Annotated in this window: 106 protein-coding genes, 4 tRNA genes, 3 rRNA genes and 12 pseudogenes (1 of these 125 running past the window's edge); 64 read left to right on the top strand and 61 right to left on the bottom strand. The window is 41.8% G+C overall.

The genetic code is table 11. From position 1 onward, the window contains the following. Nucleotides 1-55 precede the first annotated feature (55 nt). The 8 genes and pseudogenes from pepQ to ACRWSG_RS08950 all read left to right on the top strand — a co-directional run bounded on the left by pepQ (nt 56) and on the right by ACRWSG_RS08950 (nt 5910). Nucleotides 56-1378, top strand: a complete 1323-nt coding sequence (gene pepQ / locus ACRWSG_RS08985) for a Xaa-Pro dipeptidase (RefSeq protein WP_054554781.1) — start codon at nt 56-58, stop codon at nt 1376-1378. Between the two features lie 57 nt (nt 1379-1435). After that, nucleotides 1436-2052, top strand: a pseudogene (locus tag ACRWSG_RS08980) (YigZ family protein). A 95-nt stretch (nt 2053-2147) separates the two neighbouring features. Next, nucleotides 2148-3599, top strand: coding sequence for a TrkH family potassium uptake protein (locus ACRWSG_RS08975; RefSeq protein ID WP_462166096.1), 1452 nt, complete (start codon nt 2148-2150; stop codon nt 3597-3599). 35 nt (nt 3600-3634) lie between these two features. Then, the gene (locus tag ACRWSG_RS08970) at nt 3635-4291 is read left to right on the top strand and encodes a flagellar brake domain-containing protein (protein ID WP_187490738.1); all 657 of its coding nucleotides are present in this window, start codon (nt 3635-3637) and stop codon (nt 4289-4291) included. Nucleotides 4292-4759: 468 nt separating this feature from the next. Next, nucleotides 4760-4969 (top strand): EF-hand domain-containing protein, encoded by a 210-nt coding sequence (locus tag ACRWSG_RS08965; protein WP_054554777.1) that lies wholly within the window; start codon nt 4760-4762, stop codon nt 4967-4969. A gap of 67 nt (nt 4970-5036) precedes the next feature. Then, nucleotides 5037-5249, top strand: coding sequence for an EF-hand domain-containing protein (locus ACRWSG_RS08960; protein WP_194442923.1), 213 nt, complete (start codon nt 5037-5039; stop codon nt 5247-5249). Nucleotides 5250-5389: 140 nt separating this feature from the next. Further along, the gene (locus ACRWSG_RS08955) at nt 5390-5605 is read left to right on the top strand and encodes an EF-hand domain-containing protein (RefSeq protein WP_054554775.1); all 216 of its coding nucleotides are present in this window, start codon (nt 5390-5392) and stop codon (nt 5603-5605) included. Between the two features lie 86 nt (nt 5606-5691). Then, nucleotides 5692-5910, top strand: coding sequence for an EF-hand domain-containing protein (locus ACRWSG_RS08950; protein WP_054554774.1), 219 nt, complete (start codon nt 5692-5694; stop codon nt 5908-5910). Nucleotides 5911-5994: 84 nt separating this feature from the next. On the opposite strand, the gene trkA is transcribed toward ACRWSG_RS08950, so the two are convergent. From trkA to def, 4 genes are read right to left on the bottom strand one after another with little or no spacing between them, the layout of a single operon-like run. Continuing rightward, on the bottom strand, nt 5995-7371 hold the full coding sequence (gene trkA / locus ACRWSG_RS08945) for a Trk system potassium transporter TrkA (RefSeq protein WP_462166094.1): 1377 nt from the start codon (nt 7369-7371) through the stop codon (nt 5995-5997). Between the two features lie 12 nt (nt 7372-7383). After that, on the bottom strand, nt 7384-8670 hold the full coding sequence (gene rsmB / locus ACRWSG_RS08940) for a 16S rRNA (cytosine(967)-C(5))-methyltransferase RsmB (protein WP_054554772.1): 1287 nt from the start codon (nt 8668-8670) through the stop codon (nt 7384-7386). After that, nucleotides 8663-9616 carry a methionyl-tRNA formyltransferase gene (gene fmt / locus ACRWSG_RS08935; protein WP_194442924.1) on the bottom strand — a complete coding sequence of 318 codons (954 nt, stop codon included), beginning with the start codon at nt 9614-9616 and terminating at the stop codon, nt 8663-8665. Before fmt ends, rsmB begins: the two co-directional genes overlap by 8 nt. A 20-nt stretch (nt 9617-9636) precedes the next feature. Then, nucleotides 9637-10146 (bottom strand): peptide deformylase, encoded by a 510-nt coding sequence (gene def, locus ACRWSG_RS08930; RefSeq protein ID WP_054554770.1) that lies wholly within the window; start codon nt 10144-10146, stop codon nt 9637-9639. A gap of 118 nt (nt 10147-10264) precedes the next feature. Between def and ACRWSG_RS08925 the strand changes: the two genes are divergently transcribed. The 6 genes and pseudogenes from ACRWSG_RS08925 to hemF all read left to right on the top strand — a co-directional run bounded on the left by ACRWSG_RS08925 (nt 10265) and on the right by hemF (nt 15172). Next, on the top strand, nt 10265-11383 hold the full coding sequence (locus ACRWSG_RS08925) for a LysM peptidoglycan-binding domain-containing protein (RefSeq protein WP_462166093.1): 1119 nt from the start codon (nt 10265-10267) through the stop codon (nt 11381-11383). A gap of 30 nt (nt 11384-11413) precedes the next feature. Continuing rightward, a complete protein-coding gene (dprA, locus tag ACRWSG_RS08920; RefSeq protein ID WP_054554768.1) occupies nt 11414-12511 on the top strand; it encodes a DNA-processing protein DprA in 1098 nt (365 codons plus the stop codon). Next, the gene (locus ACRWSG_RS08915) at nt 12504-12977 is read left to right on the top strand and encodes a DUF494 family protein (RefSeq protein ID WP_054554767.1); all 474 of its coding nucleotides are present in this window, start codon (nt 12504-12506) and stop codon (nt 12975-12977) included. The genes dprA and ACRWSG_RS08915 overlap by 8 nt, the downstream gene beginning before the upstream one ends. 71 nt (nt 12978-13048) lie before the next feature. After that, nucleotides 13049-13618, top strand: a complete 570-nt coding sequence (locus ACRWSG_RS08910; RefSeq protein WP_138617973.1) for a DNA topoisomerase family protein — start codon at nt 13049-13051, stop codon at nt 13616-13618. A gap of 34 nt (nt 13619-13652) precedes the next feature. After that, nucleotides 13653-14219: pseudogene (gene tsaC, locus ACRWSG_RS08905) on the top strand (L-threonylcarbamoyladenylate synthase type 1 TsaC). Between the two features lie 2 nt (nt 14220-14221). Then, complete coding sequence (gene hemF, locus ACRWSG_RS08900; RefSeq protein WP_138617969.1) at nt 14222-15172, top strand: oxygen-dependent coproporphyrinogen oxidase; 951 nt, start codon at nt 14222-14224, stop codon at nt 15170-15172. Here hemF and ACRWSG_RS08895 read toward each other — a convergent pair. The 3 genes from ACRWSG_RS08895 to ACRWSG_RS08885 form a co-directional block, all read right to left on the bottom strand. Next, entirely contained in the window at nt 15169-15621 is a 453-nt protein-coding gene (locus ACRWSG_RS08895) for a hypothetical protein (protein WP_138617967.1), read from the bottom strand. The genes hemF and ACRWSG_RS08895 overlap by 4 nt on opposite strands. 66 nt (nt 15622-15687) lie before the next feature. Then, nucleotides 15688-17283, bottom strand: a complete 1596-nt coding sequence (locus tag ACRWSG_RS08890; RefSeq protein ID WP_194442925.1) for a methyl-accepting chemotaxis protein — start codon at nt 17281-17283, stop codon at nt 15688-15690. 81 nt (nt 17284-17364) lie between these two features. Further along, nucleotides 17365-17796 carry a group II truncated hemoglobin gene (locus tag ACRWSG_RS08885; RefSeq protein ID WP_462166092.1) on the bottom strand — a complete coding sequence of 144 codons (432 nt, stop codon included), beginning with the start codon at nt 17794-17796 and terminating at the stop codon, nt 17365-17367. A gap of 41 nt (nt 17797-17837) precedes the next feature. On the opposite strand from ACRWSG_RS08885, the gene aroE reads away from it, so the two are divergent. Together aroE and ACRWSG_RS08875 are read left to right on the top strand one after the other, a co-directional pair. After that, the gene (gene aroE / locus ACRWSG_RS08880; RefSeq protein WP_138617961.1) at nt 17838-18662 is read left to right on the top strand and encodes a shikimate dehydrogenase; all 825 of its coding nucleotides are present in this window, start codon (nt 17838-17840) and stop codon (nt 18660-18662) included. Continuing rightward, a complete protein-coding gene (locus ACRWSG_RS08875) occupies nt 18659-18913 on the top strand; it encodes a DUF1488 family protein (RefSeq protein WP_054554756.1) in 255 nt (84 codons plus the stop codon). Before aroE ends, ACRWSG_RS08875 begins: the two co-directional genes overlap by 4 nt. Here ACRWSG_RS08875 and ACRWSG_RS08870 read toward each other — a convergent pair. Then, complete coding sequence (locus ACRWSG_RS08870) at nt 18910-19443, bottom strand: gamma carbonic anhydrase family protein (RefSeq protein ID WP_054554755.1); 534 nt, start codon at nt 19441-19443, stop codon at nt 18910-18912. The two genes, ACRWSG_RS08875 and ACRWSG_RS08870, sit on opposite strands and share 4 nt — an antisense overlap. A gap of 534 nt (nt 19444-19977) precedes the next feature. Here ACRWSG_RS08870 and ACRWSG_RS08865 point away from each other — a divergent pair. The 15 genes and pseudogenes from ACRWSG_RS08865 (at nt 19978) to ACRWSG_RS08795 (ending at nt 33335) form a co-directional block, all read left to right on the top strand. Then, a 16S ribosomal RNA gene (locus ACRWSG_RS08865) occupies nt 19978-21518 on the top strand. 76 nt (nt 21519-21594) lie between these two features. Further along, nucleotides 21595-21671, top strand: a tRNA-Ile gene (locus tag ACRWSG_RS08860). Nucleotides 21672-21782: 111 nt separating this feature from the next. Beyond that, a tRNA-Ala gene (locus ACRWSG_RS08855) sits at nt 21783-21858 on the top strand. A 287-nt stretch (nt 21859-22145) separates the two neighbouring features. Then, nucleotides 22146-25028, top strand: a 23S ribosomal RNA gene (locus ACRWSG_RS08850). Between the two features lie 124 nt (nt 25029-25152). Further along, a 5S ribosomal RNA gene (rrf, locus tag ACRWSG_RS08845) occupies nt 25153-25267 on the top strand. Together the 16S, 23S and 5S rRNA genes with 2 tRNA genes alongside form the textbook arrangement of a ribosomal RNA operon. Nucleotides 25268-25557: 290 nt before the next feature. Then, entirely contained in the window at nt 25558-25704 is a 147-nt protein-coding gene (locus ACRWSG_RS08840; protein ID WP_462166091.1) for a helix-turn-helix domain-containing protein, read from the top strand. Nucleotides 25705-25815: 111 nt separating this feature from the next. Beyond that, nucleotides 25816-26782 (top strand): IS630 family transposase gene (locus ACRWSG_RS08835; protein WP_462166090.1). Its coding sequence is split into 2 segments (ribosomal slippage): nt 25816-26214 and nt 26216-26782, totalling 966 coding nucleotides; the frame shifts between segments, so codons are not numbered across the junction. Nucleotides 26783-27232: 450 nt separating this feature from the next. Continuing rightward, complete coding sequence (locus ACRWSG_RS08830) at nt 27233-28165, top strand: CHAD domain-containing protein (protein ID WP_462166089.1); 933 nt, start codon at nt 27233-27235, stop codon at nt 28163-28165. 30 nt (nt 28166-28195) lie between these two features. Beyond that, on the top strand, nt 28196-29095 hold the full coding sequence (locus tag ACRWSG_RS08825; RefSeq protein WP_062566277.1) for a DUF350 domain-containing protein: 900 nt from the start codon (nt 28196-28198) through the stop codon (nt 29093-29095). Between the two features lie 73 nt (nt 29096-29168). Continuing rightward, a complete protein-coding gene (locus ACRWSG_RS08820) occupies nt 29169-30821 on the top strand; it encodes a polyamine aminopropyltransferase (RefSeq protein ID WP_228482684.1) in 1653 nt (550 codons plus the stop codon). Nucleotides 30822-30900: 79 nt separating this feature from the next. After that, the gene (locus ACRWSG_RS08815; RefSeq protein ID WP_054563728.1) at nt 30901-31314 is read left to right on the top strand and encodes a YjfI family protein; all 414 of its coding nucleotides are present in this window, start codon (nt 30901-30903) and stop codon (nt 31312-31314) included. Between the two features lie 24 nt (nt 31315-31338). Further along, on the top strand, nt 31339-32031 hold the full coding sequence (locus tag ACRWSG_RS08810) for a PspA/IM30 family protein (RefSeq protein WP_054563727.1): 693 nt from the start codon (nt 31339-31341) through the stop codon (nt 32029-32031). A gap of 71 nt (nt 32032-32102) precedes the next feature. Next, nucleotides 32103-32743 (top strand): annotated as a pseudogene (locus tag ACRWSG_RS08805) (hypothetical protein). Beyond that, complete coding sequence (locus ACRWSG_RS08800) at nt 32740-33057, top strand: hypothetical protein (protein WP_054554605.1); 318 nt, start codon at nt 32740-32742, stop codon at nt 33055-33057. Before ACRWSG_RS08805 ends, ACRWSG_RS08800 begins: the two are co-directional and overlap by 4 nt. Nucleotides 33058-33122: 65 nt before the next feature. Next, nucleotides 33123-33335, top strand: coding sequence for a hypothetical protein (locus ACRWSG_RS08795; RefSeq protein WP_462166917.1), 213 nt, complete (start codon nt 33123-33125; stop codon nt 33333-33335). On the opposite strand, the gene ACRWSG_RS08790 is transcribed toward ACRWSG_RS08795, so the two are convergent. The 5 genes and pseudogenes from ACRWSG_RS08790 to ACRWSG_RS08770 form a co-directional block, all read right to left on the bottom strand. Further along, nucleotides 33303-33704: a hypothetical protein gene (locus tag ACRWSG_RS08790; protein WP_058585357.1), complete on the bottom strand. Its 402-nt coding sequence runs from the start codon at nt 33702-33704 to the stop codon at nt 33303-33305. The genes ACRWSG_RS08795 and ACRWSG_RS08790 overlap by 33 nt on opposite strands. A 13-nt stretch (nt 33705-33717) precedes the next feature. Continuing rightward, nucleotides 33718-34203 (bottom strand): hypothetical protein, encoded by a 486-nt coding sequence (locus ACRWSG_RS08785; RefSeq protein ID WP_054554607.1) that lies wholly within the window; start codon nt 34201-34203, stop codon nt 33718-33720. A 148-nt stretch (nt 34204-34351) separates the two neighbouring features. Then, nucleotides 34352-35727, bottom strand: a pseudogene (locus ACRWSG_RS08780) (class II fumarate hydratase). Between the two features lie 8 nt (nt 35728-35735). Further along, a complete protein-coding gene (locus ACRWSG_RS08775; RefSeq protein ID WP_058585360.1) occupies nt 35736-36062 on the bottom strand; it encodes a hypothetical protein in 327 nt (108 codons plus the stop codon). Between the two features lie 145 nt (nt 36063-36207). Further along, nucleotides 36208-36402: a hypothetical protein gene (locus ACRWSG_RS08770; protein ID WP_054554610.1), complete on the bottom strand. Its 195-nt coding sequence runs from the start codon at nt 36400-36402 to the stop codon at nt 36208-36210. A 183-nt stretch (nt 36403-36585) separates the two neighbouring features. On the opposite strand from ACRWSG_RS08770, the gene ACRWSG_RS08765 reads away from it, so the two are divergent. After that, nucleotides 36586-37176, top strand: a complete 591-nt coding sequence (locus ACRWSG_RS08765; RefSeq protein WP_462166088.1) for a DUF938 domain-containing protein — start codon at nt 36586-36588, stop codon at nt 37174-37176. On the opposite strand, the gene ACRWSG_RS08760 is transcribed toward ACRWSG_RS08765, so the two are convergent. The 4 genes from ACRWSG_RS08760 to ACRWSG_RS08745 form a co-directional block, all read right to left on the bottom strand. Then, nucleotides 37153-38292, bottom strand: coding sequence for a GNAT family N-acetyltransferase (locus tag ACRWSG_RS08760; protein WP_194442838.1), 1140 nt, complete (start codon nt 38290-38292; stop codon nt 37153-37155). The two genes, ACRWSG_RS08765 and ACRWSG_RS08760, sit on opposite strands and share 24 nt — an antisense overlap. After that, complete coding sequence (locus ACRWSG_RS08755; protein WP_462166087.1) at nt 38289-38984, bottom strand: hypothetical protein; 696 nt, start codon at nt 38982-38984, stop codon at nt 38289-38291. The genes ACRWSG_RS08760 and ACRWSG_RS08755 overlap by 4 nt, the downstream gene beginning before the upstream one ends. Further along, nucleotides 38936-39655, bottom strand: coding sequence for an alpha/beta hydrolase (locus tag ACRWSG_RS08750; protein ID WP_462166086.1), 720 nt, complete (start codon nt 39653-39655; stop codon nt 38936-38938). The genes ACRWSG_RS08755 and ACRWSG_RS08750 overlap by 49 nt, the downstream gene beginning before the upstream one ends. Before the next feature lie 68 nt (nt 39656-39723). Beyond that, nucleotides 39724-40185: an Lrp/AsnC family transcriptional regulator gene (locus ACRWSG_RS08745; RefSeq protein ID WP_054554614.1), complete on the bottom strand. Its 462-nt coding sequence runs from the start codon at nt 40183-40185 to the stop codon at nt 39724-39726. A gap of 113 nt (nt 40186-40298) precedes the next feature. Here ACRWSG_RS08745 and ACRWSG_RS08740 point away from each other — a divergent pair, with 113 nt between their 5' ends. Both ACRWSG_RS08740 and ACRWSG_RS08735 read left to right on the top strand, forming a co-directional pair. After that, the gene (locus ACRWSG_RS08740; protein ID WP_194442840.1) at nt 40299-41468 is read left to right on the top strand and encodes a PrnB family protein; all 1170 of its coding nucleotides are present in this window, start codon (nt 40299-40301) and stop codon (nt 41466-41468) included. Then, on the top strand, nt 41468-42628 hold the full coding sequence (locus ACRWSG_RS08735; RefSeq protein ID WP_462166085.1) for an aminotransferase class V-fold PLP-dependent enzyme: 1161 nt from the start codon (nt 41468-41470) through the stop codon (nt 42626-42628). The genes ACRWSG_RS08740 and ACRWSG_RS08735 overlap by 1 nt, the downstream gene beginning before the upstream one ends. Here the strand turns inward: ACRWSG_RS08735 and ACRWSG_RS08730 are convergent. The 5 genes from ACRWSG_RS08730 to ACRWSG_RS08710 form a co-directional block, all read right to left on the bottom strand. Beyond that, nucleotides 42597-43364 (bottom strand): MBL fold metallo-hydrolase, encoded by a 768-nt coding sequence (locus ACRWSG_RS08730; protein WP_054554617.1) that lies wholly within the window; start codon nt 43362-43364, stop codon nt 42597-42599. The two genes, ACRWSG_RS08735 and ACRWSG_RS08730, sit on opposite strands and share 32 nt — an antisense overlap. Before the next feature lie 69 nt (nt 43365-43433). Continuing rightward, nucleotides 43434-43934, bottom strand: coding sequence for a DUF4124 domain-containing protein (locus ACRWSG_RS08725; protein ID WP_194442842.1), 501 nt, complete (start codon nt 43932-43934; stop codon nt 43434-43436). A 108-nt stretch (nt 43935-44042) separates the two neighbouring features. Continuing rightward, nucleotides 44043-44135 (bottom strand) — tRNA-Ser (locus ACRWSG_RS08720). 53 nt (nt 44136-44188) lie between these two features. Continuing rightward, a tRNA-Ser gene (locus ACRWSG_RS08715) sits at nt 44189-44279 on the bottom strand. A gap of 227 nt (nt 44280-44506) precedes the next feature. After that, on the bottom strand, nt 44507-44647 hold the full coding sequence (locus tag ACRWSG_RS08710) for a hypothetical protein (RefSeq protein WP_194442843.1): 141 nt from the start codon (nt 44645-44647) through the stop codon (nt 44507-44509). A gap of 324 nt (nt 44648-44971) precedes the next feature. Here ACRWSG_RS08710 and ACRWSG_RS08705 point away from each other — a divergent pair, with 324 nt between their 5' ends. Next, complete coding sequence (locus ACRWSG_RS08705; protein WP_194442844.1) at nt 44972-45820, top strand: diacylglycerol/lipid kinase family protein; 849 nt, start codon at nt 44972-44974, stop codon at nt 45818-45820. 54 nt (nt 45821-45874) lie between these two features. Here ACRWSG_RS08705 and ACRWSG_RS08700 read toward each other — a convergent pair whose 3' ends face one another. Beyond that, entirely contained in the window at nt 45875-46804 is a 930-nt protein-coding gene (locus tag ACRWSG_RS08700; protein WP_194442845.1) for a DMT family transporter, read from the bottom strand. Between the two features lie 101 nt (nt 46805-46905). Here ACRWSG_RS08700 and ACRWSG_RS08695 point away from each other — a divergent pair, with 101 nt between their 5' ends. Beyond that, on the top strand, nt 46906-48348 hold the full coding sequence (locus ACRWSG_RS08695) for an aminotransferase-like domain-containing protein (protein ID WP_462166084.1): 1443 nt from the start codon (nt 46906-46908) through the stop codon (nt 48346-48348). 66 nt (nt 48349-48414) lie between these two features. Here ACRWSG_RS08695 and ACRWSG_RS08690 read toward each other — a convergent pair whose 3' ends face one another. Beyond that, the gene (locus ACRWSG_RS08690; protein WP_462166083.1) at nt 48415-49215 is read right to left on the bottom strand and encodes a YggN family protein; all 801 of its coding nucleotides are present in this window, start codon (nt 49213-49215) and stop codon (nt 48415-48417) included. Nucleotides 49216-49606: 391 nt separating this feature from the next. Here ACRWSG_RS08690 and ACRWSG_RS08685 point away from each other — a divergent pair, with 391 nt between their 5' ends. Then, a complete protein-coding gene (locus ACRWSG_RS08685; RefSeq protein WP_082389337.1) occupies nt 49607-49795 on the top strand; it encodes a PA3496 family putative envelope integrity protein in 189 nt (62 codons plus the stop codon). A 52-nt stretch (nt 49796-49847) separates the two neighbouring features. On the opposite strand, the gene ACRWSG_RS08680 is transcribed toward ACRWSG_RS08685, so the two are convergent. The 3 genes from ACRWSG_RS08680 to ACRWSG_RS08670 all read right to left on the bottom strand — a co-directional run bounded on the left by ACRWSG_RS08680 (nt 49848) and on the right by ACRWSG_RS08670 (nt 51441). Continuing rightward, a complete protein-coding gene (locus tag ACRWSG_RS08680) occupies nt 49848-50330 on the bottom strand; it encodes a glutathione peroxidase (RefSeq protein WP_054563709.1) in 483 nt (160 codons plus the stop codon). A gap of 107 nt (nt 50331-50437) precedes the next feature. Continuing rightward, on the bottom strand, nt 50438-50737 hold the full coding sequence (locus ACRWSG_RS08675) for an AzlD domain-containing protein (protein ID WP_063529256.1): 300 nt from the start codon (nt 50735-50737) through the stop codon (nt 50438-50440). After that, complete coding sequence (locus ACRWSG_RS08670) at nt 50734-51441, bottom strand: AzlC family ABC transporter permease (RefSeq protein WP_300361546.1); 708 nt, start codon at nt 51439-51441, stop codon at nt 50734-50736. Before ACRWSG_RS08670 ends, ACRWSG_RS08675 begins: the two co-directional genes overlap by 4 nt. Before the next feature lie 137 nt (nt 51442-51578). On the opposite strand from ACRWSG_RS08670, the gene ACRWSG_RS08665 reads away from it, so the two are divergent. Then, nucleotides 51579-52229, top strand: a complete 651-nt coding sequence (locus tag ACRWSG_RS08665) for a cytochrome b/b6 domain-containing protein (protein WP_054554626.1) — start codon at nt 51579-51581, stop codon at nt 52227-52229. Between the two features lie 221 nt (nt 52230-52450). On the opposite strand, the gene ACRWSG_RS08660 is transcribed toward ACRWSG_RS08665, so the two are convergent. Together ACRWSG_RS08660 and ACRWSG_RS08655 are read right to left on the bottom strand one after the other, a co-directional pair. After that, complete coding sequence (locus ACRWSG_RS08660) at nt 52451-52903, bottom strand: c-type cytochrome (RefSeq protein WP_054554627.1); 453 nt, start codon at nt 52901-52903, stop codon at nt 52451-52453. Nucleotides 52904-53006: 103 nt separating this feature from the next. Beyond that, a complete protein-coding gene (locus ACRWSG_RS08655; RefSeq protein ID WP_462166082.1) occupies nt 53007-53477 on the bottom strand; it encodes a DUF2721 domain-containing protein in 471 nt (156 codons plus the stop codon). Between the two features lie 235 nt (nt 53478-53712). Here ACRWSG_RS08655 and ACRWSG_RS08650 point away from each other — a divergent pair, with 235 nt between their 5' ends. The 3 genes from ACRWSG_RS08650 (at nt 53713) to ACRWSG_RS08640 (ending at nt 59430) form a co-directional block, all read left to right on the top strand. Further along, entirely contained in the window at nt 53713-56433 is a 2721-nt protein-coding gene (locus ACRWSG_RS08650; RefSeq protein ID WP_462166081.1) for a S8 family serine peptidase, read from the top strand. A 65-nt stretch (nt 56434-56498) separates the two neighbouring features. Continuing rightward, nucleotides 56499-57116 carry a GlyGly-CTERM sorting domain-containing protein gene (locus ACRWSG_RS08645; RefSeq protein ID WP_462166080.1) on the top strand — a complete coding sequence of 206 codons (618 nt, stop codon included), beginning with the start codon at nt 56499-56501 and terminating at the stop codon, nt 57114-57116. Between the two features lie 130 nt (nt 57117-57246). Beyond that, entirely contained in the window at nt 57247-59430 is a 2184-nt protein-coding gene (locus ACRWSG_RS08640) for a S9 family peptidase (protein ID WP_194442850.1), read from the top strand. Nucleotides 59431-59451: 21 nt separating this feature from the next. Here the strand turns inward: ACRWSG_RS08640 and ACRWSG_RS08635 are convergent, their stop codons facing one another. From ACRWSG_RS08635 to ACRWSG_RS08620, 4 genes are read right to left on the bottom strand one after another with little or no spacing between them, the layout of a single operon-like run. Continuing rightward, on the bottom strand, nt 59452-60927 hold the full coding sequence (locus tag ACRWSG_RS08635; RefSeq protein ID WP_462166079.1) for a sensor histidine kinase: 1476 nt from the start codon (nt 60925-60927) through the stop codon (nt 59452-59454). Next, nucleotides 60927-61652, bottom strand: coding sequence for a response regulator transcription factor (locus ACRWSG_RS08630; RefSeq protein ID WP_194442852.1), 726 nt, complete (start codon nt 61650-61652; stop codon nt 60927-60929). Before ACRWSG_RS08630 ends, ACRWSG_RS08635 begins: the two co-directional genes overlap by 1 nt. Nucleotides 61653-61710: 58 nt before the next feature. After that, nucleotides 61711-62415, bottom strand: coding sequence for a spondin domain-containing protein (locus tag ACRWSG_RS08625; protein WP_462166077.1), 705 nt, complete (start codon nt 62413-62415; stop codon nt 61711-61713). Nucleotides 62416-62424: 9 nt separating this feature from the next. Continuing rightward, complete coding sequence (locus ACRWSG_RS08620) at nt 62425-63126, bottom strand: spondin domain-containing protein (protein WP_462166076.1); 702 nt, start codon at nt 63124-63126, stop codon at nt 62425-62427. A 205-nt stretch (nt 63127-63331) separates the two neighbouring features. Here ACRWSG_RS08620 and ACRWSG_RS08615 point away from each other — a divergent pair, with 205 nt between their 5' ends. After that, nucleotides 63332-63703, top strand: coding sequence for a DUF4870 domain-containing protein (locus ACRWSG_RS08615; protein WP_054554635.1), 372 nt, complete (start codon nt 63332-63334; stop codon nt 63701-63703). Nucleotides 63704-63760: 57 nt separating this feature from the next. Further along, the gene (locus ACRWSG_RS08610; RefSeq protein WP_187490845.1) at nt 63761-64195 is read left to right on the top strand and encodes a YqaA family protein; all 435 of its coding nucleotides are present in this window, start codon (nt 63761-63763) and stop codon (nt 64193-64195) included. On the opposite strand, the gene folX is transcribed toward ACRWSG_RS08610, so the two are convergent. The 6 genes and pseudogenes from folX to ACRWSG_RS08580 all read right to left on the bottom strand — a co-directional run bounded on the left by folX (nt 64192) and on the right by ACRWSG_RS08580 (nt 71002). Then, entirely contained in the window at nt 64192-64551 is a 360-nt protein-coding gene (folX, locus tag ACRWSG_RS08605) for a dihydroneopterin triphosphate 2'-epimerase (protein ID WP_054554637.1), read from the bottom strand. The two genes, ACRWSG_RS08610 and folX, sit on opposite strands and share 4 nt — an antisense overlap. A 2-nt stretch (nt 64552-64553) precedes the next feature. Beyond that, the gene (gene folE, locus ACRWSG_RS08600) at nt 64554-65108 is read right to left on the bottom strand and encodes a GTP cyclohydrolase I FolE (RefSeq protein ID WP_054554638.1); all 555 of its coding nucleotides are present in this window, start codon (nt 65106-65108) and stop codon (nt 64554-64556) included. Nucleotides 65109-65126: 18 nt separating this feature from the next. Then, nucleotides 65127-65846 carry a dihydromonapterin reductase gene (folM, locus tag ACRWSG_RS08595; RefSeq protein WP_187490844.1) on the bottom strand — a complete coding sequence of 240 codons (720 nt, stop codon included), beginning with the start codon at nt 65844-65846 and terminating at the stop codon, nt 65127-65129. Nucleotides 65847-66092: 246 nt separating this feature from the next. Then, nucleotides 66093-66929, bottom strand: coding sequence for an ammonia-dependent NAD(+) synthetase (gene nadE / locus ACRWSG_RS08590; RefSeq protein ID WP_054554640.1), 837 nt, complete (start codon nt 66927-66929; stop codon nt 66093-66095). 67 nt (nt 66930-66996) lie between these two features. Next, nucleotides 66997-67622, bottom strand: a pseudogene (locus ACRWSG_RS08585) (YceH family protein). Nucleotides 67623-67636: 14 nt separating this feature from the next. Then, nucleotides 67637-71002: a response regulator gene (locus ACRWSG_RS08580; protein WP_462166075.1), complete on the bottom strand. Its 3366-nt coding sequence runs from the start codon at nt 71000-71002 to the stop codon at nt 67637-67639. Between the two features lie 178 nt (nt 71003-71180). On the opposite strand from ACRWSG_RS08580, the gene ACRWSG_RS08575 reads away from it, so the two are divergent. Continuing rightward, a complete protein-coding gene (locus ACRWSG_RS08575; RefSeq protein WP_462166073.1) occupies nt 71181-73463 on the top strand; it encodes a penicillin acylase family protein in 2283 nt (760 codons plus the stop codon). On the opposite strand, the gene ACRWSG_RS08570 is transcribed toward ACRWSG_RS08575, so the two are convergent. Then, a complete protein-coding gene (locus tag ACRWSG_RS08570) occupies nt 73460-74551 on the bottom strand; it encodes a GGDEF domain-containing protein (RefSeq protein WP_462166072.1) in 1092 nt (363 codons plus the stop codon). The two genes, ACRWSG_RS08575 and ACRWSG_RS08570, sit on opposite strands and share 4 nt — an antisense overlap. 244 nt (nt 74552-74795) lie before the next feature. Here ACRWSG_RS08570 and ACRWSG_RS08565 point away from each other — a divergent pair, with 244 nt between their 5' ends. Beyond that, nucleotides 74796-76328 (top strand): carbon-nitrogen hydrolase family protein, encoded by a 1533-nt coding sequence (locus ACRWSG_RS08565; RefSeq protein ID WP_166341431.1) that lies wholly within the window; start codon nt 74796-74798, stop codon nt 76326-76328. After that, the gene (locus ACRWSG_RS08560; protein WP_054554646.1) at nt 76328-76645 is read left to right on the top strand and encodes a DMT family transporter; all 318 of its coding nucleotides are present in this window, start codon (nt 76328-76330) and stop codon (nt 76643-76645) included. The genes ACRWSG_RS08565 and ACRWSG_RS08560 overlap by 1 nt, the downstream gene beginning before the upstream one ends. Nucleotides 76646-76685: 40 nt before the next feature. Here the strand turns inward: ACRWSG_RS08560 and ACRWSG_RS08555 are convergent, their stop codons facing one another. Next, nucleotides 76686-77564, bottom strand: coding sequence for a multidrug transporter (locus ACRWSG_RS08555; protein WP_462166071.1), 879 nt, complete (start codon nt 77562-77564; stop codon nt 76686-76688). A 235-nt stretch (nt 77565-77799) separates the two neighbouring features. On the opposite strand from ACRWSG_RS08555, the gene ACRWSG_RS08550 reads away from it, so the two are divergent. After that, nucleotides 77800-78183, top strand: a complete 384-nt coding sequence (locus tag ACRWSG_RS08550) for an MAPEG family protein (RefSeq protein ID WP_054554648.1) — start codon at nt 77800-77802, stop codon at nt 78181-78183. Between the two features lie 78 nt (nt 78184-78261). On the opposite strand, the pseudogene ACRWSG_RS08545 reads toward ACRWSG_RS08550, so the two are convergent. From ACRWSG_RS08545 to ACRWSG_RS08535, 3 genes and pseudogenes are all read right to left on the bottom strand, one after another. After that, nucleotides 78262-79466, bottom strand: a pseudogene (locus ACRWSG_RS08545) (M56 family metallopeptidase). 9 nt (nt 79467-79475) lie between these two features. Further along, nucleotides 79476-79850 carry a BlaI/MecI/CopY family transcriptional regulator gene (locus ACRWSG_RS08540; RefSeq protein WP_054554650.1) on the bottom strand — a complete coding sequence of 125 codons (375 nt, stop codon included), beginning with the start codon at nt 79848-79850 and terminating at the stop codon, nt 79476-79478. 68 nt (nt 79851-79918) lie between these two features. Continuing rightward, nucleotides 79919-80605, bottom strand: coding sequence for a pseudouridine synthase (locus ACRWSG_RS08535; protein ID WP_054554685.1), 687 nt, complete (start codon nt 80603-80605; stop codon nt 79919-79921). Between the two features lie 80 nt (nt 80606-80685). Here ACRWSG_RS08535 and ACRWSG_RS08530 point away from each other — a divergent pair, with 80 nt between their 5' ends. Beyond that, nucleotides 80686-80991 carry a DUF6482 family protein gene (locus ACRWSG_RS08530; RefSeq protein WP_138618770.1) on the top strand — a complete coding sequence of 102 codons (306 nt, stop codon included), beginning with the start codon at nt 80686-80688 and terminating at the stop codon, nt 80989-80991. 27 nt (nt 80992-81018) lie between these two features. Further along, nucleotides 81019-81426, top strand: coding sequence for a GNAT family N-acetyltransferase (locus ACRWSG_RS08525; protein ID WP_462166070.1), 408 nt, complete (start codon nt 81019-81021; stop codon nt 81424-81426). Nucleotides 81427-81440: 14 nt separating this feature from the next. Here ACRWSG_RS08525 and ACRWSG_RS08520 read toward each other — a convergent pair. The 8 genes and pseudogenes from ACRWSG_RS08520 to lptM all read right to left on the bottom strand — a co-directional run bounded on the left by ACRWSG_RS08520 (nt 81441) and on the right by lptM (nt 87598). Then, nucleotides 81441-81801 (bottom strand): annotated as a pseudogene (locus ACRWSG_RS08520) (HopJ type III effector protein). A 9-nt stretch (nt 81802-81810) separates the two neighbouring features. Further along, a complete protein-coding gene (locus ACRWSG_RS08515; RefSeq protein ID WP_199529881.1) occupies nt 81811-82923 on the bottom strand; it encodes a retropepsin-like aspartic protease family protein in 1113 nt (370 codons plus the stop codon). 67 nt (nt 82924-82990) lie between these two features. Then, nucleotides 82991-83699, bottom strand: a pseudogene (locus ACRWSG_RS08510) (HAD-IA family hydrolase). Nucleotides 83700-83711: 12 nt separating this feature from the next. Next, complete coding sequence (locus ACRWSG_RS08505) at nt 83712-84665, bottom strand: tyrosine recombinase XerC (protein ID WP_194442868.1); 954 nt, start codon at nt 84663-84665, stop codon at nt 83712-83714. Further along, the gene (locus ACRWSG_RS08500; protein ID WP_054554657.1) at nt 84662-85273 is read right to left on the bottom strand and encodes a DUF484 family protein; all 612 of its coding nucleotides are present in this window, start codon (nt 85271-85273) and stop codon (nt 84662-84664) included. Before ACRWSG_RS08500 ends, ACRWSG_RS08505 begins: the two co-directional genes overlap by 4 nt. Then, the gene (dapF, locus tag ACRWSG_RS08495; RefSeq protein WP_462166069.1) at nt 85270-86100 is read right to left on the bottom strand and encodes a diaminopimelate epimerase; all 831 of its coding nucleotides are present in this window, start codon (nt 86098-86100) and stop codon (nt 85270-85272) included. The genes ACRWSG_RS08500 and dapF overlap by 4 nt, the downstream gene beginning before the upstream one ends. A 64-nt stretch (nt 86101-86164) precedes the next feature. Next, on the bottom strand, nt 86165-87418 hold the full coding sequence (gene lysA, locus ACRWSG_RS08490) for a diaminopimelate decarboxylase (RefSeq protein ID WP_462166068.1): 1254 nt from the start codon (nt 87416-87418) through the stop codon (nt 86165-86167). After that, a complete protein-coding gene (gene lptM / locus ACRWSG_RS08485) occupies nt 87419-87598 on the bottom strand; it encodes an LPS translocon maturation chaperone LptM (RefSeq protein ID WP_138598962.1) in 180 nt (59 codons plus the stop codon). It lies immediately after the preceding gene. 148 nt (nt 87599-87746) lie between these two features. On the opposite strand from lptM, the gene cyaY reads away from it, so the two are divergent. From cyaY to add, 8 genes and pseudogenes are all read left to right on the top strand, one after another. Beyond that, the gene (cyaY, locus tag ACRWSG_RS08480; protein WP_054554661.1) at nt 87747-88070 is read left to right on the top strand and encodes an iron donor protein CyaY; all 324 of its coding nucleotides are present in this window, start codon (nt 87747-87749) and stop codon (nt 88068-88070) included. After that, nucleotides 88067-88723: an alpha/beta hydrolase gene (locus tag ACRWSG_RS08475; RefSeq protein WP_235373327.1), complete on the top strand. Its 657-nt coding sequence runs from the start codon at nt 88067-88069 to the stop codon at nt 88721-88723. The genes cyaY and ACRWSG_RS08475 overlap by 4 nt, the downstream gene beginning before the upstream one ends. Nucleotides 88724-88744: 21 nt before the next feature. Beyond that, entirely contained in the window at nt 88745-89632 is an 888-nt protein-coding gene (locus ACRWSG_RS08470) for a DUF2914 domain-containing protein (protein WP_235373329.1), read from the top strand. A gap of 36 nt (nt 89633-89668) precedes the next feature. After that, a pseudogene (gene hemC, locus ACRWSG_RS08465) lies at nt 89669-90608 on the top strand (hydroxymethylbilane synthase). 1 nt (nt 90609) lies between these two features. After that, entirely contained in the window at nt 90610-92430 is a 1821-nt protein-coding gene (locus ACRWSG_RS08460; protein ID WP_462166066.1) for a uroporphyrinogen-III C-methyltransferase, read from the top strand. Beyond that, nucleotides 92427-93536, top strand: a complete 1110-nt coding sequence (locus tag ACRWSG_RS08455; RefSeq protein WP_462166916.1) for a heme biosynthesis HemY N-terminal domain-containing protein — start codon at nt 92427-92429, stop codon at nt 93534-93536. The genes ACRWSG_RS08460 and ACRWSG_RS08455 overlap by 4 nt, the downstream gene beginning before the upstream one ends. A 30-nt stretch (nt 93537-93566) precedes the next feature. Beyond that, on the top strand, nt 93567-96263 hold the full coding sequence (locus tag ACRWSG_RS08450; RefSeq protein ID WP_462166065.1) for a CHASE domain-containing protein: 2697 nt from the start codon (nt 93567-93569) through the stop codon (nt 96261-96263). Between the two features lie 103 nt (nt 96264-96366). Then, on the top strand, nt 96367-97368 hold the full coding sequence (gene add, locus ACRWSG_RS08445; protein ID WP_054554668.1) for an adenosine deaminase: 1002 nt from the start codon (nt 96367-96369) through the stop codon (nt 97366-97368). A 9-nt stretch (nt 97369-97377) separates the two neighbouring features. On the opposite strand, the gene ACRWSG_RS08440 is transcribed toward add, so the two are convergent. From ACRWSG_RS08440 to ACRWSG_RS08425, 4 genes and pseudogenes are all read right to left on the bottom strand, one after another. Beyond that, nucleotides 97378-97794 carry a CBS domain-containing protein gene (locus ACRWSG_RS08440; RefSeq protein ID WP_054554669.1) on the bottom strand — a complete coding sequence of 139 codons (417 nt, stop codon included), beginning with the start codon at nt 97792-97794 and terminating at the stop codon, nt 97378-97380. Nucleotides 97795-97939: 145 nt separating this feature from the next. After that, a complete protein-coding gene (fre, locus tag ACRWSG_RS08435; protein ID WP_462166064.1) occupies nt 97940-98653 on the bottom strand; it encodes an NAD(P)H-flavin reductase in 714 nt (237 codons plus the stop codon). 87 nt (nt 98654-98740) lie between these two features. Then, nucleotides 98741-100206 (bottom strand): annotated as a pseudogene (gene ubiD, locus ACRWSG_RS08430) (4-hydroxy-3-polyprenylbenzoate decarboxylase). An 85-nt stretch (nt 100207-100291) separates the two neighbouring features. Next, complete coding sequence (locus ACRWSG_RS08425; RefSeq protein ID WP_054554672.1) at nt 100292-100579, bottom strand: MliC family protein; 288 nt, start codon at nt 100577-100579, stop codon at nt 100292-100294. Between the two features lie 113 nt (nt 100580-100692). Here ACRWSG_RS08425 and ACRWSG_RS08420 point away from each other — a divergent pair, with 113 nt between their 5' ends. From ACRWSG_RS08420 to ACRWSG_RS08410, 3 genes and pseudogenes are all read left to right on the top strand, one after another. Beyond that, nucleotides 100693-101598, top strand: coding sequence for a DUF808 domain-containing protein (locus ACRWSG_RS08420; protein WP_194442876.1), 906 nt, complete (start codon nt 100693-100695; stop codon nt 101596-101598). Between the two features lie 77 nt (nt 101599-101675). Then, nucleotides 101676-102275 (top strand): hypothetical protein, encoded by a 600-nt coding sequence (locus tag ACRWSG_RS08415; protein WP_462166062.1) that lies wholly within the window; start codon nt 101676-101678, stop codon nt 102273-102275. Then, a pseudogene (locus ACRWSG_RS08410) lies at nt 102220-103629 on the top strand (alpha/beta hydrolase family protein). Before ACRWSG_RS08415 ends, ACRWSG_RS08410 begins: the two are co-directional and overlap by 56 nt. A 311-nt stretch (nt 103630-103940) precedes the next feature. On the opposite strand, the gene ACRWSG_RS08405 reads toward ACRWSG_RS08410, so the two are convergent. Continuing rightward, nucleotides 103941-104897 carry a tetratricopeptide repeat protein gene (locus tag ACRWSG_RS08405; protein ID WP_462166061.1) on the bottom strand — a complete coding sequence of 319 codons (957 nt, stop codon included), beginning with the start codon at nt 104895-104897 and terminating at the stop codon, nt 103941-103943. Between the two features lie 187 nt (nt 104898-105084). Here ACRWSG_RS08405 and dbpA point away from each other — a divergent pair, with 187 nt between their 5' ends. Next, a complete protein-coding gene (gene dbpA, locus ACRWSG_RS08400; RefSeq protein WP_462166059.1) occupies nt 105085-106473 on the top strand; it encodes an ATP-dependent RNA helicase DbpA in 1389 nt (462 codons plus the stop codon). Nucleotides 106474-106482: 9 nt separating this feature from the next. On the opposite strand, the pseudogene ACRWSG_RS08395 reads toward dbpA, so the two are convergent. Then, nucleotides 106483-107065: pseudogene (locus tag ACRWSG_RS08395) on the bottom strand (DNA-J related domain-containing protein). A gap of 219 nt (nt 107066-107284) precedes the next feature. On the opposite strand from ACRWSG_RS08395, the gene ACRWSG_RS08390 reads away from it, so the two are divergent. Further along, nucleotides 107285-110044 (top strand): tetratricopeptide repeat protein, encoded by a 2760-nt coding sequence (locus ACRWSG_RS08390; protein WP_462166058.1) that lies wholly within the window; start codon nt 107285-107287, stop codon nt 110042-110044. On the opposite strand, the gene ACRWSG_RS08385 is transcribed toward ACRWSG_RS08390, so the two are convergent. From ACRWSG_RS08385 to trxA, 3 genes are all read right to left on the bottom strand, one after another. Then, complete coding sequence (locus tag ACRWSG_RS08385; RefSeq protein ID WP_138598975.1) at nt 110017-111267, bottom strand: methyl-accepting chemotaxis protein; 1251 nt, start codon at nt 111265-111267, stop codon at nt 110017-110019. The genes ACRWSG_RS08390 and ACRWSG_RS08385 overlap by 28 nt on opposite strands. A gap of 162 nt (nt 111268-111429) precedes the next feature. Continuing rightward, entirely contained in the window at nt 111430-112689 is a 1260-nt protein-coding gene (gene rho / locus ACRWSG_RS08380; RefSeq protein WP_462166057.1) for a transcription termination factor Rho, read from the bottom strand. Between the two features lie 181 nt (nt 112690-112870). After that, nucleotides 112871-113197, bottom strand: coding sequence for a thioredoxin TrxA (trxA, locus tag ACRWSG_RS08375; protein WP_054554679.1), 327 nt, complete (start codon nt 113195-113197; stop codon nt 112871-112873). A gap of 90 nt (nt 113198-113287) precedes the next feature. On the opposite strand from trxA, the gene rhlB reads away from it, so the two are divergent. Together rhlB and gppA are read left to right on the top strand one after the other, a co-directional pair. Beyond that, a complete protein-coding gene (gene rhlB / locus ACRWSG_RS08370; RefSeq protein ID WP_462166056.1) occupies nt 113288-114562 on the top strand; it encodes an ATP-dependent RNA helicase RhlB in 1275 nt (424 codons plus the stop codon). Between the two features lie 48 nt (nt 114563-114610). Continuing rightward, on the top strand, nt 114611-115343 hold the 5' end (the start) of the coding sequence (gene gppA / locus ACRWSG_RS08365; protein WP_371352277.1) for a guanosine-5'-triphosphate,3'-diphosphate diphosphatase. 761 nt of this gene lie beyond the right edge of the window; only the first 733 of its 1494 coding nucleotides appear in the window; the start codon lies at nt 114611-114613; the stop codon falls past the right edge of the window.

Below are 115343 nucleotides of genomic sequence, written 5' to 3'. Positions count from 1 at the left end.
AGTGCTGGCTATGATAGACTTCTAACAAGTTAAATTTACTAAAGATGGGTTTACTATGGATAAATTAGCGGTGCTATACGCCGAACATATTGCAACCTTGCAACAACGCACTCGTACAATTACAGAGCGTGAAGGTTTAGAAGGGTTAGTAATTCACTCAGGTCAGGCTAAACGTCAGTTTTTAGATGACATGTATTATCCGTTTAAGGTGAATCCGCAATTTAAAGCTTGGTTACCAGTGATCGACAATCCACATTGCTGGATTGTGGTTGATGGTGCATCTAAGCCGAAACTGATTTTTTATCGTCCTGTCGACTTTTGGCATAAAGTGCCTGACGAACCACGTGATTTTTGGGCTGAGTATTTTGATATTGAATTATTAGTACAGCCAGATCAGGTAGAAAAACTGCTTCCTTATGATAAAGCTAAATATGCTTATATCGGTGAATATTTAGAAGTAGCGCAAGCACTGGGCTTTAGCATTATGAATCCAGAGCCAGTGATGAACTACTTGCATTTTCATCGTGCTTATAAAACACAATACGAGCTTGAGTGTTTACGACAAGCTAACCGTATCGCGGTAGATGGCCATAAAGCAGCACGTGATACGTTTTTTGCTGGTGGTTCAGAGTTTGATATTCAGCAAGCTTACCTTATGGCTACCCGCCAGAGTGAAAACGAAATGCCTTACGGTAATATCGTTGCACTAAATGAGAACTGTGCAATTTTACATTACACGCATTTTGAACCTAAAGCGCCGCAAACGCATCATTCTTTCCTTATTGACGCTGGTGCAAACTTTAATGGTTATGCTGCTGATATCACACGTACTTATGACTTTAAAAAGTCAGGTGAATTTAGCGACTTAATTAAAGTAATGACTGAGCATCAAATCGCTTTAGGTAAAGCATTAAAGCCAGGTCTGTTATACGGTGAATTGCATTTAGATTGTCACCAGCGTGTAGCGCAAGTACTAAGCGACTTTAATATTGTGAAATTACCAGCCGCTGAAATTGTGGAACGTGGTATTACGTCGACGTTCTTCCCGCATGGTCTTGGTCACCACCTTGGTTTACAAGTTCACGATATGGGTGGCTTTATGGCTGATGATACAGGTGCGCACCAAGCACCACCAGAAGGTCATCCTTTCCTACGTTGCACTCGCTTAATCGAAAAGAACCAAGTATTTACTATTGAACCTGGTTTATACTTTATCGACTCGTTATTAGGTGACCTTGCGCAAACTGACAACAAACAGTTTATTAACTGGGAAAAAGTTGAAGCGCTTAAGCCATTTGGCGGTATCCGTATTGAAGATAATATTATCGTTCATGAAGATAGCCTAGAAAACATGACGCGTGATCTACACTTAGATTAACGATAAAGGTTCGTGAATATCGGGGCCAATAGGCCCCATTTTTTTAGATAAGCAATTATGTCTGAATACCAATATCCGGCTGAGCCGGTTTTTTACCAAGAAGAAATCAAAAAAAGCACCTTTATTGTGCATATTGCCCACACTCCTGATCTTGCGGCAGCAAAAGCCTTTATTAAAGAAATTCAAGATAAATACAGCGATGCTCGTCATAATTGCTGGGCACATGTTGCGGGTAACCCTGGTGGCAGTCATGTGTATGGTTTTTCTGATGATGGCGAGCCTAATGGCACGGCTGGTAAGCCAATGCTTAATGTATTAACAGGTTCTGGTATTGGTGAAATTACAGCGGTGGTAACCCGTTATTTCGGGGGCATCAAGCTTGGTACAGGTGGGCTAGTTCGCGCTTACGGCGGTAGTTTAAATAATGCCATGCGCGAGCTTAAAACCATTACCAAGGTACCGAGTGTTGAGCTGGTTATTAAAGTGATTACAGCGTACAAGGTGCAATCGAGCAGTTATTAAAAAATCAGTATCAGGTGCTTAATATCGAAAAACAATTTGCAGAGAACATCACTTGGCAAATTGAAATCGATAGCCGTCAGGCAGAGCAAGCGATTGCTGATATCCATGAATTGACTCATGGCGGAGTGAGCCTAAAAGTCAGAAAAGTTTGAAATGTAAAAATAATACATTCCGTTTACTTACAATTAAGGCTGTAAGACAATAAACTGTATTAGCTAAACATTTAATAAGAAAGCGATACGCCTAGATGCAATTTCGTACCATAATAAAAATTCTCGGCCAGCTGGTGGCGTTATTTAGTATCACTATGGTGCCACCGGCACTGGTGTCTTTGATCTACAAAGACGGTGGTGGTGTGCCATTCGTTCTCGCTTTTATCTTTAGTGTTGTAATTGGTTTAGCGGCTTATTATCCAAACCGTCATGAACATGGTGATCTTAAAGCCCGTGAAGGCTTCTTGATAGTGGTCTTGTTCTGGTTAGTACTAGGTACCTTCGCAGCGGTGCCTTTAGTGTTCTTACAAGAACCTAACCTCTCCCTAGCTGACTCCGTATTTGAGGCCTTTTCTGGGCTGACAACGACAGGGGCTACCGTACTTACGGGCATAGAATACCTACCTAAATCAGTGCTCTTTTATCGCCAGCAACTGCAATGGCTAGGTGGCATGGGGATTATCGTACTCGCGGTCGCGGTACTGCCTATGCTAGGGGTCGGTGGCATGCAGCTATACCGTGCAGAAACACCTGGTCCGGTTAAAGACTCAAAAATGACACCGCGTATTGCCGATACTGCAAAGCACCTTTGGTATATCTATGTATCGCTGACGATTGCCTGTACGCTTGCATACTGGGCTGCAGGGATGGATTGGTTTGATGCAATATGTCATGCATTCTCTACGATTGCGATTGGTGGCTTCTCTACCTACGACGCATCAATGGGGCAGTTTGATAGCCCATTAATTAACTTTATCTGTGTCGTGTTTTTACTGATTGCAGCCATTAACTTTTCGCTGCACTATGCAGCTGTATCGTCACGCAATATTCGTGTTTATTTACGCGACCCTGAATTCAAAGTGTTTTTATTGATTCAATTAGCCTTAGTTATTGTCTGCTTTACTGTGCTGTCATCAAATAATATTTATGCCGATGGTGATGAGACTCTCGACCAAGCCATGTTCCAAGCGGTTTCAATGAGTACAACCGCGGGATTTGCGACTGATAACTTCTCAGCATGGCCGCTGTTCCTACCTATTTTACTTATCTTTTCAAGTTTTATTGGCGGCTGTGCCGGATCTACCGGTGGTGGTATGAAGGTCGTGCGGGTGTTCTTACTTTACCTACAAGGTATTCGTGAACTTAATCGTCTAGTGCATCCGAGGGCTATTTATTCAATTAAATTAGGCCGAAAAGCACTCCCAGATAAAGTTGTAGAAGCCGTTTGGGGCTTTTTCTCAGCCTATGCGTTAGTGTTCGTCATTATTATGTTGGCGCTGATGGGCACCGGTATGGATAACATCAGTGCATTCTCAGCAACCGCTGCTTGCTTAAATAACTTAGATCCTGGTTTAGGTGAAGTCGCCGCTCATTACGGCGCGATTTCTGATACGGCAAAATGGCTACTTACTATTGCGATGGTATTTGGTCGTTTAGAAATATTTACTTTATTAGTGTTATTTACCCCAACGTTTTGGCGAGGGTAAACGGCGGATAACTCTCTAGGAATGGAGATCAAAAAGTGCCAAAAACCCAAAAACAATTAAATTTAGAAAAGTTAACCTGTATTCCTGCTGGTAGCTTAGTTGATGTGGAAATTATCACACCAACAAATAGTAAGCGTGTGAAAACAGAGTTTATTGGCTTGATGAATGAGCAATACATCATCTTAAATTACCCTTCCTCAAAGCGATTGGCGAACGGCAGTGATTTCATCAAAGACGGTGTGATGGTGATTATACGGGCTGTGCTCGAAGCGGGTGGTGGGCAAGTGATTGCTTTTCGTCAGCAAATAAACGCCTTATCATCGCACCCTTATCGCTTAATTTTTCTCGACTTTCCTCAGCAAGTGCAGCTTTATAGCTTGCGTAGTGAAGCGCGTATTCCTACTTTATTCCCTGCAAACTTAGTGATTTCGGAGCAAAAATTGGCAGGGCTTATTAAAGATATTTCTGTGACAGGTGTGCAGTTTGATATTAATAGCAAGGAGGACTTAAGCGCTTTTAAAGGACAAAGCTGCCAAATCACCCTAAGTAAACGTGAGTTTAGTGGCAAGGTATGCAGCGTACGCAAGCGAGCGGGTGGCTTTATGTTTGGTGTGCAACTTGATACCAGTGAAGATGAAATGAAAAAATTCATGGAAGAGCACTTAATTGACCTTTCAGTGTTGGATAGTTAATGCCAATTCGCCATTTTGCAACAAAATGGCTATTTTCCTCAATTTAACCCTACAAATATTAAAATTATTTTATAAATAAATTTAAATAACCAATTAAATCAATGTATTACTAATTAAATTAATTTCGATTTTTTTCTTTAAGTTTTGTTGTTCAGATAGAGTTTATTTTCCAATCCCTAACTTTTCTGTTTTCTAATCCGAATTAATCGCTATTGTCTCCATTTTAATCTTTGTAACTTATTGATTTTAAAGGTGACAAAAAACCAACCACCGAGCTTGTTGCAAAACAGCAACAAATAAATCGCGTTATTTCCCCCTAATTCTCGGTATTTTAATTTAATACACTGATTTTATTGTTCTTTTTAACTTTGGCATCGAAGTTGAAATAGTCTTAGCGAACACAGAGAAAAACTGATTCAGGAACATATCCTTTATCACAGTTGAGACAACATTGAAGGAATAGTGATTATGAAAACGTTACACAAAACTTTAGCACTTGTAGCTCTTGCAACTTCATCTGCAGCATTTGCCGCTGACTTTGACACATTAGATGTTAATGGTGATGGCGCAATCAGCAAAAGCGAAGCATCTGTAAGCGAAGCATTAATGAGCCAATTTAAAGAGCTTGATACAGACGGCAACGGTGAGCTGTCAAAACAAGAGTACTCAAAAGCTTAATTTCATTGTAAGGACGCACTGAAAAGGATTTCTAACTCAAGACAACACATTTTGAAGGAATGACATTATGAACACAGTAAATAAAACACTAGCACTTATGGCACTTGTATCTTCATCTGCAGCATTTGCGATGAGTGACTTCGATACCTTAGATGTTGATGGCAATGGTGTTATCAGCCAAAGCGAAGCATCGGTAGATGCAGAGCTTATGAGCAAATTCAGTAAACTAGACACTGACGGTAACGGTGAGTTATCGAAACAAGAATTTTCAAAAGCTTAATGTGATTAAGCAAAACCAGTTTATTTAGCTGATTAGTTCTGAGCTGCCAAAGACAGCCTAAATGGATAAGGGAATCCATGACAAAGGACAACACTGGAAGTGTGATCAGCTAACACTCTTAATATTGAAGGAATATGATTATGAAAACAGTAAACAAAACATTAGCTTTAATCGCACTTGCATCATCATCAGCAGCTTTTGCAGCATCTGACTTTGACACTCTAGACGTTGACGGTAATGGCGTGGTTAGCAAAAGTGAAGCAGCCGTTGACGCAAAAATTATGTCGCAGTTTAAAACACTAGATGTGAATGGCGACGGCGTTCTTACTGAAGCTGAGTTCTCTGAAGCCGAATAACTGAATTAGTACGTAGTTATACCAGTTTCCACTAAGCAAGGATCTCAGAAACGGATTTCACTCTTTTAAAATTTAAGGTAGTTATTATGAAACAGTTAAGCACAACAATCGCAATTTTAGCACTAGCAACATCATCAGCAGCCTTTGCACAAGGCGTAAGCTTTGCAACGTTCGATACCGACGGTGATGGTGTGATCAGCAAAGAAGAAGCGTCTGCAAATATGCAGCTTGAAAAGTTATTTCCAGAGTTAGATAGCGATGGTAATGGCGAACTTTCAAAAGAAGAGTTTGCTCAAATTCAGTAGAATCTTTTAGAAAAGTTAGGTACTTTCACTTCAAGAGTCGTAAAGCAGCTGTCATGGCTGCTTTTTTCGTTTATAAGCGTTCGTTTACAAGAAGATAGCACTTACTTGGAATAGCTTTTCAACAACTGTAATGTGCTTTTTATCAATCAAGAACATGATAACGTGGTCGCCAGACTGAATAACGGTATCGTCATGGGCAATCAGCACATCATCGTTACGTACAATTGCACCAATGGTAGTTCCAGCTGGTAGCTTAATATCAGCAATTGCTCGGCCAACAACTTTAGATGTATGCTCATCACCATGAGCGACAGCTTCAATAGCTTCTGCTGCGCCTTTACGTAACGAATAAACATTAACAATGTCACCACGGCGAACGTGTGTTAGTAGTGCTGAAATAGTGGCTTGCTGAGGCGAAATAGCAATATCAATCTCACCACCTTGTACTAAGTCTACATAAGCGCCACGCTGAATAAGCACCATGGTTTTTTGTGCGCCCATACGCTTTGCCAGCATCGCAGACATAATGTTTGCTTCATCATCATTGGTAACAGCAATGAAAACATCTACTTGTTCAATATGTTCTTCAGATAACAGTTCTTGATCAGAGGCATCGCCACAAAATACGACGGTGTTATCAAGCATTTCAGAAAGCTGTGCTGCACGCTCTTTATTGCGCTCAAGCAGCTTAACGCTGTGGTTTTTCTCAAGTGAACGCGCAATGTCCGCACCGATATTACCACCACCGGCGATCATGATCTTTTTGTATGAACGTTCGAGCTTTTGAAGTTCATTCATGACTGCGCGAATATGCTTTGTTGCAGCGATAAAGAACACTTCATCGTCCGCTTCGATAACGGTTGTGCCAAGTGGTTTAATCGCTTTACCTTGACGATAAATAGCCGCTACCCGGGTTTCGACATTCGGGATGTGCTCTTTCAAGGCTGAAAGTGCATAACCCACCAGCAAACCACCGTAATAGGCTTTCACCGCAACCAGCGATAACATGCCATCGGCAAATTGTAATACCTGTAAAGCACCCGGATAGTCGATTAAGCGACGAATATACTTAGTTACCAGCGCTTCAGGAGCAATGTAGTGATCAACAGGTAAGTCGTCATTATGAAATAGCTTTTCACGGTACTTTAAGTATTGCTCTGAGCGAATACGGGCAATTTTGGTTGGTGTGTTAAAAATACTATAAGCAACTTGGCAAGCAACCATGTTCACTTCATCTGAACTGGTTACGGCAATAATCATATCGGCGTCTTCTGCGCCTGCGCGACGCAATACATCGGGATGCGCACTGTGACCGGTAACACCTTGTAAGTCGTACTTATCTTGTAGCTCTCGCAAACGGTTACCGTCGATATCGACAACGGTGATCTCATTTTGCTCACCTACGAGGTTTTCTGCCAATGTGCCACCAACTTGTCCGGCACCGAGTATGATTATTTTCATAGCTTGTTCTTATTAGTGTTTTTTAACTAGCTTTGCGTAATAGAAACCGTCACTTTCACCAGGCAGTAATTGCAGACCAGGTAAAGTAGGGGTGTCGTTTTCATGCAAAGGTATGTGTTCAGCACTTTGATTATTGGCAAGGAACTTCGCAACTTGTTGTTGGTTCTCTTGCGGTAATACAGAGCAGGTCGCATAAACTAACGTACCACCAGGCTTAAGTAGAGGCCAAATGCTATTTAGGATATCGCCTTGTAAGTTAGCTAGATCTTCAATATCAGATGCACGACGTAACCACTTAATATCAGGGTGACGACGGATCACGCCAGTTGCTGAACAAGGCACATCAAGCAAAATACGGTCGAATTGCTGTTCATCCCACCAGATATGGGGTTGTGAAGCATCGGCACATTGTAGATCGGCAGCCAAGCCAATACGCACTAAGTTTTGTTTAACACGTTCTAGACGCTCGCTGTCGCTATCTAGTGCTAATACGTCAGCGTCGGCCAGTTCTAGGATATGGCACGTTTTACCACCTGGCGCTGCACACGCATCTAAAATGACATCATCATTTTGTGGATCTAAAAAGCGTGCTGCTAATTGTGCCGCTGCATCTTGAACTGAGCAGGCACCGGTATCAAACTCTGGTAATGCGTATACATCACACGGTTTAGCTAGTTTAATACCATCAGGAAAATCAGCATTAAGGGTATGCTCAATATCATTTGCTTTAAGCATCTCGCTGTATTCTTGGGTGCTGTACTGCGCTTGGTTTACACGTAACCACATAGGTGCTTGCAACTGATTCGCTTCAAGAATTTCTTGCCAGTTATCAGGATAAGCTGCAGTAACTTGTTTGATAAACCAACCTGGGTGGTTAAATTTGCAAACAGGAATTTGCTTTGCTTTTTCTTCAAGCTCAGCTTGCTCACGTTGGAAACTGCGTAAAATCGCGTTAATCAGACCTTTTAAACCCAGTGCGCGCATTTGCTGAAGCGCATTAACCGTTTCGCTGATTGCTGCATGAGGTGGTACACGCATATGTTGAAGTTGGTAAATACCCACATACAACAAGAACTGGAAAATACGGCGCTTACCTTTTAGTGGTTGATCTAAAAGTTGCTGGCAATAATTTTCTAGGCTAGGTAAATAGCGCAGCACACCGTAGCAAATTTGTTGTAGTAAAGCTTTATCTTTCGGCGATAAACCCTGGCTTGCAAAAGGTAGCTCTTGATTAAGCGACGCGCCTTTATCGACTACGTTGTAAAGGGTTTCAGCAGCAAGTGCTCTTACATTACTCATTGCTTTGACCTAATACTGAGCCAGGCTCGACCCAATCACTGCGACCATTTAAAAAGTCAGTAACAGCCATTGGTTTTTTACCTTGCGGTTGAAGAAGGGTGATTTTAAGTGCATCTTGCCCACAGCCAACAGTAATACCTTGCTTATCAGCAGCAATGATTTTACCGGCTTGTGCAGTTTGCGATACAACTTCGGCTTGCCAAATTTTTACTGTTTGTCCTGCCATTTCGGTAAAACAAACAGGCCATGGATTAAAAGCGCGGATATTACGCTCAATTTGCGCAGCATCCATTGACCAATCAATATTGGCTTCGTCTTTTGATAACTTTTTAGCGTAATTAGCTTGTGCGTCATCTTGCTTTTCTGGAGTGATTTCACATGCAGCAAGACGGTTGATTGTACTGATCAGTGCATCAGGACCCAATGCAGCTAATTTATCGTATAAAGAGCTACTGGTTTCTGTGCTATCAATTGGGCAACGGCTGATATGCAGCATGTCGCCTGTATCTAAGCCTTCATCCATTTGCATTATTGTTACACCGGTTTCGTTGTCACCAGCCCAAATAGCACGTTGGATCGGTGCAGCACCACGCCAGCGCGGTAAAATAGAGCCATGCACGTTTAAGCAGCCTAAGCGCGGTGCATCTAAAATCGCTTTTGGTAACAGTAAGCCGTACGCCACTACAATCATAATATCGGCGTTCAGGCTGGTAAGCTCTGCAAGCGCTTCATCTGATTTGAGTGATTGCGGTTGAAATACAGGTAAATCATGAGCAAGTGCCAGCTCTTTAACTTCACTGGCTTTTAGCTTTTTACCTCGGCCCGCTGGGCGATCTGGTTGGCTATATACACCAACAATGTCGTGCTCTGAGTCAATCAGTGCTTGTAAATGGCGCGCAGCGAAATCCGGCGTACCAGCAAAAATAATGCGTAATGGTTGTGTCACAGATATTCCTATTGATTAACTTATGATTTAGCAGCCAGCTTAGCTTCTTTCTCAAGCTTTTTACGGATACGTTGGCGCTTTAAAGGCGATAGATAATCAATAAATAGGGTGCCTTTAAGGTGATCAAGCTCATGCTGAATACAAATCGCTAATAGCTCGTCAGCGTCTAGGCTGAATTCTTCACCGTTTTCATTTAGCGCTTTAACAGTGACTGTTTCTGCGCGGTCAACTTTTGCATATGAATAAGGAACTGATAAACAGCCTTCTTCACTCACCGTTGAACCATCTTTTTTGGTGATTTCTGGGTTGATTAACACTAACGGTTGGTCGCGCTCTTCAGATACATCAATCACCACAATGCGCTGGTGGATATCTACTTGCGTTGCTGCTAAGCCGATACCGTTTTCGTCATACATAGTTTCAAGCATGTCTTTGACGATTTGACGAACTTCATCGTTTACTTCTGGCACTTCTTTCGCGATTGTACGTAAACGCTCATCCGGAAATCTTAAAACTTCTAACCTAGCCATAGTTACCTTTTACACTTGTGATTCATTTAGGGTATTGTATGCTCTTATTTTAGCCATTCGTGTTCACCTTTAACAGGTTTTGGTTGATAATAATCGAAAAACAACACAAGGAAGCCAAATGAGATACCCACTAGTTGCGGCTTTGCTAGCCTTTAGCAGTGCTTTTCCTGCAATTGCTGATGTGTTAACAATAAAAAAAGATGCGCCAAAACAATACGTTGTAAAAAAGGGCGACACACTTTGGGATATTTCTGGTGTGTATTTAGATGAGCCTTGGCAATGGCCTGACTTATGGCAAATGAATCCACAAATTGCGAATCCACATTTAATATACCCGGGTGATGCGCTCACTTTAATTTACGATAAAGACGGAAATCCTCGTTTAGTTAAAAATGCGCGTTATAAAAAACTCTCTCCAGAAGGGCGAATCACTCCAAAAGGCAAAAATGCAGTGCCTACCTTACCATTGGAATTATTACGCCCATATTTAAGCTATGAGCAAGCGATTAGTGCCGAAATTATTGCTGATAAACCCTATATTTTAGGCGCTAGTGTTAATACTAAAATGAACACCTTGGGGCATACACTCTATGTTAAAGGTGACCTGCATTTAAATGAAGCGTATGGGGTTTATCGAAAAGGAAATGACCTTGTTGATCCAAAGACCAATGAAGTATTGGCGAATAAAGCTGAGCTTGTGGCGATTGTTCGCTCATTTAGAAGCGGTGATGTAGCAAATGGCGTTCCTGCCTCAGTTAAGGTTGAGCTAGTAAAACAAGAAATTAAGCCGCATGACTTTTTAATGCCAGCAATGGAAGGGCAGATGTTGCCTGCCTATTTCACAATGAAACGTCCAGACACGGCTTTAGATGGCACGATAATCGCGTCAGCTAATGAAATGCGTGAATTTAGTACCATGGATATTGTTGTACTAAACTTAGGCTCGGACCAAGTGAAACCGGGTTTCGTCCTCGATATTCAACGTCAATCACCAGAAGTGTATGACGACCGCAATGGTCCTCGCTACCGCGAAGACTCTAACAGCCTTGAGAAATTCATGACTGACGCAAATGAGCTGTTCGGTATCGAAAGTGACGAAGACAGTAGTGTATGGCATATGCCAAAGGAAAAAGTCGGTGAACTAATGGTGTTTAAGGTATATGACAACGTTAGCTACGCATTGATTGTGAAAAATCAGCACCCGATCCGAGTTGGAGATTATGCAGTTATAAACTAACTCACAATTTGGGCGCTCTAAGGAGGGAGCATGGCACAGGTTTCAGGCAAGCTATCCCATTGGCTTGCCTTTTATTTATGTAAAGGGCTTGGGATAAAAAGCCTTATTGCATTAAGTCAAAAGCAGCCACTGGATGAGCTATTTAAGTTATCTAGTTTAGAGCTTCAGCAGCTGGGCTTATCACAAAGCCAAGCCGATAACTTAGTTAATACCGATTGGCAATTAGTCGCCCACTATCAAGAGCAGATATCAACGCTTAAAATCAAAGTGATCAGTTATTTTGATAGCAACTATCCGCCCTTACTCAAACAAATAGCCAGTGCACCTATCTTATTATTTTGTTTAGGTAACACTGAGCTATTACGGTCACCACAAATAGCAATTGTCGGTAGCCGTAATGCCACACCAACAGGGCTTGAAATAGCCGCTGAATTTGCTCATCAATTATCTTCTGTTGGCATGACGGTGACATCTGGTATGGCTTTGGGCATTGATGGCGCAGCCCATAAAGGTGCATTAGCAGGAACAGGAAACACCATTGCTGTACTTGGTACGGGTATCGATATTGCCTATCCCAAACGCCATAGTTTGCTCATTAAACAAGTTGCAGAGCGGGGCTTATTGGTTTCTGAGTTCTTACCAGGCACTGCTGCTAATGCCGCTAATTTTCCGCGCCGAAACCGTATTATCTCTGGATTATCATTAGGTGTGTTGATTGTAGAAGCGCAGATTAAAAGTGGCTCTTTGGTTACCGTACGCTATGCACTTGAGCAGAATAAAGAAGTGTTTGCAGTGCCGGGTTCTATAAAAAGCCCACTTTCAGAGGCGAGTCATTTTTTAATTAAGCAAGGCGCTAAATTGACAGAAAATATTAGTGATATTCTTGATGAAGTGAGCTTTTTCTGTGAAAACAGTCTATATAGTATAGAACAGCCCATAGCAGATGAACCCGACTGCCCAGTGTTCAAAAGTATAGGGTATGAGGTAACAAGTGTTGATCAAATAACACAGCGCAGCCAATTACCTGTAGACGAAGTACAAGCTCGGTTACTCGACCTAGAGCTCGCAGATAAAATCGAACGAGTACTAGATGGTTATATAAGACTGGGAGGACATAAACATGTTTGACATCCTCATGTATCTTTTTGAAAACTATATCCATAGTGAAGCTGAAATCTTTACTGAAGAGAACGAACTTACCGATGAGTTAGTTCGTGCTGGCTTCAACAAACCTGAAATCTACAAAGCCCTTGATTGGCTAGAGCAACTTGCAGACTTACAACAAAGCGATATCTACCCGTACCTTAATGCCCAACCACAACATGCTATGCGTATTTACACAGATAGTGAATGCCAAATGTTAAGTGTTGAGTGTCGCGGCTTTTTAATGTTTATTGAGCAAATTGGTGTGATTAACACCGTAACCCGCGAAATGGTGATAGATAGGCTTTGCGCTTTAGATAAACCATTTATTTCTTTGGAAGATTTAAAGTGGGTAGTGCTGATGGTGTTATTTAATGTACCTGGATCAGAGCAAGCTTACGCACAAATGGAAGACTTAATATTTGACGAACCAACCGATGTATTACATTAATTCGACTTTGCTTGTATCTTTGTTGAGTTTGGGTATATTAGGCGAAAATTAGCCAACCCCACAGGAATCTTATGAGTAAAATCGACCATTCTCTTTTTTCTGCAGATAAACATGCACTCGAAAAAGAGTATGAGGTTTGCCCTAAATGCGGTTCTGAATTGGTTATGCGCAACTCAAAGTCAGGGCCATTTTTAGGCTGTGCCAGTTACCCTAAATGTGACTACATCCGCCCATTAGCTCATCACGATAGCCAACAAATAAAAGTACTCGAAGACAGTGCCTGCCCAGAATGTGGCAAGCCATTGGTAATTAAAAATGGCCGCTACGGCATGTTTATTGGGTGTACGGGCTATCCCGAGTGCCACTATATTGCACATGATGAAGAGCCTGACGGTGCCCCTCAATTACCTGCTTGCCCAAAATGCAAAAAAGGCCAGCTGGTTGCGCGTAGTAATAAGTTTGGCAAAACCTTTTATTCTTGTGATGGCTATCCGCGCTGTAAATATACGCTTAATCATAAACCTGTGGCGACCGAGTGTCCTGCCTGTCAGTGGCCAATTATGACCGAAAAGAAAACTGCTTCAGGTGTTGTGTTACAATGCCCGCAGAAGTCGTGTATGCATAAGTTAGTCGAATCTTAATGCACTTGTAATTTGTTTATTTAGGAGAGTTTCTTTGTCTGATCCTGTTGCACAACCAGCCAATGCAATTGACGCTTTGCAGCAAGGCGGTGTGATTGTTTACCCAACCGAAGCTGTTTTTGGTCTTGGTTGCGATCCTGATAACCAAGCTGCGGTTGAAAAGCTTTTAGCCATCAAACAACGCCCTGTAGAAAAAGGCTTAATTTTAATTGCTGACAATTATGGCCAGTTATTAAAGTATGTAGATGATGCCAAAATCCCCATGGATAAACGTGCTGATATCTTTTCACAATGACCAGGTGCTATCACTTGGGTGATGCCGGCAGCAAAAGAAACGCCAAAGTGGTTAACGGGTCAATTTGATACTATTGCTGTGCGTGTAACTGATCACCCAACAGTAAAAGCCCTGTGTCAGCAATTTGGTAAGCCGTTAGTTTCAACAAGTGCAAACTTAACCGGTCAAGAAACGGTAATGACTATCGCACAAGCGAAAAGCGAATTTGCTGACACGGTAGATTTTTATGTTGATGAGCCGTTAGGTGGCAACAGCCAACCAAGTGTGATCAAAGACGCTGCGACCGGCAAAGTATTTAGAGGATAAACATGCAAAGCGAGCTACTCGAACAAGTTAAAACCTATTTAATGGCCTTACAAGATACAATTTGTCAGGGTCTTGAGAGTGCCGATGGCAAAGCAAAATTTGTTGAAGATAATTGGCAACGTGCAGAAGGCGGCGGTGGTCGTACTCGTGTTATCCAAGGTGGTAATGTCATCGAACAGGGGGGGGTAAACTACTCGCATGTTTTTGGCGCGTCAATGCCAGCATCTGCAACAGCGCATCGTCCAGAGCTCGCAGGTCGTAGTTTTCATGCATGTGGTGTGTCATTAGTGATCCATCCTAATAATCCACATATTCCAACGAGTCACGCCAATGTGCGTTTCTTCATTGCCGAAAAAGAAGGTGAAGATCCAATTTGGTGGTTTGGCGGTGGTTTTGATTTAACACCTTATTACCCTGTATTTGAAGATGTACAACATTGGCATCAGGTGGCAAGCAATTTATGTCAGCCATTCGGTGCAACAGTTTACGACAAATATAAAAACTGGTGTGATGATTACTTTTATCTAAAACACCGTAGCGAAACACGTGGTGTTGGTGGCTTATTCTTTGATGATTTAAATGAGCTCGGCTTTGAACAAAGCTTTGCCTTTATGCAGGCGGTAGGAAATGGCTATTTAGATGCTTACCTTCCTATTATTGAGCGCCGTAAAAACACGCCGACAACCGAACAGCAACGCGATTTCCAACTGTATCGTCGTGGTCGTTATGTTGAATTTAATCTTGTTTGGGACCGCGGTACATTATTTGGCTTACAAACAGGCGGACGTACTGAGTCAATTTTGATGTCGATGCCACCATTAGCACGTTGGGAGTATAACTATGTACCTGCTGCAGATAGCCCAGAAGCTAAGCTGTATCAGTACTATTTACGTCCGCAAGATTGGTTAAACAGCAAAGAATCAGATTTAGTTGCACGTCAGTGGCAGCTTTAATCAAGTATTGAAACCACTCGAACCAACATTGCGTTGTCACCCTCTACGAGGGTGGCGACACTGTCACTGTTAGTCAGCTCTGCCAACACACTAAATAGCACTTCTGCTTTTAATATCTCTAACTTATCAGATGGTGTATCAATGGGGGCACTAACCTGTGTTAAGCATTGACTAATATCACAGGCATAGAAATCAAGTTTCACCTCAAAATATTCAGGGTGCTGAATAAGCTTATCAAAACCATCAACAATGCTTTGTTCATGTTTATCGCTCTGTGAGGTTTTATCTTGACTGATAAGAGATTGAGCAATCTGTTGAATATCATCCTGATAAATATATTGATCAATAGTGCTTAGTTGATCAGCAGTATCATTCACGCTGTGCTGATAGGTAAATAATAGCGCTGCAATAATCCCAATGCAGACTAAAAGAGTTGTTATAAATTTCATTTAAACATCCTTATTTACTATGAAATGTATATAACAACTCTAGCAGTTGCACGAAAAGTGCGCAATTTAGCTTAATTTGAAGCGTCTTACTTGTTCATCCAGTGACCGTGCTAACGACAACAGCTCTTCACTGACTTTTTGGTTTTCATGGGCATCAACCAATGAGTGCTCGGCATTGTCACTAATTGCTATAACGCTTTGGTTAATTTCTTCAGCTGCTAGATTTTGCTGTTCAGTGGCATCAGCGATTTGCACGTTAAGTTGATTTATTTCGCTCATCTGCGAAGAAATATCACGTAGAGCTTTTGCAACTTGCTTAACTTGAACTGCTCTTTCGTCGGCTTCTTCGCAAGAGTTATTCATGGTATTAACGGTTTGTGCTGCTTCAGCTTGTAGTTTATCGATAGTGCGGCGAATTTCGTCGGTTGAGTCATGGGTACGGGTTGCTAAAGTACGTACTTCATCGGCTACCACAGCAAAGCCTCGGCCAGCTTCACCAGCACGAGCGGCCTCAATGGCAGCATTAAGTGCAAGTAAGTTAGTTTGCTCGGCAATGCTACTGATCACCTCGAGTACTTTACCAACGTCTAACGTTTGCGTTTGTAGTTGACTTACTTGCTCAGCTGCTGCTCTAACATCTGCCGCAAGTTGATTAATACTTTGCTCAGTGTGCTCAGCAACATGTAAGCTTTGCTGCGCAAGTTGATTACTGTGCTCAGACTTCTCAGATGCAAAATGGGTGGTGTTTTTTACTTCGCTTGATGAGCTTTCTAATTCGTTGATGGCGGCAGCGACCGAATCTGTCCCTTGCTTTTGCTTTAAGATCGCTTGCTCGGTGGTATCCGCTGAGGCATAAATGCTTTCGGCAGAGTGGATCAATACCTTAGAAGAATGGGATACTTGGGCAATATTATCTTTAAACGCGCCTATCATGTGATTAAAGCTGGTGGCGAGAGAGCTAAGCTCGTCATTATTATTGTCATTTACCGTGAGGCTTAAATCTTTATTGGTGGTTGCCAAGTGCATGGTGTGGCTAATGACTTTTAAGCGTTTGATGAATATTTTTCTAAACATCACGGCCAGTAGTGAAAATGCAGTAATGAAAATAGTCGTTAGTAGTAGCGTATTCGTTAAGGTGTTTTGCGATACTTCTTGCTCAATATCAGCCAACGAATAACTAATTTTTACTACACCTAACACATCGCCTTCTTGTGCTTGATGGCAGCCTAAGCAGTTTGTTCCTTTATAATCACTGCGAGCAAACATAGGCTTTAGATAAGTCATCGTACTTTTTTGATTATCAATAAATAGTGCTTCAGTGCCTGTCAGTGCTTTTCGTTCAGCATCGTTAGTCGCAACTTGGTTGGCATTTCCTGGCCCATAAATTTTATTAACGATTGGACTACGAATGATATGGGCGTCTGCAATATTAGGATGGCTTCTTAATTTAGTACTCAGAATTTCGCGATTAGCCATAGTGCCAGTTAGCATCATGGTGTTAATAGAATCAAAATAATTATCGGCAAGCAGTTTTATGTTACTTTCAACGGTATCTTGCGCTAATTCATGCTGTTGCTGAGCGCTGCTGAATATACTGGCAAATAATACCAATACGCCTGTTAGTGCTAACAAGGCATAAATTTTAAATTGGATAGACTTCATTCGACGACGCTTTTTCTAAATTAAGGAAAATTTATTATCTTTATTTAGAAAAAGCGTACATTGATATAGCGCAAAGCTTCGTTAGTTTTGATTGATCATATGGCTGGCGAGTTGCGATAACGATTGTCTTAACCCTTCGCGCAGGAGTGGGTTATCAATCTCGATATCAAGCGTTTTATTCATACAATGCATCCATTGGTCACGTAGGTCTTGATCAATAGGGAAAGGCATGTGACGCTTTCTTAGCATTGGGTGACCATATTTTTCAACGAATAGGTCAGGGTCGCCCAGCCAGCCAGATAAAAACTCAAAGAATACTTGGCGAATTCTATCTAAAGGCTGAGGATGCATATCATATAATGGTTTGGCGTATTCATCTGTGGCCATTATGTCGTAAAATCGATTTGCAATTGCTCGAGCTCCTGCTTCACCGCCAATAATTTCGTAAGGTGTTTTTTCTGGGGTAGGTGTTTCAGGCGTTGGTTTCGATTTAGAAAAAAGTCGTTTAATCATAATATTAATAAAGCTCTACAGGGCGAAGAGGTTGCTTCACTATGGACAAATACGCGGTTTTTGGAAATCCAATAAAACATTCGAAATCACCCGCAATACACGCACAATTTGCTGCATCATTAAACGAGCAAATACAATACAGCGCCATTTTAGCACCAACAGATGCATTTGAAAAAACTGTCGCTGAGTTTTTCGCTGCGGGTGGTAAAGGGGCTAATGTCACTTTGCCATTTAAAGAGCAAGCGTTTGCCATGGTCGATGAACTTACAGAGCAAGCGAAAATAGCCGGAGCCGTAAACACGATTAAACAACTCGAAGATGGTAGCCTACTTGGCGATAACACCGATGGTGTAGGGCTTGTTAAAGATCTTTTAGCCAATAAAGTCACCTTAAAAAGGCAGCGAGTACTTCTTATTGGCGCTGGTGGTGCGGCGCGCGGTGTTATTCAGCCATTATTGAATGAGCAAATCGAAAGCTTAACAATAGCCAACCGTACCGCCGAAAAAGCAAAGGCGCTAGCGAGTCATTTTAATGGTGAAATTGATGTGCAGGGCTTTGCTTTGAATGATATCCCAGCAAACAACTATGATGTGGTGATTAATTCAACCTCAAGTAGCGTAACGGGAGAACTGCCTGGTATAGCAAAAGAGTGCGTTGCTAAGTGTCAGTGCGCTTACGATATGTTTTACGCGAATGATGATACGACATTTACATGTTGGGTTAAGTCGATTAACCCAACATGTTTAACTCTCGATGGTTGTGGCATGCTTGTTGGTCAAGCGGCACAGGCTTATTTTGTATGGCGCAATAAAATGCCAGAAATCATCCCCGTTGTTAGCGCGCTTAAAGCAGGAGAAATTGCGTGAATCAAGCTATCCAATTTATAGACAGACTCGAATTTAAGCCTGAAGAAAAGCAGTTGGTGTTTTTTGCCCAAGTTAGTGGCTTTATGGTGGAGTGTGTTATTGATACCAGCAAGTATGATTTTGCAGATCAAAGCAGTGCAGTTAATTACTTTGAATCTTATCGTTTCGATTACGAAGAGCTCGCCGAGCAGCTGATCGAAGATGAGCAGTATAACTCGGCAGGACAAATCGAATTAACCGAGGTGTTTTAGCCCTCAGCTAAGTATTCATCTTTAAGCTGAACATAATTATCAGCAGAGATATTTAAAAAGGCGCGCTCTTGCTCTGTTAAAGGGCGAGCCTGTTTAACAGGGCTACCGACATAAAGGTAACCAGACTCTAAACGCTTGTTAGGTGGTACTAATGAACCACCACCAATGATCACATCATCTTCAACAATTGCGTTGTCCATCACAATTGCGCCCATCCCAACAAGTATACGATTACCAAGTTGGCAGCCGTGTAGCATAACTTTATGACCAACAGTGACATCATCACCAATAATAAGAGGGTAGCCATCGGGGTTTGACTGAGAGGCACGTGTTAAATGTAAAACACTGCCGTCTTGAATATTCGTACGTTCACCAATACGTATATAGTTAACATCACCTCGCGCAGCAACAAGAGGCCATACACTTGAATCTTTACCAAGCGTAATATCACCCACTAAAACCGATGACTCATCAATATAAACACTATTATCGTATGTCGGAGTGATCCCTTTATAAGAACGGATAGTCATAAATTCACCTTTTAATTTTAAAATGCGCTCAGTCTAGTGTAACAGCGAAGCAAATAAATACACCAAAACAGAGCTAAATTGACTGCTAAACAGCCAGTTTTAGGGTGTTTAGTTCAAAAGCTGAGCGAACAGTACGTTTTTTTAAATTTTATTGAAAAAAGTGCTTGCGTAAAAAATCCATCTCCCTATAATGCGACCCCACTGACACGGCGGGCAGCAACGAAAGACGCTGAACAACGTAGCAGAGAGTTAAGTGAAACTTCTGTTTCAAATAATCGAAAGAAAGTTTGAAATTAAGTGTTGACTCGAAAAATTAAGGATGTATTATACGCATCCCTAGCGACAACGTCGCAACGTTCTTTAACAATATAAAGCAATCATCTGTGTGGGCACTCGTACAGATTGAGTTCTAACAGCGAAGCTTGGTTTACTAAGTGGAGCAAACAAATTTAGAGTCTCAATTTCTTATGAGTGACTATATAGTCAATTTATACAGAATTCATTGAGCACGAAACTTCGGTTTCAAAAAACTTTTAATTGAAGAGTTTGATCATGGCTCAGATTGAACGCTGGCGGCAGGCCTAACACATGCAAGTCGAGCGGTAACAGAGAGTAGCTTGCTACTCTGCTGACGAGCGGCGGACGGGTGAGTAATGCTTGGGAATATGCCTTATGGTGGGGGACAACAGTTGGAAACGACTGCTAATACCGCATGATGTCTACGGACCAAAGTGGGGGACCTTCGGGCCTCACGCCATAAGATTAGCCCAAGTGGGATTAGCTAGTTGGTGAGGTAATGGCTCACCAAGGCGACGATCCCTAGCTGGTTTGAGAGGATGATCAGCCACACTGGGACTGAGACACGGCCCAGACTCCTACGGGAGGCAGCAGTGGGGAATATTGCACAATGGGCGCAAGCCTGATGCAGCCATGCCGCGTGTGTGAAGAAGGCCTTCGGGTTGTAAAGCACTTTCAGTAAGGAGGAAAGGTTAAGTGTTAATAGCACTTAGCTGTGACGTTACTTACAGAAGAAGCACCGGCTAACTCCGTGCCAGCAGCCGCGGTAATACGGAGGGTGCGAGCGTTAATCGGAATTACTGGGCGTAAAGCGTACGCAGGCGGTTTGTTAAGCGAGATGTGAAAGCCCCGGGCTCAACCTGGGAACTGCATTTCGAACTGGCAAACTAGAGTGTGATAGAGGGTGGTAGAATTTCAGGTGTAGCGGTGAAATGCGTAGAGATCTGAAGGAATACCGATGGCGAAGGCAGCCACCTGGGTCAACACTGACGCTCATGTACGAAAGCGTGGGGAGCAAACAGGATTAGATACCCTGGTAGTCCACGCCGTAAACGATGTCTACTAGAAGCTCGGGTCTTCGGACTTGTTTTTCAAAGCTAACGCATTAAGTAGACCGCCTGGGGAGTACGGCCGCAAGGTTAAAACTCAAATGAATTGACGGGGGCCCGCACAAGCGGTGGAGCATGTGGTTTAATTCGATGCAACGCGAAGAACCTTACCTACACTTGACATACAGAGAACTTACCAGAGATGGTTTGGTGCCTTCGGGAACTCTGATACAGGTGCTGCATGGCTGTCGTCAGCTCGTGTTGTGAGATGTTGGGTTAAGTCCCGCAACGAGCGCAACCCCTATCCTTAGTTGCCAGCGATTCGGTCGGGAACTCTAAGGAGACTGCCGGTGATAAACCGGAGGAAGGTGGGGACGACGTCAAGTCATCATGGCCCTTACGTGTAGGGCTACACACGTGCTACAATGGCGCATACAGAGTGCTGCGAACCTGCGAGGGTAAGCGAATCACTTAAAGTGCGTCGTAGTCCGGATTGGAGTCTGCAACTCGACTCCATGAAGTCGGAATCGCTAGTAATCGCGTATCAGAATGACGCGGTGAATACGTTCCCGGGCCTTGTACACACCGCCCGTCACACCATGGGAGTGGGTTGCTCCAGAAGTGGATAGTCTAACCTTCGGGAGGACGTTCACCACGGAGTGATTCATGACTGGGGTGAAGTCGTAACAAGGTAGCCCTAGGGGAACCTGGGGCTGGATCACCTCCTTATACGATTTAGAACTTATTTGTTCGTAGTGTCCACACAGATGATTGTTAATTGTAAAGAGAACAACACTTATTGTTTGGGTCTGTAGCTCAGTTGGTTAGAGCGCACCCCTGATAAGGGTGAGGTCGGTAGTTCAAATCTACTCAGACCCACCACTTCTTCTTGATACTGCGTTGTAAGCTTCGTCGTTTAGTGAACTAAACGTCCTCAACTTACGCCTTGTCTCAATCGAAGTGGCTAATAAAACAGTAAGTACCAGCATATGTGGGGCTATAGCTCAGCTGGGAGAGCGCCTGCCTTGCACGCAGGAGGTCAGCAGTTCGATCCTGCTTAGCTCCACCACTTTTACTCCTTAAAAATAAACATTCTTAATCAGGTAATAAACTGCTTGAGAATAGAGTGTGTTTAATTTTGAGAAGTTTATTCTCTTGCTCTTTAAAAATTTGGAAAGCTGATATTAAAATTCTTATAGATACTTGTATCTATAAAGAGTTTTCAAAAGTAAAAAATATGCCAGTTAATCAGCAATGATTAATCGGTATCTACTTTAGTATTCTCATCATTATTTGATGAATTAACTTCTGGCGAAGTTAACAGCTGTCACTAACAAAGACCCGTTTGGGTTGTATGGTTAAGTGACTAAGCGTACACGGTGGATGCCTTGGCAGTTGGAGGCGATGAAGGACGTATTAACTTGCGATAAGCCTAGTCAAGCTAGTAAAAAGCGCTTGAGACTAGGATTTCCGAATGGGGAAACCCACCTGCTTGCAGGTATCTTACACTGAATACATAGGTGTAAGAGGCGAACGCGGAGAACTGAAACATCTAAGTACCCGTAGGAACAGAAATCAACCGAGATTCCGGAAGTAGCGGCGAGCGAAACCGGACCAGCCCTTAAGCTTATTATGTGTTAGTGGAACATTCTGGAAAGTTTGACGATACAGGGTGATAGTCCCGTACACGAAAATGCATCTTAAGTGAAATCGAGTAGGTCGGAGCACGTGAAACTTTGACTGAATATAGGTGGACCATCATCTAAGGCTAAATACTCCCAACTGACCGATAGTGAACCAGTACCGTGAGGGAAAGGCGAAAAGAACCCCTGTGAGGGGAGTGAAATAGAACCTGAAACCGTGTACGTACAAGCAGTAGGAGCCCTTCGAGGGTGACTGCGTACCTTTTGTATAATGGGTCAGCGACTTATATTTTGTAGCGAGGTTAACCGATTAGGGTAGCCGTAGGGAAACCGAGTCTTAACTGGGCGTATAGTTGCAAGGTATAGACCCGAAACCCGGTGATCTAGCCATGGGCAGGTTGAAGGTTGAGTAACATCAACTGGAGGACCGAACCCACTAACGTTGAAAAGTTAGGGGATGACCTGTGGCTAGGAGTGAAAGGCTAATCAAACCGGGAGATAGCTGGTTCTCCCCGAAATCTATTTAGGTAGAGCCTCGGACGAATACTTACGGGGGTAGAGCACTGTTAAGGCTAGGGGGTCATCCCGACTTACCAACCCTTTGCAAACTCCGAATACCGTAAAGTACTATCCGGGAGACACACGGCGGGTGCTAACGTCCGTCGTGAAGAGGGAAACAACCCAGACCGCCAGCTAAGGTCCCAAAGTCATAGTTAAGTGGGAAACGATGTGGAAAGGCCCAGACAGCCAGGAGGTTGGCTTAGAAGCAGCCATCCTTTAAAGAAAGCGTAATAGCTCACTGGTCGAGTCGGTCTGCGCGGAAGATGTAACGGGGCTAAACTATGCACCGAAGCTGCGGATTCAAACTATGTTTGAGTGGTAGGGGAGCGTTCTGTAAGCCGTTGAAGGTGAACCGGGAGGTTTGCTGGAGGTATCAGAAGTGCGAATGCTGACATGAGTAACGATAATGCGGGTGAAAAACCCGCACGCCGGAAGACCAAGGGTTCCTATCCCATGTTAATCAGGGTAGGGTAAGTCGACCCCTAAGGCGAGGCCGAAAGGCGTAGTCGATGGGAAACGGGTTAATATTCCCGTACTTGGTATAATTGCGATGGGGGGACGGAGCAGGCTAAACAAGCATGGCGTTGGTTGTCCATGTGAAAGTGAGTAGGTTGGTGACTTAGGAAAATCCGGGTTGCTAAGACTGAGACACGAGACGAGCACCCAAGGGTGTGAAGTTGTTGATGCCATACTTCCAGGAAAAGCCTCTAAGCTTCAGATTATACCGAATCGTACCCCAAACCGACACAGGTGGTCAGGTAGAGAATACTAAGGCGCTTGAGAGAACTCGGGTGAAGGAACTAGGCAAAATTGTACCGTAACTTCGGGAGAAGGTACGCTCCTATCTGTGATGAGACTTGCTCTCTAAGCGGACGGGAGCCGCAGTGACCAGGTGGCTGGGACTGTTTATTAAAAACACAGCACTGTGCAAAATCGCAAGATGACGTATACGGTGTGACACCTGCCCGGTGCCGGAAGGTTAATTGATGGGGTTAGTTTTCGGACGAAGCTCTTGATCGAAGCCCCGGTAAACGGCGGCCGTAACTATAACGGTCCTAAGGTAGCGAAATTCCTTGTCGGGTAAGTTCCGACCTGCACGAATGGTGTAACCATGGCCACGCTGTCTCCACCCGAGACTCAGTGAAATTGAAATCGCAGTGAAGATGCTGTGTACCCGCGGCTAGACGGAAAGACCCCGTGAACCTTTACTACAGCTTGGCACTGAACATTGACCCTACATGTGTAGGATAGGTGGGAGGCTTTGAAGCAGAAACGCTAGTTTTTGTGGAGCCGTCCTTGAAATACCACCCTTGTAGTGTTGATGTTCTAACGTTGGCCCCTAATCGGGGTTACGGACAGTGCCTGGTGGGTAGTTTGACTGGGGCGGTCTCCTCCCAAAGAGTAACGGAGGAGCACGAAGGTTGGCTAAGTACGGTCGGACATCGTACGGTTAGTGTAATGGTAGAAGCCAGCTTAACTGCGAGACAGACACGTCGAGCAGGTACGAAAGTAGGTCATAGTGATCCGGTGGTTCTGAATGGAAGGGCCATCGCTCAACGGATAAAAGGTACTCCGGGGATAACAGGCTGATACCGCCCAAGAGTTCATATCGACGGCGGTGTTTGGCACCTCGATGTCGGCTCATCACATCCTGGGGCTGAAGTCGGTCCCAAGGGTATGGCTGTTCGCCATTTAAAGTGGTACGCGAGCTGGGTTTAGAACGTCGTGAGACAGTTCGGTCCCTATCTGCCGTGGGCGTTTGAGAATTGAGAGGGGTTGCTCCTAGTACGAGAGGACCGGAGTGAACGAACCGCTGGTGTTCGGGTTGTCATGCCAATGGCACTGCCCGGTAGCTACGTTCGGAACTGATAAGCGCTGAAAGCATCTAAGCGCGAAGCAGGCCTCGAGATGAGTTCTCACTAGACTTTTAAAGTCTCTGAAGGGCCGTTGAAGACTACAACGTTGATAGGCAGGATGTGGAAGTGGTGTGAGCCATTAAGCTAACCTGTACTAATTACCCGTGAGGCTTAACCATACAACGCCAAACGCGTTTTATGACAGCGTAACGAACAGAAGTTAAGTTACTAAAGTAGACAATTACTTGATATCAGAATTCCAGATTTTAGTTAATTGCCAAGGCGATTAACAAACCAAATTTGCTTGGTGACAATAGCGTTTTGGACCCACCTGACCCCATGCCGAACTCAGTAGTGAAACGAAACAGCGCCGATGATAGTGTAGCAGCTGCTATGTGAAAGTAGGTCATCGCCAGGCTCCAAATAAGAGAAAGCCCGATTCAAAAGAGTCGGGCTTTTTGCGTTTGTAGCTTTCAGCCAGGTAGGTTGGGTAGAGCGGAGCGAAACCCAACACAATCCATGTGACCCTCTTCATAACCCATGGTTAAAAATTCTTAAAATCTCTATTGGTCTAACAGGTTATACCATTCCGCTTAAATATCTGATCTAATATAGGCTATATAAAATCACCGGCTAATAACATTGAATTCAAACATATCTGAACAGCTTTTAGCGCTTTCTCGAAAAGAACCAAACGCACGAAAACGCATGCGATTGCTCGCAGTGTCTTTATTTTATGAGGGTAATAGCCGAACCGATATTGCAAAACGTCTAAACACTGCAAGAAGTAGTGTGAATAAATGGGTTTCTAGTTACCTAGAGTATGGGCTTGATGGTTTATACCATTCCGCTTAAATATCTGATCTAATATAGGCTATATAAAATCACCGGTTAATAACATTGAATCCAAACATATCTGAACAGCTTTTAGCGCTTTCTCGTAAAGAACCAAACGCACGAAAACGCATGCGATTGCTCGCAGTGTCATTATTTTATGAGGGGAATAGCAGAACCGATATTGCAAAACGTCTAAACACAGCAAGAAGTAGTGTGAATAAATGGGTTTCTAGTTACCTAGAGTATGGGCTTGATGGTTTAGACAATAAGCCTATTCAAGGACGTCCATCAAGGCTGCAACAGCGGCAACTTGAACAACTGTCTGAATTTATAAAGCGCACGAACACAGAACTACGTGGTGACCGCCTTACCGGTGAAGACATTGTGCATTACATTCACACTGAATTTGGTGTTCATTACCACTTAAATCATGTCTATAAAATTCTAAAGCAACTTGGCTTTAGTTGGATCACAAGCCGCTCTAAACACCCAAAACAATCATTACAGAGCCAAGAGGCTTTTAAAAAACTTCCAGCTGGAAACGATCCTTCACACACCAGGACACCTTCCTCTTGATCGGATCGACGTATGGTTTCAGGACGAAGCACGATTTGGCCAGCAAAATCCGACTACGCGCATTTGGGCTGAAACAGGCACTCGGCCACGGATTGTAAAACAACAGCAATTTGACTATGGATACTTATTTGGCGCGGTATGTCCAGCCACAGGCCATACAGAAGCGTTAGTTAGCCCATTCGTAAATAAAGAAGTAATGACGCAGCATATGCGCCAGATATCACACGCGACACCTGTTGGAAGACACGCTGTCGTGATAATAGATGGCGCAGGCTGGCACACATACGATACAGCTGCAGAATTTAAAAACCTAACCCTGATAAAGCTCCCACCTTATTCACCAGAGCTAAATCCAATAGAGCAAGTATGGAGCTGGATACGACAGCATTGTTTATCCAATAGAGTGTTTTCGGGCTATGACGAAATTGTCGATGAAGTTTCAAAGGCATGGAATCACTTTATTTCAATCCCGGATCGAGTGAAGAAAATGTGCAATCGGGAATGGATTAAATTGATTTAATCTTTATGCGGAATGGTATTAGCGATCTCTAAAATGGCTTACTTCACCTTGCGCTAATTCGTCTTTTATTAATGAACTTTACCTCTTCATTGTGCATGACGAATTACCACGCTGTTGGGTTTCGCTGCGCTCTACCCAACCTACGCCAGACCTTCAAGCTTTATCTTGCTAATAGACAACTCTGAAGTGCCTTGGCAGGGCTTTATTGCTTAGGGAGACTCTTACCCAAAAAACCACACCGCGCGGCTGTTCGCTGACATCTGAAAGCTGATAGCTCTTTTTATGTTGGGTTTCGCTTCGCTCTACCCAACCTACGCCAGGCCTTTAAACTTTCCCCTTGCAACTAGCAATTCACGACCCAATTTACCCTTTGTTGCAATTTTAATCTTGGTTTAGTACCTGAGCTATGTAAAACTATTTGCGTTTTTAAACCACAATCAGGTGACATGAATGTCTCAAATAAAAGCTTGGAAACTTATTAGCCTGTTTTGTTTGGTAAGCTTGCTTATGGGCTGTGAGTCGAAAGAAGAGCAGCTGAAACAAACAATACAACAATCCATAGAAAAAGCTGAAGTTGAATTAAATCAACTTGGTACAGCGCTTGATAATGGCTCTTTGCGTAATGCGACGATACTTAAACAATACGGCAAGGTGCTTGCTGAGCAGCAACCGCAACTTTCTGAGATCGCCCGTGTAATTAGTCTTGATGCCACTCGTGAAGGGGCTATTTATTCAGGTCTTACACAACGCTTAGCAGATGTGAAGTCTACTTATCTAATACCCCCTTATGAAGATACGCTTCATCAACTTGACCTCATTCGTGATGCTGCCAAACCGTCTTTATTTCAAGATGCGCTTACCGATCCTATCAATATGCTTGCCGATATGTCGCAAGGCTCACTAGCGCGGGTTGGTGCAATTAGTGAAGCTGCTGAAGGTGAAAGTGTTGGTAACCAGTTAGTTGGTAACCCTAACTATGGGCAATGGCAAACAAATAGCAGCGGTACCAGTTTTTGGGTTTGGTACGGTATGTATCGCATGTTGGGCGATGTATTCGACCGAGTTGAATATGGTCGCTGGAGCCGTCATAGAAAGTATAGCTATTACAATGACTATGACCGTTATCGTTATTCGAGCCCAAAACAGATTAAAGCACAACAAACGGTAGAGACGCGGACTCGACAGTCTTATCAACGCCAAGGTAAACAATTCACTAGTCCGTATGCCACTAAGCGCAGTGGTGCATCTGGATTAAGCCGTAGCAGCTATACGCCGCCACGCACACGCAGTAGCTATGCTTCTAGCAGTAGTTACAGTAAAAGCTCTGGGTCATTACGCAACAGCTCGAGCAGAACATCACGTGGCATTAGCCGCGGTAAGTAGTGAAAAGAATAACCACCGGAGTTACAACACATGTATGAATTTAATGGAATAACAACTTGGTCGTTGCAAGCTTTAGCAATCGACTTTGCAATCATTATCGCTTTATTTGTCAGCCTAAAATTTATCAAAGGCTGGGTATCTAACTTACACGCTAATGATGAAATAACTGAGCGTGATAATTTTGCTTTTGGTATTAGCTTTGCGGCAGGGCTTGTGGCACTGGCTATTGTTCTAAGTGGCGTGAGCAGCGGCTCATTTGCACCAACCTTGCAACAAGAAGCATTACAAATGCTTGGTTATGGTGTGATGGCGATTGTACTTATTAAGCTAGGTCATTTCTTCCAAGACAAGGTAGCGCTTCGTAAAGTGAGTCTGCACGACGAAATCGTAAAAGGTAATGCGACTGCTGCATTGATTGATTTTGGTCATGTAGTAAGTGTGGCTATTGTTATTCGCTCAGCTTTATTTTGGGTGGCAACCGAAGGCTGGCATGGTATTCCAATTGTGATCGCAGCTTTTGCGATTGGCAGCATTGCGATGCTACTAATCAGTCAATATCGCGTGCAGTTATTCAAGCGTACTAATCGCAGTGGTGATTGCTTACAACAAGCGGTTATTGACGGTAACTTAGCCGTGGGTATTCGTTACGCTGGCTTTTTAGTGGGCAGTGCATTGGCATTAACTGCTGCATCAGGTATTGCTCCTTATGCGGCTGACAACATTGTAGCTAGTTTAGGTTACTGGGCATTAAGTGCAGCTGTGAGTTTAGTGGCTTTCATTTTACTACACTTAGTGACTATCAAAATCATCCTATCTGGTTGTGATATTTCAGACGAAGTGAACCGCCAGAAGAACGTAGGTGTAGCTGCTATCTCTGCAGCAATCTCATTTGCGATTGGGTCGACTATGGCAACCTTGTTAGGTGCCTAATTAAGTGTCTACTACAACAAACGCCCCAAGTAGAGCTCATCTACTTGGGCATGATTTCCTATTAATAACTGTTATGGCCGTACTCGCTGGGTGCGGCCTTATTTATGAATACCTGCTATCTCATTATGCTGGTCGTGTCTTAGGCTCGGTCGAGAGTGCCATTTATGCCATGATCGGCACCATGATTGTCGCTATGGGTATCGGTGCATTTTTAGCACGTTGGTTTAAAGATGCATTTACTGCTTTCGCGTGGCTAGAGAGTATTATTGCTTTGGTCGGCATGGGCTGTATTTTAGCGATAGCGAGTGTTATCGCTGTCAGTTATTCATTGCCGCATATCTTCTCCGAAATTTTTAACTTGCCTGCAGATACCGTACTTAATGGCTATGTATTTGAAAAGCTACAAGAGTGGTCACGTTTTTTACCCTATGTGTTTGGTCTGTTACTCGGGCTATTGATCGGTATGGAGATCCCGTTGATTGCGCGTATTCGTCAGCAAGTTTATGGGCGCTTTTTAGAAAATAATGCGGGAACTATTTACGGAGCGGATTATATCGGTGCCGGTGTCGGTGCTGCGATTTGGGTGAGCATTATGCTTGCGATGCCAATTATGCAAGCAGCGGCTTGGACGGCGTTGTTTAATATTATTGCCGGTCTCGTGTTTTTATGGCGCTATCATCAACATGTTCGCTTCGCTAAGTTACTGTTAGTTTGCCATGTGCTGTTGTTGGTGTTTTTTGCGTTTGTGCTCGTGCTTGGCACCAGCTGGATGAAAAACCTAAGTAATGTTTTATACAAAGATAAAGTTATCTACTCGCAAGCAACTAAGTATCAGCATTTGGTGTTAACTGAGCGTTTGAGTCGCAATCAGCCCAATGCAATTACCGATCTTTACCTCAATGGCCGTTTACAATTCTCAAGTGTGGATGAGCAAATTTATCATTCTATGCTTGTCTATCCTGCTATGTTGGCCTCAAATCGCCATGACCGCGTGTTGATCATCGGGGGCGGTGATGGACTTGCATTGCGTGATGTTTTGAAGTGGCCAGTAGAGCATGTCACCTTGGTTGACTTAGATGGTCAGTTGTTAAACTTATTTGGTAATGATGTTGGCGACTATGATGCGCCAGAGAAAATCAGAACACGTTTAACAGCGCTAAATAAACACTCTATGAGCGACCCTCGTGCTGATATTCGCATTGCAGATGCCTTTTTAGAGGTCGAAGCAATGCTTGCTAAAGGCGAGCGCTTTGACACTATTTTAATTGACCTACCAGACCCTAATCACCCAGATCTTAATAAGATGTACAGTGACTATTTTTACAATCATGTGCGTCAGTTATTGGCGCCTGACGGGGCTGTGGCCGTGCAATCAACATCGCCTTATCATGCGAAGAAAGCATTTTTGAGTATTGCTAAAACAATGAAAGCTTCGGGTTTTGGTTATGTTGAGCAATACCAACAAAATATTCCTTCGTTTGGTCAATGGGGTTGGACAATCGCGACTACCGCTGGCAAATCAGCAAGTCAGCGAATTCGTGAAACTAACGAATTACCGGTGCCATCGCGTTGGGTAAGCAAAGAATATTTATTGGCTTCTTTTGTGTTTCCGAATCATTTTTTTGAACAAGTAAACACGATTGAAGTCAATAGATTAGGTTCTGGAACCTTATATGATTATTACCGCCAAGCGTGGCAAGTTGAAACCGAATTGTACAAAAATTGATATTTTATAGTTGACATAATATGTCGGCTATGCAAATCTTAACTCAGACATAATATGTCAAAACGTAAAAAGGTGAGACATGGAATTAAATGAACTATCAATCAAACTGGCTTCTTTTGAAACAGAGGGTGTGAGCTTTGAGTCTTTCTTGATTGCCAACGAAGGTGAGCAAGATGTGTTACAAGTTATCGTCGATGGGAATGATGAGTTACCTATCTTTGTTACTCAAACAGAAGAGCAATTACTGTGTATTAGCTACCTGTTTGCTGAAAACGAAGTACAAGCAGATATGCGTAATGAGTTAAACGAAACGTTACTACGTTTAAATGTACCAATCCCATTAAGCGCATTTGCAAAAATTGATGATAAATACGCTATTTTTGGCGCGTTATCGGTTAATTCATCGTTTGATGATATTACCCATGAGTTGGTAACACTGGCAGACAATGCGATTGATGCACTTGAAGCCGTGACCATTTATTTAAACGATTAATTAGCAATTTCTGGAGTTAAGATTATGAGTATTTTAAAGAAACTATTTACAGCTGTACGTGGTGGCGCTCGTGAAGCAGGACAAGCAATTGTTGATGCAAACGGTATCCGTATCTTTGAACAAGAAATTGCTGATGCACAAAATGCCCTACAACGCGCTAAAAAAAGCCTGACCGAAGTAATGGCAAAAGAGATGCAAACGAAGCGTAAAATTAGCGCACTAGATGCATCAATTGCAGAACATGAAGCGTATGCAGGTCAAGCACTTGAAAAAGGCAATGAAGCACTAGCATTAGAAATCGCAGAAAAAATCGGTGATTTTGAAGCTGAGAAAGCAGAGCACGAAGAAGTGTTAGCTGGTTTTAGTAACCACATTGTGCAACTAAAGCAGCAAGTTAAAGATGCTGAAAAGTCGATTAAAGAAAATCAACGTCAATTAACAATGGTTAAAACGACTGAGAGTGTGCAGCAAGCAACAATGGCTGTAAACAGCACGCTAAATACGAACAGCTCATCAATGACATCAGCACGTGAGTCTCTAGAGCGTATTAAGCAGCGTCAGCAAGACCGTCAAGACCAGTTAGGTGCGGCTAAGCAACTAGAAGCTGATACTAATGGCGATGATTTAAAAGCGAAAATGGCTGAAGCGGGTATTGGTGATACCAACCCGAAAAGCGCGGATATTTTGGCGCGTATTAAAGCAAAACAAAATAGCTAATCAGTTAACGGAAAGACAAAAGGTAACCCACGCACTGGGTTACCTTTTTTGCTTCAACAAGGAGTCAGCCAATGTTTAACTTTTTCAAATCTAAAAAAGCCCCAGAGCGTCAGCTTACTGATCCAAGCCAATTACTCGTTGGTGATATGCTGACGGTGATTGATTCGTTCGCTTACCCAAGCTGGTTAAAAGGACAGACACTGCGTGTTATTGATGTGCAAACGTATCAGTACCAACGTAGTGCAGAGTATGAGTTGGTACTCGAGAGTGAATCTGGACCAAGTGGTTTTTTTGCAAATTGAATCAGATGACGGTGAGCAATGGGCAAATTTTGCGATCAAAATTCAACGCGACGATGTTGATGAGATTTTTACCCTTGATGAGTTCGCTCGTATTTTTGATGAAGACGAATTAACGGCGATTAATGTAAAAAATAGTCCGGAGCGTTTTAGTCACTTTTTAGCATCGAGCTACAAACAATCAGAAGCACCTTATGTGTGTTATTTCCATAATAAGGACTACCGTAATAAGCCTTTACCTCGTTATGAAGATGAAGGCGGTGAACCGTGTGAAATGATTCTGTTTAAGCTCAGATGATGAATCGCATAGTTTAAATATTGAGATTTGGGAAGGCGGTGAAACAGAGGTATCACTGACGTTAACCAGACCAATTAGCGATATTGTTGACTTATTTCCTGGGGATGCCAAGTGAGTGATGCAAAAGCCAAATGGCAGCGTCAGGAGCAAGCCGTTAGAGCCACGCAAATGGCGTTTGATTTAAGCTCTGAAGTGCAAAAATCAATTAAGAAGCAAGCCATTGACCAAGAGCTTACGCCATCAGATATGATCCGTAAGATTTTGGAGCTCGACGTTAAGTCGAAAAAAACCAGACAGCGTTTATCGTTTAACTTAAATGATGAAGAGATTGCTTTATTGGCTGAGCGCTTTGGTGTTGCAGCCGATGATAAGCGTGCTGTGAAGCAGCGCGTGGCTGAATTACTCATTGAACACAGTAAAAAAAGCTAAGGTTTTGCCTTTACTTCTTTAAGCCCTTACACTGAGACTAGATGTTTTAAAGAAGTGGCATGACTGTGGATATTATTTTACTTGCGTATTTAGTTATTTTTGCATTATTTGGCACTGCAGCAAGTTACTTTGTTCGCTACATTTATGCTTACTGGGTGCATAATACAATGCAGGTTAAATACATATATAAGGCCGGGATTTGTATCATCAGCGTGGTGATAGTATCCGGCATTTTATTGCATTATTTACTTAATCTCGATTGCTTGGCACTGCTGTGAAATACACAGCGATTGTACAGGCAGAACTGGTGAGCAATCGTTAACAGTTAATGCTTGATCAGATGACTTCTCAGCCGCTGTAATTCGCTCTGCAAGTTGCTCTGCTTGCTCTTGTGTGTTGTTTAACGTTGAATAAACCACATAGCGACTTGGGCCACCACATGCTCGCTCACCAACTTCTAACACTTTACATTGAAAACTCGCAGTACAGCTATTATTGCTAACGATATCGTTCAGCTGATCGTTTAAATCACCTAGATCAACGCGCGCAGAGCTACCCGACGTTGTTGTTTCGCAACCGCTTAAAGCAATGCTTGCTAACACAGTTGTGGTGATGAAAAGTTTCTTGAAAGTCGATGAACGAACCATTATTGCTTATTCCTTAGTATACACTTGCCGCTGAGCCTTCGATTCTAACACAAGTATTCTCAGAACACTGCGCACCCGGTGCGGTTAGATGCTGACAAATACTCATCATGTCGTTTGCTGCGTTAAATTGCTTTTCAAGGGCGGTGATATCTTTTGCAAGTTTTTCAACCTCAGCAGTGTCAGCTGTTTTGGTTGAATAAACAATGAAGCTACTTGGGCCGCCACAAGCACGACTACCTACAGGTAATACTTTACATTGGCTGCTGTTGTCACAGCTTGGATCATCGATTAATTGTTTAAGTTGCTCATGGGCAGAGCTAATAGTGGCTTTATCTGGGGCTGCTTTGGTCACTTCCTCAGCGTTTTTTATTTCAACGGCTTTTGGTGCCTCGACAAGTTTATTGCTGGTTGCCGTTGATTCGGCTTGCTCATTAGTTGCAGCGTCCGAGCACGCAGTTAATAACACAGGAAATAAAATTGCCAATAGTGGATAGCGCATAACATACCTAAAAATCGTTGAATAAGTACTCACTATCATACACATTGCTCAAAGCGGAGCAATAAAAACGTTTGCTTTCAGTAAGTAGCTCTGTATTCACAGAGCTACAAAAAGATAAAAGTTTATACCACTTTACAATAAGCGGGTATTACAAACCACCTTGGGTTAGTTTGGCGGGGTTCAGTAACTCGCTCAGTTCTTCGCGCGAAATATCCGTATGCTCTGCAGCAACATCAATAATAGGGCGACCTTCTTGATAAGCTAATTTGGCAATTTTTGCTGCTTTGCTATAGCCGATCACCGGATTAAGCGCGGTAACTAGAATTGGGTTTTTAGCGAGCGCTTTATCAACATTGCTTTGGTTTACTTTAAAGCTGGCAATCGCTTTATCTGCTAGTGCTTCACTACTATTTGCCAACAGTTCGATACTTTGCAAAATGTTTAAGGCAATCACAGGCAGCATTACATTGAGCTCAAAGTTACCGGCTTGACCAGCCACTGTAATGGTAGCGTCATTGCCTATTACTTGTGCGCTGACCATAGCGGCAGCTTCAGGGATCACAGGGTTTACTTTACCCGGCATAATTGATGAACCTGGCTGTAGAGCTTCAAGTTCAATTTCACCAAGACCTGCAAGTGGGCCTGAGTTCATCCAGCGCAAGTCATTGGCTATTTTCATTTGTGCTACAGCAAGTACCTTTAGCTGACCTGACAGCGCAACAATGACATCTTGTGAACCGATGTTATAAAAGAAGTTTTTACTTGGGCTAAAGCGAATACCTACATTCTCACTCAAGTGTTGGCAAAACTCACCAGCAAACGCTGGATCGGCATTAATACCAGTACCAACCGCTGTGCCACCTTGTGCAAGTTCACAAACTCGCTCGAGTGCTTGGCGAATACCAGTCATTGCATGATCCACTTGTAACTGCCATGCAGCCAGTGTTTGTGCAAAACTCACAGGCATTGCATCCATTAAATGAGTGCGACCGGTTTTAACAATATGACCACTTCGGCTTGTTTGTTTTGTAGGCTTTGACTGAGTTTATCGAGTTTAGGAAACAGCTCATAAATGATGTTAATAGCGCTACTTACAGCAATCGCAGTTGGGATCACATCATTTGAGCTTTGTCCCATGTTCACATCATCGTTGGGGTGAATGGTTTCGCCTGCAAATTGGCTCGCCAGCGTTGCAATGACTTCATTGGCATTCATATTTGAGCTAGTGCCAGAGCCTGTCTGAAATACATCAACAGGAAACTCTGAAAAATGTTTACCGTCAATGACCTCTTGGCATGCTTGCTCAATGGCTTTGGCTTTACCTTGGCTCAAATGGCCTAAAGCAGCATTACTTTGAGCGGCAGCTTGCTTAATGTAGGCGAGGGCGGTGATAAATTGCTTAGGCATGGCTAAGCCACTAATTTGAAAATTGTTGATAGCGCGTTGCGTTTGAGCTTGATACAACGCATTGGCAGGGACTTGTAGCTCACCCATGCTATCTGATTCGGTTCTAAATTGGCTCATAAACACTCCTAAATCGGGTTAAATTCTTGGCTGAGAAGGCACGCTTCTCGCTCCAAACTGAAATACTTTTCAATACAGTTATGAGTTTTGTAGTAACGCTTTAGCGCAAGTTGCGGTTTATAAAGCTGAGCCAAACATTGTTTACGAATTGCATTATGCACTAATGAATCACACATCTTTTCAAGTAGTTCATGAAAGGTGCGTCTTAGATACAGCTCTTGCAAAATAAAGTTGTGATGCTTTTCGTAATAGCGTGCAATGTTTAAACCCGCTTCAACATAGTTAGCAACAAGCGCAGGGGCATGTAACCCAGGTCTTTGGCAAACACATTTCATTTGCCGCTGATAATGGAGCATAGCATTGTGAGAGTGCATAGAAAAACCGATTAACTGTAATGATAATTGTTATCATTACAGTTAATCGGTTTTAGTGCAAGTCTTATATAATGAAGCTAAGACTGAATGGATTAACTGTGTGTGATTAATTGTAGCCGAGAATAAAAATCTGGTCTGTTTCATGTTTTTTCGGCGCCTGTACATTTTCTTTGTTACATTGAGAAAGAAGATCGATCACGGTTGCTCTGTCGTCACAACTTGTTAAGGCGGCTTTTTCGCTTTCAGCTCGTTCGCTGGCTGCAAGTGCTGCATCTACAGCGGTGTAGGGTGAGATATACATAATATTGCTCCTATTGATTAATTCACTTAAGAAATAGCATAAGCTGTACCAATATTGATCAATAAATTTAACTAGTTGAAAATAATGGTTTTATATTTTTAATTAATAAATTCACCGCGACTTTATTATTTATTTTTGCTTTACTGTTGTGCACTAATTACCAAACATGGTGCACTAATTTGTATGGATAAACCCTTCTCTCAAGCCTGTGAAAACAACAAATTACCTATTTTAAACGTATTAGATGCGTTCTTTTCTGATGTGACGGATGTATTAGAAGTCGGCTCAGGTACTGGGCAGCATAGTGTGCATTTTGCAACGCATTTAGCACATTTGCAGTGGCATTGTAGTGATCGCGAGGTTAATCACCCGGGGATTTTACAATGGCATCAAGAAGCTGATTTAACTAACTTGCATGCGCCACTCACACTCGACCTTAATGATCCTTGGTCGGTTGAAACAGTGAATGCCATTTTCACTGCGAATACAATGCACATTATTAGCTGGTCACTGGTGGAGCGCTTTTTCCAAGGTGTAGCAAAGCACTTAGCGCCAAAAGGTAAACTGTGTATTTATGGACCATTTAAGTACCAAGGTAAGTTTACCAGTGCCAGTAATGCTGAATTCGATGCGTTTTTAAAACAGCAAGATGCACATAGTGCAATCCGTGATTTTGAAGCGATTTGCCAACTTGCAGAGCAAGCTGGCTTAACCTTTGTTGAAGATGTGCAAATGCCAGCGAATAACCAATTATTGCTGTTTAAAAGGCAGTAAGCTTTCGCATTGGGCTTTATAGAGCGCCATATGTTGGCGTTCTCTAGTAATAAAATCACTAATGGCAGCTGCAAACTCAGTGTGTTGAATATGATGCAATGAATAGGTATTTACGGGCTTAAAACCGCGACTTATTTTATGCTCACCTTGCGCGCCAGAATGGAACTGCTTAAGTTTGTTGGTAATGCAGTATTCAATGCCTTGGTAATAGCAAAGCTCAAAGTGCAAACTATCAAGCTCATAGTTCGTTCCCCAGTATCGACCATATAAACAATTCTGATCTTTAAAACTGAGTGTGGCGGCAATCACTTCTCCTTGATACTTAGCGAACATTAACACTAGTTTGTCGGCCATGCTTTGCTGTAATAGCTCAAAAAAGGCGGTATTCAAATAACCATTGTGGCCTGAACGCTTCAAATAGGTTTGGCGGTAAAAATGACTAAATTGCTGCATGTGCTGTTTGCTGATGTCAGCACCCTCGAGCCATTCTACGGTTATCTGTTGTTCAGTTATTTTTGCGCGTTCTTTTTTGAGCGATTTACGCTTTCTTGCGGTGAGTGAAGCTAAAAAGTCCTCAAAGTCATTATAGCCTTCATTAAACCACTGAAACTGCACGCCATGACGTTGCATTACGGTGTCGCTAGTTAATGCAGTCGCTTGTTGCTGGTGGCAAAAATTTATATGCCAACCTGACCAGTCTAATTGCGCTGCCGTTGCTGTGAGTATGTGCTGAATATACGCATAGACTTCAGCGGGCTTATTGTGATTTATACTAATTCGTTGCCCTGCAATAGGTGTGAAGGGAACGCCACACAGCCATTTGGGGTAATACTCTAAGCCATGTTGTTGATAGGCTTCAGCCCAAGCCCAGTCAAATACATATTCACCATAAGAGTGGTATTTTAGATACCCGGGTAGTAAGGCTATAACCTGTTCTTGCTGGTAAATTGCTAGGTGCATAGGTTGCCAGCCCGACTCTTCACTCACACAGCCTGCTTGTTCTAAAGCCGCCAAAAAAGCGTGATCGGTAAAGGGCGTATCATAAAAAAATGACTGCCATAGAGCGGCATCAATCTCGCTTATTTGATTAAACCAGCGGTGGCTAAACTCACTCATTGTGCAGCCGATTCAATATCTTTGATAAAATCGTTGATATGCATAGCAAGCTTATCGAAATAAGGGTTAAACGTGAGTCGTGCAAAGGGTTTGTGCGCTTGTAAATTTTCGGCTGTGCGTTCACCCATCACAACGTCTTTTTGGTATTTGCAGGCTGTATAAAGCGTGTCGTCATCTAAGTAGCTTCCGCAATTGCGATACAATGCTGTGCGACCGTAGTAAGGGTTGCTGGGTTTATTAACAATACCAATATGTGACATTCCTTTGATTTTTTTACAGTCATCGGTGTCGCAGTCATCACGAATTATTTGGTAATCAGCTGGAAAGCTAGCTGGGATGTTATTGTCATCACCATAGTATACAAGCCGATCAAGCTGGTTATTCTTGCGCGTTTTTGGGTCGTGCAGCTTAGTTAAAATCTTAAAGGTCGCTTGGTTATCTATTGTGGTGTCAACATCACTAAAGGTGCTAAATATCGCTACATTAGGGAGGTGGCGATGACGTAGCTCATCAAGGCTAATACGGCTCATTGCTTCGTGACTAGCTGAGGCTGCACTAAATGGAAACGACTCATACTTGGCAAAATCAAGGTCCGCGTCTTTATCAATCCAATTCACAAATGGAATCGCATCGACCCATTTCGCTAGCCAACCGTTTTTATTGTGTGGCTCGCTTGCGGGTGAAAACAACATAGCAGCCGTAATTTTATTATCGACTGGTATTGAGTTAAGTAATCAATAACCAGTGCAGCACCGGTTGAGTAGCCCCCTAATATCACCTGATCAAAGTCTTTTAATGCGCGCTCAATGGCATACACGCTAGCCTTTTGCCAATCATCGGCATCGATGTCTCTAAGTGCTGCAGGAGCGGTACCATGCCCAGGGAGTAAAATTGTGCGTACCGTATAACCTTGTTGATAATACACTTGTGCAAGGTCGTGATAGGTAAAGGGTGAGTCGGTTAAACCGTGGATCAAGAGCACCGCTTTACGGCTATCGGCCTGTTTAAGTTCAAATGGGCTTATTAAATCAGCAACAGTTGCGTTAGCTGGTCGAGCGTCTTGTGCAACAAGTTGCTGATAGGTGTCTGTGTAAACAGGGCATGGCAAATTAGCACGCGGATTTTCGCTACTAATTTGCAGGTACGCAGCGGTTAAATAGTCACTAAATGCTTGCTCGATATTATAGCTAAAGGTGCTATGGCTGCGTGGTAATGGCTCTCTAAACAGCCCTTCGCGCTTACTTTTCATCATCAGTTCTTGGTCTTCAAGCTGAGTAAGGCAGGTTTGTTGCTGTGCCATTAATGAGCTGCTAAATAGACCACTGATGGCCCAAGAGATAGCAACTAAGTTGATGAATTTCATATTTTAAACATCCTTTTAAAGCCTGTTTTTAGCTTATCGAGTTATGTTTTATTTGCAAGCAAGGTGCGTCAAGCAAGCGGTAAATGACGCTTAGTGAACGCTTGTTTTAAGACCACTGTCGATTCGATGTTAGCAATACAATCAATACTACCTAATTTATGTTTCACAAAGCTTTCATAGCTTTCTAAATCTGCGGCAACGATCTTCAGCAGGTAATCATAACTGCCTGAAATAACAGAACACTCAAGCACATGTTCTAGCTTCTCAACCTGCTGTTCAAATTGCTCAGCAGCGGCAACAGAGTTTTGGTTTAAGCGCACAAAGGCATAAACAGACACATTTAAATCAACGGCTTTAGGATTGATGGCAGCATGGTAACCACTGATCACATTTGCTGATTCGAGCTTTTTAATGCGGCGAAGGCAAGGGGTATCTGACAGGCTAACAGACTGGGCCAGCTCCGAGACAGAAGTTCTCGCATTATCTTGTAAAGCATTAAGTAATTGTTGGTCTTTTTTATCTAATTTCATTTTTATTTGAGTGATTTTCACTAATCTAGATGGATTCTAGTCTATATTTTGGCGATTAGCACTCATTGAACTCTGTTAACATTATCGCAATATAATTATTTTGGAGTGAGCCTGTGACTGAGAACACCAAGGCATTTGATAGCTGGCTTCGCACCCGTTTTGTTGAGATCAACAGCGAATTAGAAAAACTATATTGGCAACAAGACGATAAAGCGAATGTAGAGGGTGTCGGTGAGCACCTTAAACGTCAATTAGAGCAAGAAGGTAATGAGCATATTCGTGCTTTACTGGCTGAGGGCAATACCGATGAAGGCTTTGATAACGCCTTCGATTTATTAGGTAATGTTGGTTTGTATATGGCGGCATGCCGTCGACATGAAATCACTGAGCCTTCTCGTGAAACAAGTTCACCGCTTGTTGAAGCCTCTGCGTTGGCAATGCACATTGGTGCATCTATTGGTGTAACCCCGCGTTTTGCAACGGCGCATTTAACCACCCACAATAAAGCGGTTGATGGTTTGTATAAGCGCTTTACTGACCTTGAAGATGAGAAAATCTTTGTCGATTACAACACTAAGGGCATTTTAGCGTATAAGCGAGCGGCAGATGCTTTATTAAAAATTCAGCCATTAGGGATATCGCACCCTATCACGGCTGATTTACTCACAGTAGCAAAACAAGCGCTGCTTGATGTGATTGAGTCGAACAATACGCTATACAACAAGCTCGACACAGACCGCTTTTTCTATTGTGTACGTCCGTATTACAAGCCGTATCGAGTAGGTAAAGAGGTATATCGAGGTGCGAATGCCGGTGATTTTGCGGGCATTAATGTCATCGATTTATTACTTGGTCTTTGCTTTGCTAATGAACCTAGTTACTCGCAAATGCTGGTGGATAAATTCTTGTATATGATGCCTGAAGATCAGCAGATCCTGCGTGAAAGCATGCGTATGACAAGTATTATGGATGACTTCTTAGCTGCAGAAACTGAGCGTGATAGCGAATGGTTACAAACTAACTTAAAGCTGTTCATTCAAGTGTGTAAACTGCATGGTGATACTGCCATTGGCCACCATAATCAATTGGTCAGTAAATACATTGCGCAGCCTTCACAGCAAATGCAGCAACAACATATGGATAAAGTCACAGCCAGTGGGCCGCCTTTGCATGTGTTACTAAACTCACTAGAGCAGCTGCGTGATCGCCGTGCGGCAGCAAAGCGGGATGATATTCGCACCCGTTTCGATGACTTAACTAAGTTAAAACAGTGGATTAATTAATGAACAAAAACGATTTTGTAATTCCACAAGGCAGCTATTTGCTTAACCATTCTGTGGGGCGACCATTAAAATCTGCTGAGCAGCATTTTCATCAGCAGTTTTTTGCCGCTTGGCAAAATGAAAATAAAGAGCCATGGCAACAGTGGCTGCAAGGTGTTGAGGCGTTTACGAGTAGTCTCGCTAAATTATTTAACTCGCACAGTGAGCTATTTTGCCCACAAGTTAACTTATCGAGTGGTTTAACCAAGCTGTTGATGTCGCACCCGCGACTGCAACAAGAAAATTGCAAAGTGTTGATGGCAGAAAGTGACTTTCCAAGCATGGGTTTTGCGATGCAAAAAGCCCTACCTGAAAGTGCTGAAATCGTGTTTATTGGTAAGCATGAAGACTTAACCGATGCGCAGGTTTGGCAGTCATATTTAGCGAAAAATGATATTGATTTAGTCTTTATTAGCCATGTTTATTCAAACACGGGTCAGCAAGCGCCTATTCACGAAATTATAAATATCGCGAAACAACACAACGCATTGAGCTTACTTGATGTTGCACAGTCTGCGGGCATTTTAGAGGTCGACTTAACTAAGCTTGATGCCGATTTTATGTTGGGCTCGAGTGTCAAATGGCTATGTGGTGGACCGGGTGCTGCTTATTTATGGGTTAACCGCAAGCAGCTATCACTTTGTCAGCCACAAGATGTTGGCTGGTTTTCTCATCAAAATCCGTTTGAGTTTGATATTAAGCACTTTGCTTATCATCAAACCGCGTTGCGCTTTTGGGGCGGTACCCCTTCAGTTGCACCTTATATTTTGGCTTCGCATAGTATTAATTACTTTGCTGATCTTGGTATTGAGAAAGTTCGCGCTCATAACTTAGCAATGCTCGCGCAGTTTCATGATCAATTAGCTGATTATATGCGTTCACCAATACAGGATGACAAATGTTCTGGAACAGCCATTATGCATTTTGGTGAGCAACAAGCGGCTGTAAAAGCTGCGCTTATTGCAGCGAATATTGCAGTTGATGAACGTCACTTAGGCTTAAGAGTCTCTGCTCATATTTATAATGATCAGCAGGATATAGATACTTTTATCACAACTGTGAAAAGGGACCTTATAACAAAACGCTTAATTAAGTGTTATTGCGAGTTGGTATTACGTTAAGAGCTTGTCGAGCCTTTGCTTTGACAGAACGCCAGTGCGTCATTGGTTTTTCGGGGACCAGCGCTAAAATTTGCTCAAAGTCGATGTCATCAATACTAACTTCGTTACTGTGGGCAAACATAATTCGTTTTGGTTGCAGCGCTTTTAGCATCAACAAAGAGTTTAAATACAGCTTTGGGTAAAAAACAGGAAAGGGTGGCACAAGCTGCCCTTTTACTTTTACTAATAAATCAGCAATGTAAATTCGCTCGCTAGGAATATGATACAGACTAATATCTCGGTCGGTATGACCTGGGCTATGCAGTGCTTGCCAATCGTCAAAGCCGGGTAGGGTTGCATCAGTGGCAAGGTAATAGTCAGCATCTAAATGGCGGCTGTACCAAAGATTATGGCGTTTTTTATTTAACCTACCGGCGACCCACCAAGCCAAAGCAATATCGGTTAAATGCATTAAGAAACCATCAATGCCTCTATACCATTGCCCAGGGGCGTTCGACGTCGCTATTTTTCCACCGCTTAACTTTCTTAATGCATGCGCTCCACCGGCATGATCTGGGTGCATATGGGTGACTACTATTAGTTTTAAGTCTGTGATGGGGCGCTTGAGTTGTTCGGTAATATAGTCAAATACAGTATCAACATCAGCACGGCAACAACCATCAAGTAGCATCAATTTATCTGGGTATTCAACCAAATAGATATTTTGGATATAACCTTCGAGCGTATGAATTTGCAAAACGATTGATCCCTAAACTTAATCAGCAAATGTTGTTATATCATGTCTGACCAGTTTTGGTAAGCTAGACTAATTGGATTGCGTGCCTCGCTCTTTGAGCTGTTTTTTGGTTTCTTCTAGCTGTGCTACCTGTTTTTCGAGGGGGGCGATTTGGCTTTTATAATAAGCATTAATACGTTCGCTTTGTTTGCTAATAGCATCATCAATAGACGCTGCGCCTAACCTGTTTGCGGCATCTTGTGTCATATTATTGAGTTTACCAATGCGCTCACTCTGTTGTTTTTGTAGTTCTTTAATCTCTAACTGAAGGCGGTCTATTTCGCGATCGGCTTTTTGAATTTTTAAATAATCTTCAACACTTAAGTCTGCAGGTTTTTGTGGATTTGGCGGCTGCTCTCTGGCTGGGGGTTGGTTACTTGCGGGTGGTGGTGCAATTTTTACTATTGCTGCATCTTTACCACAAGGCTGCTCTGTAAAGGTGGCAACCCCGTCAATCATGCACTTATAAATAGTGGCTTGACTGTTGGTGCTGGCAAATAGAGCAAGCGTAAAAAATGCAAAACGAAACATAGCATCACTTTGTGTAGCAAATAGATACTTAGCATGCATGAAATATAATGAGGAGTGCAAGTTTTCGGACATAAAAAAACCGCTTAAAAGCGGTTTTTAATAATAAAATGGTGGAGAAGGAGGGATTCGAACCCTCGATAGAGCTACAAACCCTATACTCCCTTAGCAGGGGAGCGCCTTCGGCCACTCGGCCACCTCTCCAGCGCATAATTCTGATTGTAATTTGCTGAAATAAATCAACAAATAAAAATAAGTGGTGGAGAGATAGGGATTTGAACCCTAGAGGGGCTACAAACCCCTGCCGGTTTTCAAGACCGGTGCATTCGACCACTCTGCCATCTCTCCACATCGTGATGCGAGAATAATACTTAGCTGAATCGGCTGTGTAAATAGGAAAAAGTTTGTTTGCTTGTTTTTTGAGCGTAAAGAGGGAGTTTTTTGTAAAAAGGTTTAATTAATTGCTGTTTTTAACTTAAAAGAAAGGGGTTGGAGCAGTAAACGGAGGAGCTAAAGAAGGATCTTCGTTAGTGGTTGGGTGTTTACTGCACCGATAAAGTAACCATGGTTGGGGATTACTTGTGTTGTACTGCGCCGCCAAGAGCTAACTTTTTGCCGTAGCGATTTAGTTTTGCCAACATTTTTGCTTTGCGGTTTGTTGGTTTTACGGCAACATGATTTGCAGCGTTTTGGTTTAATGTATTAATTGGGTTCATTACTTTGCTCCGGGTTGTGTTTGGTTGAAAACGTGAGTATTTTGCAATCAAACTGAACAAAAATAAAACGATAAAAATTGAGTCTGTCGGATAACTTTTTCTAATCCGAAAGTCTTTTATTAACATGGGGTTAAGTTTTTAAATACACATTGCGCTGCATGCTTATGCAATTGTGTTTGCGTTGAAGTATAAGTAAATAAAGGTTTTTAGCTTTTGGTGTTTTTATTTATGCGTTTTTAGAGTGAGAAAGTGACTAATTATTCAGATTAATATAATTTGAACGAGCGTGGTGTTTTTGCCATGCAAGAAAAGAAGTAACCGTTGATGTTGATAATAATAAAGCCAAGTGACAAAAAAAATCATAAAAACAGTGTTGATTGGCTACTAAAAGAATGTAAAAAAAGACAGATTGAGCCTGAATTGTATTTAACCACAGGCAAGTTTGAGAATGATTGCGCTGATATTGCGCATTTGGCTAAAAACCAGAGTCAAGTTGTGGTGATTGGTGGTGATGGGACGCTGCATTTAGCCGTTAATGCATTAATGTCGAGTCGCTGTTCTATCGCGTTAATTCCAGCAGGCACAGGAAATGATTTTGCGCGTGGCTTTGCGTGTAAAAAACAGGCTTGGTATGAGGCTGTTTTTAATAGCCGTACAGAATTAATCGATGTTGGACAAATCAATCAGCGCTATTTTATTAATGTGGCGGGAATAGGGTTTGACGCTGAAGTCGTGACGCAACTAAATAAAGCCGGAAGTTTTAGCTCGTTTGGCTACACTTGGCAGGGCATCAAACAGCTATTTTCATTTCGGGCACGCTCACTTAAGGGGGAGTTTAATGGTAAAGCACTCAACTACAGTAATTTAGCGACGATTTTTGCTAATCATCATTATTTTGGTGGTGGCTTAAAGATTGCCCCTCGGGCAAAGTTAAATGATGGTCAGCTTGATTGCTACTGCATGCCAGCTGGCGGTTTATTGAAAAACCTGATCAGCTTTTTGTATTTACTGATCGTAAAGCATCATAGTTTGCACGCGCTGGAATATACCTGTTTAACGACTGCCGATATCACCACGAAAGGACTGGCTATAGAAGCCGATGGTGAGCTCGTTGGCTTTACTCCGGCTAAAGTTAAGATTCACAAACAAGCACTTCGTTTTCATGTGCCATAAAAAAGCGCCGGCAAAATTTGCCAGCGCTTGGTGTTAGAGGCGACATAGTCACTTCTAACTGGGGACGGAGCTTTTTTGCTGCAGATTACGTGCAGCAAAAAATGCTTTAATTTGTCGAGTTGGAGTCAGCACGATAGCATTACCGAATAACACTAGGCTAAAACCCATAAAGGTATTTGCTTGCCATTCAAATCCTTCAAATAAGGTACTTAAGACCACTGCAACCAGTGGGAATAATACGATTACATAGCTTGCTCGCTCAGGACCGATATTTTTAAGTAGCGCGAAGTAACAAGCAAATGCGATTACGGTACCAAATACTGCTAAATAGAAGAGCGATACCCAATAGCTGGTTGGGGCATTCAATGTCAGCTCAACGTCGCTTACTAAAACATAAGCTGCTAGCCCTAAAGCGCTGTACAACATACCCCAGGCATTGCCTTGAAGTACGCCAATATTACACTGAGAGTTTCGAACACTGACCATATTCCCCAATGAAGCCACAAAGGTCCCAGACAGCGCAAGTAGTAACCCGACCAACGCACCATTACTCAAGTCGAATTGCTGAATTTGTGGCCAAAACAAGCTGGCAATACCCATTACACCGAGTAAAGCACCAAAGTAAATTCGTTTCGCAATTGGTTTTGCGAAGAACAAGCGGGTGTTAATAATGTTCATTAATAGCAACATCGAAAAGGCAATTGAGGCCATTGCTGAGGTGAGATAGTTCTGCGCCCAATACAGCACTAAATAATTTAAACCAAAGTTAAATAAAGCCAATAATGCAAAAAATCCGTGATCGCGCAGTGAATATTGCATAGGGAGTTTTTTTACCAGCACAAAGGCCCACATTAAAATGGCTGCAATGGCAAAGCGATAAAATAAAGAGACCTCAACAGCAACATCACCCAGTTGAAACTCAATAGCTAGCCAAGTCGATCCCCAGATCAGTACTGTAGCAAGGTAGAGAGCGGCGCTTTTCATAGTTAGTACCCAAAAATTGAAAGTATGTTCATTTTAATCCTCTTCTGTATACTTAACATATACAGAAAACTAGAAATGCAACCTATACAGTTTGGTGGGCTATGTCACAAGTTATCAGTCGTAGTAACAGTGAGTTCTTATATCAACAAGTTATTCAGCTAGTTAGAGATCTTTGCGTGCAAGGTTCGTTATTACCGGGTGAAAAATTACCTTCGCTCAGAAAAATGGCAGACAAGCTCAACATCAGTATTCCTACTGTAAAGCAAGCGTATCAATTACTTGAAGGGCAAGGGCTGATCGAAGCCAGAGAAAAGTCAGGGTACTTTTTAAAGTCATCACAGTTAAATCAGTCTCGACCAAAGCGAGTTAGGCTCAGTCGAGAGCCTACCACAGTCAATAAGCAAGGCTTGATTGAGCAAGTCTACAGCGCTATCCACAAAGCTAATGTGGTGCCATTTGGTATCGCCAACCCTGTGGCTGCTGCACCGACAGATAAAGCGCTGGCACGAACAATGCGCCGAGTCATGACATTAGCTGGCGCATCGGCAATTAATTACGGACCGATGGATGGCTTTGCACCACTTAAAAAACAGCTCATTCATCGCTATCTGGACTTTGGTATTGGGGTTGATAGCGATGAATTAGTGATCACCAATGGTGCTCAAGAGGCGTTGGCGATTGCCCTTAAATGTGTGGCTAAACCCGGTGATGTTATTGCTATCGAGTCGCCTTGTTATTTTGGCATTATCGAATTAATTGAAAGCTTAGGCTTAAAGGCTCTGGAAATACCGCTGTGCCCCGATGAAGGAATATGGCTAGATGATTTGGCTCAAGCACTCGATGAGCATGATATAAAAGCCTGTGTGTTTTCAACCTCATTAAATAACCCAGTTGGCAGTTTTATGCCTGATGCCAAGCGTGAGCAATTAGTGGCACTTTTAGAGCAGCGTGACGTGGTGCTTATTGAGGATGATGTTTATGGCGACTTACATTTTACAGCTAAGCGCGCCACGCCTGCACAAGCTTATTCAAAAAAGGGCTTAGTGATCACCTGCGCGTCGTTTTCAAAAACAGCCGCACCTAGTTACCGCATTGGTTGGATCATTGCCGGTAAGTTTGCAGAACAAGCAAGGCGACACAAACGCGCGCTTAGTTGCTCTGCGCCACTTATAAACCAGTGGACCTTGTATGAGTTTATAGCTAGCGGTGAGTACGACCGTAACATTCGTTTGCTTAGACAGCGCTTATGTACCAATAAAGAACGTATGATTTGGTGCCTGCAGCAATATATGCCAAGTTGTGCGCGTATAAGTAACCCGCAAGGGGGCTGTGTTATCTGGGTTGACCTTGGTAGCCAATATGATGCGGTAAAGTTATTTCATCTGGCACTAGAGGCGGGGATCAGTATTACTCCGGGGTTGATATTCTCAGCGGGTAAAAAGTACCGTAGCTGTTTTCGTTTAAGTTATGGCTTGCCTTGGTCTGAAAACTTAGAGCAGGCGATTAAAACGTTATCGCAATTGACTGTGCTGGCCAAAAAATAAAAAAGCGCAGAGCAAGCTCTGCGCGAAAGGACCAATTGTTTTGGTTCAGGGATGTTAATTAGTCAATTACTCTGCATTCTGTTTGAAAGTAAATAGTTGGTACTCTTTTAGTTGTGGTACTAGTACCACTAATTCTTGTTCTTTATGAGCGATATCTGCAAAGCTGCCGCATAATGCATCTGCACGTTCTTCAAGTTGAGCTGCCTGTGTTTCTACGCGTGCTTCTATTTGTGCGCCCATGTTTTCCATACGTTGCTCAAACTCATCCATGTCGCCACCTGAACCTAAAAGCTCAGAACCTAGCGCAATTAAAATGCTGCCCATTGATTGCATCATGGCTGACTCGACAGCCGATTCGATTTGCTCATCGAATTGGTCTTCAAAGTTTTGGCCAAATTTTTCGAAATTTTGCTGACCCATGGTAAACGCACCTTGCTGATAGAAGGCGTTTTGCACTTCTACACTGATATCGTCCATTAATTCTGAAATGTCGCTTAGGTCATCAATATTGAAAGCATTTGATACTTCTTCAATTGCTACGCCTGCTATTTTTACGCCATCAAGTGCGATATTGGCGACTTCAGGAAGTTGGCTGCGTAAGCTGTCTGAGTAATCTGCAATTGCTTGCTGTTGTGAAGCATCAAGCGATACGCCTTGACCATCGATATATAAAGTGTGCTGATCGATGATTTTCATAGTGCGATTATCGGCTGTGTATACTTCTAACTCGCTTGGTGTGATGCGTACATCATTTATAAATTCAACATCACACTGCTCACCGCTGAATGAAATATTTGTATCATTATCGTTATGAGCCATTGCGCTGGTAGCGATAAATAAAGAACTTACTAACAATAACTTTTTCATTTTTTTCTTTCCTGTTTGAAATGACACAAATACATAATCAAATTGAATGCCATAATTTATAAGTTCAATTAATTCAATGGTTTGATGTGTTTTTATGATTTTTTGAAAATTGCGGTCAATAATTTTTTAACCACTTTTTAGTCAAATTAACTAAAAAATACACATGCATAAATGACTCTTATCGAAACGATAAAAAACTCTCACTTTTCAGAAATCAAATTTAGCGCTATTTATTCACAATATTGACATATGACCTATTTAGCATGGGTGTATGGCTTTATTTTGGTGGTTTTTTAGATACTAAATTACTACTGAGCTTTTTAATCTTTGCCAATTCATCGAGCAAATTTTAATCTCAAGAATTGGTCTCAAACACTTTATGGAGTGGGTTGTGGGTAAGACATTTAGTTATGACGCGCTAGATGACGATTTTGTTGAAGACGAGTACGAAATGGTCGGGCGTAATCAACACGACAAGAAAAAGCAACGCGTTAAGAAGAAGTTGGAAGACTATCTTGAACAAAAACGCTTGCGTAGAAACTTAGGCGATGACGACTTTGACGAGTACTTGAACGACTAAGCATAAATTTAGATAAAGAGGCAATTTGCCTCTTTATTGCTTTTAGACTTTGTTATTTGCCCAGTGCAGCTGCGATGTCTGATTCGAGCTGTTCAGGCTTTGTGAGTGGCGCATATCGCTTAATTGCTTTGCCATCTTTACCAATTAAAAATTTGGTGAAGTTCCATTTTATTTTGCGGGTGATAAAGCCCGGTAACTCTGATTTTAGGTATCTAAAAACAGGGTGAGCATGTTCGCCATTCACATCGACTTTGCTCATCATTAAAAAGCTAACGCCGTAGTTAATGAGGCAGCCTTCTTTAATTTCCTTCGCGTCCCCAGGCTCTTGTTTACCAAATTGGTTACAAGGAAAACCAATTATTACTAAGCCTTGCTCATGATACTTTTCATGCAGTGCTTGTAAGCCTTCATATTGTGGAGTGAAGCCACATTTACTTGCAGTGTTTACAACAAGTACGACCTTGTTTTCAAAATCAGAAAAGTCAACGGTTTGGCCTTGTAGGCTGGTAGCTGAGAGTTGGTGAAATTCGCTCATAGTGATAACTTTTTATTATTGTTGCATTGATTCTAACTTGCTTGGCATTTTTCTAAAAGGGTAAATTTTAATCAGCGGCTTTTCTTACTTGGGGATAAGCATCGCAGCTAACTTAAAATTATAAATAATCCCATTCCTGCCAGTGTTGTGTAGTATATATTATGTGTTTTATAGGCCACGATAACAGACACAACAGCAGCACTTAGGTAAGGATTTTGCCAATCTAGATTTATCCCTTCGTCATTAATAAACACAATGGGCACCCAAATTGCGGTGAGTACGGCAGGGGCGCTAAAACTTAAAAATTGCTGCATTTTCGGGCCAACTTTAAATGGTAATGCGCGGTGTAAAAATAAGTAACGTGTGAAGAAGGTGATACACGCCATTAATAAAATGGTGATCATCATTGTGTATGCTCCTCTTTTGCTTGCCAGCGACTAATTAGATAACCCACTGTCATAGCGATAAGAGCCGCGGTGACAAGCCAAAGTTGAAAGCCCTGACTTTTTAATAGCGTTGCAACAACGCCTGCGGTGATCACAGTAGCCAGTGTTGCAAAGTTCTTTACACTCGGAATAACTAAAGCAATAAACGTGGCAGCGATGGCAAAATCAAGACCTAGGTGTGTTAAATCGGGAAGGAGGCTTCCTGCGACAATACCTAGCAAGGTCCAGATATTCCATGCAATATAAAAACTAAAACCGGCACTGAGTGCATAAATAAGGCGTACTTTCGTTCGGTACGCTTTGCGATGGTGCGAAAAAGCAAATAATTCATCGGTTAGTACAAAACTCACTGGCAGTCGCCAACGAAAGGGTTGATCTATGACTTTGTGGCGAATAGCTAAACCATATAAAAAGTGCCGTGAGCTAATAATGAGTGTGGTAAATAAAATAGTTAAAAGCGGCGTATTGCCTGCCATTAATTCAATCGCAACGAGCTGTGCTGAACCTGCAAATACCAACAACGACATAGCTTGTGTTTCTAGGGCACTGAAGCCATTTTGAACAGCTAACGAGCCACATAAAATTCCCCAAGGTAACACCGCAAGGCATAAGGGGAGCATGTCGAAAAATCCTTTTAGCAAGGCTCTTATTGTTGATTTATGCATCTTATCGCTCATGTTTGTTGTTATGGCTCAGATCAAAACAGCTGAAATAGAGGTGTGTCAAAATAACTGAAGTTTGCAATAATGTATAGCCGAGCCTGTTGCTGAAATCATTAGCATCTTTTAAAGGGAAAGTTACAATGTCAAAAGTTAAAGTATGGGATGGCTTTATAAGAAGCTTCCATTGGTTATTAGTTGCCGCCATCGCAACACTCTATTTTAGTGCTGAAGAAGGTATGTTGGAGCTGCATTTTACTGCAGGCTACTTCACTCTAGCGCTTATTATTACACGTCTTGTTTGGGGCATTATTGGTAGTAAAACGGCAAAGCTCTCTGCACTTATTCACTCTCCTGTTGCTGCAATTAAGTCATTTACAAGCAATGAACATAAAGCGGGTCATGGCGCAGCGGGTAGTTATATGGTGATAGCCTTTTTTGCGCTACTCATCGTACAGTTAACCTCAGGCTTAATGACCAGTGACGATATTTTAACGGATGGTCCTCTGGTGGCGCATGTATCCTCAGATACCGTAGAGTTTGCCGGTTGGCTCCATCATTTAAACTTTGACATCTTGTTGTATGCCATTGTGTTGCATGTATTAGCGATTGTGATTTACCGCATTAAGGGAAAAAACTTAGTGAAACCTATGCTAACGGGTAATAGTGAGCAAGTTGCGGTTACTGAGCCTGTTACTAAATCACCGTTGATAGCTTTTGTTATTTTTGCAGTGTGCTTAGTGGTGCTATTTACGACTTGGGGTGCAGAGCCGCTCAGCTATTTGCTTGGCTAGGTAATCTAATACCAATCCGCAATAATACTTAATCATTTTGAGGGATAAAACCTGTCGCTACCTGCGTTAAAAATTTCTGATTTAGAACAAACTAAATAACGAAATTTTTGCCTTGCTATCAACGAGGTTCTATTGCCTCAAAATAGACCACTTAATTAAGCGAATTGGTATAAGACATTAAAAAAGGCGCTAATAAGCGCCTTTTTAGTTTAAATTTTTAACTAGTCTTTGAAAGACTTATGGCAATCTTTACAGCCTTTAGCCCAAGCGCCAAATGCTTTGCCGATTACTTTCTTATCGCCACTTTGCGCTGCAACTGCTAGCTCATCAGCATATTGTTGGAAAGCAACTGCTTTTTTCATAAAGGTTTCGTTGTCGCTCCATACAGCTGCAAGCGCAGATGTATCACCTTTATCAGAACCCGCTACGAAAGCTTCCCAAGGCATTTTAGATAATGCCGCTGCATTGTTAGCACGCTTTTGAAAACGTTCTGCATCAAAAGGTACTTTCCCTTTTAGCATATCGCCCATGTCACCAATTTGTACGCGGATCATTGAAAATGCTGCCTGACGATACTCGATTGCATCGCTTGGCTCTTCAAATACAGAATTTGCTGAAGCGCCTAGTGCCATTGTTGAAAGCATTGCACCCACTACTAATTGTTTTAATTTCATTCCTTTTGCCCCTTAAGATGTCATAAAAGTAAACTAACTGAGTTTTATCTTAGCTCAATATAATATTCAAGTGTATTGCGGTTAATCTTAACTTAAGTTTAATTTAATCATTTATATCAATATCAGCGAAGATCATGCCGCGGCGCATGCTTCTTGTTGCTAAGAAAACCTCGCATAGTAAAGATAAAAATCCACATATCAGCAGCGCCATAGCGACCACAAAGCAGCTAGCAATTGTCACGCTCAAGTTGATAGATTGAATATGCGATAAAAATAGACACATAACCACAGCACATACTAATAAAGCACTGAGTACACTTAGACTAAATGCAATATGGATGCAGCGAGAGCGTTTCAACAGTGCCCTTAGCTCCGTTGTTAATGACTTATTGAAGTCTTCATCCGTACTGACTTTAAGCTTGCGTTCTAACTGCCGCGCTCGATCGGTAATACGCGCCAAGCGGTTGGAAAGCACGCCTAATGTTGCTGCAATACCGGTAATTAAAAAGACGGGTGCAACAGCAGTTTGAATCACCTTTGCCATGGTAAGAATGTTGATAACTTCTGAATTCATTTGATAGTACTCTATTTATAAGGCTTTCATTTACAAACGTTTACAACCTTTGGTTTTGGGTTTAAGTCTTTGTAAAGAATGGGTTTGTTCTTTCTTTTTCGCTGTTAGCGCAAGGTTGTTGTAATTTATATGTAACTGAGATGTTGTTCTTGTCTGTGTTCCCGTTTTATATTCCCACTGAAACTTTGTTTCAATCACTATTTAGACGATAACATAACATATCCCAGGGGAACCCATGTCTAAGAATATAATAAAAAGAACTGCAGTTGCTTTGGCTGTGACGAGTGCAATGTGCGCTGGTGCACAAGCCAATGACTTTTCTAAATATAATCTTGCCGGCAAAAAATTAATCCAATCGAGCGCGGTAACTAAAAAAGAACAAAAAGTTCGCAGTGAAGCAACAAGCTGGCTTGTAAAACTTAATGCTCCAGCATCTATAAATGCAAAAACAATGGGAGCGGATGTAGCGTCAATTCAAGCGCAAGCTAAAGTAGCACAAGCAAGTGTAGAGCAAGCAATCAACAGCATGGACTTACCTCTTCAGGTCGTTGCTAAAACTTCAACCCTAGTAAGCTCAGTTGTCGTTAATGGCAATAAACGTGATGTTGCTAAGTTACTTTCAAATTCGCAAGTAGAAGATATTTACCCAGTATACGATTATGAATTGCATGTTGCTGACAGCGCTGACTATATTGAAGCGACTCCGCTTGTATCTAATGGTTTAGCAACAGGTGAAGGTGTTCGCGTTGCTGTGCTTGATACAGGTATTGACTACACTCATACTGCTTTTGGTGGTGCGGGTACAGATGAAGCCTATGCGGCAGCTATTGCTGATCCTGCTTCTGTAGATTGGCCTCAAGGCAAGGTATTAGGCGGCTACGATTTTATTAATAATGATGCAGATCCGATTGATGTGACAACTAACCACGGTACTCACGTTTCTCACTCTGTTAATGGTATTGCACCAAATGTAGATTTATTTGTTTACTCAGTATGTGGTGGTGGCTGTCCAGGCCTTGCACAGCTACTCGCGCTTGAAAGCGCTATGGACCCTGATGGAAATGGTGACATTAGTGACCGTGTTGATGTTATCAACATGTCTCTAGGTGGTAATTATGGCGATATTGCCAACGATGCTGTAGGCCTGTTTATTAATCAAGCGGTTAAGCTTGGTACAAACGTTGTTATCTCTGCAGGTAATGATGGCGCATATCCATTCATCGTTGGTGGCCCAAGTACTACAGAAAATGCTCTTTCAGTGGGTGCGATGACTCATCCTACCGGTGAAGAATCAGTTGGTAGTGGTACAATTAATGGTGAAGAAGCAATTGTGCAACCAGCAAGCTTCGGTCCACAAACAGCTTTTACTTTCTCAAGTGATGATATTGAACTGGTATATCCAGATGCAAACCAAACAGCATGTGAAGCCTTTGCAGATGGTGTAGACTTTACTGGCAAGGGCGTTATCATCGACCGCGGTGGTTGTGCATTTACAGTAAAAGTCTTAGCGGCTCAAGATAAAGGCGCTGAGTTTGTAATTATCGCAAATAGCAATGATGATGGTACACCAGCTCCTATGGGGGGGTCTGATCCTGCTGTAACTATCCCTTCTGTAGGCGTGACATTTGCAGCTGGTACTGCACTTAAAGCTGGTGGCGCATTTAACCTTACAGTAGAGCGCCTTGTAACTTCAGGCGCTATTGCTGACTTCACATCGCGTGGCCCTTCAATGGGTGGTCTGTTAAAACCTGAAATTACAGCGCCAGGTGTAAACATTATGACTGCTCACCCAGGCCTTGGTGATGGCTTAACGGGTGCAACAGGTACTTCATTCTCAGGTCCAATAACTGCAGGTGCTGTGAGCTTATTAAAAGAAGCGCTTCCAGAGCGTAACGCGATTGAAATTAAAGCTACGCTAATGAACACTGCAAACCTGAATGTGACTATGGAGCCATTAGCAATCAATCCTGATGCTGAGCTGGCGCCAATTAGTTACATCGGTGCGGGTCTTGTTGATGTCAATAAAGCGGCTAACTTACCAGTTGCTGCCTGGGCTGCAGATACTAAACAAGCAGCACTTTCGTTTGGTTTAGTAAACGCATCAGAAACCGTTGAGCTTACTAAAACAGTTCAAGTTAAGAACTTCTCTAATGAAGATAAAGTGTACACACTTTCTCTTGAACAACGTTATGCAGACGATGTTGAGCGTGGTTCATTCTCACTTGACTATCCAGAGTCAATTACAGTGCCAGCGGGTCAAACTATGTCATTTGACGTGACTGCAACAATTGAGCCTACTACTTTGCCTGAGTGGACATTAACGGATGATAATATTGGTTCACAAGATGCGACAGCTGATTTAACTACCCTAGAACTTGATGGTGCGTTAATCTTCTCTGATGGTAGCGATGAAGCATTCCACCTTGTTTATCACGTATTACCAAAAGCAAATGCAGCAATGAGCTTCACGCCAGTTGTTACAGATAAAGGTGTTGCACATGAAGTGACAAACACAGGTGCTGTAGTACTTGAGCCAGTATTTGCTCCGGCGGTAATGACTGATGATGTTGATGAAGAGCAACGCTTTGATTTAGTTGGTGCGTCAATTGAAACATTTGCAGTATCTGCAGAAATTTGTGAAAGCGGCTATGTAACTCTAACTACACTTGTACTGAACGAAGGAATTACTCACTCTTATGTTGGCGGCTTTATGGCTGACTTCGATATGAACCAAGATGGTGAATACGATATAACCGTACAAAATGGAATGCTGGAATGGTTTTATGAACCAGGTGAGGTAGAGCCAGGAACTGCGATTGCCTTTACTCATGGCTATGGTAGTGGTTCTGGGAAGGTTAGTAATATTTTCCAAATAATTGGTAATAATCACTTAACACTGCAAAGCTGTATTGAAGATTTTGGTTTAACTGCTGATGATATAAACGAGCAACTGTAGATGTCCGTTTCCGCACAGAAGAAGCTGTATGGACTCCGATAGCAACAGAAGAAGGTGATGTTGCTATGGGTTCTTATACATTCACAGATGCATCAAACGATCAATATGCATGGATTGAAAATGAAGCAGGAGAAACAGTTAGCTCAATTGAACCTGGAGCTTCAGCAACTTTGTACAATGCAGGTGCAGACTTCATGATCTTATCGGACTCAGGTTCTAAATTGTATACGGCAACACCTGAGTCTGACTTAAATACTCCACCAGTAGTTGCAGATGCTGAATTCTCTGTTGATGAAAATACAGAGAACGGCACAGTAATTGGTACTTTAGAAGCCACTTACGGTGCTGATTTAGCCAGCCCTGTTACAGAGTTCATTGTAATTAGCTCAAGTTCAACGGCTATTTCAGTAACAGCTACAGGTGATGTTGTAGTTATGAATCAAGATGTACTTGATTATGACGCTGGTTTAACGTCAATTGAGCTCGAAGTGGTTGCAACGGATAGATCAGGCAATGTTTCAGAGTCTGCTATGGTAACTGTTACAGTTAATAACCTGGCGGATGAAGCATCTGAGCAGCCTGTCGTTGAAGAACCGAAGAAAAAATCTTCTTCAGGTTCACTAGCATGGTTAACATTACTTGCTGCACCGTTCGCATTCATGCGTCGTCGTAAGCAAAAGTAATTATTTGAAAAATAAGTGATAAAAGGGAGCTTCGGCTCCCTTTTTACATTGCTTCACAAAGGCTACTTATAAATTCACGGTTAATTACTTATATTAGGGACTTAATAATAAAAATTAATTTAGGATCCCTATGAAAGTTGGCCACTCACTTTGTCTCGCGGCACTCTCTTTAGCTATTTTAACTGCCTGTAATAAAGCTCCTGATGACTCAAATGAAAAAGATACAATAAAACAATCGGCTGCAACTGAGTCGATTCAAATAGCAGCTCCCGTTGCTAAAAAAATACCTCATGAAATGACCATTCATGGTGACACACGTATCGATAACTACTACTGGATGCGTGATGATGAGCGCAAAGATGCCGCTGTTATTGCTCATTTAAATGCTGAAAATGCGTATGTTGAAAGCAAATTGGCACATACTCAAACGCTACAAAACACCCTTTTCGAAGAGCTTAAAGGACGTATTGAAAAGGATGACGATACCGTACCGACAAAAAAAGGGGATTATTATTATTTCTCACAAACGCGTGGTGATGATGAATATCCGGTTTATGTGCGTAGCCAAGATAGTCAAGGAGAGGGTAAGCAAGTTATTTTAAATGTAAATGAGCTTGCTAAAAATCATGATTACTTTGCTGTCACCGGTTTAGCTGTGAGTCCAAATGGCAATTTACTTGCTTACGGTGAAGATACAGTTAGTCGTCGCATTTACACAATTAAAGTTAAAGATTTAACCACAGGTAAAATGCTCACAGAGAGCCTTGAAGGCACGGAAGGTGATGTCGTGTGGGCTAATGACAACAAAACCTTTTACTATATCAAAAAAGACTTACAGACGCTGTTAGGCTACCAAGTATATCGCCATACGCTAGGTACCCCGCAAGCCGACGATGAGCTGGTTTACGAAGAGACAAACACTAGTTATTACACCGGTATCTACAAGAGTAAAGACCAACAAGATATTTATATTAGTCATGGCAGCACCAGTGCTTCGGGTGTCTCGGTTATTGATGCAAATGATGTTAAAGCAATGCCGAAACGTTTTATTGAACGTGAAGCTGGGCTTGAATATGATATTCAAAAATTAGGTGATTGGTATTACATCGTTACCAATTTAAATGCGGTTAACTTCCAACTGATGAAAGTGCACCGCGATAAGGCTCATGATAAAACCAATTGGCAAACGGTTATTGCTGGTCGCGATAAGGTTAAGTTTGAGGGTATTGAGTTATTTAACAATCACTTGGTTTATGAAGAACGTGAAATGGGGCAAACCCGTATCACTATTCGTGACCTTCGCAACCAACAAGAGCAAATAGTTGCGTTTAATGATCCAACGTATATGGTTTTTAGCTATGGTAATAGTGAGTTAGATAACCCTAATTTACGTGTTTACTATTCAAGTATGACAACCCCAGGTAGTAGCTACGATATCAACCTCGAAAGTGGCGAAAAAACACTGCTTAAACAGCGTACAGTATTGGGTGATTTCAACCCGAGCAATTACACATCTGAACGCATATATGTAACTGCGCGAGATGGTGTTGATGTTCCAGTGAGCCTTGTTTATCGAAAAGATAAGTTTAAAAAAGATGGCTCTAATCCGCTTATGCAATATGGCTATGGTTCGTATGGTGCGACCATGGATCCAAGCTTTTCTAGTTCACGATTAAGCTTACTCGATCGTGGTTTTGTATTTGCAATTGCACATATCCGTGGCTCGCAGATGTTGGGTCGTCCTTGGTACGAAGACGGCAAGTTACTTCATAAACAAAACACCTTTAATGACTTTGTTGATGTGACTAAATCATTGGCTGCTCAAAAATATGCAGATAAAGATAATGTTTTTGCCATGGGTGGCAGTGCGGGTGGCTTACTAATGGGGGCTGTTGTAAATCAAGCGCCTGAACTTTATAAAGGAGTGATTGCGGCAGTGCCTTTTGTTGATGTGGTCACGACTATGCTAGATGACAGCTTACCACTAACAACAAATGAGTATGACGAGTGGGGTAACCCGAACGATAAAGTCTATTACGATTATATGCTGTCGTATTCGCCGTACGACCAAGTTAAGAAACAGGCTTACCCAAATATGTTAGTCACCACCGGCTTGCATGACTCTCAAGTTCAGTATTTTGAGCCAACAAAATGGGTTGCTAAGCTGCGTGAATATAAAACCGATGATAACCTATTGCTTTTTAAAACTGACATGGAAGCAGGTCATGGCGGTGCTTCTGGGCGCTTTAAGAGCTTACAAGACACCGCTTTATATTATGCATTTATGCTAGATTTAGCGGGTATCGAAAAATAATAACAACGCAGGCATCCGTGATTAAACGGGTGCCTGCATTGCTAAATTAAAACGAAACTCACTGCCTTTTCCCAAGGTACTGCTGACGTTTATTTCACTATCCATTAGGGTGAGCAATTGCTTGCAAATAGCCAGTCCTAAGCCTGTTGAGCCTCGTTTTATGCTATTACGGACCTGATAATGAGGTTCAAAAATAGCATTGAGTTCATCCTCATGAATACCAACCCCAGTATCAGATACTGCCACGTATAACTGATCACTTTGTTGGCTAACCTTGACGGCAATTTCACCGCCACTTGGGGTGTGTCGAATAGCATTCTCAATTAAGTTTGTTAGTACCCGCTCTAATTTTGCAATGTCTGTCGTTACGGTAAAGTCGCAAATTTCTGGGATAACCCTGAGTGAAATTCCTGCGGATTGTGCAGTGAGTGCAAGCTTTGCCACGCAATCATAAATCAACTCGCCTAAATTAAAGATCTCTGATTGAATTTTTACTTGGCCGCACTCTAAATTAGCAAGCTCAAAAATTTGTTCGATCAGATGTTTTAATTGCTGGCAGTTATCCATTGCAAGGTTGAGGTAATGACGTTGCTCAGGCTCGTTTAAGTGGCTATCCGGTTTATTGATCATCTCAAGAAAGCCGTGCAGTGAAGATAGCGGCGTACGTAAATCATGTGATAAATGCGTAAGTAACTCACGGCGTTGTTTATCGGCTTGCTGTAATGACTGAAACTGCTCATCAATACGTGCGAGCATGGCATTGACGCCTTTGCTTAAATTGCCAATTTCATCATCAGCAGTGTAGCTAGAGTCCAATGACATTTTGGTTAGGCTGTAGTTAGCCGCTTCTATTTTATTAAGCTCTTTATTGAGTTTTTTGAGCGGTAAGGTGAAAAAACGAAATAACAGCAACATCGCAATAAAGAGAGCGAGTAAGGCAGCTATAAACCACATGGCAGCAAGCCAAAGGTTATCATTGGCTTTAATGTTTTTAAGGGTTGTATCGTAAGCTTGCCCGCCAATAATTACGTATAGATAGCCTTGCAGCTGTTGCTGATTATAAACTGGCGCGGTCGAAAATATTTTTACGCCATCGTTGCTACGCGGATCATCACCATAAATCGGCGTGGCAGTGGGGTTGTCAATCAGCTGCTGTATCGGGGTTAAGTTTATTTGTTTCCTTACGACTTGCCCCGGTTTGGCTGAATAAGTCAGTAAATGACCTTCTGGGTCTACAAAATAAAACTCAAAAGCCGGACCAAGTATCATCAGCGTGTGAAATAAGTTTTCTAGTGCATCATAGTCATACACACCTTGCTGGATCAGTGGGTTATCATGCACTAAATGTTCGGCTAATTGAAGGTGCAAGTTTTGCTGAGCATGGTGTACAGAGCTTTGCTCTAGCTGCTTACTCCAATTTAAAACCAGTGCACACAACAGGCTAAAAATAAGCACCAATGACCAAGCCAATTTTTGATAAAGCGTCATTGATTTCATTAGTTTACACTCAATTGGCTAGGGTTTAATTTATAGCCTACGCCCCAGACTGTTTCGATAAAGGTTGCTGGATGATACTGCTCAAACTTACTGCGTAAACGGTTTATATGGGAATTAACCGTATGCTCGTAGCCGCTGTGTTGGTAACCCCACACTTGGTCTAGTAACTGTTGGCGGCTAAAAACATGGTTTGGGTGTTTAGCAAAATAGACTAGTAAATCAAATTCGGTGGCGGTTAAGTTAATTGCTTGGTCAGCTAAAAATGCTTGGTGGCTGGCAAATTCAATATGGAGTTCACCAAGTTGAATGACTGCTTGAGCGCTATCTTCATGATGTGAATGGGCTGCCATAAGTTGTGACCTATGCCGTAATTGTGTTTTTATTCGTGCTTGTAACTCTCTGGCGAAGAACGGCTTGCAAATGTAATCATCAGCGCCCATTTCCAGACCAATCACTCTGTCCATATCGCTACTGAGTGCAGTTAGTAAAATAACGGCAATGCTTGGGTAGTGCTCTTTAATTTTGCGGCATAAACTCAAGCCATCCATTTGTGGTAGATTGATATCGAGTAGCACCAAGCCGTAACTTGAGCTGGCAAGCTTCTTTATTGCAGCTTCAGCGCTCGAGGCTTCATCAATATGTAGGTTTAGGCAGTGTAATTGTGTGCTGATAAGTTGGCGTATTGCTCTATCATCTTCGACGATTAATAATTTTTCTTGGCGCATTGCTCACTCCAAATCACAGAGGCACATCCTTATGACCTCGGTGTAAGGAGTGCGATTATTATTGCGTCCGCGTTATCGTGATCCGAGCAACCGGGTTATCAAACTTATGCTGGCTGGTGAGCACTGAGTTTGTCAGGCCATCATCTTGACTAACCACACCTGGGTGCATTGCAACACGGTTAATATCGTCACGCATTTCGTTGTAGCCTTCGCCTGAGTCGGCAGGGCCTGGGATCGTGCCTAGTGCTTCAGAGTTAGCCTCTGTGCCTGCATCATAGGCAAAACTAGTGCGAGACAGTGACTCATTAACCGCTAACGAAGACACGTCTATTGCATTAAGACCGGTAAACGCGTCATTTGTATTCACCAACATGGTCGCTAAGCTGATTTTTAATGAATCAAGCTGCTCAGTACTCAGCATTAAAGTGACTTGCTCACCTGGAGGGAGTGGACTCTCAGCTGAGCTTGAGGCCATAGCAAAATCAGTTGCTAATAATTCACTGTTATCTCCTCCTTCAGCCATTAATTCGAGCGCAGCTGAAGCTGGTTCACCTATTTGCCAAAGCATACCCTCAGAGTGAGCAATGGCTGCAATCGGTGACAATGGTTGGGCATTGGTTAAATTCGTAACTTGTACTGTAAATTCATAGCTCATAACGGGCATTACAGGATCTGTTACTTCCACCTCGTTATTATCTGAATCCCCACAGGCCGCAAGACCGGCACTTAATGCGAGGATAATTAAGCTTTTTGAAAAGCGCATGATAACCTCCTATTTAACCGTAACTGTTAGCAACGCAACTGGGTTTAGCCATCTGTGCACGGTGTTATCAAGGTCACTCATACCTGCCTCTAAATCGTCGTCACCTAAATTACCCGGATGAATATGCACCATCATATTTGTTTCGCTGCTGGTGACGCCGCTGCCATTCATTCCTGCATTGCCACCCGGTGCGGCTGGAATACCTGGCGTGCCCGGCATGCCTGAACCCTCAACAACAAGCTCATCATTAGCTTCGGTGCCTGCATCATAGGCATTGAGATAAACAGTGTAGGTGCCAGCTTCTGTTGGGATCATCCAACTATCTAAACCCACAAAGCCATCATTGGTAGGCAGCAGCATGGCTGTGAGCGATAAGTAATTATTGCCATCGCTGGTAGATAAGCTCGCCATCGTTGAACTTGCTGGCGCCAATAGGCCTTCAACTGGGTTAGCAACCATGTCACTGTTTGCAGCTGTGGCTTCACTCATTAATGGCTCGAGATTACCACCCTCAGCCATTGTCTGTAGGGCTGTAGAAGCAGGCATAGCAACGCTAAAGAGTTTACTGTCACTGTTGTGAGCCGTAATGAGAATAGGGGTAAAGTGTAAACCTTGCGTGAGGTTAGTCAGTTTTATATCAAGCTCAGCTGCTTGGCTTGCAAGGCTAGTTACTGCGCATGCAGCGAACAAAGTTAATGGTAAAGCTTTCATGTGAGATTCCTGTTTTTGATGATTCAAAATCAGTATCGAATAGCAATATCCAAAAACCTTCACGAAGTTATCACATTTTTATCACAGCATTGATTACAGCCTTTTTTGCTGGTTGAGAGTTTTAATTTTAATCAATTTAGCTAGGGTAAAATGCTATTAAGGTTTATAGTAAAGAGACAAATAGACCCATAACAAGGAATTTAAAATGGATGATAATCAAAAAGTTGAAATAATTGTGGCAGATAAAGACCAGCGCACTTGGGCAATGTTTTGTCACTTAAGTGCCTTAGCTGGTTTACTTTTTCCGTTTGGATCAGTGATTGGGCCTTTGATTGTTTGGCTTGTAAAAAAAGAAGAAATGCCGCTCGTTGCTGAGCATGGTCGCAAGTCATTAAACTTTCAATTAACCATGATGATTGCTTACATTGTCTGCTTTATGCTGATGTTTGTTGTCGTTGGTGTCATTTTGCTGCCATTGGTTGCGCTATTCTCATTGATTATGGTGGTAGTATCGGCGATTAAAGCCAACGATGGTAAAGAAGTTAAATATCCAATGGCAATAGAATTTATAAAGTAAACTAATTGCCATATACTAAAAGCTCAGCCATTTGCTGAGCTTTTTTATGTGATGTTTATGGCCTACTTATCGTTATTTTTCAGCGCATTTATTGCAGCTACCCTATTACCTAGCTCTTCAGAATTAGTTATGACCGCTATGATAGCCAGTGGTGACTATTTAATTTGGCTATTATGGTTAAGTGCAACCGTGGGCAATGTGCTTGGGAGCTGTGTTAATTATTGGCTGGGCACGCAAGTCATGCGATTTAATGACCGTAAATGGTTTCCCGTTTCACAAAAGTCGATAGACAAAGCCGAACAGCAATTTAATAAGTACGGTATTTACAGTTTGCTGTTTGCTTGGCTGCCTATTGTCGGCGACCCGTTAACGGTTGTTGGCGGAATTTTTAGGGTTAAGTTTTCAATCTTTTTGTTACTCGTGACCCTAGGCAAAGGCGCACGTTATTTAGCTGTGCTTGCCTTTGCAGTAGGGCTAGAAAAGTTATTTTAACTTTTTTGCCAATCAAGGGTCAGTGATACTGAGTCGGCAAAACGCAGCGCGTGCGGTTTATCAACGCGCACTTTGGCATAGTGAACACTTTGATGCTGGTGGCAAATTGCTAAAATTTCAGCAACCAATTTTTCTAACAGCAAAAAGTGGCCTTCTTCGACAAGGCTGATCACTTCTTTAGTAATAGTCTTGTAGTTTAGCGCTTTATCGACTGCGTCAGTTTCACAAGCTTGATCAGCGGGGTAGTGAATTTCTAAATTAATCACTACATCTTGCTTTTTCTCACGTTCCTCAGGGTTAAAACCTATAAAGGTTCGTAGCCTGAGGTTAGTAACATTAATAATTGCGTTGGCCATCATTACCCTCTAACTAGTTGTAAAAACTCGTTACGGGTTTTTGGATCGGCTCTGAAGTTACCTAACATAACCGATGTACGCATGCTTGAGTTTTGCTTTTCAACGCCGCGCATCATCATACACATGTGTTTTGCTTCAACGATTACGCCAACACCTTTCGCACCAGTTACTTCTTCAACCGCTTTAGCAATTTGATGAGTTAATTGTTCTTGAATTTGAAAACGACGCGCATACATATCAACAATTCGCGCAAACTTCGATAAACCAAGTACTTTGCCGTTAGGAATATAAGCAATATGACAGCGGCCAACAAACGGTAATAAGTGATGTTCACACATAGAGTAAAGCTCAATGTCTTGGATTAAAACCATATCATCGGCGTCTGAGGTGAATACCGCATTGTTGGTGATCTCGTCTAATGTTTGACGATAACCTTTAGTCAGGTACTCCATTGCTTTTGCAGCGCGCTTTGGTGTGTCGAGTAATCCTTCACGAGCAGGATCTTCACCTACCGCAGTAATTATTTGTTGGTAACTGTTTTTTAAATCATCGTGCATAGCTTTCTCAGTAATTCGTTATTTTAAATGTCTGCCACCATCAACAGGCATAGAACGACCTGTGATGTATTGGCTGCTTAGTATTAGTTCTACGCTGTTAATAATCTCGGCGCAGCCGGGCTCAATGCCCATTAGCGATTTCTTTAATGTTTTGGCTTTGTACTCGTCACTATCGTGCTCGTTAAAAATGATCAGCGAGGGAGCGATAGCATTCACTTTAATGGCCGGTGCAAATTTAGCGGCAAACGACTTTGTTAAATTATCAAGCGCCGCTTTACTTGCTGCATAAGCAAGGTGCTTAGGACTGCCTTTTTCAACAACATAGTCAGTTAAATGAATAATATCTGCGGCTGTACCACTGTTTTGCTGATAATGCAGTAACAAATCAGAAGCTGCTAAATTAATTAAATAGGGCGCTTTGGCATGAATACGCATCATGTTATCAAATAGGTCAGCGTAATCGTGATTATTTGCTTCGCAATCCCAGCTAGACGCATTATGGATAATTGCCTTGAGCTGGTTGGTATGGGTTTTTAATTCTTCGATAAAATGCCCGATAGCTTGGTCACTATTAAAATCAGCATGGATGCAAATAGCGCCTTTGCCTGCAAGCACATCAATTGCTTCATGGCGGGTACGGTAAGTGACTATGATTTCTTGCCCTTGCGCTAAAAAGTGCTCGGCCAGAGCGAGTCCAATACGTTGGCCTGCGCCAGTAATTAAAATGGGCGATGACATAAACTAATATAAAACCTTAGATTTTTGATTTGAAATATAATGTATTTACTGTAACAACTATAAACCAAATTACAGAACTATTTCATCTTTACTGCAATCATGTTGCTAACTTTTACGTCAGGCATGATGCTCCAGATCATTTTGTGAAGCTGATAATCAGTGATTGAAGGTTCTGAATATTGCTAAGGGGTGCGGGAGGAGTAGAAAAGGGCAATTATTATTGCCCTCGCAATGTTTAAACTACCCTTAAAGCTCGTCGTAAACGGTTGGGATTGCTTGGCGTTTATGTTGAGTACGTAAGTAAATTGCTGTTAGCTTTTCTTCGACTTCATTGCTGACGTCTTTACCTTCTAAGAAATCATCAATTTGATCGTAAGTGAGGCCTAGCGCTTCTTCGTCAGTCAGACCAGGGCGATCACACTCTAAATCGGCCGTCGGGGCTTTATTTACCAGTACTGCTGGCGCTCCCAAGTGCTCAGCAAGTGCACGAACTTGACGCTTTGATAAACCAAATAACGGCGCTAAATCACATGCACCGTCACCAAACTTGGTGTAAAAACCCGTGATGTTTTCAGCACTGTGATCGGTACCAACCACTAAGCCTTGGCAGAAACCAGCAATTTCATACTGCGCAACCATGCGCTGGCGTGCCTTCACATTGCCTTTGATAAAGTCAATTTTAGCTTGCTCTGGTAATTCAGCACCACCACCAACAACCGCGGCCATTGCTTGTTCATGCATGCCATCGACAGCCGCTTTAATGTTAACCGTCATACGCTTGCTTGGCTTAATAAAATCAACAGCCATTTGTGCTTCATCTTCATCTGCTTGAACACCATAAGGTAAGCGAACTGCAATAAATTGATATTTGTTGGTGTTGAGTTCTTGGTTTAATTCATCAACCGCTAATTGGCATAAGCGGCCACAGGTTGATGAGTCAACACCGCCACTGATCCCTAATACAAGTGAGCGAGAGTGCGCAGCAGTAAGTCGGCTTTTAAGAAAGTTAACGCGACGGGTAATTTCCGCTTTTACATCAATAGTTGGTTGGACTTTCATTTCCGCCAGAATGTCGGCACGCATGGTAGAGCTCCTATTTTTCGTTGTGGTTGTCAGCGTTTTTTACATTATGTTATGGGCGCGGTTTTTATTAAAGACCTAAATGCGCTTTTATTTCGTTGACTTGCTGCTTAAGGTCTTCGATTTCGCTCAGTAATTGTTGCACTTCACTGTTGTTATCCTGCATCGGCTCACTAGCAGCCATATCCTCAGTGATGCTGTCTGGGCCAACAAATAAGTGCATATAGCGGCTCTCTCGTTTGCCTGGCTCTCGTGCTAAGCGTGCAACATGTTCTTGCTCAATGAGTGTATTTAATGCGGCTTCAACTTCATTGACATTGCTAAACTCAGCTAGTCGGTTGCTGCGCGTTCTTAGCTCTCCCGGTGTTTGTGGTCGCGTAGCAGCAGTAAACAAATAATGGCGCGTTGCTGCTCAGTAAATTGCAAACTGCCAAATTCGGTATTACAAAAGCGGTGAGCATATTTATTAACCCGCCCTGACAACCCTTCATCAAGAGTTACTAAGCGTGATGCAATAAGCTCATCTAGGGTATCTTGTACTTGCGCCTCAGTGAGAGACAGTACCGGTTCACGGTTAGATTTTTGATTACATGCATTAGTGAGGGAGTTTAAAGATAACGGATAATGTTCGGGTGTTGTACTTTGCTTTTCGAGTAAACAGCCAATAACGCGTTGTTGTATCGATGATAATTGCATGATTTTATTTCTCTTTAATGTGCTGCACTTAGCCAAATTGCTAATTTTTTATTTAATGAGTCAAAGTTAAGGGGTTTTGTTAAATAATCATCCATGCCAGCATCTAAACAGCGTTCTTTGTCACCCTGCATTGCATTGGCAGTTAGTGCAACAATATTGACTTTCTGATGTGCTTCGCCAGCTTTTCCTAATCTTATTGCCTTTGTTGCTTGATAGCCGTCCATTTCTGGCATTTGGCAGTCCATTAGCACTAGTTCGTAAGGGGCATCCTCATTATTTGCTAGTTTTGTTATTGCCTCAAGACCATTTTCAGCAATGTCAAAACTAATACCTGCTTGTTTGAGTAAGGCGCCAGCAACCACTTGGTTAACTTTATTGTCTTCGACTAATAAGACGCGAGATGATGTACTCGAAGCTGGTATGGAAATTTTAGCGATGCTTTGTTCTTTATTTACTTGTTGTTGTTCAATGTACTTTTCGTTAGCCAAAGAGTTAAATAAGTCTGAAGGGGTTAAAGGTTTAAATATAATACTTTGCGCTTCTAAAGTTTGTTTAGATTGCTCTTCAGTTAGGCTCATAGGTGCCATTAAAATACATTTACATGCATTGTTATTATAATATTTTTGGAACGCTCGTTGCTCTGATTGTTCTGCTTGCATATAAAGTTGGTAATCTATAAAAACTGCATCGCAAGGTGGCTCTTGAGAGTGGGCTGCACGGTTAATTAAGCTTGGCATATTGCCAATAACTTCAACTTTTGCTCCCCATAATTGCAATTGTTTTTTAGTAATGCTGCTACTGAGCTTGCAGTTGTCAGCAATTAAAATGCGTTTTTTATCAATTAAGTGACTTGGCTCATGCAGCTGCTTTTGGTAGTCAAATTTTACTTTAATTGAGAAATTGAACGTGCTGCCTTCTCCATAAGAACTGACAACATTTACATCGCCGCCCATTAGAGTACAAAGCTGTTTAACAATGGCAAGACCAAACGCTGTGCCGCCATATTGCCGGGTAGTTGAAGCATCAGCTTGAGTAAAAGAATCAAAAAGAGTTGCTTGTTTTTCTGGTTTTATGCCTAAGCCATTATCAACAACAGAGCAATTCAGATATAACTCGTTATCAGCAGTTTCAAGTTTGGCTATCACGACTATCTCACCGTCTTTTGTGAATTTAACTGCATTACCTATTAGGTTATTGATGATTTGCCTAATACGATTTGGGTCGCTTATGATAAATTCACGTTTGATATGAGTTGCATCTAGTAATAGTTTGGTATTGTTTTGCTCTGCTTTTATAGCAAATGATTCAATGGTATCGCCTAGAAGTTTAGATATATTAAAACTCACGTTTTCGATATCGAGCTTACCAGCTTCAATTTTTGAAAAGTCTAAAATATCATTGATAATATGCAGTAATGACTCTGCTGATGACTGTGCCAATTCAAGGTGATGGCTTTGTTGTTTATCTAATTTTGTTTGTTTAATGATATTAAGCATGCCAATAACCCCATTCATCGGGGTGCGGATTTCATGGCTCATACTTGCTAAAAATTCACCTTTTATTTTTACTGCTTGTTCTGCTGCATTTTTCGCTTGAACTAGCTGATGTTCAGTTTCTATACGCTGTTGGCTTGCATGTAAGCTACCAATAAGTGCCGCAACTGCAATTAAAAAGCTTTCCTCGTTTTTACTCCAATGTCGTCTTGATGCGCTGTTCTCTGCGCACACCACCCCCATACTTTTACTTCCAGTCGGAATGATTGCAGTAAGCATGGAGCGAATATCAGCGCGATCAAAATAATTGCTAGCTAACTCCTTGGTAAACGGGTGGTGATATGCATCACTCGCATTTATAACGGCGTTATTGTTAATGGCATCAAAATAGTTAGGGTGTTCTATTTGCTGTAACGACACTGCCCGACTAAAACGCGATTGATTTTGATCATGACTAGCAAACGAGTTAAGCGTTTGTCGGTCTTCGCTAAATAACCAAATGCTTGCTCGATCAACCTCTAGTGCTTGGCATATCGCTTTTACAATTACATGCTTAGATAAGTTTAAATTACCCGTTAAGACGGCTTCGTGAACAGTTAATGAGGCAAGTATTTCGTTGTGCAAGGCAATTTTATTGTTTTCAAGCTCAACGCGTTTGCGAGCATCTATGTTTTGTAATGACCCAAATAGTTTGATACAGCGGCCATTCTTATATTCAGATTCGCCATGCGCTAAAACCCAGATAGCTTCGCCTGATACAGTAATTATTTGCACTTGAGTTTCAAAGCTTTCACCTTCTTTTATCGCTTTTTCGATTAAGTGGCGAATTTTGTCACGGCTGTAACCGGGTTTAAAATAGTCGAGATTGGTTGGCCATTGTGGTTGTTTATTGAGTGGCAACTTAAAGATTTGTTTAGTCATATCTGACCAATAAACAGCTTTGGTCTCGAGATTAAATGACCACGCACCTACTTTTGCTAGGCTACTCATTGTTTCGAGCATTCGCTCGCTTTTGTATTGGCGCTCGAGCATTTTTAAAAAGAACACACAAGCACCCGCAAATAATATACATACGATAATTATGGCGATACGTAACGGCCAAATGGCTGATTTTGGTGGATGCCAACCTGCTTTCGGAACAGCATACATACGCCAATTCCCGCCAGGGAAATTAATGCCAAAATTAAGTGGTGTGTCATTTAAAATAGCGCTATTTCCGTAGAAAAATTCCCCCTCAGCACCTAACCCGTTGCGACCCTGTAACGCTATGTCGTAGTGCTTATTTAAAGCTAGAAGCCCCGAATTGTTATAAACTTTATCAATATCGAGTACGACAGAAAGTAATCCCCAAAAGTGCTGTTCTGGTGGTGTAAAAATAGGCATGCGAGCTATTAAGGCTTGACCGCCTTGTACTAGTTCTAAGGGACCTGCCATGACAATTTTGTTTTCATCGCGCGCCTTAATTGCATCGTCTCGCTGCGCGGCGTTTTCTAGAAAATTGAGACCAATTGATTTCTCATTTCCTTTTAGTGGGTAAGTCATCTGAATGATCATGTTTGGTGCAGCGCCGATATTTCTTAATTCTGAAGAGGTTTCGAATAATGGCGTGGCAATTTGAGAAAAGCGGCTTTGATTTAAATTTGGCTCAGCAGCAACTGCGACGGCAAGGCCGCGAACAAGTTGAATATTAGAGATTAGAGTCGCCTCTAACTTTGCACGGTAAGCGCTAACTCGCGCAATCTCCTGAGCACGGAATGCATCTTTTTCTCGGCTATAGTTTAATTGATCGATGATTAAGCCAATTACAATAACTAGCGCAAGTGAAAACCAAAAGGCTAACTTTAGTTTTTGCAGTTTTTTATTATCGGTTTCAGTTGCTAATGGCATGAGAAAGATTGATTTCTAAACTATTTCCCTACTATAGACAATTTCTGAGGCAATTAACAATCATCAGCTAATCAAGAAAACTAAATTTAAATATTTGGATAGCAACACTATTTTTTCACAAAACTCAGGTTAATATAGCAGGTTAATACAGTGTTACTTTAGCGCAAGGGTAAATGGCATGTTCAAGATAATCAAATGGTTATTAATAGGTTTGTTCGTTGTGGTGTTACTCGCAACAGGGCTTGTTTATGGTGTATTAAATCTAAGTTTACCGGCTCTTGATGACCGGGGTAAAAGCGACGCTATTTCGCAATCAGTGAAGATTGAACGAGACACTTTAGGGCAGGCTGTTATTCATGCCGAAAACCGTTTAGATGTAGCCTATGCTCTTGGTTTTGCGCATGGTCAGGACCGATTCTTTCAAATGGATTTACTGCGCCGTAATGCCGCAGGTGAGCTTAGTGAATTATTTGGTAAAGCTGCTGTTGGGCTTGATAAAAAAATGCGTTTTCATCAGTTACGCAAACGTAGTCAGATTGCTGTTGCGCAGTTACCAGCAAAAGATAAAGCGCTATTAAAAGCTTACGCGAATGGGGTTAATGAGGGTCATGCGCAAGTAGGTTTCGATAGTTTTGAATATTTACTGACTGGCGCTGAAGCAAAACCTTGGCAAAGTGAAGACAGCTTACTAATCATTTTTAGTATGTATTTAGATTTGCAAACGGCTACCTTTGAACGCGACAAAACACTGATCGAAATCGAAGATCTATACGGTAAGGCGATGGTCGACTTTATTACTCAGCCTAGCCTTTATCAAGCGGCGCTCGATAACAGCCTATTAGCACCTTATAACGGCGGTATTCCAAATCTCAAAGACGCTCAATGGGCTATGACTGAGATTGCAGAGCGCAAGGAGCTTGGTAGTAATAACTGGGCAGTTACTGGGCAGTTAACTGAAACTGGTGCTGCAATGTTGTCAGACGATATGCACTTATCATTTGCTGTGCCAATCATTTGGTACCGTGCCCAGCTCAATTATCCACTCAATGGTGAAATGCAGCAAATCACCGGTGTGTCATTACCAGGCGCTCCAGCAATTGTAGTTGGCACCAATAATAAAATAGCGTGGGGGTTCACCAATGGTTACCTAGATACAGCCGATTGGATAGCCCTTGAGAGTAAAGAGAAAACGTGGCAGATAGATGAACCCATCTTACTCAATGACGGCAGCATTGAAAATTATGCTTTAACCATGAGTGAATATGGCCCAGTAAAAGAAATTAATGGCAAACCATATGCACTAAGTTGGGTTGCTCACCATGAGTATGCGGTTGATATGGAATTACTTAAGCTTGAGCAAGCAAGTACGGTTGATGATGCACTAGCGCTTGCGGCTGAAGTGGGTATTCCTGTCCAAAACTTGATGGTTGTTGATGATCAAGGGAACGCCGCTTGGAAGAATATGGGAGCCGTTCCAGCCCGTAAAGAGCCCCATCAATTAGCGGTGGCTGAGCAAGCGTATCCTGCAGCGTGGCATGAAAACGAAACGCTGCGTCCATTTGTTAAAAACCCAGACAGTGGCCGATTGTGGACGGGCAACTCACGCGTTGTTTCCGCAGAGGATGACCAGCGCTTTGGTAATGGTGCTTATGCCATGGGGGCTCGCTCGGCACAAATTCGCGATCGATTATTTGAAAAGCAACAGTTCAACGAACAAGATTTTTATGACTTACAACATGATAATGAAGCTCGATTCTTAACAGCTTGGCATAAACTGCTGGTCAAACAGCTCAGCAACGCAGGCGATAAATATGCGCTGTATTTAAAAGAGCTAAATAATTGGCAGGCGTGTGCTTGTAGCGATTCAATTGGTTATACCTTAGTAAAGCGTTACCGCAGTGAAGTAATTAATGGTTTATTTAGTCCATTAGAGAATAAGCTAAAAGCCCTCGACAGCAGCTTAAAACCAGTAAAACGAGACTTAGAGCCTGCTGTTTGGCAACTTATCGAAGCGCAGCCTGAAGCATGGTTAAACCCAGAGTATGCAAACTGGAATCAGCAAATGCTAGCTGCATTTGATCGCGTTATCACTAAACTAACCGAGCAGTACGGTAACAACCCGCACAGCTGGGAGTGGGGTAAGGTCAACGAGTTAGTGATTGAGCACCCATTTGCCAAGCAAATACCGGTACTTAAAAGCTTATTGAATATGCCTACGGCGCCTGGGTTTGGTGATACCTTTATGCCTTCAGTACAAGGGCGTAGTTTTGGTGCTTCGCAGCGCTTTATTGTTCAACCAGGGCATTTAGATAAAGCGATTATGGCTATTCCGGGTGGGCAATCTGGGCATCCATTGTCAGAATTTTATCGTGCCGGGTTTAACGATTATGTCAGTAATGGTTTAACGCCATTATTGCCGCAAGAGATTGCACATAGCATTACTATTGAGGCAATTAATTAATCTTCATTTTCAAAAAATGTACTTTGAGCATGCACTATCGTGGTCTTATTACGGCCAGAGTGCTTGCTCTCATACAGCGCTGAATCTGCATACTGCAGCATTTTTTCTATGGGAGTAAGGGGTTGCCATTCAATTAAACCAAAGCTCATAGTTACTTTTAAATCCGGACAGTCAGGGTGAGCTTCCAATACTGCTATTTTTGTACGCAAAGCTTCAATTTTTGCAAAGGCTTGGCGTTCATTAGATTGAGTAAGTATTAGTAAAAACTCTTCTCCGCCCCAACGAACTGCAATATCATCCTCGCTCATGAATTCACTGATGAGTCGTGAAATATTCACTAAAATAGTATCACCTTTATCATGCCCGTAATTATCATTGATTCTTTTAAACTGATCGATGTCTGCCATGGTCATGCAAAGAGGGCTGTTATTATTTATGCAATTTTTGCGTGCATTCATAATTAGCTTTTTAGCAAAGCGGCGATTGAAAAGTTTTGTAAGAGGATCCCGGGCTGCCATTTCCGTTAACTCTAGTCGTTGTGAAAGAGTAATCTCTCTAATTAAACCCATGCCATAAATCATAGGTAAGCCAGCAATAATTATATTAATTATTTTAATATGGGGGAGCAGTTCAGAGTAAGCAAAAGGGTAGTTTGTATTTGAAAAAAACACATACAACAATGCAAAAGCAATGATCATTAACACGCTATACAAAGAAGCTCGCTTTAAAGTTAGTTGATAGTCAATCATTAACAGGCAAGACACAGTCCATAGATAAAATTGAAATCCTGCATCTAAGCCAAGCATTGCACAAACAATGGTTGAGTGAATAACAACTTCAAGACAAAACACACGAAGAGCTAAGGAGGTTAAACCTTGTTTGATTAGAAAAATTCCCCCAGCCCATGCACACACACTTAGAACATTTACTATTGCCAAAGTAACTGCACCAATGTGAGCGAAAACGGGAATTAGCACAACGTGGACTGCGAGTGCAAAGTAAGCAATCTTCAAAATAATAAGAAACTTAACATGCTCTATTTCTTGTAACTCTGATTGCTTAGGTTGTTTTAAGAGATGTTTTAGCAACCGGACCTCTTAGACAGCTAGGTGTAAAAACTAGTATAGATTAAAATTTAGGCTGTGAAGAATTAAAGAGATTTCTGTTTCTTTAATTCATTTAATTTAATCGGGGTTAAACAACAGTTCACTTCGTTTTTGCTAAGCTTTAAGCTTGGCAGGACTGTGAATTAATGCCACTCTAATCAAACCATCATTGATATCGGCTTGCCGTTTGCCTTGATAATATTTTCGTGCCTAAAAAGGAGTAGTTATGCCGGCGGAAAAAACGCATTTAGAGATTTGTAATCTAACTAAAGAACAGTACCCACAAATAAAGACCCTCATGGATCAAGCTTACCCAGGGCTTGGAGGTGCTTGGCCAAGCCATACTATTTTTAGGCTAATAGACCAGTTTCCGGAAGGGCAAATAGGCATTGTTGACGATGGTGTTTTAGTAGGCATCGCCTTGAGTGTACAGGTTGATTACGCGCGCTTTTCTAACCCACATACCTACGAAGATATTGTTGATGGTCACGACCGTGTATTTAGTGATCCTGAAGGTGATGCACTTTATGGTTTAGATGTGGTGATTTCATCAACTCACCGAGGGATGCGACTGGGTCGTCGCTTATACGATGCGCGTAAAGAGCTGTGCCGTCAGTATAACTTGCGCGCTATTTTAGCGGGTGGACGTATTCCGCGCTATTACAATCACAGTGCAGAGATGTCTCCGATGGAGTACATCGAAAAAGTTGACCACAAAGAGCTGTATGATCCGATTTTAAGCTTTCAGCTATCTAATGATTTCCAAGTTAAACGTTTACTTAAAAAATACCTTCCTGAAGATCAGGAGTCAGTTGGTTATGCCACTTTACTAGAGTGGAATAACATTATGTTTGAGCCGACAGATACGGTACTTGAGTCGACTAAATCAATTGTCCGTGTCGGTGCTGTACAATGGCAAATGCGCTGTGTTGAGTCTGTTGAAGAGCTGCTCAAGCAGGTGGAGTATTTTGTTGATACAGTATCAGATTATAAAAGTGACTTTATTCTGTTTCCGGAGTTTTTCAATGCCCCGTTAATGGGTCTTACTGAGCAAAGTAATCAAACGGAAGCGATTCGCTATTTGGCCGAATACACAGAAACCTTCCGTGATGCGATGTCACGCATGGCGGTTGAATATAATGCCAATATTATCACCGGTTCTATGCCACTAGCTGAAGACGACAAGATTTATAATGTTAGCTATTTATGCCACCGTAGCGGTAAAATTGATGAGCAGCGTAAAATTCATATTACCCCTCACGAGCAAAATGACTGGGTGATCCAAGGCGGTGATAAAATTGCTGTATTTGAAACCGATGCGGGTCGTGTCGGTATTCAAATTTGTTACGATGTAGAGTTTCCTGAATTGTCGCGTATTCTCGCTAAACAAGGGTTAGATATTTTGTTTGTGCCATTTTGGACAGATACAAAAAATAGTTACTTACGTGTACGCCATTGTGCGCAAGCACGTGCAATCGAAAATGAATGTTATGTTGTGATTGCAGGCTCGGTTGGGAACTTACCTGAAGTAGAAAGCTTAGACGTACAGTATTCGCAATCAGCAGTGCTTACCCCTTCTGACTTTTCGTTCCCGCATGATGCAACCTTGAATGAAGCAACACCGAATACCGAAATGTTGTTATTCAGTGATTTAGATATGGATAAACTGAAAATCCTTCACAGTGAAGGTACGGTAAGAAACTTAAAAGACCGCCGTGAAGATTTATATGATGTAATTTTGAAAAAGCGAGATCAATAATGGCGTGGTTGTATTTAATTGTCGCAGGTCTGTTAGAAATTGGCTGGCCTGTAGGCCTTAAGATGTCTCAACAGGCAGACAGTCGCTGGTTAGGCATTGCAATAGCCGTCGCCTTTATGGTCGCTAGTGGCTTTATGTTGTGGTTGGCGCAAAAGGATATACCGATGGGGACATCCTATGCAGTATGGACAGGTATTGGTGCTGCTGGCACTTTCTTGGTTGGTATTTTATTTTATGGGGATGCCGCCACTTTTGGCCGCATTGCCGGAGTACTGTTGATAATTAGTGGTGTAATAACCCTAAAGATTAGTCATTAAAAAAGCGGCATAGCCGCTTTTTTAATGACTAGGAATAAGCCTAATTGGGTAGCATTACAAGAATGGCAGCCAGTGCAATTAACACAAGCCCCGCCGTGTCTTGGCGTTTTAACGGCTGTTTTAACCAAAGAGTCGATACCATAATGGTAAAAAATACTTCTATCTGCCCCAGTGTTTTTACATAAGCAACATGCTGCAAGCTCATGGCGCTAAACCAACCAATAGAACCTAAACAGCTACAAATACTAACAGCGGTCGTGGTGCCTTTGTGTTGCCACATTTTCTTAAAAGTATCGCGCTCTTTGAATGCAATATACACGCATAGCATCAGTGTTTGTAAACTGATTATCAGCACTAACACCCAAGCTGCAGAATGCGGAAAAGTCAGCCCTGAACTTAAACTTGCTTCACGGATCCATGATGAAGAGAGAGCAAAAGAAGTGCCGCAAGCAAGCCCAAGCAGTGCGGTGCCCAAATTAAAGTGTTTAACATTCGCGATGCCACTTAATAGCAGTACCGCAATTGCACCAATAAATACGCCAACCCAGCCCAGTAACGACAGTGCTGAGCCAAAGAACATGACACCTAAAATGGCCGCCATTAGCGCTTCACTTTTAGCAAGCCCTGCACCGACTGCAAAGTTATTCATTTTAAACAGCTTTACCATTAAACCTGTGGCAACAATTTGGACGATACTGGCGCCAACAATGTAGCCAATAAAAGCCAGATTAAAGTCAGGAAGTGCGGCGTCTTGATATTGATAAAGTGCAAATAAATACAGGGCAGCAATTGGGCTGGCAACGATAAAGCGAGCAAGCGTTACCCCGGCAACACTCACTGTTGCACTGAGTTTGCTTTGCAAAGCGTTGCGCCACGACTGCATAAATGCCGCAAAAATAGTTAAGAAAATCCAAGTCATATTGAAAATAAATTAATGAGGATAGGCGTTTAGAGTAACAAAACCAAAGTGTTAGAGCATCAGCTTATCGACCAACTTGAGAAAAACTCAGCTGTGACAATATGCCGCAGGGCTTTTATGCTGACTTTAGACTATAGTGACAATGATGCTATTGCTGGCCGCTGCTGTTTTAAGTAGCGGCTTTTTTTTGTTTACGCTAGGGTAGGGTATTATAGTTAAAAGATAAGGAAATATCATGACCACACTGATTATCTGCGCACTCATCGCAGTACTCATACCCTATTTAGCCAAAGCGCCTGTGGCTTTTGCTCAAAATAAGTTGGCAGGCTACGACAATAAGCACCCACGCGAACAACAAGCTAAACTAACCGGCTTTGGTGCTCGTGCGTTGGCAGCACATCAAAATAGCTTTGAATCGCTGATTATTTTTGCGGTCGCGCTGGCAGTCGTTATAGGTAGCAATAATGTCTATCAGGTAACTGAGACCCTAGCGATTGTGCATGTTATTGCCCGTGTGTTGTATTGTATTTTCTACTACATAAACCAGGATATTTTACGTTCATTAGTTTGGCTTGTTGGCTATGTTTGTGCTGTGGCTATGATTGCTCTTTGTCTTTAGCGATAGAGCTAGTAGTCAAAAACCACAAAGCAAGCGGCTTAAATAAGGCGCTTGCTTTAGGGTCTTAAGTGGTTACTTTTACTTAGAGCTAACTTTAATTTTCTCTATTAAATCCTTTGCTTGATAGTTTTCGTCTAAGGCGAAATCGAGTTGTACTAAGGCGTTTTTAAAGCCGGATTCAGACGGCGCATACTGCCATTGTTTTAAGGCTCTTTTCGCTTCTCGATTGAAAACACCTTCAGGCTCTGCACTTACCACACTAACATTGCTGGTGATCCACTTGGTAAAATATCGTATTTCAAAACGACTGAACCGCTAATACCTTGCTCTGCAGCTTGAATAGGGTATATCGGCTCTACACGCATAACCGCTTGATAGTCTTTTGTCTTTTCAACGGACATCGGCTGTTTTGCAATGGCAAAGCTGCTAAGCATGCCCGCTGTAAAAATAACTAACGCTGTTTTTGCGATAAATGAGCTGTTGTCGATCTGCTTTATTTGGTTTAGACGTTGTAACATGGTGTTTTTATCCCCGTATTGTGAATAAGCCATTAAGCCTGTTCTGCTAAAGCTTGCACAGTGCACTAATGCCTTACTGTATAAAATTCGTTGTTCTGTCGATTTATTTTTGAGTACTTGCTCATCACATGAAAGCTCTTGAATACGGCGCAGACTTGCATAACCAAGCCAAGCGACAGGGTTAAACCACAACAAAATAGTGGCACTTAAAGCGATGGCATTAATTAGGTTGTCTTTGCGTTTAATGTGCACTGATTCATGCTCTAAAATAAGCGCTAAAGCATGGTTATCGTAGTGACTTTGATAGTTTGTAGGCAGCACTAGCTTGGTATTTAAAACCCCTACAACCATAGGTGAGCTCACTTGGTTGCTTTGGTATAAGCGCATACTTTGATTGCTGTGATGATCAAGCGTAATTGGCGCTAACTGCAGTTTTGCTAGAAAACGGTAATGAAAATATACGGCAGTGATCAGCAGTGCGGCACTAATAAAGCCATAAATAGCAAACCAAGTGAGCGTAAACTGCGGCATTATTGCTGTGTTTGGCGTGATAGTCAGCTTACTGATAAAGTCGTTTTGAATTGGCTTTAAGTGCTCTGGTAGGTTCGCTAACAATAAACTAATTGGTAAAAGCGCCCAGAGTGTATAAACCAAGCGTGCCGATAGCTGGCTTAGTAACTTTCGCTCTAGCAGCAATAAAAACATAATTGCAGATGAGATCAAAAGTTGTTGATCTAACAGCCAATTAAAAAATGCATCTAACATAACAACGCCTTATTTTTGCTGTTTTTCCCAATCATCAATGACCTTTTTCAGCTCATCAATATCATGTTGCGAGAGTTGCTCTGATTTAGCAAAGCCACTCACCAGTGGCGCAATACGGCCATTAAAGAAGCGTTCAATAAAGCTTTGGCTTTCTTTTAATGTGTATTCTTCACGGGCGATGCAAGGAGTGTAGTTATATTGGCGGCCTTGTTTCTCGAAGCTAAGAGCGCCTTTTTTAACTAAACGGCTTAGTAGCGTTTTAATGGTTTTTTCGTGCCATTCTTTATCGTCACTTAAACGCGCAATTACTTCACTAGCTGTGGCTGGGTAGCCAAGCCATACTGCATCTAATACTTCGAATTCAGCTTTAGAAAGTTCAATCATTTTTATGCCTACAGATGTAATCTTTAATTAAAGATTACACGTGTAATCAATTAATGCAAACTTTTTTGTTAGAGAATGTCACTTTTTTTGATACTGACTATTTGTCCTTCGGGCAAATTCAGCGTGGTGAGTGACAGTTTTGCGATATCTGTGCGGTAAAGGTCGATGACTTTGTAGCCACAAAAACGAGCCATTTTACGTATTTGCCGATTTAAACCTTGTTTTAAGACGATGCAAAACTGTGTTTCGCTGACTTGAGTCACCGTGCAAGGGAGGGTTATTTGTTTATCGACAGGCACACCGCCCGCCATTTTTTTACAAAAATCACTATCAAGAGGTTTATCAACGGTGACTAAATAGCGTTTGGGTTGGTGGTAATCAGGGTGGATCAGTTGATTACAAAACTCACCGTCATTGGTCAAAATCAACAAACCTCGGGAGTCTTTGTCGAGCCGGCCAATTGGGTAAACGCGAGTGGTTTTAGGCAGGCTATGAATAAGGCTTGTTGGGTCATCAGCATTTAATTTGCAATCTATACCAACAGGCTTGTGATAAGCAAAGTAGGTGAGTGGTGCCTTAGCTAAAATTTTTTCGCCAAGTACAATCACATCATCGTGCTCATCAACATGATCTATATGATTTGCGGCACGGCCATTTACTGTTACCTCACCTTGATCTATCAAGCGCGATGCTTGCTTTCGAGAGCAAACACCCGCATGGGCAATAAATTTAGCAAGTCGTACTTTTTCTGGCATGAGTGATTTTTGTACAATTAATTTGATCACAGTATATCAAAATCACGTATGAATAGTTCCACCACCAAAGAGGAATGCACATGCCTATCAAATTATCAGAGCTTGCAGCTCACCAACCACTGCAAAAGGTTATCCTTCATTCATTAGAAATGGCATTGTATCAGGTGTCTGTGATGATCAATAACGTTGAGTATTATGTTACTGATGAGCAAGGTGAATTTATTCGTGATATTAGCCCGTTGCATATTCAAAAGCGTCTTGATCACCTAAGTTATGGCGATATGGTTTTACGCCACACTAGTGCTTATGATGAGATGTGTGGTCAGCCCGAAAAGCTGGCCAGCAACATGCTTGAAGTACCCTATGGTAAGAACCACTTATACTGATTAACGATATAAGCGTATACTGAGTATATGTATCAATTAAAAAGTGATGACTCAGCTGATTTAAACAACCAGCTAAGAGAACATATTGTGGCTTTCAACGCCGCGCATTTTAATGCCGAGCGTATTCCTTTAGGCTTTAAGTTCGTTAATAAACAAAACAGTGTTGTTGCTGGTATCCATGGTCAAGTATTTGGCAATTGGCTGCTTATTAGTTGGCTTTGGTGTGATGATATGACACGTGGTAAAGGGCTTGCGACAAGGTTGTTAGCCGAAATAGAGAGCAAAGCTAAAGCGTTTGGTGCAAATACTGCACAACTTGATACGCTCGATTTCCAAGCCAAACCCTTTTACGAAAAAAACGGCTACCAAGTTAAATACGAGATGAAAAACTACCCACTCGACGGCTGCCGTTATTTTATGGAAAAAAGCCTTTAACTATTGGCTTTTACTCACTTCGCTTTTAGCACGTCTTGCTCGGTAAAAGTAATCCCTAAGAAAGGGGTCGCTTCAGGGGCAAGCATAAAGGTGCGAATGTTCATATGGTCTTGCCCTTCAGGATTGTGTAATACGTCATTATGATAAAACGCGCCAAAGCAATCTAGGGTGTTTTGTTTACTCAGTTGATTTAGCTTAGCAAAGGCAAAAATTTTACACGAGCCATTATTTTCATTTGCCGCGCTTAGCAGGACCATGATTGTTAAAACCACTTGGGGTAAAGTCATAATTGTTGTCTATGACCGCCATGGTATCGGTAAACTCAATTTGCTGCGGTGTGCTTGCTAATTTCGAAAGAAATTCGTTAAGAGTCATTGCTTGTCCTTAAAAATTGTTCTTTATCAACTCTAACTCATTCACTTGCTGATTGATATTAAACTTAAAATTCTCTAAAAAGTTCATACCAAGCAAGCCATAGCCAACATGATTTTCTATTACCAGCACTTCAAAATTACGAATACGTTGTTGACCGACTTGAAACGACTCGAGCTGATAACGCTGTGCTTCAACAATTCCATTAGCTGTGTTTACTTGTAAGGTGCCAAGGTAATTGGCTGGGGTGTTAAGCGAGTTTAATAATGTTTGGTTAATTACAGTAAAGCTAGCGCCGGTGTCGATCATCAGCTCGGTTTCGATATCATCGTTGATGATACTGTTCACCAAATAGTGCGAACCTCGAGCAGTTAATTTTATAATTTCAACACCTGCGAGGGCTTGTTGAATCAACTGATGTAATTGCTCAGCCTGTTGTTTATAGTCATGATCTTCGGGTAGTTGATCTAGGGTTATTTGGCTCGCGACATAATCTTCTAAATGGTAGTTAGCTAATGCATTGTTATATAAGTAATGCGCGTTGCCAGGCGCGTAATCAAGCCATTGTTGACTAATATTAAGTAGGGCTTGCCATTGTTGCGTTGCAATAAGTTCATCAATATAGGATTTGCTTAGCTCGTCTATTTGTTTGTTAAGTTGTTGCTTATCATTGCTGTCTAACTGGTTGCTAAGCGCCAGTAAATTGATAATACCTTGTTGGGTATCACCTTGTGCTATTAAACGCTTTGCCTCAAGTTCAAGCATGGTGACATCGTAAGGGTGACTATTTAAAAAGGCCGTTAAAAATTGCTCACTTAAGGTGAATTTTTGATGGGAAAGCCATGTCTCAAGTTGTTGTTGCCAAATTTGTTTAAGTTGCCTTGCATAGCGAGGTTCATTCATAAGTAATTGAGTGTACTCAGCAACCGCTTTGTCGAATAATTGGTTGCTAAATAGCGCAACAGCTTGTTGAAAGTGGGCTGGTAACGCTGTGCCTTTTTGTACTTTAGGCGCTGGTGCGACAGTTTCTATTTCTAACGGCTTTGCCGGGTTAAAAAGCTGCCAAATAAAGTAACCGTTTAAGCTAAGAGAGCATAGCAATATTAATTTAAGAAAAGCATTCATCCGTTTTGCCCAATCATTTAATCTTTGTTATTTACTTACTCAGCATAAAACACATTTTTTAAAGTCGTTACTTTTTAACTAAATGATTGAGCGCCATGATATTACTGATCTCAATATCTGCTAATCCTTGATAACGATATTGCGTTGCTTGGTTATTAAGCCAAACGCTTTGGCAGCCAGCATTATTGGCACCTTGTACATCAGTATCTAGGCTATCGCCAATGTGCAAAATTTCTTTATGATTAACCTCTAACTGCTTTGCTGCGCTATCAAACAAGGTGCTGTGCGGCTTCGCTTTTCCGTGTGAATGCTTGTAAAACTAACTCAAACACACCATTAAGGTTAAACTTTTCTACTTCGACATTACCATTGGTGATGGCGATGAGCCGGTAGTGTTTACTGAGGTTATTAAGTAATTCAAGTACTTCATCAGTAACGGTTATTTGACTGCGGGCATCAGCGAATGCCTGATAAGCATTTTCGGCATGCAACTGAGCTTGCTCTGCTGAAAAACCCAGATCGGTCATGGCATAGTGTAATGCTGCTTGTCGCCAGCGCGTAACGTCATCAATTAAAGTCGCATCATGTTTTAAAGCTTTATCGCGGCATGTTAACCAGTAGCTCATGCTATCGGCTGGCCATTGGTCTAATGCCTCGAGGTAATCAGCTTGTGCTTGCAAGGCTGATTTTATGATCGGATGGTTGTTGTAAAGTGTGTCGTCTAAATCAAAACTTAAAACAGAAACTGGCGATAGGGCACGGTTAAATCGGATCATAATGACAAGGGTTTACTCTGATGTTGAGCGCTTTTTAGCGCGTGGATGGGTGTTATCGTACACTTTAGCTAAATGCTGAAAATCTAAATGCGTATAAACTTGAGTTGCAGACAAACTACTGTGTCCTAACAGTTCTTGTACGGCACGCAGATCCCCTGATGATTCTAAAATATGTGATGCAAATGAGTGACGCAATTTATGCGGATGCACTTGTGAGCTGATCCCTTGCTTAATGCCCCATTCTTGCATCCGTAAGCGAACTTGGCGTACGGAAATTCGCTTTTTTTGGCTGCTAACAAACACGGCTATTTCATCAGGATGTGCAAATTGAGGGCGAATTTTCAGCCATGCTTTTAATGCACTGAGCGCTTTGCTGCCTACAGGTAATAAGCGTTCTTTGTTACCTTTACCACGGACTAAAATTTCGCCTTCAGTCGGGTTTATATCTTGTATGTTAGCGCCAACTAACTCGCTAATGCGCAGACCCGAAGAGTACATTAATTCCATCATAGCTTTGTCACGAATAGCTAAAGGCTCATCATCTGGCAGTTCTAGTAGCTTAGCCATTTGATCTACGTCTAAATTTTTGGGTAAAGGCTTGGAAAATTTTGGCCCTTTAATGGCCTCTGCCGGATTGTGATAATATGCCTGACTGGCTATATTTTTGGCTTTTAAGAATTTATATAAACTGCGAATACAACTCAGTTTTAAACTGATTGTGCGACCACTCAATTGTTTGCTGCGCATTTGCATGCTGTAACGGCGAATATGCTCACCTTGAACAGCAAACCAGTCTTCACATAGTTTACTAAAGTACAAAGCTGCGAAGCCTAGCTGGCTCGTATATTGGTTTACTGTGTGCGCTGAGTATTGTTTTTCGTAGCGTAAGTAGTCTGCAAATAGTTGGATGGGTGTTCGCCAAGCATCACTTAATTCATTAATGTCTGGCGTCGTCACATCGCTCATGCAAGTTCCAATAAGCGCAGTTGCAATGATCGCACAAACTCAAGGACAAAAAAGCTGTCTTTTGCCGGTTCGAAGTGATTTACGTCATCACTACCAAACGCCAAAATTGCCACAGGGTGTTTCGTGTTACCAATTAGATATAAAGCAGTCGATTGAGTCGTGTCTGAAAACAGTAAGTCTCTTTCTTGTTGGCTTACTCGACCCAAGTAAATGCCGTCGTTTTGCAGGCGATGAGCAATTAATTCATCAAACTTTTTATCGTACTTAACTAAGTGGCATTCGTTAATGGATGGATTAGTGCAGATAATATTGCGCAAATTGCTAGCCAGTGTCGTAAAGTCGTAGTTAGTCCATAACTGACGATGACAGTCGCTAAATAAGCGGTAAATTAACTCGTTTTCTTTTGCTTGTTCAACGAGCTGCTCAATCTTATTTTTTAATAACGTATTGTGTTCACGTAATTGGCGCTGTTGAATATGTACCAAAGACGTTGCTCCCGCCGTTTGTTGTTGTAGTTCAACTTCAGCGAGAACATCCGGGTTTTTGATAAAAAAATCAGGGTGTGCTTTTAAATAGTCAGCAATTTGTTGTTCTGTTAGTTTGCTCATAGTGCCACTTGTCCATCAAAAACATGCTCAGCAGGGCCTGTCATTCGTACAGGGTGGCCTTCGCCTTGCCAACGTACTTGTAAACTGCCGCCGGGTAAGTCAACTTGTACGGTATTAGCAAGTTTACTTTGAATTTGTCCAACCACGACCGCAGCACAAGCACCTGTACCACAGGCTAAGGTTTCACTAACGCCACGTTCCCACACTCTTAGTTTAATGTGATCTTGCGAAATTACCTGCATAAAACCAACATTTGCACGTTGTGGAAAACGCTCATGATTTTCAAGGAGTGGGCCTAAGGTGGTGACTTCTGCGGTATGAATGTCATCAACTTCTAACACGCAATGTGGGTTACCCATCGACACTGCGCCACTAAATACTGTGTGTTCTTCAGTGCGAAGAATATAGGTCAGCTCACGCTTGCTGGCTTTTAATGGAATTTTGTTCGGTTCAAAATTAGGGTGGCCCATATTTACCGTTACTTGACCATCTTTCTCTATATAAAGCGTGAGGTTACCAGATTTTGTTGAAACCGAAATTTTATGCTTATTGGTCAGGCCCTTCATACGTACAAAGCGGGCGAAACAGCGCGCGCCGTTGCCGCACTGTTCAACTTCGTTACCATCGGCATTGAAAATACGATAATGAAAATCGAGATCAGGAGAGTAAGGGGCTTCAACCATAAGCAGTTGATCGAAGCCAATGCCGAAATGGCAATCTGCCAGCTTCTTTATTTGATCACGTGATAAAAAAACATTTTGAGTAATGTTATCAATAACGACAAAGTCATTACCTAGGCCGTGCATTTTTGAAAAATTAACTAACATAACGCTCTAATTCGGGTTTGCTCTGAGCTAATCATGCCACAGAGCAGGGCTGTTATAAAAACGTTTATGGTAAAATTTTCTCACCTTGCCAAAGGCTTTCTAAGGTTTCGCGTTGGCGAATTAAATGGCTTTGCTGACCATCCACCATAATCTCTGCAACACGCGGGCGTGAGTTGTAATTTGAGCTCATGGTAAAACCATACGCGCCAGCGCTGCGCTGCGCTAATAGGTCACCGGCTTGAAGTGCAAGCTCACGGTCTTTGCCTAAAAAGTCGCCGGTTTCACAAACTGGGCCGACAATATCGTAGTTGTGAGTAGGTGTATCATCTGCGCGAGGTTCAACTGGCACAATACTTTGCCAAGCTTGATACAGCGATGGACGCAACATATCGTTCATGCCAGCATCAACAATAGCAAAGAACTTATCTTGGTTTTGTTTAATAAACTCAACTTTAGTAACTAAAATACCTGCGTTGGCTGCAATCGCACGACCAGGTTCAAAAATAAGTTCTAAATCTTGGTAGTCTGCTAATCGAGCGGTAATTTTATCAACATACTCGCTTGGATGAGGAGGCGTTTCGCCATTATAAGGCACGCCAAGACCACCACCGATATCTAGGTGAGTTAGCTTGATGCCAACCGCTTTTAACTCTTCGATAAGAGTCAGTACTTTTTCAAGTGCTGCTAAGAAAGGTTTTATTTCCGTTAGCTGCGAACCGATGTGGCAATCTACACCGGTAATTTTTAAACCGGGTAGTGATGCTGCATGTTGATACACAGTCACTGCAGTTTGAATATCAATACCAAACTTATTCTCTTTTAAACCGGTTGAGATATAAGGGTGCGTTTTTGCATCTATATCTGGGTTTACGCGAATCGAAATCGGTGCCACTAAGTTAGAATCCGTTGCCACTTTTGAAATTCGTTCAAGCTCAGCCACTGACTCAACGTTAAAACACTTGATCCCCAATTCAAGTGCATAAGTAATTTCGTCAGCGGTTTTTGCAACGCCAGAAAACACAACCTTACTTGCGTCTCCGCCTGCTTGGATAACGCGTGCAAGCTCACCTTTTGAAACGATGTCAAAACCTGAGCCAAGTCGCGCTAAAATATTCAGCACGGCAATATTTGAGTTGGCTTTTACGGCATAGCACACCAAGCTATTATGTGACTTAGCAGCGTCTGCAAATGCTAAATAATGACGTTCAAAGGTTTTGCGAGAATAGATATAACAAGGCGTACCATATTGTTCGGCAAGCTCTTTGACAGCGATGTCTTCAGCGAACAGCTGATTATTATTGTAGTTAAAAAAGTCCATCTATTGGTCCTGTTTTTGCTCTGGTTGTTCGGATGGATCAGCTTGTGGCTGAGACTTTGCAGGCGGCTTAGTATCATCTGGCAGATAAAGAGCACCACTTTGTCCGCAACCTGCTAGGGTTACTAGAAGGGCGCTTAGAGGTAAAATGGTTTTTAATTTTTGGCTATGAGTCTCTTTCATTAGATTAATACGGTTGCTGGCTTTATAATCGCAGAGTAACAGAATATTTAAAAAATGCAGCTATTCGCGGATGAATTTATTCCTGTTACACTTGATGTACACAATCTGCCCCCAGATCTAGGCTTAAAGCCAGTTAAAGGACACTAAAATGACTGATCATGAATACCACACACTAGCCGATGCATTAATGCTAACTATTGAAGAGCAAATCGATGAATGTGATGCCGATTTAGACTATGAATCAGCGTCAGGTATTTTAGAAATCATCTTTCCTGATCGCAGTAAAATAGTGATCAACAAGCAAGCACCATTACACCAAGTTTGGGTAGCGACTAAATTTAACGGTCACCATTTTGAACTACGCGACGATAAGTGGATTGATAACCGCTCAGGTGCAGAGTTTTGGCAATTTATGTGTGATGCGGCAACTCGCCAAGCAGGTCAAACAATTGAATGGCGTTCTGAACTATGAGTTTAGAGTTTGTTGAATATCCAGCGCAAGGTGATCACAAAGCAACGGTTATCTGGCTACATGGTTTAGGTGATTCAGGTGATGGTTTTGCCCCAGTTGCACCGCAACTTGCTCTACCAAAAGAGCTTGGTGTGCGTTTTGTGTTTCCACATGCGCCAGTGCAACCGGTCACCTTAAATGGTGGTATGGCAATGCGCTCTTGGTACGATATTAAATCGATGGATTTAGATAAGCGTGCTGATGAGCAAGGAGTGCGTGAATCTGCTGCAAAAGTGGCTGCAATTATTGACCAAGAAATTGCAAAAGGTATCGCTCCTAACAAAATTATTCTTGCCGGTTTTTCGCAAGGGGGTGTGGTATCGCTGCACTTAGCGCCACGTCTAGATTTTAAATTAGCGGGTGTAATGGCACTTTCAACCTACATGTGTGTGCCTGCAAAATTTGCCAATGAAGCCAAGCAGCAGGGGTTAAACATTTTTATGGCACATGGTCGATTTGACGATGTGGTACCGCATAGCGCAGGCAGACAAGCATTTGACGTGCTTAGCGCAAATAACATGGAAGTAAGCTGGCAAGACTATCCGATGGCGCACCAAGTTTGTGGTGAAGAACTGATGGCTATTCGAGAGTGGTTAATTGCTCGCTTGAGTTAATTTTTGGTTTTAGAGGTTAACATGACAAAGAAACTTGTAATTACAGCAAATATGAATACCGTTGAACCAGTTAATTCAGCGCCGACGGCAGTGACTTATCAATGGCATTGGCGACGCATCTTTATGGTTAGCAGTGTTATCTTAGTTGCGCTGGCTATATTAGTGTATAGCTTTATTGGCGCTGTAAATGCAGAGCAATCACCGCAAGATGAGCCGCAATCAGAGTTTGCAAATGCTGAGCTACAAGCGCCTTTGAATGACGCTGAGCAAGAAGAGCCAAAAGAAATCGTCGCACCGCCAATGAATGAGCAAACACCGCTGGCTGATAACACAGAAACAGCTAAAGCAGAGGTCGTGAGCTCAAACATTGTAGAACCTGACGTTACATCAGTAGAGGCTGAGATCGACAGTGAAGAGGTTATTGATGAGCAACAACCTGAAACATTAGCCGTTATTCCTGATGAAGAAGCATCACAAACTGAACAGCAAGTTGAAAATGCAGCAGCACCTGATGCTCAGCAGCAGTTTTCACGGTCAGCACATATTGCCAGTGTCGCAATTGGCGCAAAAATAGACACAGATAAAGTAAGCCGCGCAGTATTAACTACCGATGTTGTTGATCGAGAACCAGTAAACGTTTTAAAAAACGATGTAAAATTAGCGCAAATTAGCAGTAGCCTGAGCTTTTTTAGCGAGCTTAGAAATATGCAGGGACAAACTGTTCGTCACCAATGGTATTACCAAGACCAACAGCTTGCTTCGATTGAATTGGCCGTAAGCAGTCCACGTTTTCGTACTTATTCAACGAAAAACATCATGCCAGAGCAACTGGGTGATTGGCGTGTTGAAGTTATTGACGCAGATGGCAACTTACTGGCCCAAAAAGAATTTAGAATTTTAGCTGAGTAATATTTAGTATCAGCCTGATAATTAATTGGATTTTTCATGACACAGACAACAAAACTAGTTCGTATCGCGACCCGTAAAAGTGCACTTGCTTTATGGCAGGCTGAATTTGTAAAAGCTCAACTAGAGCACTTCCATGACGACGTAACGGTAGAGTTGGTTCCTATGTCGACACAAGGCGATATTATCCTTGATACACCACTGGCCAAGATTGGTGGTAAAGGCTTATTCGTAAAAGAGCTTGAGCAAGCCATGCTTGATGGTCGCGCAGATATTGCGGTGCATTCAATGAAAGATGTGCCTGTTGAGTTTCCTGAAGGTTTAGCATTACACACAATTTGTGAACGTGAAGACCCACGCGATGCGTTTGTATCAAATAACTACAAGAGTTTAGATGAGTTACCTCAAGGCGCTATTGTTGGTACATCAAGCTTACGCCGCCAATGCCAAATTCGCGAAGCGCGCCCTGATTTAGACATTCGTGACTTACGCGGTAATGTTAATACGCGTTTAGCAAAACTAGATGATGGACAATATGATGCAATCATCCTAGCTGCAGCGGGTCTAATTCGTTTAGAAATGCCAGAGCGTATTACAGCTTTTATCGAGCCAGAGGTATCATTACCTGCAAATGGTCAAGGTGCTGTGGGTATTGAGTGCCGTATTGATGATGAAGTAACAAAAGCACTGTTAGCGCCACTTGAACATAATGAAACACGCATTCGTGTTAATGCCGAGCGTGCTATGAATCGCCGTTTAGAAGGTGGTTGCCAAGTACCTATTGGTGCATTTGCATTGGTCGATGGTGAGCAAGTGCATTTACGTGGTTTAGTGGGCGCTATTGATGGTAGCCAAATGCTACGTGATGAAGTGACAAAGCCCAGTGGCTGACGCAGAGCAGTTAGGTATTACACTTGCTGAAAAGCTACTTGAGCAAGGTGCTGATAAAATTTTAGCTGAAGTATATAGAGACGCTTAATATGCATATTTTGATAACTCGTCCAGAAGGAAAAGGCACTGAGCTTGCTCTTGAGCTTCAGCAGGCGGGTTATCAAACAACCCTGTGCCCAGTCCTTACCTTAGATTACCTCACAGTAAATAGTAGTGAGCTCGCGCCGCTAGAAAATGCCGATAAAATCATTTTTATCTCGCAAGATGCCGTGCATGCCTTGTTAAAACTCACACCAACCATCAACAAAGCAGCGCAACTTTATGCGGTCGGTCAGCAAACGGCTGATGCGGTTTATGAAGCCTTTGGGCGACGAGCCGCAGTGCCCAAACAGCATGATTCAGAAGGTCTGCTTGAATTAAAAACACTACAAGATGTTGAACTAAGTAACATTGTTTTAGTGAAAGGTGAAGGTGGACGCACGACCATAGCAAAAACGTTAAAACAACGTGGTGCTTTATTAAATCAATTGGTTGTTTACAAGCGAAGCGCAATTGAGAGCGAACCGGGCAAGTGGATGGACCACTGGCAAACAATTGATGTAGAAGGTATAGTCATTACCAGTAATGCAGCGGTGGATGCCATTTTTAATGGTTTAAATGAGCCTCAGCTTGCATGGTTGAAAGAGCGACAATTTTTCGTTGCCAGTGAGCGTATCGCAGACTATTTAAAGCAACAAAATGTCGTAAGAACACAGATATATATTGCTGCAGGGGCGAGCGACAACGCTATGTTCACCTGCATTAATCAGCAAGGTAGCAAAATGAGTGAAGCAGAATCAAAACAACCCGCAAAGCCAGTGACTGCACAGCCAGAGAAAAAAGCGCAAACGGCAAATACTGGGGCTAAAGCGCCTGTACAAGCTAAAAGAGGCATCAGCAAAACAGGTAGCTTAGCGTTACTTATTTCACTTTTAGTGGCTTGTGCAGTTGGCTATGAGTTTTATCTAAAATTAAATAGCGATCAGCAATCGGCTGTGGCATTGACTGAGCTGACAGATGAAAACCTTCGCTTACAGCAGCAAATTGATGCATTAAAAAGTGCCCAACAAACAATGCAGCACTCGCTTTATAGTAGTGAACAAAAGGTCACTGATGCACTAAATGAAAGTGCTGAGCAAACACAGCAGCAATTACAAGCGGCTTTAAAGCGCGCCGAGCAGCAAACTTTCACGCTTAATCCGCAAGAAGTCACAAGCTTGCAGCGTATGACCGAATTTAAATTGTGGGCAGAGCACGATTACCAAGGGGCTGCTGCTGTGTTATCTCGCTTAGATAGCTTACTTGCAGAACACCCGGGTACAGGCGCTATTCGCCAAGCAATTCACCAAGATTTACAAACCTTGAATGCCATAGAACCTGTTGCTGTTGAGGCAATTTATTTAAAACTACATGGCATTAATCAAAAAGTTGATGTACTGGTATTTAATGCTATTTCACTCCCTGAAGAAGTCGTTAAAGAAGACCCAAATCAACTAAGTGAAAATGTCAGTGAGTGGCGTCAAAACCTTGCGAAGTCGTGGCAGCAGTTTAAAGACTTCTTTGTTACAGTGCGCACACGTGAAGATATGGTTATCGCACCATTTTTAAGTGAGCAAGAGCGTCACCTAGTAAAACAGCGCTTAAGTTTATACTTAGCTCAAGCGCAAGATGCGGTATTAAGTAAACAAAGTAGTGTGTATTTTAGTGCTGTTGATGCTGCTCATAGCTTGGTAAAAGATTACTTTAAGCAAGATGATGCGCAAACAAAAGCGGCCTTAAAAAGTCTTGCTGAGCTTTCGAAAGAGCAGCTCGATTTTAGTCCAAAAGTGTCACTACAAAGTACTGAGCAGGTGAAGGAGTGGGCACAATAATCCGCTTTTTATTAATCATTATTGCAATAGCAGTCTGCTTAGGGATTGCCCCTTTTTTTATAGATCAAAAGGGTTATGTACTAATTGCCTTTAATAAAACAACCATTGAAGGGACTATTTGGGGCATCACAGCACTTTTAATATTAGCATTCGCTGCACTGTTTTTACTTTATAAGCTTTGCCGTTACGTAATATCTTTATATAGCCATACACGCCATGGCTTTTTTGCGCGCAGTGAAGAGCGTAAACAAGCGGCTATTGAGCAAGGTGTATGGAGCTTAATTAATAACGATTATGCACAGCTTGAGCTTGCACTTGATAACAATAGTGTTGCAGATAAGTGGAGCGATATACGTTATGCGCTTCTTGCTAAAGCGGCATTAGCTAATAATGAGAGCGAAAAAGCGGTTAGTTATCTTGATAAAATAAGCCAGGATAAGCAGTTAAAAGTGGCTAATTTATGGATTGCTAGCGGTGAAACCAGCACCATTTTTGCTGACCTTAAAGCGTTAGCTGAGCGCAAAAAAGCCACGAGTTTAGAGCTTAAAATGTATGCCCATGTATTGGTAAAAGAGCAAAAGTGGGCGTCATTGAATGACTTTATGCCGCGTTTATTGCGCAAGAAAACACTTTCAGAGCAAGAGTGGCAACAACTTTTTGATAGTTACTTTGCAGCTCAATCAAACGGAGATTTAACTGAGCGTTATGAGCAATTAGCCAAAAACCTGAAACCACATGCTGAGGTAAGCTATTTAACGGCGATGGCGAAGGCAGGTGAGTTAAACAAAATTGAGCTAAGCTTAATTAAAATGATAAAAAAACCGCTGCAACATAAAGACTTAGCATGTATTTTACGTACTAGTAGCGCTGGCGATGCACTCAAGTTGCAATCAAGTTTGCAGGATGTATTAAAAAAAGATACCGAAAATACAGATTTACTATTAGCCCTTGCATGCTTAGCAAATGCGCATGGTGAATATGACTTAGCTGCGCGGGTGTTTGATAAAGCGCTTAATGCTGATAACCGCCATGCCTATTTGCAGCAAGCGGTTCTTAGTTATAGTAAGAGTGCCCAACCAGAAAAAGCATTGGTACTCTATCAATAATTTTACTTCAGCCGGCAAAGGAGCAATGGCTTGAAAAACTTATTTACACTGACAATAAGTATTGCACTTGCTTACTTTCTTACAGGGTATTTAAGTAATTCTTTGCTGGCGATTGATGGTTATGCGGTTGCAGCGTGGCCGCCTGCAGGTATTGCGCTTGCCAGTATCTTACTGCTTCGAAATCGTGCTCTGCTAGGAGTTTTGCTAGGGGCGTTCTTTGTAAACCTTATTCACCTTGATAAAGTCACTGATATTTTTCACTGGCAAATGATGTTGCAAGCTATTGGTGTGACAAGTGCATCAACATTTCAGGCTTGGCTTGCCTATTACATTATAATTCATGTAGTTAAACGCCCGATTGAGTTATCGTCATTAAAGCAAAGTATGATTGGCTTAATGATAGGTGGCCCTTTGTGTAGCTTGATTGCAGCATCAATTGGCACCGGCTTATTGGTCATTAATAATGTTATTCCGAGTTATGCGGCGCTTAATAATTTTATCGCATGGTGGATTGGCGACAGCATTGGGGTGCTGATTTTCACACCATTAATTTTAGCGGCATTTAGTTACCACCACACTCGTCAACGGCTGCAAATCATTGTGCCGTCGTTATTAATTTATGTGGTTATTTGTGTCAGCTTTTATGGTGCAGCCAGTGTAAAAAAAGACAAAGACTTACAGCGCCAGCAAGCAAAAGTCAGTGCAATTCATACTAATCTTGAACACCAAGTTGATGAAATTAAATCGCATTTATCTTTATTAGCTACTTTTTTTGCTAGTAGTGACATGGTTGATTTTGATGAATTTAAGCGTTTTACAACAAGGCAACTACAATATAGCAAAGAAATCCTTGCCCTTGAGTGGGCACCTAAAGTTATTCACTCACAACTAAATAACTATCAAAGTCTACTGCGTGATGAACTGGGTGCTGATTACTACGTGAAAGAAAAAAATGCTGCAGGACAGTGGCAGCCGGTAAGTAAGCGAGCAGTCTATTTTCCGGTGCAATATATTCATCCATTAGTAGGGAACGAACCAGCGCAAGGCTTTGATTTGGCTTCAAGCGAGTTACGTAAACAAGCGTTAACTGATTCTCGGTTAATTAAAAATGTCACCGTCAGTGAGCCTATTACTTTGATGCAAGGTGATGGTAACGAAAAGGGCGTTTTATTCTTCAACCCTGTTTATTCAGACATTAATCATCAGGTCGGCTTTCGGGGTTATGTTGTTGCTGTGGTTAATTTAGAGTTGCTGGCACAAACACTAAATTTTAATCAAAATACTGAGATTGAAACCAGTTTTTTTGATGTTACCGATGGTAGTAACCCTGTCGAGATTTACAGCCCACACCGTGTTGGTACAACCGCTATTGCGAGCTTTAATTTTATTATTGGCGAGCGCGTTTGGCAGGTGAAATTATGGGAGTCAGTAGCGCAGTCGTCATGGCTGCCTTATTGGCTAGCGCAAATAGTCGGTATGCTGTTTGTTTGGTTATTGATCACATTTTTGATTTCAGTAACCGGTACTAATATTCAAATTCGTCAGCAAGTAGCGAAACAAACTCAAAGCCTTCGCGAAGAAAAACTAAAAGCCGATAAAGCCAGCCAAATTAAAAGTGAGTTCTTGGCGAATATGAGCCATGAAATACGCACACCTATTAATGGTATAAAAGGTTTGCATTATTTAGCAATGCAAGAGCCTGACTGGCAACAAGCCCGTGGTTATATTGATCAAGCCGATGGTGCATTGAATGTACTATTACGGGTAATCAATGATGTTTTAGATTTTTCTAAAATAGAAGCGGGGCGATTGGAGCTACATCAAGAACCCATCGATGTGAATGCGTTGGTTAATGAACTGACTAACTTATTGCAGTTTGAACTTAACTCACGTTCTTTAGAATTTAGAGTTGAGTTTGATGCATCTGCGCACTTATTGATCCACACCGACCCAATTCGTTTAAAACAAGTATTATTAAACCTGTTAAACAATGCGGTGAAGTTCACTCAAGAAGGCATGATTACATTACGTATTTGGCAGCAGGGTGAATTTACTTACTTTAGTGTTATTGATACTGGCATCGGCATCAGTAAAGAGGCGCAGCAGCGCCTGTTTAAACCATTCTCACAAGCCGATAGCTCAACCTCTCGTCGCTTTGGTGGCACAGGTTTAGGCTTGAGTATTTGCCAAAAACTCATTGTTATGATGGGAGGCGAGATAAGCCTCAGTAGCTCTGAGGGGCAAGGTTCAACGTTTACAATTTCGCTGCCATTTGAGTCCCCTCTTGAAGAGGTGATTCATAGCGACGATGAGTTAGCTGATATCGATGTGACAGCTGTTTCATTTGCTGGCGATACAATTCTATTGGTTGAAGATAACCCATTGAATCAACATGTGGCGAGTTCGATTTTAAAAACTAAAGGTTGCCAACCTGATATCGCTAAAGATGGTCACGAGGCTATTAAGATGATCAGTGAAAAAAGCTATGACCTTGTACTCATGGATATTCAAATGCCGAATATGGATGGCTTACAAGCGACTAAGGTTATTCGCAACGAGTTACTGATCACCGATTTACCGATTATTGGCTTATCGGCAAATGCCCACGATGATGATCTTAAGAAAGGTTTAGCCAGTGGTATGAATGGTTATTTAACTAAACCAATTGATGCTGATAAACTTTTTAAAACCTTGTGGCATTTTTTGCATAATGCTAGCGGCCATTAAAGCAGACATTTGACCTCAAAAAAGTAAATAAAATCATCTAAACTTGAAATATCGCCGTGGGTACGTATGATCCGCGCAAATTTACTGAACCTGAGTGCTAATTATGATCAATAACAAACTCCCTTTGCTTGATATTCACCGTCATCTAGATGGTAATGTTCGCCCACAAACGATCTTAGACCTTGGTCGTCAGTTTAATCTTGAATTACCTGCTGACAACATTGAAGCGCTTATTCCGCACGTACAGGTTATCGACCCTGAACCAAATTTAGTGGCATTTTTACAAAAGCTTGATTGGGGTGTAAAAGTACTGGGTGATTACGATGCTTGTCGTCGTATTGCTATCGAAAACGTTGAAGATGCGATTGCCCAAAACCTCGATTACGTTGAGCTTCGTTTTAGTCCATATTATATGGCGCAAAGCCAAGGCTTACACCCGCAAGGAGTTGTCGAAGCGGTGGTTGATGGTGTAAAAAGTGCGTGCCAAAACGCGCCAATTAAAGCTAACTTAATCGGCATCATGTCGCGTACATATGGCACCAAAATCTGTCAGCAAGAGCTTGATGCGCTACTTGCTTTTAAAAATGATTTAGTGGCGGTTGATTTAGCTGGCGATGAAATTGGTTTCCCGGGTGAGCTATTTGTTGATCACTTTAAACAAGTTCATGATGCATACTTAGCTGCCACGATTCATGCCGGTGAAGCACGCGGTAGCGAAAGCATTTGGCAAGCAATTAACGAGCTTGGTGCAACGCGTATTGGTCATGGTGTAAAAGCAATTGAAGATGCTGCACTAATGGATTACTTACGTGATAAGCGCATTGGTATTGAGTCTTGCTTAACCAGTAACATTCAAACCAGTACTGTTGCTGAGCTTGCAAAACACCCGCTAAAAACCTTCTTAGACCATGGTATTTTGGCATCGATTAATACTGATGATCCGGCCGTTGAAGGTATTGAAATAGCGTATGAGTATCAAGTAGCAGCACCTGCGGCAGGGTTAAGCCAAGCCGATATGGAAAAAGCGCAAGCTAATGCGCTTGAAATTGCTTATTTAAGCGATGCAGATAAAGCGGCTTTAAAACAGTTAGCTGCTAATCGTTAAGCAGCTAACTTATACTTGGTGCTCTTGGCATGAAACGTAGTTTTCATATAATGCCTTGAGCACGTCACCTCGGCTGATCATGCCAACAACCTTACCACCCTCGATAACTGGGTAATTCTTTGGCTTACCCGTTTTCATGGCATCAGCCAACTCAATGATATTTTGATCGCTACTCACGGTAACAACATCGGTGCGCATGAGTTGTTTTACCTTTACCACGCCATCGCAGAAATAACTGTTTTGCATGAGCGGTTGCAGCAGCTCTTGTTCTGAAATAAAGCCAACTAAACTTTTGTTGTCATCGAATACAGGTGCGCCTAGTAATTTAAACTTTTGCAGCTCGCTAATCGCGGTGGTCATTTCAGTTTCAGGCGTAATGTGTGGCAACTTACGTTGCATAAAGTCTTGTACTTTTGTATTTAGCATTTGGGTCTCTCCCCATCGTTATTCTAAACAGAGTATGGTCAAGGAAATGCAGTTTGTGAAATCGTTTAGACGGATTAAGGCGATAGGTAAAACAAATAAAAAAGGCATCCAATTGGATGCCTTAAAAATAATCTGTATGAGTTAGTTATTTAATGAATGCAAATGCATCAGCGTACATGTTCTCACGTACCGCACCATGGTTAATAAAATCATCGCGAACCACGCCAATCATGTCGAAGCGGCCTGCCATGTAAATATCGTATGGTTCTAAAGACACTATATCTTCCATAACGGTCTTGTGGACGTAACCGGTTTTGCCAGTCCAGCTTTGCGGCGCATTTTCAACCACTGGAATGTATTGGAAATGTGGGTTGCTGTTTGCCCATGCTTGCATTTCATCATGAGCATAAAGCGCAGCTTGCTCACGAACACCCCAGTAAAATAATACAGGGCGCTCACAGCCAATTTCAGCAAGGTGATCAGCCATTGATTTGGCATAAGAAAAACCAGTACCGCCAGCAAGTAGAATAATTGGGCGCTCACCCTCAACTCGCAGCTGTGATACACCTAAACCCACTTCAACATTAACTTGCTGTTGCTCTGTATGTGCTTGACGTAAATGATCAAGCGCTTGCATTGCATACGAATCAGCACCTGCGGCACCAATATGTAGTTCAATTTGGTCAGTTTGTGAAGGGCGGCTTGCAATAGAAAAGGCACGCTTATCTTTTTCGCCTAATACAAGTTGCATATATTGGCCTGCCTCGAATGACACAGGTTGCTGTGGTTTCAAAATGACCTTATGTACATGGTCTGTAAGCGGGCTGATCGCAACAACGTCAGCGAGTAATGTTTGCATAGTTTACCTTTATAAGCACAGAAGCAAATTCGGTTATGAATCGCACTCATAACCGTTAAATTTTGAGCAGTTTAACATAGTCACAGCCTAGAGAATATCTAAGCTGTCCCATAATTCATCAACACGTTCTTTGATTTTTGGATCCATAACAATGGGCTCACCCCATTCACGATCTGTTTCGCCTGGCCATTTATTGGTTGCATCCATGCCCATTTTTGAGCCAAGGCCCGAAACTGGCGATGCAAAATCTAAATAATCAATTGGCGTGTTTTCGATCATCGTCGTATCGCGAGCAGGGTCCATACGCGTTGTTATGGCCCAGATCACGTCGTTCCAATCACGTGCGTTTACATCATCATCGCAAACAATCACGAACTTGGTATACATGAATTGACGTAAGAAAGACCACACCCCCATCATCACGCGCTTGGCATGACCTGGGTATTGTTTTTTCATCGTGACCACAGCCATACGATAAGAACAGCCTTCAGGTGGTAGATAAAAATCTACAATTTCAGGGAATTGCTTTTGCAGAATTGGTACGAACACTTCGTTCAATGCAACCCCGAGTACTGCTGGCTCATCTGGAGGACGGCCAGTGTAAGTGCTGTGATAAATTGGGTTTTCACGATGTGTAATGTGAGTGACCGTCATCACCGGAAACTCGTCTACTTCGTTGTAGTAACCTGTGTGGTCGCCATAAGGGCCTTCTGGTGCTGTTTCACCTGGCATAATATAACCTTCAAGCACGAACTCTGCGGTAGCAGGCACTTGTAGGTCATTTGAAACCGATTTAACAACTTCAGTTTTACCACCGCGTAGTAAACCAGCAAATGCATATTCGCTTAGGGTGTCTGGTACTGGTGTTACAGCGCCTAAGATTGTCGCAGGGTCGGCACCTAATGCGACAGATACAGGGTAAGGTTCGCCTGGGTGCTCTTTACACCATTCACGAAAATCTAATGCGCCACCGCGGTGCGATAGCCAACGCATAATAATTTTGTTTTTACCCAATAGCTGCTGACGGTAAATGCCTAAGTTTTGGCGCTTTTTATAAGGCCCTTTGGTAACCGTTAGAGCCCATGTGATCAAGGGAGCAGCATCACCCGGCCAGCAATGTTGGATAGGCAGCTTAGTTAAGTCAACATCATCGCCTTCAAGTATAACTTGCTGACAAGGCGCTTTTTTTACTTCTTTAGCTGGCATATTCAGTACTTGTTTGAATACTGGGATTTGCCCTAGTGCCTCTTTAATGCCTTTTGGTGGCTCAGGCTCTTTTAGAAAAGCTAATAACTTACCAACTTCGCGCAGTTCACTGACATCATCTTGATCATACCCATCGCTACACGTTTGGGCGTACCAAAAAGGTTAGCAAGAACGGGAATGGTGTGACCTTTAGGGTTTTCGAATAACAGAGCAGGGCCTTCTGCACGTAACGTACGGTCGGCAATTTCGGTCATTTCAAGGTAAGGATCAATTTCTTGTTTGATCCGTTTTAACTCACCTTTTTGTTCTAATAACTCGATAAATTCGCGAAGATCTTTGTATTTCATTATAGCCGCTTAAACGCTGAATAAACTGTCGCTATTATACTCAAAACCACTGATTAAGCTAATTTAGCCACGAAAGCTTTTGCTATTACTGGGTTAAGCTACATTGGTACTTTTTACCTCTTAAAATCAGCATGGCTTCATCGCCTTTAGACCAAAACAGCACATTATCGGCACTGTATTTAACCCCAGAGCCGCTTACTTGGCGATTGAGTAAATATTCACTCTCCTTAAATGTCAGTCTGGCTTCCTCATCATTGTACTCAACGATACTGGCGCTGAGGGTCTCATCGCACAGATAGTTGCTCGGTGCACTTTGCTCAGCACATGCGCACAAGGTAACTAAAGCGAGCCCCGAGAGAAGTGGTTTAATCATAGAAACACCTCTATTTTTGAATGAGCTATAAGCCTAACAAAGAAAAATTAACCGTTGGTGAAAATGGCAGGATAAGTTATGTTGATAGTGTATTTAATGGGCAAGGAAAAACCATGGCAGGCACAAATTTACTAACCTTACTTGATGATATTACAACACTTTTAGACGACATTGCGACGATGAGTAAAGTCGCAACAAAAAAAACAGCAGGGGTGTTAGGTGATGACCTCGCGCTTAATGCTCAGCAAGTTACAGGGGTAACTGCCGATAGAGAGTTGCCAGTGGTTTGGGCTGTAGCAAAAGGCTCGTTTATCAACAAAGCCATCTTAGTGCCCGCAGCGTTATTGATTAGTGTTTGGTTGCCTTGGTTAATCACTCCGCTGTTAATGGTTGGCGGGCTGTTTTTGTGTTTTGAAGGTGCAGAGAAAATTATCGAAAAGCTGTTTGGTCACGCTCAACAAGAAGATGAAAGTGTGGTTGAACAACAAGACTTACAAGAATACGAAAAGCAAAAAATCAAAGGAGCAATCCGTACTGATTTTATCCTCTCTGCAGAAATTATAGTGATAACGCTAGGTACGGTTGCTGGCGCAACGCTGGTTAATCAAGCTTTAGTGCTCAGTGTAATCGCAATTATTATGACCATTGGCGTGTATGGGTTAGTTGCTGGGATTGTTAAACTTGATGATGCTGGTTTGTATTTACTGCAAAAAGCGCAGCAAAGTGGCGGTAAGTTTAAAGAGCTTGTAGGTAAGTTTTTACTTGCTGCAGCGCCTAAGTTAATGCGCTTTTTAGCCTTTGCAGGAACGGTTGCTATGTTCTTAGTTGGTGGTGGCATATTGGTACATGGGATCCCTGTTTTGCATCACGCCAAGCAAGGTAGCACCGAGTTTGTAACGGATTTAGTTGGCAAAACTGGGGAGCTGGCTACGCCGATTATATTTGATGGTTTATTGGGCGTTGTTGCTGGGGGGATCGTCGTTTTAATGACAATTATCTATAAGAGATTTTTTCGGTAACAATTGTTATTTATAAGTATACTGGTTGGGAGTTATTTGTTACCTTTTATTTTGTTCTAAATTTAAAAGGGAATTTTATGTCTAGATTAATCATAATTATATCTTGTTTGCTTACTAGCTTTATTAGTAATGCAAAACCAAAACCTTTACCAATTGAAACCTTCAGTAAAGCTAGCGAGTTTGGAAGTGTGAAGATTTCACCTACTGGTAAATACCTAGCCGTAATGACGCAGCCTAACGGCAAGAATTCTTTAATGATTTTGGATACTGATACATTTAAGGTATTGCATGCGATAAACTTTCCAAAAAATGCTCAAGTCGGCAACTATTACTGGGTGAATGAAGAGCGTATTGTATTGGCTAAAGAGTATCTCAAGGGTTGGAAAGATCATCCTGAATACCATGGTGAGTTGTTTGGTGTAAACGCAGACGGCAGTCAAGGGGAGTATTTGGTTGGTTATCAAGGTGAAAGGCAAACTGGGACGAGAATTAAAAAGGCAACTCCTGTATTAGGGACCTCTTATGTGCTTGACCCATTGGTAGAAAATAAGCGTAAAATGTTGGTTTTAACCATACCATGGACAGCTGCCAAAGAGCCTCACACGATTGTATATGAAGTAGATGTCTATCGAGGGACAAGAAAAAAGAATCACACGTTCACCTTCAAGAATGGCTAGTTTTCTGACTGATCATGAAGGCAACGTAAGAGTATCCGCCTCGACTGATGACTATATTAATCCAAAAATATATATCCGCCCTAAATCTGGTGGTGAGTGGGAAGAGCTCAATTTAAAGGATATTTCGTATAGTGATGTTGGGTTGCATGCTTTTGATAGCACGGATGAATCTGCTTATGTGACGGCTTCAGTTAACGGAGAAGCTAAAGGGCTTTATAAGTTAAATCTTAAAACTAAACAATTTGATCTAATCCATAAAGAAAAAAGTGTTTCACCAAAGCAGGTGTGGGTGGATGAAGTTTCAAAAGAACTTTTTGCTGTCGAGCATGAGTTAGGCTACCCAACCTATTCTTTTATAGATAATAACACTAAGAAAAGCCAGCAATTAAAAGCTCTTTTAAGAGTGCTTGAGGACCAGCAAGTTCAATTAGTCAGCAGTACCGTAAATGGTGATAAGAGCGTCATTTTTGCCTCAAGTGACACTAATCCTGGCAGTTATTACTTATTTGATGCTAAAACTAATAATCTCGGTTTTCTATTCTCATCCAGAAGTTGGATTAAACCTAGTCAAATGGCGATTACAAAGCCTATCAATTTTACAGCACGTGATGGACTAGCTATCTACGGTTACTTAACTATTCCAAATAATGCTGAAGAAAAAAACTTACCATTAGTAGTAATGCCGCATGGGGGTCCTCATGGTCCAAGAGATTGGTGGGGATATGACTCAACAGCTCAGCTTCTTGCGAGTAGAGGAATTGCTGTACTAAAGGTTAACTTTCGTGGCTCAGGTGGCTTTGGACGAAATTTTGAACGTGCCGGCCATCGCAAGTGGGGACAGGAAATACAATACGATATTATAGATGGTGTAAAATATCTTATTTCAAGCGGTATTGCTGATAAAGGTAACATTTGCATTATGGGGGCCAGCTTTGGTGGATATTCCGCGTTACAAAGTGCGATCTTGGAACCTGATATGTTCCAGTGTGCGATTGGAGTTGTAGGTGTATATGATTTACCACTCATGTTTGATGAGGGAGATGTATCTGAGCGTGATAGCGGGCAACGTTTTCTAAAAGTGGTATTAGGCGAGGATGAAGAGCAACTAAAGCGTTTTTCACCAAGCTACAATATAGAAAAGTTAAAAGCTCCAGTATTAATTTTTCATGGTGGGGAAGATTGAAGGGCGCCTATCGAGCAAGCTGAGTCTTTAATTTCGGCTTTTAAAAAAGAGAATCATCCCTATATTTATGAGCTATTAGATGATGAAGGCCACGGTTTTTATAAAGAAGAGCACCGCACTCTTTACTATAAAAAAGTATTGGCTTTCTTAGATGAACATTTAAAGCTTTAAAAGAAAAGTGCCGGCGAGCAAGCTCGCCGGCAAGGATTTAGCACGGGAACGTAAGCGTGCTAGTGTGCAAGGTCTTCCTTTAAGTTGTACAAACTCAAAAGATGATTCGTTCATTAAGCAATGAAGCCTAGTTGCAATTTAAAACAGAGCAGGAGAGTGACTCTGTTATTGCTAATAAGCATTTATAAAACCAACAAAGTAATATAAATACTGCGCCATACAAAAATGTTATAACATAACAAAATTAAAGTAAATAGCGAGAGTCATATTATTAGGCTGGTTTCTTCTGCGTGATATTTATGGGTAACAGATTATTGAGTATTCAACTTACTACAATCGTAACTCAAGCATAGCTCTGCGAGCTCAACCTTTGCTTTAGGATTCCCTTGTAAGGTGGCTTTGTTGAGCCAGTAAGCTGCTTTTTCGTTATTCACATTTGTCCCTTGGTCATCGCGATACATCTGACCCAAGTTTAATTGCCCCCATGAATAACCATCTTCCGCAGACAGGGTAAAACTTTTCAACGCTTCCTCGTATAAGCCATCTTTGAAGTAAGTGATCCCCTCCTGATTATGCTTATCGAGCTTAACGCCCGTATATAAAGGCTTAGGTCTAGGCGGGTGCATAACAAAACCACCAAATAAACTATAAAGCTCAGGTCGCATAATCTTATATATGCTGCCTTCATCATAAAGCTGCTGTATTTGTGATTTACTGAAAGTCAGGGTTTTACTAGAAAAGTAATCATCTTGAACTAGCATGCTGGTTCGCATCGCAATCTCGATGTCTTTATTGTACTTGTAAGTGTAGTTAGCAACTCTAAAAGTCATGTTCTTGTCATCCAACTCAACGAGCTGAGCTACTTTTAGGTTGTTAATACGTTTTGGTTTGCCAGTAAATTTATCCGAATATACAAAATAGGTATCAAACAACTTTGGCTCGTTTAGGTAAGTTTGCTCGTTCTCAGTTTGTTCATTCGCCCCGATTAATGCTTTTACTAATAGGTAAACGATGATGAATAGGCCAATAAAGTACTTTATAAACGACGCTAACTCTAAGGCGGGCAATGAATACCAAGGTGCAGGAGTAACATAGCCACAGTCATCACATTGTCTTTGATAATTAATAGAAAGTGGCATGATGGGCAAAATAGTAAAGCGCAAAACTTTACTGTGATTGCTTAAAGAATAATGTTCACTATGGCAATGTGGACACGTTTTTTGTTTTTTATAAAAAACATCAGCGGGTGCGGTATTAAATAGAAGCATCGTTTCTTCCTGAATATTGCTATCAATAAACTAGAACAAATGCAGAGAGTTAGAAAGCACCAAACTGTAAGCAAATATGAATTAAATATGCTGAACAATGTTTTCGTTTAGAGAAACAGCACATTCTCTGCTATGATCCACAGCATCTTCGAGGATGTCCCTCAATTATCAAGTTTGGAATATTACTGTGACCGCTACTGCTTTTTCATCTTTGGCTTTGCCGCAAGAGTTAACCGATAACTTATCAACTTTAGGTTATACGCAAATGACGCCTGTGCAAGCGCAAAGCTTGCCAGTGATCTTGCAAGGCAAAGATATTATTGCCCAAGCTAAAACCGGGTCGGGTAAAACGGCTGCATTTAGTCTAGGTGTGCTGGCTAAGTTAAATGTGAAACGCTTTCGTATTCAGTCTCTCATTTTATGTCCAACCCGAGAATTAGCAGAGCAGGTAGCGGAAGAAGTTCGTAAGCTAGCCCGTGGTATTCATAACATTAAAGTTTTAACCTTATGTGGCGGTGTGTCTATTGGTCCACAAATTGGCTCATTAGAGCATGGTGCGCATATCATTGTTGGCACGCCAGGTCGTGTTGATGACCATATTCGCAAAGGCACATTGCGCTTAAATGATGTTGAAACCTTGGTGTTAGATGAAGCTGATCAAATGCTAGATATGGGTTTCCAAGATACCCTTGATGCTATTGTTGAGAGTATTCCAAATCAACGCCAAACATTATTGTTTAGTGCGACTTATCCAAAATCAATTGCTGCGATAGCTGAGCGAGTGCTTAGCAATCCAGAAATGATTAAGGTTGAAGAAGAGCAAACAAAAAGCACCATAAAGCAATACTTTTATAAACTAGATAATAATAAACAGCGCTTTAATACATTGAAGCTGTTGTTATTAAAGTTCCAGCCAGAAAGCTGTGTGGTTTTTTGTAACACCAAGGTTGAAACTCAACAGATTTGTGATGACCTTTATGCTGAAGGGTTTAGTGCGGTTGCCTTACACGGTGATTTAGATCAACGTGAACGTGAGCGCACTTTAATTCGCTTTGCTAATAAAAGTGCCTGTATTCTGGTTGCAACGGATGTTGCTGCGCGTGGCTTAGATATCAACGATATGGACATGGTAGTGAACTACCACCTCGCGCATGACCCTCAAACCCATGTACACCGTGTTGGTCGTACTGGTCGAGCAGGTAAAAAGGGTATTGCATGTTCTATTTATGGTGAAGCAGAGCAATTTAAAGTGGCACAAATTGGCGACCACTATGAGCGCGACTTTGACCCTGAACCAATTCCGCCATTTAGCTTGCTCGAAAAGCCTGCTTATAAGCCAACCATGGCGACAATTATGATTGATGCTGGCAAGAAGCAAAAAATTCGTGCCGGTGATATTTTAGGTGCATTAACTGGTAAAGAGGGAATTGCCGGTCATCAGGTAGGTAAAATTAACGTACTTGATAATGTGACCTTTATTGCTGTTGAGCGAGCAGCTGCAAAACCTGCATTACGCAAATTGACCGAAGGTAATATTAAAAAGCGCAAGATCCGTGCGCGACGTTTGAGTCGGTAATCTGGTTAATTATGAGCAGCTAGCTTTAAGTTGCTCATATTCGAGTTGTATTCTCTTAAACTCAATTGCACAGCCTTGGCGGTCTGGGTGGTGTTTTAGCGCCAGTTGTCGCCAACGCTTTTGTAACTGTTTTTCCGAAAAATCAGTAGGTAGCTGCCACGCCTGTTGTAATTGTATTAGCTGCTGCTGAGGTAATGAGTGAATCCCCTTCTTTGTGCTAAATGAAGAAAAGCGCTGCCAAAAATCAGTTAACAACGCATCAATTTCATCGCTTGTTGTATCAAAGTTTTGCCAATCTAAATAATAACCCCGTAGCGGGTCATGACTTTCTAATGCGTTACTTGTTTGCTTACTAATAAGTTCAATATGTAAAGAGGCAATCTCTAGCTGTTGCTCTGGCGCAAGTTGTGCTTGCAGTTGATACAAGCCATTCATAACTAAAAAGTTGCGTTTAAACAGAATCTTTTTGTGGGTCTGCGTCTAATGATTCTATTTTTCCAGATTCACTAAGTGCGCTGGCAAGCGTATGAACCTTCCAAACAGGCTGTTCCAAAAGGAGGTAAAAAATCTCATCAATCAGTGGGTTAACCATTGTTCGCAAGCCTGACTTTGGTGTAATCTAAATGTGTGTACGCTATCACAGCTAAACAATTGAAACTACAAAGTTGCTCTGAGATAAATATTTAGCATTATAAAATTAGCATAAAAAGCCAAGTATAAGATTAGGGATATTAAATATATGCTCGCACCTACACGTTTAAGCATACTTTGTTCAGCGTTTTTTTGCTGTTTTTTCGTTATGCCCTTCAATTTGGCTGCAAATTCATTATTTGAGCAATTCACACAACAAGAACAGTGGGAAGATAAGCATCAACTAGGGTTACAGTTAATTTCACAAGGTTCACTGAGTAATGAGCAAACTCTTGATGTTTATATGCAATTAGCCGATTTAGCATTAGAGAAAGACTTATTTTCTAAAGCAATTGAAAATTACCAAAAAGTTGAGTTATCTACATCATTTGATACCAATCCGGAGCGTTTCTTTCGTGCAATAAAAATGCAAGGAGTGACCTACTATTATCAAGGTTTGATGCAACAGGCGCTAATAGCGTACTTAAAAGCGATACCTTTTGCTGAAAAAATGCCTGACCCACTAGCTAAAGCCAATTTAATGAGCAATATTGGTCTCGCTTATTTTGATATGTTTAATTTGAATCAAGCTTTAAATTACTACAAACAGGCCAAAGATATTTATGAGCAACATGGTAGTGAGCAAGATAAAGCTGATATTTTGCATAACATTGCCGGAATATATATTCGACTTTCAAGTTACGAAGTTGCTCTTGAAATGTACAGAGAAACATTAAATATATTCCAAAGTTTAGGTGATATGGATGGTGTCGCTCAATCCTATGGAAATATGGGGGTAGCTTATTCTGAGCTTGGGCAGTATCAACTCTCTTTGCATTATTATCAGCGTGCTTTGCGCTATTATCAAGAAACAAATAACGCCTATTTCTTGTCTTCTCGCCATGGCAACATTGCTAATGTTTATTTGCGCACGGGTGATTTAGAGCTTGCCTTAAGCCATGCCGAAAAAGCAATTGAGTTTGCAAAAAAAATTGACAACAAAGCCTTAGAGTTGGTCGGCGTGTTGTCACAAGCAAAAATTGAATTGTTACAGAATAAATTAACAAAAGCTGAATCAACTTTAACTACTTCAGTACAGATGGCAAAGGAGTACAAAGACGATTTACGTGTTCAAGATGGTATGGGAATGATGGCTTTAATTAAAGCAGGTCAAGGTGATTTTGCTACAGCCGTTGCGAATTTTGATAAGTTTGTTCGTTCATTTAACTCTGTTCAAAATGCCAAATTATTAAAGTCGATGGGAGAGTTACAAAGCCAGATACAAGCAACTCAGCTCAATCAAGAAATAATCGAACTAAAGCAACGTCAACAAGTACAAGATCTCGAAATGTCCAAACAACGACAGTTGGGCATTATGCTATTCATCTTATTCGTTATGTTGGTGGTAACAGGTATTACTGTATACCGTCGTAGTATTGAAAAAGGCGCTAAAGAGCAGCTTTCTTTAATGGTGGCAAAACGAACAAAAGAACTTGAAGAAACAGCAGAAAAATTGCGCAGAGCTAACGAAATAAAGAGTCAATTTTTAGCAAATATTAGTCACGAAATTCGTACGCCGCTAACTGCAATTTTAGGGCAAACAGATAATTTAATTAATGGTTATTATAAACCAGAGCACTTAAATGATGAACTTGCTGTTATCCAAAAACAAAGTGATCATTTAAAAGAGCTAATAAATGACGTGCTAGATATCAGTAAAATTGAAGCTAACAAGCTAGAGCTTAGCCTAAAAGAGGGGGATTTAGTTCGGTTGCTTACAGATGTCCATTCTATGCTTAGTGGTCAGGCTAAAGATAAAGGGTTGAACTTTGCATTTCATAATGAACTTGGTGAGCAATATTATAGCTTGCTCGACTTTACCCGCATTAAACAAATCCTTATTAACCTGTGTGCAAATGCAATTAAGTTTACAAACCAAGGCGAAGTCGAGTTAAAGGTTTCGCGTGTTGAGCAAGGTGTGTGGTTTTATGTTACCGACACTGGTATTGGCATGAATGCCGAGCAACTGAAGCAAATATTTGACTGCTTTAGCCAAGGTGACAATAGTATTAGTCGCCGTTTCGGTGGTACTGGACTTGGATTAAGTTTATCGCAACAGCTTGCAATGATGATGGGTGGTTATATAAGTGTTGAAAGTGAGCTGAACCAAGGTAGCGTGTTCTCATTTTACTTACCTTGTAAAGAGTATATACCAAGCTCTGACATCATTGAGCCTGCAAAACTCGAACAACATGCTGCCAATGGCTTATCTGGCAAAGTGCTGCTAGCTGAAGATCATCCAGATAACCGCCGTTTAATTTCTCGCTATTTAGAATCTATGGGACTTGAGGTGATTGCTGTAGAAAATGGTGAGCAAGCCGTTGAGCAGTGTTTAAAGGAGTTTCCCGATGTCGTGTTGCTTGATATTCAGATGCCAGTGCTTGATGGTTTAAGTGCGCTTAAACTATTACATGAATGTGGGTTTACACAGCCTGTATATGCGTTAACGGCTAATGCTATTAGTCACGAAATCGACGGTTATCTTCAAGCGGGATTTACAGGTTATCTTGCTAAGCCAATTGATAAAAAGGTGTTTTACACGCAACTTGCTAAGCATTGTAAGAAGGACGCCGTTACAATTAAGTCTCAGCATGATATGAGCGACTTAGTCGCTAGTTTTATTGCAAGTTTCGAGCACGAAAGCGCCTTAATACAACAACACTTTGCTGCTGATAAATACTTCGATTTGCAGCAGGATGCGCACCGCATTGGTGGTGCTGCAAAAATGTTTGCGTTAGATGAGGTGGCAGTGAGTGCAATGGCGCTTGAGTCTGCACTAAAACAGCAAAAATTATCAGACTTAACTAGCCTAGTTGCTCAGTTGCTTGAGCAGCTACATTGTGCTGCTGTAAGTCAAAATAACTCAATCTCTCCATCTTGATGATTTTTAGAAGAGTCGCTAGTTTGGATACGATCGCGATTTATACGCTGATTAGTATCGATATCTGGGTGAGCAATATGAAACAAAGACAGTTTGTCATCTATAGCGTGAGCTAAGCTAACTAAATCCTTACTGGACACAGCTTGAATTTGCGAACTTGAAAGTGCGTCTGAGTTTAATTCTACCATTGCATCAATACTAGCCTGGGCTTCGTCAGACATAGTACTTTGTATTGCGACTTGCTCATGAACGCCCTCTGAGTAGTTGCTGATAGCTAACATAGCCTGCTCTATTTTATTTGTTTCTTTTGTCGTTGCATCAGATAACTGTACTGTATTTTCAGCTTCCTTGAGAGCTGTTTGCATCAGTTGATTTGCAAGTTTGGTGCTGTGTTGAATTTTAGCTACCATTTCACGCACTTCTTGGGTCGATTTACTCGTTCGTGCAGCTAAGTTTCTTACTTCATCTGCGACAACTGCAAAGCCTCGACCTTGCTCACCAGCGCGGGCTGCTTCAATTGCCGCGTTTAATGCCAAGAGGTTGGTTTGATCTGCGATGCCATTTATTACATCAATAATTGAGCCTATGGCATCACTGTCTTGTTTAAGTAATAAAATTTGTTCGCTTGTGAGATTTATATTATCAGCAAGTTTAATAAGGCTTGCTTGGCTTTTATCTGAATCAGAACGAGTTTGTTGAACTGATTCTGTCGCAGCCAAAACCGATTGAAAGATTTCTTTCAAGCTATGATCAAGCTTTCTTGACACTTCAATCGTTCGATTTATTGTATTGGCTAAATCAATTCCATGTGCATTTTGTATTGTGGCTTTCTGAGTCATTGAGGCATAGGTGTCTCGCAGAGCATCTGCCATAGGAAGAAGCCGCGCAGATGAAGCTGAAACTTCACTAAGTAAATGCTCGACCATGGTTAGACTTGCATTTAAAGCGTGACAGACCTCAGGTAATTGGCTGTCACTTTCATTAAACCGAAAAGTGAAGTCGATGCCATCTTTCGTTGTTATACAAGATACAAAATATTTAAGGTAGTCCTTTTGTTTGTCATTATCTTTATGTAGATAAATGATTAATAGCGACCAAGGAATGACTGAAACTAAGCCAAAAATGACTATTTCTTTCATAGATGAGTTGAAAATGATAAAGCTGGTAATACTGCCAATTAAGCTAACTACAAATAGAATAATTGCAATTTTTAAATGCGACATAGAGGATCCTTACCTTTATATCTAATCATTTATAGAACAATTATTCTTCAAATACCAATAAACTTATTCTGAAAAAGTATAACTTTTAAAGTGTTATGTGCTTAGTTTTAGGCAAAAAAAATGCCTGTATTAAACAGGCATTTTTTAAAAACTTAGTAATCGTTACTGTCGTTTCATTGAGTCAAAGAATTCATCATTGGTTTTGCTCATCGAAAGCTTATCAATTAAGAATTCCATGGCGTCAATTTCTGACATCTCATGAACGATCTTACGTAAGATCCACATCTTTTGTAGTTCATCAGGTTTAGTAAGTAATTCTTCGCGACGCGTACCTGAGCGGTTAAAGTCAATCGCTGGGAATACACGCTTTTCGGCAATCTTACGATTTAAGTGTAATTCCATGTTACCTGTACCTTTGAACTCTTCGTAGATAACTTCGTCCATCTTCGAACCAGTATCGATAAGAGCCGTTGCGATAATTGTTAAGCTACCGCCTTCTTCTACGTTACGAGCTGCACCAAAGAAACGCTTTGGTTTGTGTAATGCGTTTGCATCAACACCACCGGTTAATACCTTACCTGATGATGGGATCACCGTATTGTAGGCACGAGCAAGACGTGTGATTGAATCAAGTAAGATAACCACGTCTTTTTTATGCTCAACAAGGCGTTTTGCTTTTTCAATTACCATCTCGGCAACTTGAACGTGACGACTCGCTGGTTCATCGAACGTTGAGGCAACTACTTCACCTTTTACAAGGCGCTGCATCTCTGTAACTTCCTCTGGACGTTCGTCGATAAGAAGAACCATCAGTTCACAATCAGGCTGGTTGTAGCTGATCGATTGCGCAATGTTTTGCAGTAGCATGGTTTTACCCGCTTTCGGCGGAGCAACGATAAGCGCACGTTGACCTTTACCAATTGGTGATGCTAAATCAAGTACACGTGCTGTGATGTCTTCAGTGCTACCGTTACCACGCTCCATACGTAAACGTTCGTTTGCGTGTAGTGGGGTAAGGTTTTCGAATAGGATTTTTGTGCGAGAGTTTTCAGGTTTGTCGAAGTTTACTTCATTTACTTTTAATAGTGCGAAGTAACGTTCGCCGTCTTTAGGTGGACGAATAAGGCCTGAAATTGAGTCACCAGTACGCATGCTGAATCGACGGATTTGACTCGGTGATACATAAATATCATCTGGAATGGCTAAGTAAGATGCTTCTGATGATCTTAAGAAACCAAAACCATCTTGTAAGATCTCTAGTACACCGCCGCCATAGATGTTTTCACCGCTTTTAGCGTGCGCTTTAAGGATGGCGAAAATGATGTCTTGTTTTCTTAAACGGGCTACGTTTTCGAGCCCCATGGACTCAGCTAAGTTTACAAGCTCTTTTATAGACTTGTCTTTTAATTCGCGTAAATGCATATTGGTGGGTTCTTTATTACAATTGTCATACTCAAAATCATCGTTTGATACATGAGTGAGGTTTGTTGGTATAACTAAGGATTAGTTGGCTTTATAAACTAGCAGGTCACTAGCAAGGCGTCCAGTCTTTAAACAAAATAAAGCTAAAAAAAGGGCAAAAAGCCCTTTTTTTATATTTTCATTAGATGTTGTTTTCTAAAAACTCTACTAATTGAGTCTTAGAAAGAGCACCAACTTTAGTTGCTGCAACTTGGCCATCTTTGAAAAGAAGTAATGTAGGGATACCACGGATACCGAACTTTGGTGGTGTGCCTGCATTCTGGTCGATGTTAAGTTTACCAACGGTAACTCGGCCATCAAACTCGCCAGCTACTTCGTCAAGAATAGGGGCGATCATTTTACAAGGTCCGCACCATTCAGCCCAAAAATCAACAAGTACAGGTTTGTCTGATTGTAGTACGTCAGCTTCAAAGCTATCGTCAGTTAATTGAATAATTTTCTCGCTCATTGCGATCTCCGATTAGTTAGGCGAAATATTTAATGCGTATTTAAACACTCTTGTTTCTTATTGCAAGTTTAAACGTTATGCTTAAACGCTATGACTAAGACACATTTGACCGATAAAAAGTTTTCAGACTTTGCTATCGCACCGGAAGTGGTTGCCGGTTTAACCGAAAATGGGTTTGAATATTGCACACCCATTCAAGCAAAATGCCTACCTTTTATTTGTGAAGGCCGCGATATTGCGGGCCAAGCACAAACAGGTACGGGCAAAACGTTGGCGTTTTTAACCGCCACGTGCCATCGGTTATTACAATCTAGCAAAGCATCTAGTAAACATCCAAGAGCCCTGATCATGGCCCCAACAAGGGAGCTGGCGATTCAGATACACAAAGATGCAAAAATTTTAGCGCCACACTGTAATCTTAACTTAGGATTAGTATATGGTGGCGAAGATTACGAAAAACAACGTGCACAACTAGAAAAAGGCGTTGATATTTTAATTGGGACTACTGGACGCCTTATCGATTTATACAAGCAGGGCTGTTATACCCTCAATGAAATCGAGGTTGTAGTGCTTGATGAAGCAGATCGTATGTTCGATTTAGGCTTTATAAAAGATATTCGTTATATGTTTAGACGTATGCCAGAAACGTCTGAGCGATTAAACCTATTATTCTCTGCAACCTTGTCATATCGTGTGCAGGAATTAGCGTTTGAACATATGACTAACCCTGAGCACGTACAAGTCGAGCCTGATGTAAAAACAGGTAAGCGTATTCAAGAAGAGCTATTCCATCCATCGCAAGATGACAAAATTAAGTTACTGTTAACTTTAATTGAAGAAGAATGGCCAGATAAAGCGATTGTGTTTGCAAATACGAAACACAGTTGTGAGAATGTTTATGCATGGATGAAAGCCGATGGTCACCGAGTTGGTTTATTAACCGGTGATGTAAACCAGAAAAAGCGTCAATCAATTTTGGCTCAATTTACCAAAGGCGATTTAGACTTTTTAGTAGCAACAGACGTTGCAGCTCGTGGTTTGCATATCCCAGAAGTAAGTCATGTATTTAATTTTGATTTGCCAGATGATTGTGAAGACTATGTACACCGTATTGGTCGTACCGGACGTGCAGGTGCATCAGGACACGCTATTAGCTTTGCCTGTGAACAGTATGCCTATAATCTCCACGAAATTGAGCAATATATAGAACACAGCATTCCATTATCACATTATGATAAAAGTGCATTGCTTGATGATTTAACTAAGCCTACTATTCAGAAAAAGCGGAACTATTCTACATATCCACGTAATCGTAATAACAACGGACGTCGACCAAATAATAGTTACCAGAAATCGCGGTCGTGATAAACGACCGTTATTGAAGACTTAGTAGTAACTAGAGGTTTTTGAACGGTGGGGCAACTTCAACCGCAAAAAAATGTGTATGCAGTAATCGACTTAGGATCAAATAGCTTTCATATGCTGATCGCTAAATCGATTGCTGGCGGTCTGCAAACGATCGGTCGAGTAAAACGTAAAGTAAGGCTTGCTGCAGGGCTTGATGAAAACAACGTCCTTAGCACTGAAGCCATGCAACGAGGTTGGGAATGCCTAGCCTTGTTTGCTGAACGTCTACAAGACATACCAAAGAAAAACATCACAATTGTTGCGACCGCAACTTTACGTCTTGCTACTAATGCTGATGTATTCAAGCATAAAGCTGAACAGATCCTTGGTCATAAAATCAATGTCATCAGCGGTGAGTTAGAAGCTAAGACAATCTATAAAGGCGTGGCGCACACCTCTGCTTGTAGCGGTAAACAACTGGTTATCGATATTGGCGGAGCCAGTACCGAAGTTGTTATCGGTCAGGGTTTTGATGCACTGCATTATAAAAGCCTACACATGGGCTGTGTTACCTTCCTAGAACGCTACTTCAAAGATCAAAAGCTCAGTAACGAAAACTTTGCTGCTGCAATTAAAGCTGCAAGTGAAGTGGTTGCAGAAATTGTCGATGAATACCAAGCAACCGGATGGCAAATTGCGAGCGGTGCGTCAGGCACAGTGCAAGCGATCCAAGAAATCATGGTTGCACAAAACCAAGATGAGCTTTTAACGCTTGATAAACTTCTCGCTATTAAAGAGC

It is taken from the genome of Pseudoalteromonas sp. GB43 (assembly GCF_054923805.1).
This window is presented reverse-complemented; position numbering and strand designations above follow the sequence as displayed.

Bases quoted from the DNA above. Each gene is read 5' to 3' on its own strand.
- pepQ (WP_054554781.1), top strand. From the start codon at position 56: ATGGATAAATTAGCGGTGCTATACGCCGAACATATTGCAACCTTGCAA.
- ACRWSG_RS08975 (WP_462166096.1), top strand. From the start codon at position 2,148: ATGCAATTTCGTACCATAATAAAAATTCTCGGCCAGCTGGTGGCGTTA.
- ACRWSG_RS08965 (WP_054554777.1), top strand. From the start codon at position 4,760: ATGAAAACGTTACACAAAACTTTAGCACTTGTAGCTCTTGCAACTTCA.
- ACRWSG_RS08960 (WP_194442923.1), top strand. From the start codon at position 5,037: ATGAACACAGTAAATAAAACACTAGCACTTATGGCACTTGTATCTTCA.
- ACRWSG_RS08955 (WP_054554775.1), top strand. From the start codon at position 5,390: ATGAAAACAGTAAACAAAACATTAGCTTTAATCGCACTTGCATCATCA.
- ACRWSG_RS08950 (WP_054554774.1), top strand. From the start codon at position 5,692: ATGAAACAGTTAAGCACAACAATCGCAATTTTAGCACTAGCAACATCA.
- trkA (WP_462166094.1), bottom strand. From the start codon at position 7,371: ATGAAAATAATCATACTCGGTGCCGGACAAGTTGGTGGCACATTGGCA.
- rsmB (WP_054554772.1), bottom strand. From the start codon at position 8,670: ATGAGTAATGTAAGAGCACTTGCTGCTGAAACCCTTTACAACGTAGTC.
- def (WP_054554770.1), bottom strand. From the start codon at position 10,146: ATGGCTAGGTTAGAAGTTTTAAGATTTCCGGATGAGCGTTTACGTACA.
- ACRWSG_RS08925 (WP_462166093.1), top strand. From the start codon at position 10,265: ATGAGATACCCACTAGTTGCGGCTTTGCTAGCCTTTAGCAGTGCTTTT.
- dprA (WP_054554768.1), top strand. From the start codon at position 11,414: ATGGCACAGGTTTCAGGCAAGCTATCCCATTGGCTTGCCTTTTATTTA.
- ACRWSG_RS08915 (WP_054554767.1), top strand. From the start codon at position 12,504: ATGTTTGACATCCTCATGTATCTTTTTGAAAACTATATCCATAGTGAA.
- ACRWSG_RS08910 (WP_138617973.1), top strand. From the start codon at position 13,049: ATGAGTAAAATCGACCATTCTCTTTTTTCTGCAGATAAACATGCACTC.
- hemF (WP_138617969.1), top strand. From the start codon at position 14,222: ATGCAAAGCGAGCTACTCGAACAAGTTAAAACCTATTTAATGGCCTTA.
- ACRWSG_RS08895 (WP_138617967.1), bottom strand. From the start codon at position 15,621: ATGAAATTTATAACAACTCTTTTAGTCTGCATTGGGATTATTGCAGCG.
- ACRWSG_RS08890 (WP_194442925.1), bottom strand. From the start codon at position 17,283: ATGAAGTCTATCCAATTTAAAATTTATGCCTTGTTAGCACTAACAGGC.
- ACRWSG_RS08885 (WP_462166092.1), bottom strand. From the start codon at position 17,796: ATGATTAAACGACTTTTTTCTAAATCGAAACCAACGCCTGAAACACCT.
- aroE (WP_138617961.1), top strand. From the start codon at position 17,838: ATGGACAAATACGCGGTTTTTGGAAATCCAATAAAACATTCGAAATCA.
- ACRWSG_RS08870 (WP_054554755.1), bottom strand. From the start codon at position 19,443: ATGACTATCCGTTCTTATAAAGGGATCACTCCGACATACGATAATAGT.
- ACRWSG_RS08840 (WP_462166091.1), top strand. From the start codon at position 25,558: ATGCGATTGCTCGCAGTGTCTTTATTTTATGAGGGTAATAGCCGAACC.
- ACRWSG_RS08830 (WP_462166089.1), top strand. From the start codon at position 27,233: ATGTCTCAAATAAAAGCTTGGAAACTTATTAGCCTGTTTTGTTTGGTA.
- ACRWSG_RS08825 (WP_062566277.1), top strand. From the start codon at position 28,196: ATGTATGAATTTAATGGAATAACAACTTGGTCGTTGCAAGCTTTAGCA.
- ACRWSG_RS08820 (WP_228482684.1), top strand. From the start codon at position 29,169: ATGGCCGTACTCGCTGGGTGCGGCCTTATTTATGAATACCTGCTATCT.
- ACRWSG_RS08815 (WP_054563728.1), top strand. From the start codon at position 30,901: ATGGAATTAAATGAACTATCAATCAAACTGGCTTCTTTTGAAACAGAG.
- ACRWSG_RS08810 (WP_054563727.1), top strand. From the start codon at position 31,339: ATGAGTATTTTAAAGAAACTATTTACAGCTGTACGTGGTGGCGCTCGT.
- ACRWSG_RS08790 (WP_058585357.1), bottom strand. From the start codon at position 33,704: ATGGTTCGTTCATCGACTTTCAAGAAACTTTTCATCACCACAACTGTG.
- ACRWSG_RS08785 (WP_054554607.1), bottom strand. From the start codon at position 34,203: ATGCGCTATCCACTATTGGCAATTTTATTTCCTGTGTTATTAACTGCG.
- ACRWSG_RS08775 (WP_058585360.1), bottom strand. From the start codon at position 36,062: ATGAAATGTGTTTGCCAAAGACCTGGGTTACATGCCCCTGCGCTTGTT.
- ACRWSG_RS08770 (WP_054554610.1), bottom strand. From the start codon at position 36,402: ATGTATATCTCACCCTACACCGCTGTAGATGCAGCACTTGCAGCCAGC.
- ACRWSG_RS08765 (WP_462166088.1), top strand. From the start codon at position 36,586: ATGGATAAACCCTTCTCTCAAGCCTGTGAAAACAACAAATTACCTATT.
- ACRWSG_RS08760 (WP_194442838.1), bottom strand. From the start codon at position 38,292: ATGAGTGAGTTTAGCCACCGCTGGTTTAATCAAATAAGCGAGATTGAT.
- ACRWSG_RS08755 (WP_462166087.1), bottom strand. From the start codon at position 38,984: ATGTTGTTTTCACCCGCAAGCGAGCCACACAATAAAAACGGTTGGCTA.
- ACRWSG_RS08750 (WP_462166086.1), bottom strand. From the start codon at position 39,655: ATGAAATTCATCAACTTAGTTGCTATCTCTTGGGCCATCAGTGGTCTA.
- ACRWSG_RS08745 (WP_054554614.1), bottom strand. From the start codon at position 40,185: ATGAAATTAGATAAAAAAGACCAACAATTACTTAATGCTTTACAAGAT.
- ACRWSG_RS08735 (WP_462166085.1), top strand. From the start codon at position 41,468: ATGAACAAAAACGATTTTGTAATTCCACAAGGCAGCTATTTGCTTAAC.
- ACRWSG_RS08725 (WP_194442842.1), bottom strand. From the start codon at position 43,934: ATGTTTCGTTTTGCATTTTTTACGCTTGCTCTATTTGCCAGCACCAAC.
- ACRWSG_RS08710 (WP_194442843.1), bottom strand. From the start codon at position 44,647: ATGAACCCAATTAATACATTAAACCAAAACGCTGCAAATCATGTTGCC.
- ACRWSG_RS08705 (WP_194442844.1), top strand. From the start codon at position 44,972: ATGTTGATAATAATAAAGCCAAGTGACAAAAAAAATCATAAAAACAGT.
- ACRWSG_RS08700 (WP_194442845.1), bottom strand. From the start codon at position 46,804: ATGAAAAGCGCCGCTCTCTACCTTGCTACAGTACTGATCTGGGGATCG.
- ACRWSG_RS08695 (WP_462166084.1), top strand. From the start codon at position 46,906: ATGTCACAAGTTATCAGTCGTAGTAACAGTGAGTTCTTATATCAACAA.
- ACRWSG_RS08690 (WP_462166083.1), bottom strand. From the start codon at position 49,215: ATGAAAAAGTTATTGTTAGTAAGTTCTTTATTTATCGCTACCAGCGCA.
- ACRWSG_RS08680 (WP_054563709.1), bottom strand. From the start codon at position 50,330: ATGAGCGAATTTCACCAACTCTCAGCTACCAGCCTACAAGGCCAAACC.
- ACRWSG_RS08675 (WP_063529256.1), bottom strand. From the start codon at position 50,737: ATGATGATCACCATTTTATTAATGGCGTGTATCACCTTCTTCACACGT.
- ACRWSG_RS08670 (WP_300361546.1), bottom strand. From the start codon at position 51,441: ATGCATAAATCAACAATAAGAGCCTTGCTAAAAGGATTTTTCGACATG.
- ACRWSG_RS08665 (WP_054554626.1), top strand. From the start codon at position 51,579: ATGTCAAAAGTTAAAGTATGGGATGGCTTTATAAGAAGCTTCCATTGG.
- ACRWSG_RS08660 (WP_054554627.1), bottom strand. From the start codon at position 52,903: ATGAAATTAAAACAATTAGTAGTGGGTGCAATGCTTTCAACAATGGCA.
- ACRWSG_RS08655 (WP_462166082.1), bottom strand. From the start codon at position 53,477: ATGAATTCAGAAGTTATCAACATTCTTACCATGGCAAAGGTGATTCAA.
- ACRWSG_RS08650 (WP_462166081.1), top strand. From the start codon at position 53,713: ATGTCTAAGAATATAATAAAAAGAACTGCAGTTGCTTTGGCTGTGACG.
- ACRWSG_RS08645 (WP_462166080.1), top strand. From the start codon at position 56,499: ATGGGTTCTTATACATTCACAGATGCATCAAACGATCAATATGCATGG.
- ACRWSG_RS08640 (WP_194442850.1), top strand. From the start codon at position 57,247: ATGAAAGTTGGCCACTCACTTTGTCTCGCGGCACTCTCTTTAGCTATT.
- ACRWSG_RS08635 (WP_462166079.1), bottom strand. From the start codon at position 60,927: ATGAAATCAATGACGCTTTATCAAAAATTGGCTTGGTCATTGGTGCTT.
- ACRWSG_RS08630 (WP_194442852.1), bottom strand. From the start codon at position 61,652: ATGCGCCAAGAAAAATTATTAATCGTCGAAGATGATAGAGCAATACGC.
- ACRWSG_RS08625 (WP_462166077.1), bottom strand. From the start codon at position 62,415: ATGCGCTTTTCAAAAAGCTTAATTATCCTCGCATTAAGTGCCGGTCTT.
- ACRWSG_RS08620 (WP_462166076.1), bottom strand. From the start codon at position 63,126: ATGAAAGCTTTACCATTAACTTTGTTCGCTGCATGCGCAGTAACTAGC.
- ACRWSG_RS08615 (WP_054554635.1), top strand. From the start codon at position 63,332: ATGGATGATAATCAAAAAGTTGAAATAATTGTGGCAGATAAAGACCAG.
- ACRWSG_RS08610 (WP_187490845.1), top strand. From the start codon at position 63,761: ATGGCCTACTTATCGTTATTTTTCAGCGCATTTATTGCAGCTACCCTA.
- folX (WP_054554637.1), bottom strand. From the start codon at position 64,551: ATGGCCAACGCAATTATTAATGTTACTAACCTCAGGCTACGAACCTTT.
- folE (WP_054554638.1), bottom strand. From the start codon at position 65,108: ATGCACGATGATTTAAAAAACAGTTACCAACAAATAATTACTGCGGTA.
- folM (WP_187490844.1), bottom strand. From the start codon at position 65,846: ATGTCATCGCCCATTTTAATTACTGGCGCAGGCCAACGTATTGGACTC.
- nadE (WP_054554640.1), bottom strand. From the start codon at position 66,929: ATGCGTGCCGACATTCTGGCGGAAATGAAAGTCCAACCAACTATTGAT.
- ACRWSG_RS08580 (WP_462166075.1), bottom strand. From the start codon at position 71,002: ATGCCATTAGCAACTGAAACCGATAATAAAAAACTGCAAAAACTAAAG.
- ACRWSG_RS08575 (WP_462166073.1), top strand. From the start codon at position 71,181: ATGTTCAAGATAATCAAATGGTTATTAATAGGTTTGTTCGTTGTGGTG.
- ACRWSG_RS08565 (WP_166341431.1), top strand. From the start codon at position 74,796: ATGCCGGCGGAAAAAACGCATTTAGAGATTTGTAATCTAACTAAAGAA.
- ACRWSG_RS08560 (WP_054554646.1), top strand. From the start codon at position 76,328: ATGGCGTGGTTGTATTTAATTGTCGCAGGTCTGTTAGAAATTGGCTGG.
- ACRWSG_RS08555 (WP_462166071.1), bottom strand. From the start codon at position 77,564: ATGACTTGGATTTTCTTAACTATTTTTGCGGCATTTATGCAGTCGTGG.
- ACRWSG_RS08550 (WP_054554648.1), top strand. From the start codon at position 77,800: ATGACCACACTGATTATCTGCGCACTCATCGCAGTACTCATACCCTAT.
- ACRWSG_RS08540 (WP_054554650.1), bottom strand. From the start codon at position 79,850: ATGATTGAACTTTCTAAAGCTGAATTCGAAGTATTAGATGCAGTATGG.
- ACRWSG_RS08535 (WP_054554685.1), bottom strand. From the start codon at position 80,605: ATGCCAGAAAAAGTACGACTTGCTAAATTTATTGCCCATGCGGGTGTT.
- ACRWSG_RS08530 (WP_138618770.1), top strand. From the start codon at position 80,686: ATGCCTATCAAATTATCAGAGCTTGCAGCTCACCAACCACTGCAAAAG.
- ACRWSG_RS08525 (WP_462166070.1), top strand. From the start codon at position 81,019: ATGTATCAATTAAAAAGTGATGACTCAGCTGATTTAAACAACCAGCTA.
- ACRWSG_RS08515 (WP_199529881.1), bottom strand. From the start codon at position 82,923: ATGAATGCTTTTCTTAAATTAATATTGCTATGCTCTCTTAGCTTAAAC.
- ACRWSG_RS08505 (WP_194442868.1), bottom strand. From the start codon at position 84,665: ATGAGCGATGTGACGACGCCAGACATTAATGAATTAAGTGATGCTTGG.
- ACRWSG_RS08500 (WP_054554657.1), bottom strand. From the start codon at position 85,273: ATGAGCAAACTAACAGAACAACAAATTGCTGACTATTTAAAAGCACAC.
- dapF (WP_462166069.1), bottom strand. From the start codon at position 86,100: ATGTTAGTTAATTTTTCAAAAATGCACGGCCTAGGTAATGACTTTGTC.
- lysA (WP_462166068.1), bottom strand. From the start codon at position 87,418: ATGGACTTTTTTAACTACAATAATAATCAGCTGTTCGCTGAAGACATC.
- lptM (WP_138598962.1), bottom strand. From the start codon at position 87,598: ATGAAAGAGACTCATAGCCAAAAATTAAAAACCATTTTACCTCTAAGC.
- cyaY (WP_054554661.1), top strand. From the start codon at position 87,747: ATGACTGATCATGAATACCACACACTAGCCGATGCATTAATGCTAACT.
- ACRWSG_RS08475 (WP_235373327.1), top strand. From the start codon at position 88,067: ATGAGTTTAGAGTTTGTTGAATATCCAGCGCAAGGTGATCACAAAGCA.
- ACRWSG_RS08470 (WP_235373329.1), top strand. From the start codon at position 88,745: ATGACAAAGAAACTTGTAATTACAGCAAATATGAATACCGTTGAACCA.
- ACRWSG_RS08460 (WP_462166066.1), top strand. From the start codon at position 90,610: ATGCATATTTTGATAACTCGTCCAGAAGGAAAAGGCACTGAGCTTGCT.
- add (WP_054554668.1), top strand. From the start codon at position 96,367: ATGATCAATAACAAACTCCCTTTGCTTGATATTCACCGTCATCTAGAT.
- ACRWSG_RS08440 (WP_054554669.1), bottom strand. From the start codon at position 97,794: ATGCTAAATACAAAAGTACAAGACTTTATGCAACGTAAGTTGCCACAC.
- fre (WP_462166064.1), bottom strand. From the start codon at position 98,653: ATGCAAACATTACTCGCTGACGTTGTTGCGATCAGCCCGCTTACAGAC.
- ACRWSG_RS08425 (WP_054554672.1), bottom strand. From the start codon at position 100,579: ATGATTAAACCACTTCTCTCGGGGCTCGCTTTAGTTACCTTGTGCGCA.
- ACRWSG_RS08420 (WP_194442876.1), top strand. From the start codon at position 100,693: ATGGCAGGCACAAATTTACTAACCTTACTTGATGATATTACAACACTT.
- ACRWSG_RS08415 (WP_462166062.1), top strand. From the start codon at position 101,676: ATGTCTAGATTAATCATAATTATATCTTGTTTGCTTACTAGCTTTATT.
- ACRWSG_RS08405 (WP_462166061.1), bottom strand. From the start codon at position 104,897: ATGCTTCTATTTAATACCGCACCCGCTGATGTTTTTTATAAAAAACAA.
- ACRWSG_RS08385 (WP_138598975.1), bottom strand. From the start codon at position 111,267: ATGTCGCATTTAAAAATTGCAATTATTCTATTTGTAGTTAGCTTAATT.
- rho (WP_462166057.1), bottom strand. From the start codon at position 112,689: ATGCATTTACGCGAATTAAAAGACAAGTCTATAAAAGAGCTTGTAAAC.
- trxA (WP_054554679.1), bottom strand. From the start codon at position 113,197: ATGAGCGAGAAAATTATTCAATTAACTGACGATAGCTTTGAAGCTGAC.
- rhlB (WP_462166056.1), top strand. From the start codon at position 113,288: ATGACTAAGACACATTTGACCGATAAAAAGTTTTCAGACTTTGCTATC.